At 66.3% G+C, this 99718-nt stretch carries 81 protein-coding genes and 3 pseudogenes (1 of these 84 cut by a window edge); 38 read left to right on the forward strand and 46 right to left on the reverse strand.

From position 1 onward, the window contains the following. From VK682_RS09055 to VK682_RS09065, 3 genes are all read right to left on the reverse strand, one after another. Nucleotides 1–8158 carry the 5' portion of a glycoside hydrolase family 94 protein gene (locus tag VK682_RS09055; protein ID WP_324781700.1) on the reverse strand. The gene continues 296 nt to the left of window position 1, outside the view, so the window shows 8158 of its 8454 coding nt (coding positions 1–8158); its start codon is at nt 8156–8158; its stop codon lies off the left edge, out of view. Further along, nucleotides 8155–8355: a hypothetical protein gene (locus VK682_RS09060; protein WP_324781701.1), complete on the reverse strand. Its 201-nt coding sequence runs from the start codon at nt 8353–8355 to the stop codon at nt 8155–8157. Before VK682_RS09060 ends, VK682_RS09055 begins: the two co-directional genes overlap by 4 nt. Nucleotides 8356–8534: 179 nt before the next feature. After that, complete coding sequence (locus VK682_RS09065) at nt 8535–8771, reverse strand: hypothetical protein (protein ID WP_089845377.1); 237 nt, start codon at nt 8769–8771, stop codon at nt 8535–8537. A 201-nt stretch (nt 8772–8972) separates the two neighbouring features. On the opposite strand from VK682_RS09065, the gene VK682_RS09070 reads away from it, so the two are divergent. Beyond that, nucleotides 8973–9704: a Crp/Fnr family transcriptional regulator gene (locus VK682_RS09070; protein WP_324781702.1), complete on the forward strand. Its 732-nt coding sequence runs from the start codon at nt 8973–8975 to the stop codon at nt 9702–9704. 40 nt (nt 9705–9744) lie between these two features. Here VK682_RS09070 and arcC read toward each other — a convergent pair whose 3' ends face one another. From arcC to atpD, 13 genes and pseudogenes are all read right to left on the reverse strand, one after another. Then, on the reverse strand, nt 9745–10710 hold the full coding sequence (gene arcC / locus VK682_RS09075) for a carbamate kinase (RefSeq protein WP_324781703.1): 966 nt from the start codon (nt 10708–10710) through the stop codon (nt 9745–9747). A gap of 1 nt (nt 10711) precedes the next feature. Further along, complete coding sequence (gene argF / locus VK682_RS09080; RefSeq protein WP_230795640.1) at nt 10712–11713, reverse strand: ornithine carbamoyltransferase; 1002 nt, start codon at nt 11711–11713, stop codon at nt 10712–10714. Nucleotides 11714–11752: 39 nt separating this feature from the next. Beyond that, nucleotides 11753–12976: an arginine deiminase gene (locus VK682_RS09085; protein WP_230795641.1), complete on the reverse strand. Its 1224-nt coding sequence runs from the start codon at nt 12974–12976 to the stop codon at nt 11753–11755. Next, on the reverse strand, nt 12973–14418 hold the full coding sequence (locus tag VK682_RS09090; protein WP_230795645.1) for a YfcC family protein: 1446 nt from the start codon (nt 14416–14418) through the stop codon (nt 12973–12975). Before VK682_RS09090 ends, VK682_RS09085 begins: the two co-directional genes overlap by 4 nt. Before the next feature lie 101 nt (nt 14419–14519). Then, the gene (locus tag VK682_RS09095; RefSeq protein ID WP_324781704.1) at nt 14520–15329 is read right to left on the reverse strand and encodes a F0F1 ATP synthase subunit gamma; all 810 of its coding nucleotides are present in this window, start codon (nt 15327–15329) and stop codon (nt 14520–14522) included. Beyond that, the gene (locus tag VK682_RS09100) at nt 15322–16821 is read right to left on the reverse strand and encodes a F0F1 ATP synthase subunit alpha (RefSeq protein WP_230795647.1); all 1500 of its coding nucleotides are present in this window, start codon (nt 16819–16821) and stop codon (nt 15322–15324) included. Before VK682_RS09100 ends, VK682_RS09095 begins: the two co-directional genes overlap by 8 nt. Then, a complete protein-coding gene (locus tag VK682_RS09105; RefSeq protein WP_324781705.1) occupies nt 16811–17560 on the reverse strand; it encodes a F0F1 ATP synthase subunit B family protein in 750 nt (249 codons plus the stop codon). Before VK682_RS09105 ends, VK682_RS09100 begins: the two co-directional genes overlap by 11 nt. Next, nucleotides 17557–17802, reverse strand: a complete 246-nt coding sequence (locus VK682_RS09110) for a F0F1 ATP synthase subunit C (RefSeq protein WP_230795650.1) — start codon at nt 17800–17802, stop codon at nt 17557–17559. Before VK682_RS09110 ends, VK682_RS09105 begins: the two co-directional genes overlap by 4 nt. Then, complete coding sequence (locus tag VK682_RS09115; RefSeq protein WP_230795652.1) at nt 17803–18483, reverse strand: F0F1 ATP synthase subunit A; 681 nt, start codon at nt 18481–18483, stop codon at nt 17803–17805. Continuing rightward, nucleotides 18483–18749, reverse strand: coding sequence for an N-ATPase subunit AtpR (locus VK682_RS09120; protein WP_230795654.1), 267 nt, complete (start codon nt 18747–18749; stop codon nt 18483–18485). Before VK682_RS09120 ends, VK682_RS09115 begins: the two co-directional genes overlap by 1 nt. Next, nucleotides 18746–19027 (reverse strand): AtpZ/AtpI family protein, encoded by a 282-nt coding sequence (locus VK682_RS09125; protein ID WP_324781706.1) that lies wholly within the window; start codon nt 19025–19027, stop codon nt 18746–18748. Before VK682_RS09125 ends, VK682_RS09120 begins: the two co-directional genes overlap by 4 nt. Then, nucleotides 19024–19470, reverse strand: a complete 447-nt coding sequence (locus VK682_RS09130; protein ID WP_324781707.1) for a F0F1 ATP synthase subunit epsilon — start codon at nt 19468–19470, stop codon at nt 19024–19026. Before VK682_RS09130 ends, VK682_RS09125 begins: the two co-directional genes overlap by 4 nt. Next, nucleotides 19451–20845: pseudogene (atpD, locus tag VK682_RS09135) on the reverse strand (F0F1 ATP synthase subunit beta); the annotation flags it as partial. The gene VK682_RS09130 and the pseudogene atpD, both read right to left, overlap by 20 nt. Before the next feature lie 255 nt (nt 20846–21100). On the opposite strand from atpD, the gene VK682_RS09140 reads away from it, so the two are divergent. Together VK682_RS09140 and VK682_RS09145 are read left to right on the forward strand one after the other, a co-directional pair. Next, nucleotides 21101–22021 (forward strand): extracellular catalytic domain type 1 short-chain-length polyhydroxyalkanoate depolymerase, encoded by a 921-nt coding sequence (locus tag VK682_RS09140; protein WP_089845401.1) that lies wholly within the window; start codon nt 21101–21103, stop codon nt 22019–22021. Nucleotides 22022–22602: 581 nt separating this feature from the next. Next, nucleotides 22603–23592, forward strand: coding sequence for a TerC family protein (locus tag VK682_RS09145; protein ID WP_089845403.1), 990 nt, complete (start codon nt 22603–22605; stop codon nt 23590–23592). A 50-nt stretch (nt 23593–23642) separates the two neighbouring features. Here VK682_RS09145 and VK682_RS09150 read toward each other — a convergent pair whose 3' ends face one another. Further along, nucleotides 23643–24356 (reverse strand): GntR family transcriptional regulator, encoded by a 714-nt coding sequence (locus VK682_RS09150; protein ID WP_207543583.1) that lies wholly within the window; start codon nt 24354–24356, stop codon nt 23643–23645. A 25-nt stretch (nt 24357–24381) separates the two neighbouring features. After that, nucleotides 24382–25122: a maleate cis-trans isomerase family protein gene (locus tag VK682_RS09155; RefSeq protein ID WP_089845405.1), complete on the reverse strand. Its 741-nt coding sequence runs from the start codon at nt 25120–25122 to the stop codon at nt 24382–24384. Nucleotides 25123–25421: 299 nt separating this feature from the next. On the opposite strand from VK682_RS09155, the gene VK682_RS09160 reads away from it, so the two are divergent. The 9 genes from VK682_RS09160 to VK682_RS09200 all read left to right on the forward strand — a co-directional run bounded on the left by VK682_RS09160 (nt 25422) and on the right by VK682_RS09200 (nt 36207). Further along, entirely contained in the window at nt 25422–26465 is a 1044-nt protein-coding gene (locus tag VK682_RS09160; RefSeq protein ID WP_089845677.1) for a TRAP transporter substrate-binding protein, read from the forward strand. A gap of 81 nt (nt 26466–26546) precedes the next feature. Then, a complete protein-coding gene (locus VK682_RS09165; RefSeq protein ID WP_230795659.1) occupies nt 26547–27137 on the forward strand; it encodes a TRAP transporter small permease subunit in 591 nt (196 codons plus the stop codon). Beyond that, a complete protein-coding gene (locus tag VK682_RS09170; RefSeq protein WP_230795660.1) occupies nt 27134–28435 on the forward strand; it encodes a TRAP transporter large permease in 1302 nt (433 codons plus the stop codon). The genes VK682_RS09165 and VK682_RS09170 overlap by 4 nt, the downstream gene beginning before the upstream one ends. A gap of 2 nt (nt 28436–28437) precedes the next feature. Beyond that, nucleotides 28438–29898: an amidohydrolase family protein gene (locus VK682_RS09175; RefSeq protein ID WP_230795662.1), complete on the forward strand. Its 1461-nt coding sequence runs from the start codon at nt 28438–28440 to the stop codon at nt 29896–29898. Then, nucleotides 29898–30839, forward strand: a complete 942-nt coding sequence (locus tag VK682_RS09180; protein WP_324781708.1) for an NAD-dependent epimerase/dehydratase family protein — start codon at nt 29898–29900, stop codon at nt 30837–30839. The genes VK682_RS09175 and VK682_RS09180 overlap by 1 nt, the downstream gene beginning before the upstream one ends. 19 nt (nt 30840–30858) lie before the next feature. Then, a complete protein-coding gene (locus VK682_RS09185) occupies nt 30859–31641 on the forward strand; it encodes an SDR family NAD(P)-dependent oxidoreductase (RefSeq protein WP_230795666.1) in 783 nt (260 codons plus the stop codon). A gap of 38 nt (nt 31642–31679) precedes the next feature. Next, nucleotides 31680–33176 (forward strand): dihydropyrimidinase, encoded by a 1497-nt coding sequence (hydA, locus tag VK682_RS09190; RefSeq protein WP_230795667.1) that lies wholly within the window; start codon nt 31680–31682, stop codon nt 33174–33176. Between the two features lie 709 nt (nt 33177–33885). Then, complete coding sequence (locus VK682_RS09195) at nt 33886–35103, forward strand: MFS transporter (protein WP_230795669.1); 1218 nt, start codon at nt 33886–33888, stop codon at nt 35101–35103. A gap of 216 nt (nt 35104–35319) precedes the next feature. Beyond that, the gene (locus tag VK682_RS09200) at nt 35320–36207 is read left to right on the forward strand and encodes a DMT family transporter (protein WP_089845420.1); all 888 of its coding nucleotides are present in this window, start codon (nt 35320–35322) and stop codon (nt 36205–36207) included. Nucleotides 36208–36298: 91 nt separating this feature from the next. On the opposite strand, the gene VK682_RS09205 is transcribed toward VK682_RS09200, so the two are convergent. Then, nucleotides 36299–37090 carry an alpha/beta fold hydrolase gene (locus VK682_RS09205; protein ID WP_089845421.1) on the reverse strand — a complete coding sequence of 264 codons (792 nt, stop codon included), beginning with the start codon at nt 37088–37090 and terminating at the stop codon, nt 36299–36301. Nucleotides 37091–37537: 447 nt separating this feature from the next. Here VK682_RS09205 and VK682_RS09210 point away from each other — a divergent pair, with 447 nt between their 5' ends. Further along, nucleotides 37538–38020, forward strand: coding sequence for a MarR family winged helix-turn-helix transcriptional regulator (locus VK682_RS09210; protein ID WP_089845423.1), 483 nt, complete (start codon nt 37538–37540; stop codon nt 38018–38020). 43 nt (nt 38021–38063) lie between these two features. Here the strand turns inward: VK682_RS09210 and VK682_RS09215 are convergent, their stop codons facing one another. The 8 genes from VK682_RS09215 to VK682_RS09250 all read right to left on the reverse strand — a co-directional run bounded on the left by VK682_RS09215 (nt 38064) and on the right by VK682_RS09250 (nt 45094). Next, nucleotides 38064–38849 (reverse strand): anti-sigma factor family protein, encoded by a 786-nt coding sequence (locus VK682_RS09215; protein WP_089845424.1) that lies wholly within the window; start codon nt 38847–38849, stop codon nt 38064–38066. Next, complete coding sequence (locus VK682_RS09220) at nt 38849–39370, reverse strand: sigma-70 family RNA polymerase sigma factor (RefSeq protein ID WP_324781709.1); 522 nt, start codon at nt 39368–39370, stop codon at nt 38849–38851. The genes VK682_RS09215 and VK682_RS09220 overlap by 1 nt, the downstream gene beginning before the upstream one ends. Nucleotides 39371–39410: 40 nt before the next feature. Further along, complete coding sequence (locus tag VK682_RS09225) at nt 39411–39782, reverse strand: COG4315 family predicted lipoprotein (RefSeq protein ID WP_089845427.1); 372 nt, start codon at nt 39780–39782, stop codon at nt 39411–39413. Between the two features lie 250 nt (nt 39783–40032). Beyond that, entirely contained in the window at nt 40033–40785 is a 753-nt protein-coding gene (locus VK682_RS09230) for a calcium-binding protein (RefSeq protein ID WP_324781710.1), read from the reverse strand. Between the two features lie 93 nt (nt 40786–40878). Then, on the reverse strand, nt 40879–41328 hold the full coding sequence (locus tag VK682_RS09235) for a hypothetical protein (RefSeq protein WP_324781711.1): 450 nt from the start codon (nt 41326–41328) through the stop codon (nt 40879–40881). Between the two features lie 529 nt (nt 41329–41857). Continuing rightward, the gene (locus tag VK682_RS09240) at nt 41858–42301 is read right to left on the reverse strand and encodes a hypothetical protein (protein ID WP_324781712.1); all 444 of its coding nucleotides are present in this window, start codon (nt 42299–42301) and stop codon (nt 41858–41860) included. Beyond that, nucleotides 42264–43553: a calcium-binding protein gene (locus VK682_RS09245; protein ID WP_324781713.1), complete on the reverse strand. Its 1290-nt coding sequence runs from the start codon at nt 43551–43553 to the stop codon at nt 42264–42266. The genes VK682_RS09240 and VK682_RS09245 overlap by 38 nt, the downstream gene beginning before the upstream one ends. Before the next feature lie 326 nt (nt 43554–43879). Then, complete coding sequence (locus tag VK682_RS09250) at nt 43880–45094, reverse strand: winged helix-turn-helix domain-containing protein (RefSeq protein ID WP_230795679.1); 1215 nt, start codon at nt 45092–45094, stop codon at nt 43880–43882. A 292-nt stretch (nt 45095–45386) separates the two neighbouring features. Here VK682_RS09250 and VK682_RS09255 point away from each other — a divergent pair, with 292 nt between their 5' ends. From VK682_RS09255 to VK682_RS09275, 5 genes are read left to right on the forward strand one after another with little or no spacing between them, the layout of a single operon-like run. After that, nucleotides 45387–46547 (forward strand): efflux RND transporter periplasmic adaptor subunit, encoded by a 1161-nt coding sequence (locus tag VK682_RS09255; RefSeq protein ID WP_230795681.1) that lies wholly within the window; start codon nt 45387–45389, stop codon nt 46545–46547. Nucleotides 46548–46572: 25 nt separating this feature from the next. Continuing rightward, nucleotides 46573–49683: a multidrug efflux RND transporter permease subunit gene (locus VK682_RS09260; protein WP_324781714.1), complete on the forward strand. Its 3111-nt coding sequence runs from the start codon at nt 46573–46575 to the stop codon at nt 49681–49683. Next, on the forward strand, nt 49680–50378 hold the full coding sequence (locus VK682_RS09265) for a response regulator (RefSeq protein ID WP_324781715.1): 699 nt from the start codon (nt 49680–49682) through the stop codon (nt 50376–50378). Before VK682_RS09260 ends, VK682_RS09265 begins: the two co-directional genes overlap by 4 nt. Beyond that, nucleotides 50368–51447 carry an ATP-binding protein gene (locus tag VK682_RS09270; protein WP_324781716.1) on the forward strand — a complete coding sequence of 360 codons (1080 nt, stop codon included), beginning with the start codon at nt 50368–50370 and terminating at the stop codon, nt 51445–51447. The genes VK682_RS09265 and VK682_RS09270 overlap by 11 nt, the downstream gene beginning before the upstream one ends. After that, nucleotides 51440–53212: an ABC transporter ATP-binding protein gene (locus VK682_RS09275; protein ID WP_324781717.1), complete on the forward strand. Its 1773-nt coding sequence runs from the start codon at nt 51440–51442 to the stop codon at nt 53210–53212. Before VK682_RS09270 ends, VK682_RS09275 begins: the two co-directional genes overlap by 8 nt. Nucleotides 53213–53344: 132 nt before the next feature. On the opposite strand, the gene VK682_RS09280 is transcribed toward VK682_RS09275, so the two are convergent. From VK682_RS09280 to VK682_RS09310, 7 genes are all read right to left on the reverse strand, one after another. Further along, nucleotides 53345–56164 (reverse strand): tetratricopeptide repeat protein, encoded by a 2820-nt coding sequence (locus tag VK682_RS09280; RefSeq protein WP_230795687.1) that lies wholly within the window; start codon nt 56162–56164, stop codon nt 53345–53347. A gap of 13 nt (nt 56165–56177) precedes the next feature. Continuing rightward, the gene (locus VK682_RS09285; protein ID WP_324781718.1) at nt 56178–57122 is read right to left on the reverse strand and encodes a Hint domain-containing protein; all 945 of its coding nucleotides are present in this window, start codon (nt 57120–57122) and stop codon (nt 56178–56180) included. Nucleotides 57123–57819: 697 nt separating this feature from the next. Further along, nucleotides 57820–58863, reverse strand: coding sequence for a tartrate dehydrogenase (locus tag VK682_RS09290; protein ID WP_230795688.1), 1044 nt, complete (start codon nt 58861–58863; stop codon nt 57820–57822). A gap of 1060 nt (nt 58864–59923) precedes the next feature. Then, nucleotides 59924–61024, reverse strand: coding sequence for a helix-turn-helix domain-containing protein (locus VK682_RS09295; protein ID WP_230795689.1), 1101 nt, complete (start codon nt 61022–61024; stop codon nt 59924–59926). 207 nt (nt 61025–61231) lie between these two features. Further along, entirely contained in the window at nt 61232–62161 is a 930-nt protein-coding gene (gene repB, locus VK682_RS09300; RefSeq protein ID WP_324781719.1) for a plasmid partitioning protein RepB, read from the reverse strand. After that, nucleotides 62151–63296: a plasmid partitioning protein RepA gene (gene repA, locus VK682_RS09305; RefSeq protein WP_165616763.1), complete on the reverse strand. Its 1146-nt coding sequence runs from the start codon at nt 63294–63296 to the stop codon at nt 62151–62153. The genes repB and repA overlap by 11 nt, the downstream gene beginning before the upstream one ends. A gap of 525 nt (nt 63297–63821) precedes the next feature. Further along, on the reverse strand, nt 63822–64832 hold the full coding sequence (locus tag VK682_RS09310; protein ID WP_165616764.1) for a LacI family DNA-binding transcriptional regulator: 1011 nt from the start codon (nt 64830–64832) through the stop codon (nt 63822–63824). A gap of 399 nt (nt 64833–65231) precedes the next feature. Here VK682_RS09310 and VK682_RS09315 point away from each other — a divergent pair, with 399 nt between their 5' ends. The 12 genes from VK682_RS09315 (at nt 65232) to VK682_RS09370 (ending at nt 77983) form a co-directional block, all read left to right on the forward strand. After that, complete coding sequence (locus VK682_RS09315) at nt 65232–66386, forward strand: mandelate racemase/muconate lactonizing enzyme family protein (protein ID WP_324781720.1); 1155 nt, start codon at nt 65232–65234, stop codon at nt 66384–66386. Nucleotides 66387–66488: 102 nt separating this feature from the next. Further along, on the forward strand, nt 66489–68078 hold the full coding sequence (locus VK682_RS09320) for an ABC transporter substrate-binding protein (RefSeq protein ID WP_324781721.1): 1590 nt from the start codon (nt 66489–66491) through the stop codon (nt 68076–68078). Between the two features lie 10 nt (nt 68079–68088). Then, the gene (locus tag VK682_RS09325; RefSeq protein WP_089845459.1) at nt 68089–69027 is read left to right on the forward strand and encodes an ABC transporter permease; all 939 of its coding nucleotides are present in this window, start codon (nt 68089–68091) and stop codon (nt 69025–69027) included. After that, nucleotides 69024–69932, forward strand: coding sequence for an ABC transporter permease (locus VK682_RS09330; protein WP_230795697.1), 909 nt, complete (start codon nt 69024–69026; stop codon nt 69930–69932). The genes VK682_RS09325 and VK682_RS09330 overlap by 4 nt, the downstream gene beginning before the upstream one ends. Then, nucleotides 69929–70906, forward strand: a complete 978-nt coding sequence (locus tag VK682_RS09335; RefSeq protein ID WP_324781722.1) for an ABC transporter ATP-binding protein — start codon at nt 69929–69931, stop codon at nt 70904–70906. Before VK682_RS09330 ends, VK682_RS09335 begins: the two co-directional genes overlap by 4 nt. Beyond that, complete coding sequence (locus VK682_RS09340; RefSeq protein ID WP_230795702.1) at nt 70903–71904, forward strand: ABC transporter ATP-binding protein; 1002 nt, start codon at nt 70903–70905, stop codon at nt 71902–71904. The genes VK682_RS09335 and VK682_RS09340 overlap by 4 nt, the downstream gene beginning before the upstream one ends. Beyond that, nucleotides 71901–72911 (forward strand): CoA transferase, encoded by a 1011-nt coding sequence (locus tag VK682_RS09345; protein WP_230795704.1) that lies wholly within the window; start codon nt 71901–71903, stop codon nt 72909–72911. The genes VK682_RS09340 and VK682_RS09345 overlap by 4 nt, the downstream gene beginning before the upstream one ends. Next, complete coding sequence (locus VK682_RS09350) at nt 72898–74136, forward strand: CaiB/BaiF CoA transferase family protein (protein WP_230795706.1); 1239 nt, start codon at nt 72898–72900, stop codon at nt 74134–74136. The genes VK682_RS09345 and VK682_RS09350 overlap by 14 nt, the downstream gene beginning before the upstream one ends. Further along, complete coding sequence (locus VK682_RS09355) at nt 74136–74948, forward strand: MaoC family dehydratase (RefSeq protein WP_230795708.1); 813 nt, start codon at nt 74136–74138, stop codon at nt 74946–74948. The genes VK682_RS09350 and VK682_RS09355 overlap by 1 nt, the downstream gene beginning before the upstream one ends. Next, entirely contained in the window at nt 74945–76048 is a 1104-nt protein-coding gene (locus VK682_RS09360; protein ID WP_230795710.1) for a mandelate racemase/muconate lactonizing enzyme family protein, read from the forward strand. Before VK682_RS09355 ends, VK682_RS09360 begins: the two co-directional genes overlap by 4 nt. Before the next feature lie 156 nt (nt 76049–76204). After that, nucleotides 76205–76960 (forward strand): FadR/GntR family transcriptional regulator, encoded by a 756-nt coding sequence (locus VK682_RS09365; protein WP_230795712.1) that lies wholly within the window; start codon nt 76205–76207, stop codon nt 76958–76960. A gap of 27 nt (nt 76961–76987) precedes the next feature. Continuing rightward, a complete protein-coding gene (locus VK682_RS09370) occupies nt 76988–77983 on the forward strand; it encodes an MDR family oxidoreductase (RefSeq protein ID WP_324781723.1) in 996 nt (331 codons plus the stop codon). 401 nt (nt 77984–78384) lie between these two features. On the opposite strand, the gene VK682_RS09375 is transcribed toward VK682_RS09370, so the two are convergent. After that, a complete protein-coding gene (locus tag VK682_RS09375; protein WP_230795714.1) occupies nt 78385–78813 on the reverse strand; it encodes a MerR family transcriptional regulator in 429 nt (142 codons plus the stop codon). A 129-nt stretch (nt 78814–78942) separates the two neighbouring features. Between VK682_RS09375 and VK682_RS09380 the strand changes: the two genes are divergently transcribed. From VK682_RS09380 to VK682_RS09395, 4 genes are all read left to right on the forward strand, one after another. Continuing rightward, nucleotides 78943–81207 (forward strand): heavy metal translocating P-type ATPase, encoded by a 2265-nt coding sequence (locus VK682_RS09380; RefSeq protein ID WP_230795716.1) that lies wholly within the window; start codon nt 78943–78945, stop codon nt 81205–81207. A 384-nt stretch (nt 81208–81591) separates the two neighbouring features. After that, nucleotides 81592–82560 carry an ABC transporter substrate-binding protein gene (locus VK682_RS09385; protein ID WP_089845485.1) on the forward strand — a complete coding sequence of 323 codons (969 nt, stop codon included), beginning with the start codon at nt 81592–81594 and terminating at the stop codon, nt 82558–82560. A gap of 220 nt (nt 82561–82780) precedes the next feature. Then, on the forward strand, nt 82781–83809 hold the full coding sequence (locus tag VK682_RS09390) for an ABC transporter permease (protein ID WP_089845487.1): 1029 nt from the start codon (nt 82781–82783) through the stop codon (nt 83807–83809). Continuing rightward, nucleotides 83806–84867 (forward strand): quaternary amine ABC transporter ATP-binding protein, encoded by a 1062-nt coding sequence (locus VK682_RS09395; protein ID WP_230795718.1) that lies wholly within the window; start codon nt 83806–83808, stop codon nt 84865–84867. The genes VK682_RS09390 and VK682_RS09395 overlap by 4 nt, the downstream gene beginning before the upstream one ends. A gap of 111 nt (nt 84868–84978) precedes the next feature. On the opposite strand, the gene VK682_RS09400 is transcribed toward VK682_RS09395, so the two are convergent. The 5 genes from VK682_RS09400 to VK682_RS09420 all read right to left on the reverse strand — a co-directional run bounded on the left by VK682_RS09400 (nt 84979) and on the right by VK682_RS09420 (nt 90446). Then, nucleotides 84979–86496, reverse strand: a complete 1518-nt coding sequence (locus VK682_RS09400; RefSeq protein WP_324781724.1) for a D-arabinonate dehydratase — start codon at nt 86494–86496, stop codon at nt 84979–84981. 11 nt (nt 86497–86507) lie between these two features. Next, a complete protein-coding gene (locus VK682_RS09405; RefSeq protein WP_324781725.1) occupies nt 86508–87518 on the reverse strand; it encodes a zinc-binding alcohol dehydrogenase family protein in 1011 nt (336 codons plus the stop codon). Next, nucleotides 87515–88291, reverse strand: a complete 777-nt coding sequence (locus VK682_RS09410) for an ATP-binding cassette domain-containing protein (protein WP_230795724.1) — start codon at nt 88289–88291, stop codon at nt 87515–87517. Before VK682_RS09410 ends, VK682_RS09405 begins: the two co-directional genes overlap by 4 nt. An 86-nt stretch (nt 88292–88377) precedes the next feature. Beyond that, nucleotides 88378–89316, reverse strand: a complete 939-nt coding sequence (locus tag VK682_RS09415) for an ABC transporter substrate-binding protein (protein WP_324781726.1) — start codon at nt 89314–89316, stop codon at nt 88378–88380. 95 nt (nt 89317–89411) lie between these two features. Further along, nucleotides 89412–90446, reverse strand: coding sequence for an ABC transporter permease (locus VK682_RS09420; RefSeq protein WP_230795727.1), 1035 nt, complete (start codon nt 90444–90446; stop codon nt 89412–89414). 136 nt (nt 90447–90582) lie between these two features. Here VK682_RS09420 and VK682_RS09425 point away from each other — a divergent pair, with 136 nt between their 5' ends. Next, entirely contained in the window at nt 90583–91485 is a 903-nt protein-coding gene (locus VK682_RS09425; protein WP_089845502.1) for a GntR family transcriptional regulator, read from the forward strand. 6 nt (nt 91486–91491) lie between these two features. On the opposite strand, the gene VK682_RS09430 is transcribed toward VK682_RS09425, so the two are convergent. Both VK682_RS09430 and VK682_RS09435 read right to left on the reverse strand, forming a co-directional pair. Next, the gene (locus VK682_RS09430; RefSeq protein ID WP_230795729.1) at nt 91492–92460 is read right to left on the reverse strand and encodes an aldo/keto reductase; all 969 of its coding nucleotides are present in this window, start codon (nt 92458–92460) and stop codon (nt 91492–91494) included. A gap of 2 nt (nt 92461–92462) precedes the next feature. After that, nucleotides 92463–93554, reverse strand: coding sequence for a mannitol dehydrogenase family protein (locus VK682_RS09435; RefSeq protein ID WP_230795731.1), 1092 nt, complete (start codon nt 93552–93554; stop codon nt 92463–92465). Nucleotides 93555–93795: 241 nt separating this feature from the next. Here VK682_RS09435 and VK682_RS09440 point away from each other — a divergent pair, with 241 nt between their 5' ends. The 3 genes from VK682_RS09440 to VK682_RS09450 all read left to right on the forward strand — a co-directional run bounded on the left by VK682_RS09440 (nt 93796) and on the right by VK682_RS09450 (nt 97192). Further along, complete coding sequence (locus tag VK682_RS09440; protein ID WP_230795733.1) at nt 93796–94689, forward strand: LysR family transcriptional regulator; 894 nt, start codon at nt 93796–93798, stop codon at nt 94687–94689. Nucleotides 94690–94904: 215 nt separating this feature from the next. Next, entirely contained in the window at nt 94905–95840 is a 936-nt protein-coding gene (locus VK682_RS09445) for a pirin family protein (protein ID WP_230795735.1), read from the forward strand. A gap of 98 nt (nt 95841–95938) precedes the next feature. Next, nucleotides 95939–97192, forward strand: coding sequence for a DUF5996 family protein (locus tag VK682_RS09450; protein WP_269061955.1), 1254 nt, complete (start codon nt 95939–95941; stop codon nt 97190–97192). Nucleotides 97193–97305: 113 nt separating this feature from the next. Here the strand turns inward: VK682_RS09450 and VK682_RS09455 are convergent, their stop codons facing one another. The 4 genes and pseudogenes from VK682_RS09455 to VK682_RS09470 all read right to left on the reverse strand — a co-directional run. Continuing rightward, entirely contained in the window at nt 97306–98322 is a 1017-nt protein-coding gene (locus VK682_RS09455; protein ID WP_230795737.1) for an ABC transporter ATP-binding protein, read from the reverse strand. 11 nt (nt 98323–98333) lie between these two features. Next, on the reverse strand, nt 98334–99095 hold the full coding sequence (locus tag VK682_RS09460; protein WP_089845683.1) for a carbohydrate ABC transporter permease: 762 nt from the start codon (nt 99093–99095) through the stop codon (nt 98334–98336). A 68-nt stretch (nt 99096–99163) separates the two neighbouring features. Further along, a pseudogene (locus VK682_RS27335) lies at nt 99164–99253 on the reverse strand (sugar ABC transporter permease); the annotation flags it as partial. Nucleotides 99254–99356: 103 nt separating this feature from the next. Beyond that, nucleotides 99357–99718: pseudogene (locus VK682_RS09470) on the reverse strand (carbohydrate ABC transporter permease); the annotation flags it as partial.

Genomic DNA, 99718 nt, shown 5'->3' on the forward strand with positions numbered 1-99718 from the left:
TCCACCCCGCAGAGCCCGTATACCATGTCCAGCCGCCCCGGCCTTCGTGCGGCGCGGTGGAATAGACGTCTGCCGCCACTACATAGGGTTCGACCTTGTAGCGCGCGGCCTCCTTGGCGGTCAGGGCGTGGTTGATCGGGTTGACCAGCGCGAACAGATCCCCCGCCGCATCGCCATCGCCCATGCGGCAATGCGCAAGGATCGCCCACATCGCGGCATGGCTGTATTGTCCGCCGTTTTCACGCAGCCCCGGCGGATAGCCCTTGATGTAACCGGGATCGAGCGGGGTGTTGTGGAAAGGCGGCGTGAACAGCAGGGCAAGGCCCGGATCGCGCCTGACCAGATGCTCGGTCATGCTGGCCATGGCCGTGGCCGCCCGCCCCGGATCCGCCGCACCCGACAGCACCGCCCATGACTGCGCGATGCTGTCGATGCGGCATTCTTCCGATGTGGCCGATCCCAGCGGCGTGCCATCGTCGAAGGTGCCGCGCCGATACCATGCCCCATCCCAGGCGTCGCGTTCGATGGCCTGCACCAGCGCCGCGCGATGCGCGCTCCAGTGCCGCGCCCGTGCGGGATCGCGGTCTTTCGCCAGCGGGATCAGCGCGTCCAGCGTGGCAACCAGCAGCCAGCCCAGCCAGACCGAGGTGCCGCTGCCGCCTTCACCCACCCGGTTCATGCCATCGTTCCAGTCACCGGTGCCGATCAGCGGCATGCCATTGGCGCCGGTCAGCGCAATCGCCTGATCGATGCCGCGCGCGCAATGCTCGAACAGGCTGGCACGGGTTTCGGACACGGTGGGAAGGAAGAAATCGTCATGCGCCCCCGGCGGCAGCGCGGGGCCGTCCAGAAACGGCAGATCTTCGTCAAGGATCGTGGCATCCCCGGACACCGCCACATATTGCGCCACGCCGTAGCCCAGCCAGACCCGGTCATCGGAAATCCGCGTGCGCACGCCCTGCCCCGAATGCGGCAGCCACCAGTGCTGCACATCGCCTTCGGGAAACTGCCGGGATGCCGCGCGCAGCAGATGGGCGCGGGTCAGATCCGGGCGCTGCGCCGTCAGGGCCATGCCGTCCTGCAGCTGGTCCCGGAAGCCATAGGCGCCGCTCGCCTGATAGAACCCGGCCCGCGCCCAGATCCGGCAGACAAGCGTCTGGTAGAGCAGCCAGCCGTTCAGCAGGATGTCCATCGCCCGGTCGGGCGAGGCGACCTGCACGCCGGACAGCAGATCCGTCCAGTGCTGCCGCACGGCGGCCAGCGTGGTGTCGGGATCGGTTGCGCGATGACGCTCGATCAGCGCCTGCGCCGCCTCGGGCGTCGCCGCCTGCCCCAGCAGAAAGACCACCGTCGCGGTTTCGCCGGGGGCCAGCGTCACATGGCGCTGCAGGGCGGCGCAGGGGTCAAGCGCGGGTCCGGTGCGCCCCGACAGGGGTGCTGCCCCGATGCCTGCGGGGGCGGCCATGCTGCCCGCCGCACCCAGCACCTCTGTCCGGTCCGCGCTGAGGCTGGCACAGTCCGCGCCAAGATCGGCAAAGGCGACGCGGCCCGGAAAGGCCATGGCAAAGGGATTGCGGGCAAAAATCGCCCCCGTCACCGGATCGGCGGAGGTGACAAGATGGGCCGAGGTCGCGGCCCGCGACGGGCCAAGCACCCATTCGGCATAGGCGGTGACGGTCAGCCTGCGCACGGTCTTGCCGGTGTTGCGCAGGGTCAGCTTGGTGATCTTGACCGGATCCTCCATCGGCACGAACTGCACCATCTCGGCGGCGATGTCCTGCGCGCCGTGTTCGAACCGGCTGTAGCCGAAGCCATGCCGCGCGACATAGGTGCCGCGCCCCCGGACCGGCAGCGCGGTCGGGGTCCAGAGCGCGCCGCTGTCGCTGTCGCGCAGATACATCGCCTCTCCGGCGGGATCGCGAACCGGGTCGTTCGACCACGGCGTCAGGGTGTTTTCGCGGCTGTTTTCGGCCCAGACAGCGCCGCTGCCCTCGGCCGAGACCTGAAAGCCGAAGGACGGGTTGGCGATGACGTTGATCCATGGCGCGGGGGTGGTCTGCCCGTCGCGCAGCACGGTGACATATTCGCGGCCATTCTCGGCAAAGCCGCCAGTGCCGTTGAAAAACTCCAGATCCTCGGTGCCGGTCGCGCTGACCGCGGCTCTGGCCTCGGGCAGGAGGGCCCGCGCGGCGGGCGTGTCCGGGCTCAGCGGTGCCCCGGGCGCCAGCGCGTCGATCTGGTCGCCGATGCTGCCCCGGCTGGCCAGCAGGATCACCCGGGCCACCCCGACCAGCATCGCGCGCTGCCCGGAGGTGACCAGATCGGCGCGCAGCACATGGATGGCGCCTTGGGCACCGCCCCGGGGCGCGTCGCTGCGGGGGCGCGACTGCGCGGAGCGCACGGCAACCTCGATGGCGATCTGCATGTCCTGAACGTAAGAGGCGGCGCGGTCGTTCAGGATGACCAGATCCACATCCAGCTGCCGCATCCGCAGGTATTCATGGGCGGCCAGAACCTCGTGCAGGGCGGCGGTATCCTCGGGGTCGCTGATCCGGAACAGCAGGATCGGCAGATCACCGGAAATGCCCATGGGCCAGAGCGCCGATTGCAGATCCAGCCCGGCTTCGATCTGGCCCCCCGTGCCGCGCAGGCGCGGATCGTCGCGCAGGATCATGCCGCCAAGGCGCTGGAAATCGGCGGCGGCGGCAGAGCTGACGCCAAGATGGCGCAGCTGCACCTGACCTTGGGTCCAGGACAGGGTCACCGCGCGTTCAAAGGCGGACGGATCGCGGTGACGGTCCACCTGATCCAGCAGCGCCTCTGGCGTGGCGGCGACCACGGTCCAGAAGGTCACCCGGACCATCCCGCCAGAGGGCACAAGCACGCGGCGGCGCAGCGAAAACACCGGATCGAGCACGGTGCCGGTGGTGTCCGACAGCGGGCTTTGCAGCATCGCCGCCGTGCCGATGTCGCGTCCGCGGCCAATGAACCGCGCCCGGTCGGTTTCATGCTGCAGGGGGGCTGTTTCCTTGCCCTCGACCACGGCGATATGCGCCGCCCAGACTTCGGGATCGGCGGGGGTGCGGCGGCGGCGGGTCGCGATGATGACGCCAAGTTCCGGCAGGAAATCGGTCACCACGAACAGCTTTGAAAAGGCCGGATGCGCCAGATCGGCGGCGGGCGGGGCCAGCACCAGTTCCGCATAGGAGGTGAGGTCAATCTCTCGGGCCCGGCCCCCGGTATTGGTCAGCGTGACGCGGCGCGCCTCGGCATCGTCCTCGGCAGAGACCACGACCTCGGTGGTCATGCTCAGCCGTCGCCCCTGATGCACGAAGCTTGCGTGATGTTCGCAGAAGGTGGCGGAATGGCGGTCCGCATCGGCACCCGTGGGCTGCACCCCGGCGGACCAGAGCGCGCCGGTCCTGACATCGCGGGCAAAGATGAACGACCCCAGCGTGTTCCGGGTCGGATCGGCGCGCCAGCGGGTGATGGCCAGATCGCGCCAGCGGCTGTAGCCGCCGCCGGTGGGGGTCAGCGCCACGCCATAGCTGCCATTCGACAGCAGATGCCCGGTCGGCATGCCCTCAGCCGGGGCATCGAAGCGGCGCACCACCGGCGCGTCAGAGATCTCTGCCGCCGTCACCTGTACGGCGCCCGCGCGCGGCAGGGCGGCGGTGGCATCGCGCGGCACCCGTTCCTGCAGCAGCAGATCGACCGCCCGGATGATCGGTTCGGCATGAAACAGGGTGCGCAGCCGTCCGGCCTGAAGCGTGTTGGCGATGGCGGCGATGGTCATGCCCTGATGATGCGCCATGAAGCTTTGCACGATGGCATGATCCGCGTCGGCAGGCAGGCGCTTTGCGGTAAAATCCACCGCCTCGTAAAAGCCGAAGCGGCCCCCGGCGCCGATTTCGGCTAGCCGGTCGAAATTGCGCAGCGCCGCGCGCGGGTCCACCATGGTGGCAAGCCCGGTGGCATAGGGCGCGATGACCCGGTTTTCGTTCAGCCCCCGTTTCAGGCCAAGCCCGGGCACGCCAAAGTTGGAATACTGATAGGTCATTTCCAGATCGCGGGCGTTATAGGCGGATTCCGACACGCCCCATGGCATCGTATGCGAGGCGCCATAGGCGATCTGGCGCCTGACGATCAGCCGGTTGGTCTGTTCCAGCACCGACCCCGCCGGGGCCCGCATCACCAGCGACGGCATCAGATATTCGAACATGCTGCCCGACCATGAAATCAGCGCCGATCCGGCGCCGACCGGCGTTGCGGCGCGGCCCAGCCGGAACCAGTGCCGGGTCGGCACGTCGCCCTTGGCGATGGCAAAAAGGCTGGCAAGCCGCGCCTCGGAGGCAAGCAGGTCATAACAGTTCGGATCGCGCGTGTTGGTGGAGACGGCAAAGCCGATGGACAGCAGCTTTTTCTCGGGGTCGAGCAGAAAGCCGAAATCCATCGACAGGGCAAGGCTGCGGGCGCGGTCCTCGACGCGGGCCAGATCCGGTGCGCTCTCCGCCGCCGTGTCTTCCAGATGGGCGGCGATGCAGTCCCGTGCGGCGCCGCACCAGAAGGCCAGATCGCTGTCCGGATCCTGCGCGTGGGCCTTGGCCGCAGCGTCGCTGGCCATGGGCTGCAGCAGCGCAAAGCCATCGCCCCGCGCCATGGCGGCCTGCAGCCGGTCCAGCAGCGGCGACAGCTCGGCGGTCTGCGCCTGCTGTGCCAGCGACAGCGCGTCGGACAGGCCCGCGCGGCGGGCGGGCTCGTCCAGCGGCCTGTCCTGCCAGTCCCGGCAGGCCTGCGCCACCGCGATCAGATGGCCCGCAAGGTTGCCGCTGTCCACCGAAGACACATAGGCCGGGTCCAGAACCTGCAGGTCGCGCGTGTCATGCCAGTTGTAAAGATGGCCGCGGAATTTCGGCATCCGCGCCAGCGTCGCCAGCGTCTGCTCCAGCCGGGTGACGGCGGCGATCTGGCTGATCCAGCCCATGTCGCGGGCGACGGTGACGGACAGCAGATAAAGCCCGATATTGGTGGGCGAGGTGCGGTGAAACACGGTCGGAGCCGGGATTTCCTGAAAGTTGTCGGGGGGCAGGAAGCTGTCGGTCTCGGTCACGAAGGTTTCGAAATAGCGCCATGTCCGGCGGGCGATCAGACGCAGGGCCTGCGCCTCTGGCTGGCCCAGCGGCAGCGCGGCGCGGTCGCGCTGCGGCAGGCTGATGCGATGCGCGATGGCGGGGGCTGCAAGCCAGAGCAGCGCAAAGGGCACCACCACCGGCCAGATGCCGGGATTGCGCGTCAGCGCCACGGCGCAGACGCCAAGCCCCAGCACCAGCCCTCCTGCCATCCGCAGATACTGGGCGGTCAGGCCGGGCCGGGCACTGGCACCGGTGGAGGCCGCAGTGACCCATTGCAGCAGATGCCGCCGGGTAACACCCAGCCGGATCAGCGTGCGCAGGCAGGCATCCAGCATCTGCCATGCCGTGTCAGGCAGGAACGTGGTGTTGAGCGCGATCTGCGCCAGCGCGCTGCGGGTTTCCGCCAGCAGGGCCGCGACATGGCTGCGCGAGGTGATCCCGGCGCGCCCTGGCAGGACGGCAAAGGGCAGGCCCAGCAGATGCGGCAGCGCCAGCATCGCCAGCACCGCCAAGGTCCAGACCGCCGCCACCGGCAGGGGCAGAAGCCAGCCTGTGGCCAGTGCGGCCAGCGTCAGCGGCGCCACAAGCGCGCGGCGCAGGTTGTCGATCATCTTCCAGCGGCCAAGCACGGACAGCCCGCTTCCCGACCGCAGCAGCCACGGCAGAAGCTGCCAGTCGCCCCTTACCCAGCGGTGCTGGCGGCGGGTGGCGACATCGTAACGGGCCGGAAAGGCGTCGACCACGTCGATGTCCGAGGCAAGCCCCGCCTTCGCGAACACCCCCTCGAACAGGTCATGCGACAGCAGGGTGTTGTCCGGCACCCGCCCGGCAAGGCTGGCGGCGAAGGCATCGACGTCATAGATGCCCTTGCCGGTAAAGGAGCCTTCGCCGAACAGATCCTGATAGATGTTGGAGGTGGCCGCGGCATAGGGTTCGATCCCGCCGGGGCTGGAAAAGACCCGCTGGAATACCGATCCTTCGCTGCCGACCGGCAGCGCTGGGGTGACGCTGGGCTGGATGATGCCATAACCGCCGGTGACGCGGCGGCTGACGGGATCGACCACCGCGCGGTTCAGCGGATGCGCCATCTTGCCGATCAGCCGTGCCACGGTATCGCGCAGCAGCCGGGTGTCGGCATCCAGCGTGATGACGAAGCGGACCTCTTGTGGCACCCCCGTCTGCGGCAGGAAATTCGTGTCGGTGGCGCCGCGCAGCAGGCGGTTCAGCTCGGTCAGCTTGCCGCGCTTGCGTTCCCAGCCCATCCAGACCCCTTCCGAGGCATTCCAGAGCCGGCGCCGGTGCAGGAACAGGAACCGGGTGCCCTGATCGGAGGGATAGCGGGCGTTGAGCCGGGCCATGGCCGCATGGGCCGCCGCGATCAGCGGCGCGTCCTGCGGCGTGGTTTCGCTGGCCGCATCCGGCCCGTCCGACACCAGCGCGTAATGCAGCGCGCCGCCGGTGCTGGACAGGTGATGCACCTCAAGCTGGTCGATCTGCGCCGCAAGATCATCGGCATCCTGCAGCAGCACCGGCACCGCGACCAGCGTGCGCAGAGACGGCGGAATCCCGGCGGTCAGATCAAGCCCCGGCAGCAGATCCGGGCGCAGGATTCGGGTCACGGCGGTGTTGACCAGCCCGGTGCCAGCTTCGGAGGCGGCAAGCAGGCCGGTGAGCGCCAGCAGGATCAGCGCCAGCCCGCCCGCCCCGCTGAGCCAGAGCGCGAGGGCAAGAACGCCCGCCGTGGCAAGTGCGATGGCGCCCAGATAGCCGGGCAGCCCCAGACGGCCCACCGTCCGCGCCATGCGCAGCCGCAGGCCGGGCCGGAAACCAAGCTCGCGTTCAAAGCGCGGGCGCCCGGGGCCGATCAGGCCGAAGCCGGGGTCACGCGCCTCGTCATGCAGGGCAGCAAAATCCAGCGCCGCCTGCGCCACGGCGATCTCGGTCTGGCCGGAGCCGCGCGCCAGCACCTCGATCGTGGTGCGGTAGCTGTTGCGGGTGGCAAAATCCATCTGCCCAAAATCGGACTTCGCCCGCAGGCGGCTGTCGATCAGGCTGACATCCTCGACAAAATCCGCCCAGTCCAGTTCCGAGGCAAGCCGCATGCTGGTGACGATATTGCGCATCGTCACGTTGGACGCGCCCTGCCGAAGCTGGGCGTTCTGCACCACGGTCTCGATGGAGGATCCCTGATGGTGCAGGCGATCCGCCAGCCATGCGTGCAGCGGCGTGTCGGACGGATCAAAGCCGCGCAGCCGCTTGGCGATCTGCGCCGCAAGGATTTCGTCCAGCGGTGCCGATTCCAGCCCGGCAATCGCGGCGCGCAGCGCCGCCTGCGGGGATTGTGCCGGATCCTTGCGGGCCGCCAGCACCCGGTCGACGATGTCATCGGCAATCCTGCGCTGGCTGTTGCCCAGCGTGATCTGGTCGGCAAGGCGGCGCATGTTCTCGATCAGCACGATCCGCAGCGTGATCGCCACGGCCCACAGTTCCCCGATCGTCAGGGGGCTGACCTGCTGGTAGGATTTTACGAACGCGGCAAGCACCGGCTCCGACAGCAGGCTGTCGGTATGGGCGACATAGGCCCATGCCAGCCCGAAGACGCGCGGATAGCCCGCAAAGGGGCCGTCAGCCAGCTTCGGCAGCTGCCGGTAATACCCTTCGGGCAGATCGTCGTCGATCTGGCGCAGCTGCTGTTCGACAAGGTGGAAATTGTCCAGAAGCCATTCGGCGGCAGGGGTGATGGCGCGCCCCGCCTCCACCGTCCGTGCGCAGCCCAGATATGCCCCCAGCAGGGAATGCGCGTTGTTCTTGACGCGCGCGGTCAGCTTGGGCACCCGCCGCCCCGGAACGCGGGCCACGGTCTGCGCCGCAGCCAGCGTCAGGGCATGATGCTCCAGCCGTTCGGTGCCGAAGAGTTCGGAGCGGATCGCGGTCGTGTCGCGCCACAGGCCGGTTTCAGGCCGAAGGAGTCCGGTGATCCGGCTGGCGGCTTGGCGCAGGGCGTATGCGGTGCCTGCTGCGCTCACGCGCGCTCACGAGGAAGGAGGGTCGTGTCCGCCGTGGGGGCCGGGGCGGCGCTGTTCTCGATGAGACCGGGGGCGTCCCCGGCTGCGCCACTGTCCGCACGGTCGTCTGCGGCATTCGCGGCGGCGGGCGCCGTCCAGTCCGGCCGCACGCGCCGTGTCATGGCCGCCCAGTTGTTCTCGATCTGATTCCAGTTCATGGCAGGTCCTTTCGGGCGCGGGCGGCGAAGGAGGGGGATGGTCCCCGACATGCCGCGCGGCGCAGGTGATGGGGGAAAGGCAGGGGTGTGTGGTCAGGACTAGCGGTCCTGAGCTGCGGCCGCGCTATCATGGATCAGTGCCGCCGGGTCTGCCGGGCGCCCTGCGCCAGATCCCGCCGTTACCTTCGGCGGACCGAGTTTCCGCCAAGGATGATGCCGTTGATCAGTGCCGCGACGGCTTCGTGAAGCTCCGCCTGACCATCCGCGCCGGTATCGTTGGAATGTGCGGCGGCGGCATCGCGCAGGATGCCGAGGATTTCGTGTTCGGGCAGAATGTTGCGGTCGTTCAGCGCAAGCAGGAGCGATTCGCAGATGGCAAGCGCCGCCGTTCCGGGGACATCGTGAATTTCTGACATTTGGTGTGACCTTACATGACCTTACAGGGGCAGGCCCCGGGACAGGAGGTCCGGGACAGGAACATTCCACCTGTCTCGCAGTTGTGTGGTATCCTGCACTGAGGCAGATCAGTCTGACCGACCGTATCGGCACGGCCGCCGCCCGGCGCCCCGGCGCCACACGCCTGACCCCAGACATCTGCCAGCAAAGGAGCGTCGGAATTGACCGCCCTGCAAAGCCCGTTCGCGCGCAAACTTGGCGCCTTCGTCGCCCTGTCCGCGACAGAGATCACGGCCATCGACAAGCTTCATGTCCGCAAGAAGCAGTTTCCCGCCGGTCGGGACATCGTGCATCAGGGCCAGACCAACCAGTCCGCCTATATTCTGGCCTCGGGCTGGGCCTGCTCTTACAAGCTTCTGACCGGGGGCACGCGGCAGATCGTCGATTTCCAGATCCCGGGCGATTTTCTGGGCCTGCGGTCGGTGCTGTTCCGCACGTCGGATCACAACATCGAACCCGTCACGCAGCTGGAAGCCTCCGAAGTGCTGGCCAGCGACCTGCTGGAAACCTTCAGCAACACGCCACGGCTGGCCACGGCCATGCTCTGGGCGGCATCGCGGGACGAGGCGATGGTGGTGGAGCATCTGGTGGGCATCGGGCGCCGCGATGCCAAGGAACGCACCGCGCATTTCCTTCTGGAACTCGGCGCAAGGCTGAAACTGGTGGGGCTGGGCACCACCTCGGGCTATGACTGCCCGCTGTCGCAATACCTGCTGGCCGATGCGCTGGGGCTGAGCGCCGTGCATGTGAACCGCGTTCTGCGCGAGCTGCGCGAAGAAGGGCTGGTGACCTTCCAGCACGGCCATGTGGAAATCCACGATCTTGACGCGCTGGTGCTGCTGGCGGATTTCGACAAGACCTATCTTGATCACGACGGTCCGCTGCTGAAGTGACGCGGCGCAGCGGGCGTCACCCCGCTGCGTCAGCCTGGCATCAGGACAGCCGGGCGCAGCGGTGTTCGGTCACTGACCGATGGTCCGGCGCCAGAAGGTCAAGCCGCACCTGCGTGCCTGCGCGCCCCTCCACGATGTCGCGCGCATCCTGCAGGCGCCCGATGCAGGCCATGGTGCCACCGCCGCGCACGAAATTGCAGGCGGCGGCGATTTTTGGCCCCATCGAGCCTGCGGCAAAGCTCATGGCCGCCAGCGCATCCGGCGTGATGCTGGCAATCGCCGACTGATCCGGCCCGCCCCAGTCGCGGAAAACCGCCTCCACATCGGTCAGCATCAGCAGCACATCCGCCTGCAGCGCCTCTGCCAGCAGGGCCGAGGTGCGGTCCTTGTCGATTACCGCCTCGACCCCTTCCATCCGGCCATCGGCGCCGCGCACCACCGGAATGCCGCCCCCTCCCGCGCAGATGACACAAACCCCGGCCTCGACCAGAAGACGGATCGGCTTCAGCCCCAGTATGGCCACCGGCAGCGGCGACGGCACCACCCGGCGCAACCCGCCCTTCGATTCCTCGACCATCGACCAGCGGTTCCGGGTGCTGATCTGGCGGCCTTCCTCGGTTCCATAGACCGGGCCGATGGGTTTTGTGGGCTGGTCAAAGGCGGGATCCTGCGGATCCACCTCCACCCGCGTCAGCAGCGTGGCACAATCGGTGCCCCGGGGCAGCGCGTTCATCAGTTCCTGCTCGATCAGATAGCCGATCATGCCTTCCGTCTCGGCGCCAAGGATGTCCAGCGGCCAGACCGTCTCCTTTGCATAGGCGGCGGCCTGCAGGGCCATCAGCCCGACCTGCGGACCGTTGCCATGCGCGACGATGATCTGATGATCGCGCGCAAGATCGGCCAGCGCCGCCGCCGCGACGCGCACATTGGTGTGCTGCGCCTCTGCGGTCATCGGCTCGCCGCGTTTCAGCAGGGCATTGCCGCCCAAGGCCACCACGATGCGCATCTCAGGCGCCCATGGTGGCGACAAGCACCGCCTTGATCGAATGCAGCCGGTTCTCGGCCTGATCGAACACGACCGAGGCGGGGGATTCGAACACCTCGTCGGTCACTTCCATGGAGTCGATGCCATAGGTCTGGAAGATTTTCTCGCCCGTTTTCGTGTCGCGGTTGTGAAAGGCCGGCAGGCAATGCAGGAACTTGCTGTGCGGAGTGCCGGTCAGATCCATCACCGCCTGTGTCACCGCAAAAGGCGACAGCAGGGCGATGCGGTCGGCCCAGACGCTGTCCGGCTCGCCCATCGACACCCAGACATCGGTATAGACATAATCGCAGCCCTCGACCCCTTCGGCCAGATTTTCGGTCTGGGTGATGCGCGCGCCGCTGGTTTCCGCCAGCCTGCGGCAGTGATCCACCAGCGCCGCGTCGGGCCAGAGGCTTTGCGGACCACAGAGCCGGACATCCATCCCGATCAGGGCCGCACCCACCATCAGCGACGTTCCCATGTTGCCGCCGGTATCGCCAAGAAAACAGAACGCGATGTCCGACAGATGCTTGTGGGTATATTCGCGCATGGTCATCAGATCGGCCAGAATCTGCGTCGGATGAAACTCGTCCGTCAGCCCGTTATAGACCGGCACCCCGGCGAACTGCGCCAGCACCTCGGCATCGGACTGGCCAAAGCCCCGGTATTCGATGGCGTCATAGAACCGTCCCAAGACGCGGGCGGTGTCCTTCATGGTCTCCTTGGTGCCGATATGGCTGCCCGTCGGCCCCAGATAGGTGACATGCGCGCCCTGATCGAAGGCCGCCACCTCGAAGGCGCTGCGGGTGCGGGTGCTGTCCTTTTCGAAGATCAGCGCGATGTTCTTGCCCTTCAGAAGCTGGGTTTCCGTTCCGGTGGCCTTCGCCTCCTTGAGACTGGCGGCAAGCCGGAGCAGAAGGCGCAATTCGTCGGGTGAAAAATCGAGCAGTTTCAGGAAACTGCGTCCATGCAGATTTTGCGGCATCGGGTCATCCTTTCAGGAAATCGGGCGCCTTGCAGCGCGTCACAGCGCATCGCGGATCAGCGGGCAGGACATGCAGTGCGACCCGCCGCGCCCGCGCCCCAGTTCGGCACCGGAAATGGTGATGACCTCGACCCCCGCCTTGCGCAGCAGCGTGTTGGAATGGGTGTTGCGCTCGTAGCCGACCACGACCCCCGGGCTGAGGCAGAGCAGATTGTTGGCGTCATCCCACTGTTCGCGCTGCGATTCATAGGCATCGCCGCCGGTCGGCACGGTGCGCAGCGCCCGAAGGCCAAGCGCGCCCGCCACCACTTCCAGAAAGGGCCGGGTCTCGGTGGTGACGGTCAGGCCCCCACGTCCGTCCGGGCGCAGCGAATAGGTCTGGATGGCGTCGACCACCTCGGCAAAGACCGTCACCAGATCGCGGTCGCAAAAGGTGAAGACCGTATCAAGATGCATGGACGACCGGGCGCGGGGAAACTGGCAGGCGATCACCCGCTCTGCCCCGCCCCCGGCGAACAGGGAACGCGCCAGCTGTCCCACCGCCTGCGGCGTGCTGCGTTCGCCCATGCCGACCAGCACGGTTGCATTGCCGATGGGCATCACGTCGCCGCCTTCCAGCGTGGCCTGCCCGTGATCGGTCAGCGGATCCCCGAACCAGACCGGAAATTCGGCTGTCCTGAAATCGGGATGAAACCGGTAGATCGCGGCAAGGTTCAGCGTCTCCAGCCGCCGGGCGGGCCAGAACATCGGGTTCAGCGCAACCCCGCCATAGATCCATGCCGAACTGTCCCGGGTGAAGATCTGGTTGGGCATCGGGGCCAGCAGAAAATCTTCGTCGCGCAGCATCGGCGCCACGACCCCGGCCATGGGAATGGGCAGTTCGGTCCGGCTCATGCCTCCGATCAGGATATGGGTCAGCGCATTGGCCGACAGCTCCATCAGGCAGGCATGCAGATCGCGCGCCAGACCCACGCCCACGGAATTGTCGTTGATCCGCGCATCCAGCAGCCAGCGGCGGGCCACGGGATCCGCGACGACCACCTCCAGCATCTCGCGCAGCAGCACCACCTCGACCTCCCGGTCGCGCAGGACATCGACAAAGGCCATGTGGTCGATGCGCGCCTGTTTCACCCAGAGCACGTCATCAAACAGCAGGCTTTCCGCGTTTGCCGGGGTCAGCCGCGCCATTTCCGATCCGGGCCGGTGGACCAGAACGCGGCGCAGCACGCCCGCCTCGGAATGAACGCCATAGGTCAGGGTCATGTGGGGGTGCCTCCCAGCACGGTGGCCAGCGCAAGCGCGGCCATGACGATACATGTCAGGACCACAAGCAGCGGCCAGACAAAGCGCAGCCAGCGCTCATAGGGGACGCGGCCAATGGCCAGCCCGCCCATCACGACAGCCGATGTGGGGGTGATCAGGTTGACCATGCCGCTGGCGGTGGCAAAGGCGGTCACGACCAGCTCGCGCTTGACCTGCGCAAAATCGGCCACCGGCGCGAGAATGGGCATCGACAGCACGGCAAGGCCCGAGGTGGAGGGCACGAAGAACGACAGCCCGACCTCGATCCAGTAGATCACCAGAATGAACGCGGTCCGCGACAGGCCGCCGACGCCGGTTTCCGCCGCATGCAGGATGGTGTCGGTGATGTGGCCTGCATCCATCACCACGACGATGCCGCGCGCCAGACCGATGATCAGCGCCACCCCCAGCAGATCCCGCGCGCCGCTGACGAAACTGTCAACCAGCCTGCCCTCGCCCAGCCGGGCAATGAGACCGACAAGGATCGCTGCGGCAAGGAACAGGCCGCTCATCTCGGCCATCCACCAGCCGCCCAGCACCACGCCCCAGACCATCACGCCAAAGGTCAGGGCGAACAGGATCAGGACGATCTTGTGCATCCCGGTGAAGGTCGCAGCCTCCGCCGGGGCTGCGGACAGGAAATGCGCCTCATTCGCGGCTTTGCGGTCATAGACCAGCGATCGTGTCGGATCGGCCCGCACCCGCGCCGCGTAGCGCATCACAAAGGCGACCGTGACCGCCCAGCACAGCGCAAGGATGACCAGCCGCAGCGCCAGACCGTCTGCAAAGGTCACGCCCGCCGCATCCGAGGCGATGACGGTCGAAAAGGCATTGACCGTCGATCCCAGAACGCCGACCCCGGCGCCCAGCAGGATGACCGCCACCGCCGTCAGCGCGTCATATCGGGCGGCGATCATCACCGGGATCAGCAGGACGTAAAAGGCCAGCGTCTCTTCGGCCATGCCATAGGTCGTGCCCCCCAGCGCAAAGAGCGCCATCAGGAACGGGATCATCCAGATCTCGCGGCCTTTCAGCCGGACCATGGCCCGCGCGATCCCGGCATCTATGGCGCCGGTTGCGGTCACCACCCCGATGAAGCCGCCGATGATAAGGACAAACAGCGACACGTCGATGGCACGGGCAACATAGGTGACGGGGTCGTAAAAGCCCGCGATGGGGGCAAGGATCACGTCGAAGATGCCCTGCGGATCCGCCTCCACCGGCGCATAGCTGCCCGCCACGGGCACCTCCTTGCCAAGTGCTTCGGAGGTGACGCGCTCGTACTGGCCCGCCGGAATGATCCAGGTCAGCGCCGCCACAAGGACGATCAGGGCAAAGAGGATTGTAAAGGCGGAGGGGAAACGGAGCTTGGGTTTCGCGGCGGGCTCTTCGGTGGATGGCATGAGACTGCTTCCCTGAGATGACGCGTCGGGATCACGCTAGCCTGACGGAGGCCGGGCCGTGCTGACGCAGGTTAGGTCCGCGCAACGACACGCGGCAGGCTTTAGCGCCCGGTCTCTGCGCCAGAGGCGATTTCGATGATCTCGGCGGTGATCGCCTCTTGCCGCTGCCTGCGGGCAAGCGCGTCCAGCGCGACCAGTTCAGCCTCGATCTGGCGCGAGGCGGCGGACATGGTGGCCATCCGCGCCTCGTTCTCGGCAGCGAAGGCATGCAGGGCCGCCCGGGTCACCGCCGCGTGCAGCTGATCAAGCCCGAGTGCGGCGGCAAGATCGGCGGCAGGCAGGTTGGTAAGCGGCGCGGCGCAGGGGGCGCCCCCCTCCGCGCGCGGCGCCCGAAACAGCACGCGGCGGTCGGTCGTGACCTGTCCGCGGGTCCAGACCGCATGAACCACCGACACCGCGCGCAGCCCGCTGTCCGCGAACACCGCCGCCAGCAGACGGTCCGCGAATTTGGGCAGGCTGGCAGATCGCGACGGCATCGCAGCCGCCCAGACCGGATGCAGGCCGCGCGCCGTCGCCATCGCCACACCCCGGCTGCCGATCAGGAACAGGTCGGTTTCCGGCGGCACTGCGCCAAGCGCCTCCAGCACGCGGTCGGTAAACCCGCCGACAAAGCCCTGTTCGGCACAGAACACCACCAGCGCAGGGCGCGCCGTCAGCCTGTCCTCCGCCAGATCAGGCCCCGCCAGACCCTGCGACACCGCGTCGTGCAGCGTGGCGGCATAGATCTCGACCGCCGCCATCTGCTGGCGGGCGGTGCGGGCGCGGGCGCCCGCGATCCCGGTCATGGCGCGCACCACGCTTCCCAGCTGACGGATGCCGTCGATCCGGGCGGAAAGATCCGCGTCAGACATCGGCGGAGCGCATGCGCAGCGCGGCAAGCAGCGCCGCCCTGTCCGCAACGTCGAGCGTGCCGGTCGCCGCGATCTTGCGCAGGATTGCGGCGGCACCCGGCTCCAGCGTCTCTGCAAGATGGTTGCGGAGGCTGGCGACCTGTTCGGGCGCGAGCCCGTCCAGCAGCCCCTCCTGCACCGCCATCACCAGCGCCACTTCCTCGTCCAGCCGCATCGGCGCGTGCTGGGGCTGGCGCAGCACCGCACGCAGCCGGGCCCCCCGCGTCAGCTGTGCCTGCACCCGGGGTTCGATGGTGCCGCCGAAACGGGTGAACACCTCCATTTCCAGAAACTGCGCGTAATCCAGCCGCAGCGATGTCGCGGCGTCGCGCAGCGCGGGCGCCTGCGTCTTGCCCCCCACCCGGCTGACCGACACCCCCACATCGACGGCGGGTTTCTGCCCCTCCTGAAACAGCGCCGCGCCCAGCACGATCTGCCCGTCGGTGATCGAGATCAGGTTGGTGGGGATATAGGCCGAAAGGTTCCCCGCCTCGGTCTGGGCAATCGGCAGGGCGGTGAGCGAGCCGCCGCCCTTGGCCTGCGACAGCTTCGCCGCGCGTTCCAGCAGCCGCGCATGCACGTAGAACACATCGCCCGGATAGGCCTCGCGCCCCGGCGACTGCCGGGTCAGCAGCGCGATTTCGCGGTGGGTCGCCGCGTGTTTGGTCAGGTCATCGATCACGATCAGGGCGTGCTGGCCGCTGTCGCGGAAATGCTCGGCCATGGTCATGCCCGCATAAGGGGCGATCCATTGCAGGCCCGGCGGGGTCGCGGGCCCGGCCACCACGACGATGCAGCGGTCAAAGGCGGCATGGGTCATCAGCGCATCCACCGCCCGGCGCACGGCAGAGGTTTTCTGCCCCACGGCGACATAGACGCAGATCAGGTCGCTGTCGCGCTGCGCGATGATGGTATCAAGAGCCAGCGTCGTCTTGCCGGTGGCCGGATCCCCGATGATCAGTTCGCGCTGCCCCCGCCCCAAGGCGAAAAGCGTATCGACCACCAGCACCCCGGTCTGCACCGGATGGACCACCAGATCCCGCTCGATGATGCCGGGGGCCTCGCGTTCGACCGGCAGGCTTGCCTCGGCCACCACCGGCCCGCGCCCGTCCAGCGGACGGCCCAGCGGATCGACGATGCGGCCCAGCAGGCCGGGGCCGACCGGCACGCGGACCACATCCCCCGTGCCCCGCACGGCATCCCCGGCCTGTGGCGCCGCTGCGGCCTCCAGCAGCACGCAGCCGATCCGGTCGGGTTCCAGCACCTGCGCAAAGCCGACCGCCCCGGAGTCAAAGCGCAGCAGTTCGTCAAGGCGCACCTGCGGCAGGCCGGAGATCATCGCCACGCCATCGGCAATCTCCTCGACCCGGCCCCGGTGTTCGGCGGCGGGGCCCAGACCGGTGGCCTGCACGCGCGCGGTGGCCTCTGTCAGCCAGTGGGCCTCATGCGGCATCGGACAGACCATCCGTTTCGCCAAGCGCTGCGGCGATCCGGGCCAGATCGGCCCGCCACGAATTGCGCAGGCTGAAATGCGGCGCGTGCAGTTCCAGCCCCGCGATCAGCGCAGGATCGGTGGGCAGGGCAAAGACGACCGGCGCGCCGAACACGGTGGCAAGTGCGGCCCTGATCCGCTCCTGCGCGGGGATGCCCTGTTCGGTCGCGCTGACCAGTTCCAGATCCTCGGCGGCAAGTGCGGCACGCTCGGGACCAGAGAGCGCGGCCAGACCCTGCACCAGCCAGCCCAGAAAGGCCGCCTCCGTCGCCGGACCGTCAAGGCGCGCCACAAGCCGACTGGCGATGGTCACCGCAAGCATCTGTGCCTCGTCCATCGCATGGGCCTTCAGCGTTGCGGCAGCGCGGATGCGGGCCGCCTTGGCGGTGTCGTGCAGGGCTTCCGCCTCGGCCTGCGCCTCGGCCAGCAGGGTCTCGCGCGCCGCCGCCGCATCTTGGCGGGCGCGGTCCAGCATCGCGTCACGCTCTGCGGCAAGCCCCGCCCGCGTGGCGGCGATCCCGGCCAGCGCCGCCTCCGCCTCGGCGCGCTTTGCCCCGGCCTCGTCCAGCAGCGTCGCGGCGGCGGCCTGACGCGTGGCGATCATGGCGGCAACCGGCCTCCAGAACAGCCGGTGCAGCAGCCACACCAGAACCAGCACGTTGACCGCCTGAAATCCCAGCGTCCAGACATCAAAGGTCATGGCATCATCGGATTGGCGAAAAGCAGCAGAAGTGCGACGACAAGGCAGTAGATCGCCGTGGTCTCGATCATGGCAAGCCCCACGAACAGCGTGCGCGAGATGGTGTTGGCGGCTTCGGGCTGCCGGGCGATGGCATCCATCGCGGCGGCAACCGCGCGGCCTTCGGCAAGCGCGGGGCCAAGCGCGCCGAAGGACACCGCAAAGGCGGCGCAGACGATGCTGACGATGTTCACATATTCCATTCAGATGTCCTTGGGTTCGGGTTGGCCCTTTTCGACGGCGGACGTGATGAACACCATCGACAGCACGGCAAAGATGTAGGCCTGCACGGCGCCGGTCAGCAGATCGAGCACCATGAGCGGGATCGGCACCAGAAGCGCGGCCAGCGATCCGACGATGGCGATGACAAAGACCCCGCTCATCACGTTGCCGAAAAGCCGCACGAACATCGACACGCTGCGGGTGAGGCTTTCCAGAATGTTGAGCGGGATCATCACCGGGTTGGGCCGGGCAAAGCCGCGCAGGAAGCCGCGCAGCCCCCCGCCCCTGATGCCGAAATGGATGATCGCAAGAAACACCAGCGCCGCAAGGGCCGCAGGCGTTTCCATGGTGGCGGTGGGCGGGGTGATGCCGGGGATCAGCGAGGCCCAGTTGGCCATCAGGATGAACAGGAACAGCGTGCCGACAAAGGCCCGGTAGGGCGCCGGGGGCGCACCGGTCACGTCGCGGATCTGGCTGTCGACCGTGCCGACCAGCAGTTCCGCAGCGGTCTGCACCCGCGACGGCACAAGCCGCAGGCGGCGGGCCAGCAGGGCGGCCCCCAGCACAAGCAGCGCCATGATGGCCCATGTCACCACGACCGAGGCCATGATCGGCACCGGGCCCAGCATGACCAGCGGCAGCGATTCCAGCGGGCTTTCCATCACGCGGCCCGCCGCATCACGGCATGACGCCCCAGAAGCAGGCCAAGCGCGGCGGCCAGCAGCGGCCCGGCGCCCTGCATCGCGGCCAGGAACAACCCGCCGCCAATCCCGGCCATGCGCAGCAGCACCAGCGCCCCGCCAAGCAGCGGTGCGCCGCGCCGCCCCGACAGCAGCAGCCCGGCACTCTGCCGCACCATGCGGAAATAGATCAGGCCGCCCACGGCACCGCCCGCCAGCCACAGCCCGAGGATCACCGGATCGGTCATGCGCTGCCCATCCAGCGCCACGCGCCCCAGCCGCCAAGCCCGAGCCCCACCAGCAGCAGCGGCGCCGTCCAGAACAGATCCGTGCCGAACCGCCCGTCCAGCCAGCGGCCCAAGGCGATGCCGCCCAGCATCGGCGCCACGATGATCCAGCCCAGCACGCCGATCTGCGCCAGACGCCGCCCGACCGAGGCGTCGCCGTCCCGCAGCCAAGCCGCGCACCGCGCCTGATGGCTGCGCACTTCGCGAAGCAGCGGGTCAGTGTCCTGCGGGTCGCTCATGCCCCCGCCCCCCTTGGTTTCGGCTGCAGCCGCGCCAGCATCCGCCGCATGGCGGTCAGCTGCAGGCGGGTGGTTTCCACATGCTCGATCCGCTCTTCGTCCAGCTCGGCGCGGAAGCGGGCCAGCACCTCGCGGTCCAGCGTTGCCAGATCATCGCCCGTCACCGCCTCGCGCGTGGCGATGGCAACGTTGCCCGCGCGCACCGTCAGCGCCCCGCCCCGCACGGCGCAGAACCGGGCGCCCCCCTCGGGCGTGGTCCAGGAGACGACCGAGACCGCAAGCCGGGTCAGGAAATCGGCATGTCCGGGCAGGATCCCGAAGCTGCCGCTGGCATCCATGGCGCGCAGGCTCCGCACCGGCTGGTCGACGATGATCGCAAGCGGGGTCAGGATGCGCAGGGACATGGGGCGGCTCATGCGCGGCCTGCTCTTTCGCGCGGGCATCGGCAAGCGTGCCCACCATGTAAAGCGAGGTTTCGGCCCATGCGTCCGTCTCGCCCTCCAGAATGGCGCGACACCCGGCCAGCGTGTCGGCGCGGGCAACGGACTGGCCCGGCGTGCCGGTAAAGGCTTCGGTCACCGCAAAAGGCTGGCTCAGGAAACGCTGCAGGCGCCGGGCGCGGGTGACGACGCTGCGATCCGCACTGCCCAGTTCATCGACCCCCAGCAGCGAGATGATGTCCTGCAGTTCGGCAAACCGCGCCAGCATCTCGCGCACCTCGCCTGCGGTCCGGTAATGATCCTCTCCCACCACAGCCGGATCCAGCAGAGTGGACGAGGATGCCAGCGGATCAACCGCCGGATAGACCCCCTGCCCCGCCAAGCTGCGGCTCAGGACGATCACGCAGTCCATATGCCCGGAAATCGTGGTCACGGCCGGATCGGTGAAATCGTCGGCAGGCACATAGACCGCCTGAATGGAGGTCACCGCCGCCCCCGCGACCGAGGCGATGCGTTCCTGCAGCCGCGCCACTTCGGTGGCCAGCGTCGGCTGATACCCCACGCGCGAGGGCAGTCGGCCAAGAAGGCTCGACACCTCCGCCCCGGCCTGAACGAAGCGGAACACGTTGTCCATCAGCAGCAGCACGTTCTGGTGTTTCGTGTCGCGGAAATATTCCGAAATGGTCAGCGCGGTCAGCGGCGCGCGCCAGCGCGCTCCGGGGGGTTCGTTCATCTGGCCATAGACCAGCACCGTGCGGGGCAGGACGCCGGACTCCGCCATCTCGGTCAGCAGTTCATGCCCCTCCCGCGACCGCTCGCCGATGCCCGCAAAGACCGAGATGCCCTGATATTTTTCGACCATGGCATGGATTAGCTCCATCACCAGCACCGTCTTGCCCACGCCCGCGCCGCCGAACATCGCGGCCTTGCCGCCCTGCGCCATGGGGGTCAGCAGGTCGATCACCTTGATGCCCGTCTCGAACAGGTCGGTCGTGGTGGCCTGCGCGGCAAGCGGCGGCGGCGCGGCATGGATCGACCGGCGCGGCGTGGCCGCAGGCAGCGGCTCTCCAAGGTCGCGCACGACCCCCGTCACATCCAGCAGCCGCCCCAGAACCGCCTCGCCCACCGGCACGGTGACGGGGCCGCCGGTGGCGCGCACGGTGACGCCCCGCGCCAGACCCGCCGTCGCCTGCAGCGCGACCGCCCGCAGCGTGGTCAGGTCAAGGTGCCCCTGAACCTCCAGCGTCAGGGTTTCGGGACGGTCCCATGCGACGGTCAGCGCCTCGTTCAGCGCAGGCAGGGCGCCCGCGTCAAAGCGCACATCGATGACAGCACCCCGCACGGCATGAACCCGCCCTTCGGACAGCACAGCGGGCATGGGGGCTCCTTTCGGCTGATGCTGCGCGCCTGTCGCACAGGGAAGGCCCGAGCCTAGGCCGATGCCCAGACCCGCGCACTGATATGCATCAGGGCCGGGCGGGCATGCGGCGGCCCCCGCAGGCAGCACTGCCGCAAGGTAAGATCCGGTTCTGGCATCCGCCGCACTGGTCTTGCTGCGTCGCAGCATTACCTTGGATGCAGGGAGGATTTCTTGGCGTTGACCCCGAAGGGTGTCGCGACGGAGCCAAATTCAATGCAAAATCAGTCTCTTCCTCAACAATCGGACCTCCGCGATCACCTGACCGTCCTTGACGGGTTCGGGACCGATCCCGGCTCGCTGGCGGCAAAGACCTATATCCCGAAGGGCTTTCCCAAAAACGGCCCTCTGGTCGTCGTGCTGCATGGCAGCACCCAGACCGCCGAATCCTATGATGTGGGCTCCGGCTGGTCGGCTCTTGCCGACGAAGCCGGGGTGGCGCTGCTGTTTCCAGAGCAGCGGAAAACCAACAACGCCATCGGCAGCTTCAACTGGTTCAAGTCGCGGCACAACCGGCGCGGCGGCGGCGAACCGCTGTCGATCCGGCAGATGATCCGTCAGGTGGCCAAGGATCACGCCATCGACCCGGCGCGCATCTTCATCACCGGCCTGTCCTCTGGCGGGGCCATGACCTCCGTGATGCTGGCGACCTATCCAGAGGTGTTTGCAGGCGGCGCGATCATCGCCGGGCTCCCCTATCGCAGCGCGGACAGCCTGATGCAGGCGTTTTTCCGCATGAAAGGCTTTGGCAGCCCGTCGGACCGCAAGCTCCACGCGCTGGTCCGCGGCGCCTCGAGATTTACCGGCCGCTGGCCCACGATCTCTGTCTGGCATGGCGGCAGCGACGAGACCGTCGACAGATCCAATGCCGACCGGATCGTCGGGCAGTGGAAGAGGATCCACAAGGTTGCGGAAACCCCGACCCGGATCGAAACGGTCGACGGCGCCGCGCGGCGGATCTGGTGTGATCCGCGCGGGCGGGTGGTGATCGAGGAATACATCATCGAGGATATGGGCCACGGCACCCCGATCTGCGCAAAGGGCGACGAAGGCCTTGGGCAGGAAAGCAAATACATGCTGGATGTCGGCATCTCCTCCACCCGTCACATCGCGAATTTCTGGGGCCTCACGCGCTAAGGCGGCGGAACTGTCCCGGCGCCGCATCTCCACCGGGTCCGGTGGTCTTGGACGGAAGGAGAAGCCGTCGCGTCTTCCCCAAACCGGCTCGCCATCATAACTGGGCATGCGGTCCCCTGTGGCCGCGACCGACCGGCGCATCGGTCCCGCAGGGTCTGACAGGCACCGTGGCGGTCTGCAGATCACCCGGCCCGGAAAGCCGGTCGGGCCGGGGTCCGATGCTGACGTGGCCCTTGCCGCGACCAAGGCTGCAGGAGGGTGGCGCGCCGGAGCATCCGCCAGCCACCCGCCGGGCATGATCTGCCCGTGCCCTGCGGGGCAGCCACACTGGGTCATCGCGTGCAGTCGCGGGACGGCGCCCCCGGGCAGGGCGCGCGAACCACCACGCCTTTGCAAAAATATCCGCCGCGGCGGCTTGCATTCCGGGGCTGCGGGGGCCAGTTTGGCGCCTGCGGGCCGGGCCCCTCTGGCGAGACACTGACGTCTCGTGATGTCGGACCGCATCGAGTGTGCTCGATGTTGTGCCCGGACCGTAAACGCCCCCGCAGACCTCGAGCCCAACTGTTCCGAAGAGGTCTGACGTGGATATCCTCCTAACCCTGTTTCTTGGCCAGCCGCTCTGGATGTGGCTTACCTTCCTCGCGCTTGTGATCGGCCTGCTGGTGCTTGATCTTGGCGTGCTGCACCGCGATGACCATGTCATCGGCGTTGCCGAAAGCCTGCGGACATCGGCCTTCTACATCACCTTGGGCGTCGCCTTCTCGGGCTTTGTCTGGTGGCAGATGGGCACGGAGCCCGCAGCGCAGTATCTGACGGCCTTCGTCGTCGAAAAGACGCTGGCGCTGGACAATATCTTCGTCATCGCGCTGATTTTCGGCTTCTTCGCCATCCCTGCCGCCTATCAGCACCGCGTCCTGTTCTGGGGCATCCTCGGCGTGATCGTGCTGCGCGGCATCATGATCGGGATCGGCGCCACGCTGGTCGAGCAGTATCACTGGATCCTCTACATCTTCGCGGCCTTCCTGATCTTCACCGGGATCAAGATGCTGCGGAGCGGCGAGGAGGAAGAGCACGACCTTGCCACCAATCCGCTCGTGCGCTTTCTCAAGCGGCGGATGCGGGTCACGGACGAGATCCATGGCCATGATTTCGTGGTCAGAAAGACCGACCCGGTCAGCGGCAAGACCCTGCGCTATGCCACGCCGCTGCTGCTGGCGCTGATCGTGATCGAGCTTGCCGATGTGGTCTTTGCCGTGGATTCGGTGCCCGCTGTCTTCACCATCACCACCGATCCCTATATCGTCTATACCTCGAACATCTTCGCCATCCTCGGCCTGCGCGCGCTCTATTTTGCGCTGTCGGCGATCCTGCGGCGCTTTGCCTATCTGAAATATGCCCTGTCGGTGCTGCTGGTCTTCATCGGCTCGAAGATCTTCGTGGCCGATCTCATGGGCTGGGAGAAATTCCCGCCGGTCTGGTCGCTGGGCATCACTTTCGCCATCCTCACCGCAGGCGTGGTCTATTCCCTGTGGAAGACCCGCAAGGACGAGGCGCAGACCCCGCCCGCATAGCGCGACGAAGCGGAAGACCCGAGGCTGACCACCACGGATCAAGGCGCGCCCTAACGTTCGGGCGCGCCACTATCCGCAAGCGTCTTCCGCGCCGCCTCAATCATCGCGTCGCAGGTGCGCTGGTTATGCGCCTCCAGCCGGGCGGCAAGGTCGAGCGGGGTGCGCGCCCGCAGCGCGATCATGATCTGCTCGTGCTCGGCAAAGGATTCGGCCACGCGCGAGAAATCTTCGTTCACCAGAAAGCGGTAGCGCCAGATCTTCTGCTGCAGCGTCTCGTAGCTTTCGCAGAGCAGCGCATTGCCGGAGATGCGGGCCAGCGCCTTGTGGAAGGCATAGTTGAGGCGGGTGTAATCCTCGATCGCGCTGCGCCGGACTGCGGCATCAAGGTCAAGATGCAGCGCTGCCAGCGCATCAAGATCGGCAGGCGTGACCCGCTCCGCCGCCGTCAGGCCGATCAGCCGCTCGAGCGCGCCCTTCAGTTCGAAGATAGGCCCGATCTGTGCCGGGTCCACGGGGGCGACGATGGCGCCACGATTAGGGCGGAGCAGGACAAAGCCCTGCGCCGCAAGCACCTTCAGCGCCTCGCGCAGGGGGGTGCGCGACACGCCGAAACGGCGGCAGAGTTCGGCCTCGGGGATGCGCTGGCCGCTGGCGAGCGGCCCCTCGATCATCAGCTGGCGCAACCGGGCCACGAGGGTCTCGTGCAGCGACATCTGGGTGTCTGCATCCTCGGGTGCCGCCGTCCAGCTCTCCATGTCGGTCATGCCGCCTGTCCCTGCCCCTCTGGTCTCACTTCGCGAACATCATGCCGAAATCGGCGAGCGGCGCCATGTCCACTTCCGCCTCTTTCAGACATCCCCAAAGCGTGAAGGCCACGGAATCAAGCACCGGCAGGCCCAATTCGCGTTCGAGCGCGGCGGCAACAAACGGGCCGCGCATATTGGTACAGAGGATGACGATGGCATCGGGCCGGGCCTCGGCCACCTCGCGGCACATGCGGGCAATCTCGGCCTCATCGACCTCGGCGAAGGAAAAATTGTCGGACCGGTTGCTGTGCCGCTCCGCCACCGTTTCTATGCCGATGTCGGCGTAATTCGCGATGATGCGCGCCTGCACGTCCGGTGTATAGGGCGTCACGAGCCCCAGACGGCGCACGCCGAAGGTTCCAAGCAGCCGGTTGAGGCTTTGCACCGCACTGGTGGCCCGGGCGCCGGTGCGTTCGGTCAGCGCCGCGCAGAGCCGCGCGTCGCTGTCAAAGCCAAGCCAGCTTGCCGAGGTGCCATTCCAGGCGAGGACATCGACACGCGCATCCGCCAGCAGATCCGCCGCGGCAAGGAAGGGCTCGATCGCGAACTGCTGGTCCGATCCTTCGTCAAGCGCGATCCGAGTGACGCGCAGACGGCCAAAATGCACCGAGACCTGTGGAAACAGCGGCCATGCAAGCGCTGCGGTGAACGGTTCGACCACCGTGTTGGAGGACGGCGTCAGCATGCCGATCAGGGTGGGGCCGGAAGAATCGCGTGTCTGCATTAGAGAGTCCATTTGATGCGTCACTTTGGGGAACTGCATTCATTTTCGGCGACTCCCCTATGGCTTCACCTCTTGGCAAGAAGCGTCCCGTGGCTGCAACCAGAACTATGCCTGACGGCAGAAAACGTCAGGATCAGGCTGATTTTTCGCCATATATGGGCGATTTCCGCCTATTTTTTCACCATACCTTCAGCATTTGCAGAAACCTCACGCCCAGACCGGGCTTTTGCATTGATCGCAGCGTGCGGCTTCTGAAAGCCTTCATCAGAAGATAATGAATACAATCCATGGGGAGCATCATGCGCAAATCTCTTACCGCCGCCCTGATCTCGACCGCTCTGGTCGGTCTTCCGGCCCTCGCGGCCGCTCAGGACACACTCCGCGTCGCGGGCAATTTTTCCCAGAACACCAAGCAGGTCGCCATCGAGCAGGCCTTTTTTGACGGGCTCGGCGAGGCCGCCGGGGTCGAGATCGGGATGAACTACAACCCGATGGACGTGGTGGGGGTAAAGGCCCCCGACGCGCTGCGCCTGCTGCGCAGCGGCGCCTTCGACGTGATGTCGGTGCAGATCGGCATGGCCTCCCGGGATGACCCGTTCTTCGAAGGCATCGACCTGATCGGCGTCGCCACCGACATGGGCGCGCTGCGCACCGTGGTCGAGGCCTATCGCTCCTCCTTCGACCAGCGCCTGCAGGAGAAGTTCAATGCCAAGGCGCTGACCCTCTGGCCGTTCGGGCCGCAGGTGTTCTACTGCAACGAACCGATCGAGACGCTGGCGGATCTGGCGGGCAAGAAGGTGCGCAGCTTTACGCCCTCCATGTCGGCGATGCTGGAATCGCTCGGCGCCACCCCGGTCACCCTGCAGTTCTCCGAAGTCTATCCGGCGCTGCAGCGGGGGGTGGTCAGCTGCGGCGTGACTTCCCCCACCTCCGGCAATACCGGGAACTGGCCCGAGGTGACGACCCACCAGCTGCCGCTGTCGGTTTCCGGGTCGGTGCAGGGCCATTTCATCAATCTGGACACGTGGAACGGATTCTCCGCCGAGGAGCAGGCCGCGCTTGAGGCCGAATTCCAGACGCTTGAAGACCAGCTCTGGGATCTTGCGGTTTCGGCCAATGAGGATGCGGTGGCCTGCAACACCGGCGCCGACAGCTGCACCGATCACAAGGCTTTCGACATGACGCTGGTCGAGATCGGCGCAGAGGACCGGGACCGGATCAAGGAGGTCGCGGAAACCGTGGTGCTGCCGATGTGGAAGGAAACCTGCAACGCCGTCGATCCCTCCTGTTCGGAGACCTGGAACGAGACAGCCGGTGCCGCCGCAGGCCTCACCATCCGCTAGGCCCGCAGGCCGTCACGGGCTGTTGCGGGGGGCATCGGGCGCCCCCCGCAACAGCCTTTACCCGAACCCGGGAGAGGTTGAATGCCACAGGAAAACAGGGTCGCTCAGGCGCTGACGCCCGCCGCGCGGGCGCTTGCGCTGCTGGCGGGATATGCGCTGCTGCTGCTGACCCTCGTCATCACGGTCGAGGTGCTGCTGCGGCGCTTTGCCAATATCTCGCTTCAGGGCAGCGACGAGCTTGGCGGCTATACGCTGGCGATGATCGGTGCTTTCGGCTTTTCGCTGGCCGCGCTGGAGCGGGCGCATACCCGGGTGGAAATTCTGACCGAACGCGCCGGGCCGGGCACCGGATCCGTGCTCAACCTGCTTGCGACGCTGGGCACGATGCTGATGGCGCTGTTCATGGCGTGGCAGGGCTGGGTCGCGCTTATGGAAAGTGTCGAATTCCGGTCGCTTTCGGGGACGCCGCTGATGACGCCGCTCTGGATGCCGCAGGGCGTCTGGGTGTTCGGGCTTGCGGTCTTTGCGCTGGTCTCGACCGCGCTTTTCCTGCACGCGGCGCTGCTGTTTGCCCGCGACCGTGACAGGCTGAACCGCTTCTACGGCCCCAAGGCGCTGAAGGAAGTCATTGACGAGGAACAGGCCGGGATGACGGCGCGGGGGGCACGATGATCGGACCGGGTGAAGCCCTGCTGGGGTTTTCGATGATGCTGGGGCTCATGCTGATCGGCCTGCCGGTGGCGGTGGCGATGTTCCTGACCGCCTTCATCGCCGCGCTGAGCACGATGGGCTGGCCCATCCTCATGACGTTCGGCAACCAGATCTGGAGCGGGCAGAACGATTTCATCCTAACCGCCATCCCGCTTTTCGTCTTTCTGGGCGAGATCCTCGTGCGGTCCGGCGTGGCAGACGGGCTTTACCGCGCGCTTTCGGACTGGATGGGCCGGCTGCCCGGCGGGCTGCTGCATTCCAATATCGGCGCCAGTGCCTTTTTCGCGGCAGTGTCGGGCTCGTCGGTGGCCACCGCCGCCACCATCGGCAATGTCGCCATCCCGATCCTGTCCGAACGGAAGTATGACGAGCGGCTGACGGCGGGGACCATTGCCGCCGGGGCGACGCTGGGGATCCTCATTCCGCCCTCGATCAACATCATCATCTACGGCTCCATGACCAACACCTCCATCGGTCAGCTCTTTGCGGCGGGGATCGTGCCCGGCATCGCGCTGACGCTGGCCTTCATGGCGCTGATCGCCGCCATCGCGCTGGTGAATCCGGGTGTGGCGGGGCCAAGCCTGCCGCCACGGCCCATGGCCGAAAAGCTGCGCGCGCTGCTCGACATCCTGCCGCCGCTTGCCATCTTTGCCGTGGTCATGGGGGTGATCTACGGAGGCTGGGCCACGCCCACCGAATCCGCCGCGATCGGGGTCAGCTGCGCCCTGCTGGTGGCGCTTGCCAAGCGCCGGATGACCCTGAGCCTGCTGCACGAGTCGATGATCGCGACCGTGCGCATCTCGGCGATGATCCTGCTTATCATGGTGGGGGCGCATTTCCTCAACTTCGTCATCGGCATGCTGGGCATTCCCCAGACCCTGACCGGGGTCGTGGCCGATCTGGGTGCGGGGCCCATTCAGGTGCTGTTCCTGCTGATCCTGTTCTATCTCGTGCTGGGCTGTTTCATGGAAACCCTGTCGATGATGATCGCCACGCTGCCCGTCGTGTTCCCGCTCGTCGTGCATCTGGGCATCGATCCGGTCTGGTTCGGCATCTTCCTCGTGCTGATGATGGAAACCGGGCTGATCACGCCCCCGATCGGGATGAACCTTTACATCGTGCAGGGCGTGCGGGGCACGGGATCCATCATGGACGTGATCTGGGGATCGATGCCCTTCGTGGCGCTCATGCTTGCCTTCACGGTGCTGCTGATCGCTTGGCCGGGGATGGTGCTCTGGCTGCCGGGCCTGCTGTTCTGACCATGCAGCTTGTCGAGGCCGATTGCGTGATCCCGGATGCGGCGTCGCCGCCGCTTCGGCCCGGTGCCGTGGCGGTGGCGGCGGGGCGGATCGCGGCGCTTGGACCGCCCGCCGCGCTGCGCGCCCGCTTTCCGGACGCGGCCCGCACCGAGCTTGGCGACGCGATCCTGCTGCCGGGCTTCGTCAACGCCCATCAGCACGGGCGCGGGCTGAGCCAGATCCAGCTGGGCTATCCCGATGATGCGCTGGAGCCATGGATCGCGCGGCGGCGCGGACGCGGCACCCCCGATCCCTATCTGCTGACGCGCCACGCCGCCGAGCAGATGCTGCGCCACGGCGTGACCGCCACCCTGCACGCCAATTACAGCTACGCCACCGGCGATTACGAGGCCGAACTGCGCGGGGTGCTGCGCGCCTATGACGAGACCGGGCTGCGCGCCACGGTCTGTGTGGGCTATGCCGATCAGGGCGGGCTGGTCTATCCCCCGGCGGACGAGGCGCGCTTTCGCGCCGCGCTGTCGCCGGGGGCGCAGGCCCTGCTGGCGGCGGCGCGACCCGGCTATCTGCCGCTCGACCACACGCTGGATCTGATGGACCAACTCCGCGCCGACTACGCCGATCATCCGACCATCACGCTGGCCTATGGTCCCGCCGGGCCGCAATGGGTCAGCGACGCGGGCTGGCGGGCCATCGCACGGCACGCGGCACGCAGCGGCATTGGCATCCATTTCCATCTGCTCGAATCCCCCGCGCAGCGCGTCACGGCGGACAGGCTTTATGCAGGTCAGGTTCTGGCGCATCTGCAGCGGCTCGGCCTGTTCGAGACCGCCGTCAGCGCCGCGCATTTCACTCAGGCCCGGGCAGAGGATCTGCACGAGGCCCTGCGGCTGGGGCTGGTCGTGGTCAGCAATCCCGGCGCCAACATGCGGCTTTTCAACGGCGCGCCGCCGCTTGCCACATGGCGCGAGGCGGGGCTGCCGGTGGCGCTTGGCACCGACAATTGCGCGCTGGACGACAACGAGGATTACCTGTCGGAACTCCGGCTCGGCGGGTTGCTGGCCAGAGGCACCGCGCCGCAGGATCCGGGTGCCGCAAACCGCCTGACCCTTGCCATGGGCACGGAAACCGGCGCCCGGGCGATCTTTCAGCCCGGCTGCGGGCGGATCGCGCCGGGGCTCTGCGCGGATCTGGTGGCGATCGATCCCCGCCGGGCGCGCGGCGCCTGGCTTGATCCCGACTGCGACCCGCTTGATCTGGTGATCAGCCGCTGCACCGGGGCCGATACGGTCATGACCATGGTCGCGGGCGTGATCCGCCACCGCGCGGGCAGCCCCCGGCCCGGGCCGGAGGGGCTCGCCCGCATGGCCGCCGCCGCCCGGCAGGCCGGACCCGGGGCGCAGACCCATGCCGAGGAGATCGCGCAGGCGCTGCGCGCACACCGTCCCGGAGGAGAGGAGGTCTGATGCATGTGCTCGTGACAGGGGCGGCGGGCTTTGTGGGGGCGGCAATCTGCGCCGACCTCTCTGCCCGCGGCGTGCCCGTGCTGGCTCTTGACCGGCACCCGCCCCGGCAGATCCTGCCCGGAATGACCGCTGCCACCGCCGATCTGCGTGACCCCGTGGCCCTTGCCGCCGCGCTGCGCGGGCGGGGGCTGACCCATGCGATCCATGCCGCAGCCCTTACCCCCGATGCCGCGCGCGAGACGGCAGAGCCCGACCTGATCCTTGAGGTCAACCTGCTGGGGGCGGTGCGGCTCCTGCAGGCGGCGGCAGCCTGCGGCATCGATCGGCTGCTGCAGATCTCCTCCATCGCGGTCTATGGCACCGCAGCACCCGAGCCTGACGGGCGCTATCACGAGGATCGCAGCCGCCCCGCACCGCAAAGCCTTTACGGCATCAGCAAGCTCGCCGCAGAGATGAGCCTGCAGCGGCTCGCCGCCCCGCTTGGCGTCGCGCTGTCGGTGCTGCGGCTTGGCCCGATCTTCGGTCCCTTCGAACAGGCCTCGGACAGCCGACAGGTGACGAGCCCGCATCACCAGATCCTCATGGCGGCGCGGGCGGGCCAGCCCGTGACCCTGCCCCGCGCGGTGCCCGCCGACTGGTGCTATTCCCGAGACGCCGCCGCCGCCATCGCGGATCTGGCGCTGCATCCCGGGCCGCTGCCGGATCTGCTGCATGTGGGGGCGGGCCGCATCACCGACCTGCCCGCGTGGTGCGCAGCCCTTGCCCCGCACCTGCCCGGGCTGCGCTGGCAGATCGATGCCGCGGCACCGTCCATCCGCTACGGCTATGACCGCGACCGGCCCGCGCTTGCCACGGACCGGCTCGCCTCGTTTGTGCCCCGCCGCCCGACCCCCCTGCCCGAGGCCGCCGCCGACTGGCTGCAGCATATCGCAGCCCCCTGACCCCGAAGGAGACCCGCCCATGACCCAGACCCTGCGCCTTGCAGGCCGCGTTGCCATCGTGACCGGCGGATCCTCCGGCATCGGCCGCGCCATCGTGCAGAGTTTTGCCGCCGAGGGCGCGCATGTGCTGGTGGCCGACATCACCGAAGAGGCCGTGGAGGGGGGCCGCCCCGTCTGCGATCTTGTCGCGGAGGCAGGTGGATCCGCGCTTTTCGTGAAAACCGACGTGGCGCGCGAGACCGAGGTGGAGGCGCTGGTGCAAACCGCCGTCACCCGTCATGGTCGGCTCGACATCCTTGTGAACAATGCCGTGCTCCGCGCCGGCAAGCCGCTGCTTGACACCACCGAGGCCGACTGGGACCGCGTGATGGATGTCAGCCTCAAGGGTGCCTATCTTTGTGCCCGCGCCGCGCTGCGCCAGATGCTGACACAGGAGATCCGCGCCGAAGCGCGCGGGCGGCTGGTGCATATCTCGTCACAGCACGGGCATGTCTCGGCGCCCGAGGATTTCGCCTATGGCGTCAGCAAGGCCGGGATCGCCTATATGGCCCGCCAGATCGCCGCCGATTACGGGCCGCAGCACATCGTGTCGAACGCGGTGGCTCCGGGCAAGATCCTCACCGGCAAGGGCGGCCGCGCGGTAGAGCCGCGCTGGCTTGCCTATTCCGAACAGCGCACGCCGTGGCCCCGGCTGGGCCGCCCCGAGGACGTGGCGCGCGCGGCGCTGTTCCTTGCCAGCGACGAGGCCAGCTATCTGACCGGTCACACGCTTTTTGTCGATGGCGGCTGGATGGCGGCCTGAGCCGCCCCGCCCCCCTTCCCAAACCCGAGGAGCCGAACGTGCCAGACTACGACATCGTCATCAGAGGCGGGCGCATCGTCACCGCCGCCGAAGTCTTCACCGCTGATCTTGCCATCCGGGGCGGCACCATCGCCGCCATCGGCCACGATCTTGGCAAAGGCCGCGAAGAGATCGATGCCACAGGGCGGCTGGTCCTGCCCGGCGGCATCGATCCGCACTGCCATATCGAGGAGGTCGGCGCGGACGGATCGGTTCAGGAGGAAAGCTTCGTCTCCGGATCCCGCGCGGCGCTGGCCGGGGGCACCACCTCCTTCATCTGCTTCAAGCCGCAATGGCGCGGGCAGACGCTGGCACAGAGCGCCCCGGATTACGAAACCCGCGCCGCACGGTCGCTGGCCGACTATTCCTTCCACCAGGTCATCACCGATCCGACGCCCAAGGTTCTGGCCACCGAGATCCCCGCGCTGGCGGCCCGCGGCATCCGCAGCCTGAAGGTCTTTCTGACCTATGATCCGCTGCGCCTGACCGATGGCGACTTCCTCAAGGTTCTGGCCTCCGCCCGGCGGCTTGGCCTGCTGGTCACCGTCCATTGCGAAAATTTCGACGCCATCGCCTGGCAGCAGGAGGCGCTGCTGGCGGCGGGGCTTACCGATCCCGTGCATCACGCCTGGGCCCGTCCTCCGGTGGTCGAGCGCGAGGCCACCCTGCGCGCGATGGCGCTGGCCGAACTTGTGGACCAGCCCCTGCAGATCTTCCACGTGTCTTGCGGAGAAGTGGCCGAAGAGATTGCACGCGCCAAGGCCCGCGGCCAGAAGGTCTGGGCCGAAACCTGCACGCATTATCTGACCCATGGGGTGGATGACCTTGAACGGCCCGATTTCGAGGGCGCCAAATTCGTCTGCTCCCCGGCCCTGCGCGACCGATCAGAGGCGGCCCGGCTCTGGGAAGCGATCCGCGCGGGCACCATCGACATCGTCTCTTCGGACCATTGCGGCTTTTCCTTCGCCACTGCCAAGAAGGATCCCGGCGCCTCCAGTTACGGGCAGGGGGCCGCGATGCTGCGCCCCGATGGCACCCCGGCCTTCAATGCCATTCCCAACGGCGCGCCGGGGATCGAGAACCGTCTTACCGTGCTCTTCTCCGAAGGGGTGTCGACGGGGCGGATTGACCTTCCCACCTTTGTCCGCCTCACCTCGGCCAATGCCGCCGAACGCTACGGGCTGGGCGGTCGCAAGGGCACGCTCATGCCCGGGGCCGATGCCGATGTGGTGCTCTGGGATCCGGAGCTTGAACGGACCATCACCGTCGGCGAGATGCAGCACGCCATCGACTACACGCCATGGGAAGGCTACCGCGCCCGGGGCTGGCCGGTCCTGACGATCCGCCGGGGCGAAATCGTCATGCGGGACGGTGTCCTCCTTGCACAGCCCGGCAGCGGCCGGTTTCTGGCGCGTGGCCCCTATGCGGCCATCGCCCCCCGGGGTGTGGTCCCGAACGGGTTCGACACGGTGGGCCGGGGATCCGGGCAGACCTGAGAGCCGCGCCGCCCACCCCGGAAGGCGGGATCAAGGCCTTGGCTCAGGCCCCGCGCCCTATCCGGAGCGCGTTCCGGGCCGCCGCAGAGGAACGCAGACCGTAGGGTTTCCCGCGCACTGGCCCCCGCTCGGGCGGGGCGCAGGGGCCAGTGCGCGGGGGTCGGCAGGTGCGCGAATTTCTGGCAAAGACGCGCTGCCATGCACTGAGGACAAGTCAGGTCTGCACTACTGACCATTGTGCCGCGACGCGGCATTGGCTAATTAAGGACAACGACACAGCGATGTGTCCCAAGTTTCCTGGGGTTTCTCCTCCTCCCTGAGCCCCGGAAATCAGCGGCGACCCTCTTCTCCTCCTCCCTGGGGGTCGCCGCGTCCTCCCCCTTCTCAGACAATTTCGATCGGCCCCGCCGGGCCTCAGTCCCTGCTGCCGTGCCGCAAGGCCAGAGCGGCACCGCCCGGCGTTATGGCACCCGTGTCAGCCCGCCATAGCACATGCCCCGGACCGCCCGGGATGCTCCCTCATGCCCCCTGCCCCGGGTCGCGGCCTGCGCCGCCCGGGCAGATCGGCGGCACCCGACCCTGCCGCCATGGGATCCGGCGTCTCGCGCCTTCGCGGGAGGGGCGCCTCCGGTTGCTCCTGCCGCCGGATCATGAAACAGATCGGGGTTTGCGGGATCCTCCCCGCCCTCCCTTTCTGACCGGACCCTGCATGTTATCCTTTCTCCGCAACAACCTGCGCTGGCTTGGGGGTGGGCTGCTGCTGACCTTCGCCTCTGCCTTCGGGCAGACATGGTTCATCTCGCTCTTTGCCGTCTTCATCAAGGACCAGCATGGTCTCAGCGATGGCAGCTGGGGCAGCCTTTATACCGCCGCGACGCTGGCCTCGGCGGGGCTGATGTTCTGGCGGGGCGGCATGGCGGACAGCGTGCCGCTGTCGCGGCTGGCCCCGATGGTTGCACTGGTCTTCGCCCTCGCCGCGCTTGGAATGGCCTGGGCGCCGTCGGTGGCGGTGCTGGGACTGTCGCTGTTCCTGCTGCGCTTCTGCGGGCAGGGCATGTTCAGCCATATCGCGATGACGGCGATGGGGCGCTGGTTCGAAGCGCGGCGCGGACAGGCCGTGTCCATCACCACGCTGGGCCACCCCGCCGGGGAAATCCTCATGCCGCTGCTGGTGGTCCTGCTGATCGGGATCCTTGGCTGGCAGGGCACATGGCTGCTGGTGGCCGCGCTTCTGGTGCTGGGGGTGGCGCCCCTGCTGTGCTGGCTTCTGGCCGAGGGCCGCGACCCGGTGGGACAGGCCGCCCGGATCCAGAGCCCGGGTCTGCTCGGGCGGCAATGGCAGCGCCGGGATGCCGTCCGGCACTGGCTGCTGCCCGCCCTGCTGCCCGTGCTGCTGACACCGGGCTTCATCACCACGGTCATCTTCTTCCATCAGGCGCATATCGCGCAGGTCAAGGGCTGGACTTTGGCCGAGATGGCGCCGGGTTATACGGCTTTTGGCCTGTCCACGGTGGTTGCGGCCTTCGCGGCGGGCTGGGCGGCGGACCGCTTTGGCGCGCTGCGGCTGCTGCCGGGGCTTCTGGTGCCCATGGGGCTGGGCGTGGCGCTGATTGCCCCGTCGGAGAGCGTGACCGGATGGTATCTGGCGCTGGCCGTGGTGGGCATGACGCAGGGTATGGCGGGCTCGCTCTGGGGCGTGCTGTTTCCGGTGCTCTACGGCACCGCGCACCTTGGCGCGATCCGGTCGCTGGCCACCACGATCATGGTCGTTTCCACCGCGATCGGGCCGGGGATCACCGGGATCCTGATCGACGGCGGCATCGGTTTTCCCGCTCAGGCGGCGGTCATGGGCGCGTGGTGCGCCGTCATGGCGCTGTGGTGCTGGATGATCACCCTGCGGGTGCAGCGCGACCTGACCCCCGCCTGAGGGAGCAGAGGTGACCGGCAGGCGCGCCCTCAACCGAAGCGCTGCAGCCTCACCAAGCTTGCGCTTCAGGGGGATCCGTAATCCGGGCCCACGTCCTCCCCCGGACCCAAGATGCGCGATCCGCTGCCGGTGCCCGGAATTTGCGCAAATCGGGGGCGGGCCGGTGTGCCTCCGGGCCTGCGCCTGCTAGAGCGGGGGGAGCAATGGAGGAACAGGATGCAGGTCTCGCTTCAGGCACGGCACAGCGATGTCACGATGGGGATGTTCATGATGTGTGTGGGCGTCGCCTGCCTGAGCATCAATGACGCGGTCGCCAAGCAGCTTACCTCCGACTATTCCCCGCTGCAGGTGCTGTTCCTCAGGAACCTGATCGCGCTGCCCTTCGCGATAGGGATCGCCCTGCGGATGGGCGGGACGCGCGCCCTGCGCTCTTACCGGCCTGTCGCGCATCTTGTCCGGGGCGTGGTCTGGGTGGCGGCGGCCTTTCTGTTCTTCACCAGCCTGCGGTATCTTCCGCTGGCCGAGGCCACGGCGCTGGTCTTTGTCGCGCCGCTGTTCATCACCGCGATTTCCGCGCTGGTGCTGCGCGAACAGGTGGGCTGGAAGCGATGGCTGGCCGTGCTGGCCGGGTTCGCGGGGGTGCTGATCGCGATCCGTCCGGGGGCTGCCAGCTTTCAGCTCGTGTCGCTGCTGCCGGTGGCGACGGCGCTGTTCTACGCCCTGCTCATGGTCAGCGCCCGCTGGGTGGACCGGCGCGAAAGCGTCTGGACGCTGCTGCTGTATCTGACGGGCGCGGGGGCGCTGCTGAGCGCGGTGCTGGTGCCCTTCGTCTGGCGGCCCGTGCCCATGGCGGATCTCTGGCTGTTCGCGGCCATCGCCTTTTTCGGAACGGCTGGCATGACGCTGATGACCCAGGCCTTCCGCATGGCCCCCGCCGTGGTGGTGGCCCCGCTGGATTACACCGCGCTGCTTTGGGCGACGCTGGCAGGCTGGCTGGTCTGGCACGAGATCCCCGAGGCCCCGGTTTTCCTTGGCGCGGCGATCATCATCGCGAGCGGCATCTTCACGGTCTGGCGCGAACACCGGAATGACCGCAGGGCCTGAGGCCCGCGCGGCCTCGGGCGCCGCAGAAGCCCTGCGCAGCGGACGGAGCCCGACCGGAGGCAGCGCGCCTCCGGTCGGGCTGTGGCCATGTTCAGTTGCCGGGCACTATGGCGGTGCGGGCGGCCTCGTCGATGACATCGGCCACGACCTCGGGCTGGGTGATGAACACGGCGTGGCTCGCCGCGACCTCGGTCACCTTGGCGCCGATGCGCTGTGCCATGTGCTGCAGCATGGCCTGATCAAAGGCCTTGTCCTCGGTGGCGATCACTGCCCAGCTTGGTTTGCTGCGCCATGCCGCATTTTCCAGCACCGTGCCGAAGACCTCCATGCTGATCGGCACCTGAGAGTCGCGCAGGAAGGCGGCATCGGCATCGCTGACATCATGGGCGAACCCGGCCTGAAACATGGACGGCGCGACAAAGCCATACTGATCTTCGCCGATATCGAGCACGAATTCGGGCGGGGTGGTGAAGCCGTCATATTGCTGCGCGGTGGTTTCCCCGGCATCGGGCGACAGGGCCGAGACATAGACCAGCCCCGCCACGTTGGGATGGACGCCCGCTTCGGTGATCACGGTGCCGCCCCAGGAATGGCCGACAAGGATCGCGGGGGCATTCTGGCGGTCCAGCGCGCGTCTGGTGGCCGCCACATCCTCGGCCAGCGAGGTGAGCGGGTTCTGCACCAGCGTCACGCTGTAGCCGCGCGCGGTCAACTGGTCATAGACCCCGCGCCAGCCGGAGGCATCGGCGAAGGCCCCGTGAACCAGCACGACATGGCGGATCGGCTGATCCTCCGGGATGGCCTGCGCATGGCTCTGGCCCGCGGTTCCGAGGGCGCCTGCCGTGGCTGCGGCAGCAAGGAGGGTCTTGAATTTCGAAGTCATGGGATCGTCCTTCCGATTCTGATTAATGCGATAATAGTTATTGCGATATTTGTTCATCTACAGTGAGGCGGGGCTACTTGTCAAAGTAAAACTTATCGCGATACTGTATTTCCTGAGAGGCCCCGCCACGCCCTCAGGAACTGGTCAAACCACCAGACCTTGCACAGCCCCTGTCCCGCTGCAGATCCGGGACTGCCCTGCCCTCCACAGGGTCAGCAGGGCATGGGGCGGGATGCGGCGCAGAGCGCGACATCCTGAAAAGACTGACGCGGGCGGCGGAGGAATAATCCCGCAGCAGGGGAAATTTTCCGAATTAACGCCGCGCGCCGCGATGGCATGGGCGGTGAACACGGGCGCGCCGGACCCGCGCGGGGTGGACCGGCTTGCAACCTTGATAAATTATCGTGATAATATTTTCCCGCATCCCGCCACCGTCAGGAACAGGTCATGACAGCCGACAGCCCCTCCCCCCCCGTCCCGCTGGAGGACCAGCTCTGCTTTGCCATCCACTCGGCCAGCATGGCGATCCAGCGGCTTTACAAGCCCATGCTGGACGAGATGGGCCTGACCTATCCGCAATATCTCGTGCTCAATGTCCTGTGGCGGGAGGAGGGTCAGAGCGTCGGCGCCATTGCCGCGCGGCTGGCGCTGGAGTCCAGCACGCTGACCCCGCTGCTGAAGCGGCTGGAGGCGGCGGGGCTGCTGCGCCGGACCCGCAATCCGCAGAACGAGCGGCAGGTCCTGATCGCGCTGACCGACAAAGGCCGGGCGCTGCGCGGTGGGGCGGGCTGTCTGGGCGCGGCGCTGCTCGACGCCTCGGGCGAACCCGCTTCGGAGCTTGCCCGGCTGAACCGGGACATCACCGCCCTGCGCGATGCCATCTATGGCCAGATCGGCACATGGGATCCGGCACCGCAGGACAGGGCTTAGCCGCCCGCCCTGCGCGCGCCGCAGCCACCCGTCCGGCGGCGGGTCAGATCAGCTGGTCATAAGCCTCAAGGGCGATGCGCCGCAGCAGATCGCGCGGCACGCTGCCCACCACGGCATAGCTCAGGTCGCGGTCCATCCAGAAGAAGCTCTGGGTGGTGCCCTCCTGCGCGAACTGGAAGGCGGTCTCCTGACCGGCCCCCTGCGGCGCGATGTAAAGCGTGATGCGCTGCCCCTCGGCATTGTCATACATGAAAAGCGCGGCGGCCCCCTGATCCGAAGGCACGATCCGCCCCCCCATCAGGCTGAACCCTGCCGCGGCAAAATCCGGCGGACGGATCTCGTGGCCCAGCCGTCGGGACATCCAGGTGGTCAGATGCTCGGCCTCCGAGGCGGGCACCTCGACCGGGTGCGCCACCTCCACCACATAGGTGGCGTAGGCGCCCATGGCGCGGGCGGCAAGGCTCTGCGCGGCGGCGGAAGGCGTCGCAAGATCGCGCGCGAGCCAGCCGCCGCCCGCCCCCAGCGCCAGCGCCGCAAGCGTCGCCGCGATCAGGCCGCGCCTGCCGGAGCGGCGGGGAGGCTCCGCGCCGGCGTCTTCCGCTGCCGCCCGGCGCAGGATGTCGGTCAGCCGGTCCGGCACGGCTTCCTGCGCGACGGGATCGTAAAGCGCCCTGATCGCGCCGTCCTGCCGCTGCCATTCGGCCAGCGTGGCGCGGGCGGCGGGATCCTCGGCCAGACGCGCCTCCAGCGCGGCCCGGTCCTCGGGCGGCAGGACGTCCTGCGCATAGTCCAGCAGTTCGGTCTCGGTCAGGGCGGGTCTGTCGGGCATCATCTCCTCCCCCGGCTTGGTCCGGGCACCACCTCGGCCCCTGTGCCGCGTCCGGTCAGCACGCGCAATGTGGCACGGGCGCGGGCCAGCCGCGACATCAGCGTGCCTTTCGGGATGTCCAGCAGGCTGGCGGCCTCCTCGAGGCTCCGGCCTTCAAGCGCCACGATCAGCAGCGCCTCGCGCTGGTCGACGGGCAGGCGGGCGATGGCCTCCTGCACCTCGCGCAGCGCCAGCGCGCCCTCCTGACCGCCGCATTGCGCAGGTTCCGACACCAGATCCTCGATGGCGACCAGATGGCCGGGCAGCGGGGACCGGCGCTGCAGGTCGCGGTAGCGGTTGATCAGGATCCGGAACAGCCACGCCTGAACCGGGCCGTCGCCGCGCCACAGATGGCGGCTGGCAACGGCCCGCTCCAGACAGTCCTGCACCAGATCATCGGCCCGGTCGCGGTCCCGCATCAAAGCCCGGGCATAGCGCCGCAGCGCCGGTATCGCAGCTTCGATCTCGTCAAGGACCTTCATCGACCGGGCTTTCCGTCACATGTCCAAAGGGCGCAGGCGGTCAGGGCCGGGCGATGTGCCAGACGCCCTTGACCCCGTCCCCGGCCACATCCCCGGGAGCGGCATCCTTGGCGAAGGTATAAAGCGGCATGCCCTTGTAGGTCCACTGCCGCGCGCCATCGGTCCGGTCGATCACGGCATACTCGCCCTCGGCCTTGTCCTCTGCCGTTGCGGCAAGGATCGGCCAGATCGCCACGCAGTCGCCCGCGCAGGACGACACCCCCGCCATGTCCTTGTCGAAGGTATAAAGCGTCATGCCCCCGGCATCGGTGAGCAGGGCGCCGCCCGCGCCTTGGGCGGTGAGGGCAGGATCAGCCATGGCGGCGCCCGCGGCAAGGATCAGCGGGCAGAGAGAGAGGATGAGACGGTTCATGAGGGTCACTCCGGGTTGCTGGACGCACCGCAGATCGCGGCGTCCTGAAATGAATGACGCGGGCGGGCAGGCAATAATCCTGCGGCAGAAGATATTTTTAGGAGACGCTGCCGCACCGGCCAGATGCCCCATGTCGCGGACAGCCCCGGTCGGTCCGGGGGGAGGGATCGGCCACGCATCGGGTGCAGCTTTTCATCGACCCGATGCGTGGCAGATTGCCCGGGCCCCCCAAGCCCCCTGCGATCCGTGGTCAGAAGAGGAAGTCGTTGGCCGCCAGATCCGTGCTGTGCAGACCTGCCAGCGTGATCGAGCTGTCGGCGATCAGGATCCGGACGTTGCCGCCCTCTTGCACGAACACCAGATCATCAGAACTGTCGACCTCGCCGACCAGCCGCAGATCGATACGGTCGCGGCGGGTGTCAAAATCGGGGATGACATCATGGCCAAAGCTCAGCACGACCTCCAGCGTTTCCGTGCTGCCGTTGATCAGCCGAACCTGATCGGTGGCAAAGATGAACTGGTCCGCATCCGTGCCGCCCGTCAGGATGTCGTCGCCTTTGCTCCCTTGAAGCCGGTCAGCGTCACGGCCACCGGTCAGGGTGTCATTGCCCTTTCCCCCGTTCAGCAGATCCTCGCCGGAGCCGCTTAGCAGGACATCTTCACCCGCCCGGCCCAGCAGAGTGTCGGCATGCGCTTCGCCTTCAAGCCGGTCGTTCCCGGTGCCGCCCCGCACCAGATCGTTGCCGTTCTGGCCGATCAGCAGGTCGCTTCCGGCGCCGCCCTCCAGCGTGTCGTGACCCGAGCCGCCCACCAGATAGCTGGCCTTGTCCGTGGCGGTCAGCACCTCATCGCCCGAGCCGCCAAACTGGTGCTGATCGAAAGACGGAACCAGCGCAGTCCTGATCCCACCGCCGCTTTCGGCGGCGACGAAGGACAGCGCGATGGTGCCATCGGCAAGCAGCGTGGCCGCCGGGTGCGATCCGGGCCGGACCGGCTCGGCCACCCGGAACAGGCCACGACATTCCGCTGCGCATCAAGGCGCTGCGCCTTGATCCCGGCGCCGTTGTCATAGACATAAAAGACCGCGAAACCGCCATCAGGCAGAGCTACCACCGAGGGTGCCGTGTTGTGATCGATCGTCCCGTTGCTGTCGATGTGAAGCACGCTGGTCGGCGTGCTGCCCCTCTGCATCCAGAATGATCGCGCGCACGTCCCGGTCGCGGTCGTGATCCGTTGCCGTCACGACAAAATTGCCGTTGCTCAGCGCCCTCACCTCGGGGTTGCCGGTCCGCTCGGAGCCGATGGTGATGGATTTGCTTGTCACCCTTTGGCCGCTTTCGTCCGTGATGGTGACGGTGAAAGACCTGCCGACTTCGCCGTTGATATCGCTCACCGCCACGGTGCTGCCATTGGTCAGCCGCGCAGTGTCGATCAGCGATACGCTGCTGACTTCCTTGTCCAGAAAGAGGGCAGTCGGCGCACCGAAGAGCCAATCTTCGGTGAAGTTGTCCGAGACCACAAAGCCTTCCTTGAGCGTGTCGGCCATGTGCACCTGCAGATGATCCGCCGTGATCCCGCAGAGCGACGGCTGAAAAGCTGTCCCGATTTGAAGGTAAAACCAAATTCGCTCCCCAACACGAATGCACTGCTCGTGAACTGGGTCACCTCGCCGTCGACCAGGTCCGGTGTCCCGTCGCTGACATCATAGACCGCGCTGGTCGCCGTTTCGGCTCTGGGCAGCCTTTGGGCGACCGCAAGGCGATTGCCGTCAAGGGTGAGGATGTCAAAGGCATCGTCTGCGTCATCCGCGGGTGCGGTGCCGTTGAACTCCGTGGGCAAGGTCACAGGCGCCCCGTCCGGCTGACCCGACGGCGTCAGGCGCTGCACCATCAGCCGGTTTCCTGCGGTTTCGTCAAGATAGACCACGACCACCGCGCCATCCGACGGGGGGGCGGTTTGCAGATAGCTGCCGACGGTGTGACCCTTGACAGAGATCGCCGTGGGATTGACGGAAAAGCGGATGCCCTCGTCAGCGGGCGCTTCCGGGGCTGCCTCGTCTTCGGGCAGGACAGTGATCACATCCTGCACCTCGGTTTTAGCTCGTTCGGCAGGGTGGCAACGTCGATGTCCTGCGCAACCCTGCGGTCGCTGCTGTCAAAGCCCTGCGTTGCGGCCTGATCTGACGGGATGGGATCAAAGATGCGGATCGTCTCGACGTCCGCGTCGATTTCGGCCCGGCCAAGTTCGGTCAGGACACCACCCCTCGCGGCATAATGGAGCACGGTCAGGGTGCCGTTCTCTTCGATGATATCGAAATCCGACGTGACCTCACGGATCACCCGGCCTTCGGCATCTGTTTCCTGAACGATCGCCGTTTGCACTTCGACCACATCGTGCCCCGCGCCGCCAAAGATGCGGGTCTGCCCGCCATCCAGCAGGAAGGTATCGCCCCCTGCCCCGCCGGAGAGCACGTTCCGCCCGTCACCCCCGGCCAGATAATCGTCCCCGCCGCCGCCCATCAGCGTGTCGTCCCCGCCATCCCCCCAGCAGGGCGTCATTGCCGTCACGGCCAAGGATCAGGTCATCCCCGGTTCCCCAGACCAGCAGGTTGTCCGCGCCGTCACCGAACAGCCGGTCGTCAAGGTCCGTGCCCACCAGACCTTCGGTCCCGGATAGGCTGGCATCAGCCGCGCCAGTGGCAAGGTCCGCCTGAACCCCAAAATCTGCCGGTTGCGCATTGAACGAAACGACATCCCCCGCCGTGCCCGCATCGTGACCGCCGCCGTCCAGAACATCGTGACCGGGCCGGGCCGTTCCTGTCGTGACGGCCATGCTCAGCACGTCATTGCCAGCCTCACCGCGCAGGGCGTCGCTGCCGGTGCCGCCGTCCAGCAGATCGCTGCCGCTGCCACCGCGCAGGCTGTCGGACCCGGCGCCCCCGTAAAGCAGATCGTCGCCCTGAAGGCCGTCCAGCGTGTCATTGCCCTCTGCCCCGTCACCCGTCAGAAGCCCTTCGACATTGGCGATCACGCCATGCGCGCTGCTTCCAAGCGTCAGTTTGATGGTCCAGTCAGAGGCGTCGCCGGAAAGGTCGAGCGTGTCGACGCCCGCGCCGCCATCAATTTTGTCCTCCGGATCCAGCCCGACAAGGACGTCATTGCCCGAGCCGCCAAGCAGGATGTCCCGCCCCGCGCCGCCCTTCAGCGTATCGTCCCCTGTGCCGCCATTGACGAGATCGTTGCCGGCACCTCCGTCAATGCTGTCATTGCCAGCATCCCCCAGAAGCGCATTGTCGACCTCGTTCCCGGTGATGGTGTCATCACCATTGCCGCCGATGACATCCTCGAAATTGACAAACCTTGTCTGCTGCTGCGTGGCACCGTCGCTTGGCCCACTCACGGCAATCGGCGTCACACCGAGGGATCGACCGATCCCGGAACTGCCCGCCCTGTCCGCGTCCTGTGCGACGGCAAGCCTGACATAGCTTGTCACCGGCGTGCCGCCGCCGCTGACGAAATTCGTCTCGCTGCCCGGTTCGGCGCCGGTATGCAGGCTGACCGCGATCCCCACTTCCACGCCATTGGCCGACAGAACGTCCTGCCCGGCACCGCCGTCGATATAGACCTCGCCGCCCGCGATCGACACCACGTCATTGCCAAAGCCCGCGTGCACCACATGCGAGTCCTGGCAGTGTTCCTGTTCCTGTGTGTTTCGGCCTGCGCGACGCTGCAGCCACAGCCCGCCCGCGACCCTGTCGTCGATCCCCGGCATCTGCCGCCGCCGCCGCCTTTGTCACCTCCGGCACTGCCGCCGGCCCCGGCTTGCGCCGCAGCGGGCATGTGGCGCAGGTCCGGACCCGGCTGAGCCAGCGCGCAAGGGATCTGGGTGCCACCGGAAAGGACGAGACATTCGGTGCCGGGCTGATCGTGTCGCCGCAGGGCTGCCAGCGCCGGTAGGCGCGCGTCTTTCAGATGATGCCTTCATGGGCCTTCATCCGCGAAAGTGCGCACAAGCTGCAGCCAGCGGAGCGGGCCCATTCGACATGCCGGTGCCGACGGGGAGCCTGCAGGCGGCTGGGACATCCGCCCGTCTTCGTTTCAGGGGAGGATGTGATCGCGCTGCCAGCCGGGCAGAAACTCCAGCCGGTCGCAGCCGGAGAATCTGGCGAGCCGCTGAAGCTCTGCGTCCAGCTTTGCGGCCCGCGCCTTGGTCAGGCGGATCCCGGCCTCGGGCCAGAAGGCCCGGACCCGCAGCACGGATTCGGTGCGGACCGCCTTGGCATCCAGCCGCCCCACCAGCCGGTCGCCTTCCAGCACCGGAAAGACGTAATAGCCCCAGCGGCGCTTCGCCTCGGGCACGAAAACCTCGATCCGGTAGCGGAAGCCGAACAGGAATTCCGCGCGGGCCCGATCCCGCAGAGCCGGATCGAACGGCGACAGCACGCGCAGGCGCTGGCTTGGATCCGGCGCGGCATCGGCCCGGTCCAGCACATCGGGGCGCGCAAACGCCCGGCGCCGGGTTCCATCCGCGCCTTCGACCAGAATTTCGAGGATCTCGCCGCGCGCGAGTGCCGCGACGCTCCACGCTTTGACCGCCTCGGGAGGCGCCGCGTTCCAGTAGGCCTGCAGTTCCCGGACGCTGGCAAAACCCAGATGATCCAGCGCCGAGGCACATGCCCAGTCCACCATGGCCGCAAACGGGATCAGGTCGGCATGGAGCGGCGCAGGCACCACATGTTCGGTCAGATCGTACACCTTCTGAAACCCCTCGCGCCGTGTGACGGACAGCTCTCCCGTCCACCACAGCCATTCAAGAGCGGTCTTTGACGGGTGCCAGTCCCACCAGCCGCCCCGGCTGCGCACTTCCTCCCTGCCGATATCCGAGGATGTGACCGGCCCGTGCCGGGCGACATGGTTCAGGATCTCGTCAAAACGCGCCTCGTAACCGTCGGGGAACCATTTCTGCCAGCCGGCCCGCAGCTTTTCGGCGTTGCGGTCAAACCGGTGCCGCCAATAGGGAAAGGTCTCCAGGGGCAGCATGGAGGCGTCATGGGTCCAGTGCTCCCACAGGCTGCGGTCGCGTTCGAGCAGGGGTTTCAGCGCTCGGGGCCGGTAGCTCTGGCGCCGGGCAAACAGGATCATGTGATGGGCCCGTTCGACCGTGGCGATGCTGTCGATCTGGACAAAGCCGATGCGCCGGATCAGTGCGGCAAGCTCTGCACCGGTCGCGGCCCCTGTTGGGGCTTCGGCCAAGGCGTGCCGGTCCAGAAACAGGCGCCGCGCGAGAGGGTTCAGAAGAACGGGCATGGTCATGCGCTAGGCCTACCATGCTGCGGACCGCAGGCAAGCCGCCATGCTCGGGCGGCGTTTCGTAACGTGGCGCTATTGCGGCTGTGATCCCTTTGCTGTGGCCAAGGCCCCCTGCCCGGCCCCAGATGCGGCCCGGACCAGCGGCGAATGCTCTCGGGCGGCATGACCGGCATCCCGCGCGGCCAGTCCCCTATTGCCTGCATCGGAGCGGTCTCCACGCAATCTCCACAAAACCTCTGCGGTTCTTCGACGGAGCGGTGCGACCAGCGGGCCTTGTGAAACCAAGGATCACGCCATGACGCGCCGCAGTCTCTTCATCCTCTTTGGTCCTGCCCTGCTGGCGGGATCGCTTGCTTTCCTGCTGCCTGCCAGCCCTTCAAGCGAGGCGGAGGGAAGCGAGGGCGGGCCAGACCTGACCGTTCAGCTGACGGTGACACCGGTTCTGCCTGAACGCGTGGTGCTGGAGCGTGAATTGTCCGGCCGGGTTGCCGCCTATCGGCGGGTCGAGATCCGGCCGCAGATCGGCGGGCTGATCCTTGACCGGAAGGTGGATGAGGGGATGCGGGTGGCGGCGGGCGACGTGCTTTTTCGCATCGATCCGGCACCTTTCGACGCCGATCTGGGCGCGGCCGAGGCAGCCCTGACGCGGGCGGAAGCGGTCGCGGCACAGGCCCGCCGGATGCTTGACCGTTCGGACACACTGCTGGCGAAGAACGTGGTGAGCCCGGAAAAACACGATGCCGCCCGCAACGATCTGGTGCTGGCTGCGGCAGACCTTGCCGAGGCACGCGCCGTGGTCCAGCGCAGAAGGCTGGATCTGGACTTCGCCACGCTGCGTTCCCCGATAGACGGCTATGTCGCGTCGGGGCTCGCCGATATCGGCGGGCTGGCGACACCGGGGGGCGACAAGCCGCTGGCGGTCGTGCAGGATCTGGAGAAGGTCTTTGTCGATCTGCAGGTGCCCGCCGCAGGGCTGGACGCCATCCTGCTGGCGTCCGAGGCGGGGCTGGGGCCGGTCCGGGTCATGGCGGACCGGGACGGGGCAGAGCCGAGGGCGGGGCAGCTCAGATCCTCGGATGTGATCGTTGATCCCGGCACGGGAAATGCCTCTGTCCGCGTTGAAGTGGCCAATCCCGATCTTGCCCTGCTGCCCGGCATGTATGTCCGTGCGAGACTGCCGCGCGGGGTTGCCGAAGATGCCCTGCTGGTGCCGGAAGATGCGGTTCTGCGCCGGGGTGACGGCATGGCGCAGGTTGTCGTCGTGTCGGATCAGACCAAGGCCACGCGCCGCGACGTGCGCTTGGGTGACCGGATCGGCACCCGCATCCTTGTCACCTCCGGCCTGAAGCCCGGAGAACGCGTGGCCATCCGCGGGCAGGACCGCGTGCCAGATGGCACCACGCTGCAGGTCACGCCGGTTGCGGCAGATGATCTGCCCGCCGCCCCCCATCCGTGAAGCCCTCCCCCGAAAGACCGGTATCATGTCGCAGTTCTTCATCACCCGCCCGGTTTTTGCCTGGGTCATCGCCATATTCATCGCGCTGGCCGGGATCGTTGCGATCCCGCAGCTGCCGGTCGCGCGGTTCCCCGACATCGCGCCGCCGAGCGTGAGCATCTTCACCAGCTACTCCGGGGCTGACGCACAAACCGTCAGTGACAGCGTCGTGCGCCCGATCGAAAAGGAACTCTCCAGCGTCAAGAACGTGCTTTATTATGACTCCAGCGTGGATTCGACGGGCGGCGCCAATATCTCGGTCACCTTCAAGCCCGGCACGGATCCCGAGATGGCCCAGATGGATGTGCAGAACCGGCTGAAGAACGCCGAGGCCCTGCTTCCAGATCCGGTGCGCCGCTCCGGCATCGGGGTGGAGGCGGCGGAGTCCGGCTTTCTGATGGTCATCACGCTGCGATCTCGCGACGGCAAGACCGATGAGCTGAGCCTTGGCGATTACCTGACCCGCAGCTTGGCCGAGGAGCTGAAACGCATCCCCGGCGTCGGGCGCGTGCAGCAGTTCGGGTCGGACCGTGCGATGCGGGTCTGGGTCGATCCGGCCCGGCTTGGCGCCTATGGCCTGACCATGACCGATGTGACCGACGCGATTGCCAGCGAAAACGCGCAGGCCACGCCGGGCCGGGTCGGCGACGAGCCGACGGTTCCGGGCACCCGCATGTCGACCCCGCTGACGATCCACGGTCAGCTGACCACAGTCGAGGCCTTTGCCGCCATCCCGCTGCGCGCCAATACCGATGGATCACGCCTCGTTCTGGGCGATGTCGCGCGGCTGGAAATCGGCGCGCAGACCACGGCCTTCAGCGTCAGCAGCAACGGCAAGGGGGCCGCTGCCGCCGCTGTCCAGATGTCCCCCGGCGCCAATGCCGTGCGCACTGCGGAGGCCATCGAAACGCGGCTGGCAGAGCTGCGCCCTGCCTTGCCCGAGGATATGGAGGTTTCCATCTCCTACAACACCGCGCCTTTCGTGAAACTGTCGATCACCAAGGTGATCCAGACGCTGATCGAGGCGATGGTGCTGGTCTTTCTGGTGATCCTGCTCTTCCTGCAGAAGCTCCGCTATACGCTGATCCCGGCCATCGTCGCCCCCATCGCGCTTCTGGGCACGTTTGCGGTCATGTGGGCCGCAGGTTTTTCGATCAACGTGCTGACCATGTTCGGCATGGTGCTGGCCATCGGCATCATCGTTGATGACGCCATCGTCGTGGTCGAGAATGTCGAACGCATCATGGCGCGTCAGGGTCTGTCCCCCAGAGCGGCCACGCAACAGGCGATGCGCGAAATCTCGGGCGCCATCGTCGGCATCACGCTGGTTCTGGCCGCCGTCTTTATCCCGATGGGGCTGGCCGGCGGATCGGTCGGCGCGATCTATCGCCAGTTCACGCTGTCCATGGCGGTCTCGATCCTGTTTTCGGCCTTTCTGGCGCTGACGCTGACGCCGGCCCTTTGCGCCACGCTCCTGAAACCCGTGGCCGGACATGACGACGGACGCGGCGCCCTCGGCTGGTTCAACCGCCGGTTCGAGGCGCTGACCCGGCGCTATATGGGCCATGTGGGCTGGACCCTGCGGCGGAGCGGGCGGATGCTGGTGATCTATGCCGCGCTGGTCGCGGCGATGGGTTTTGGCTACATGCGGGTTCCGACCTCGTTCGTTCCGGAAGAGGATCAGGGCAGTTTCATGGCCATGTTCGAACTGCCCGCAGGCGCCACCGCCGAACGCACCCGTGCCGTGATCGCAGCCTATGAGGCCCATACCGCGACCCGCCCCGACATCACCGAAAATACCGTGATCCTTGGCTTCGGCTTCTCCGGCTCTGGCCCGAATGCGGCGCAGGCCTTCACCAGCATGAAGGACTGGAGCGCGCGCAAGACCACCGTGGACGAGGAGATCGCTGCCGCCGAGGTCGCCATGGCCGATATTCCCGAAGGCGTCGCCATGATCATGAAGCCCCCGGCGATTGAATCGCTGGGCACGACCTCGGGGTTCTCGCTGCGGCTTGAGGATCGCGCCAATGCCGGTCCCGCCGCGCTGAAGGCGGCGGAGGATCAGCTGATCGCGCGGGCGGAGGCGAGCCCGCTGCTGACCGGGGTGATGAGCGAGGGTCTGCCCGACGGCATGAGCATCGCCCTGAAGATCGACCGCGAAAAAGCGCAGGCGCTTGGTCTGCGGTTCGACACGATCAGCGAGACAATCTCGACCGCGATCGGGTCGGCCTATGTGAACGATTTCCCCAATCAGGGCCGCATGCAGCAGGTGATCGTGCAGGCCGACGCCCCGGCCCGGATGCATGTCGAGGATGTTCTGCAGCTTGAGGTGCGCAATCTTGGCGGCGGCATGGTGCCCCTGTCCGAAGTGGTCACGCCGGTCTGGGAAAGCACGCCCCTGCAGCTTGAACGTTACAACGGCTATCCTGCCACGCGCATCTCTGGCGCGGCGGCACGCGGCGTGTCGAGCGGCGCGGCCATGGCCGAGATGGAGCGGCTGGCGCAGGCGCTGCCGCAGGGCTTCGCCGTGGAATGGACCGGGCAGTCCCTGCAGGAACAGCAATCGGCCAGTCAGGCGCCGATGCTGCTGGCGGCTTCGATGCTGGTGGTGTTTCTGGTGCTGGCAGCCCTTTATGAAAGCTGGTCGGTGCCGCTTTCGGTGATGCTGGTGGTGCCGCTTGGCCTGCTGGGCGCGGTGGCCGCCGTGCTGCTGCGCGGGACCGAGAATGACGTGTTCTTCAAGGTGGGGCTGATCACCATCATCGGGCTGTCAGCCAAGAACGCCATTCTGATGGTGGAATATGCCCGCCATCTGAGGGAGCAGGGCATGGGGCTGCATCGGGCCACGTTGCAGGCCGCGCGCCTGCGGCTTCGCCCGATCCTCATGACCTCGCTTGCCTTCATTCTGGGGGTTGTGCCCCTGATGATGGCCCGGGGCGCGGGGGCAGAGATCCAGAATGCCATCGGCACCGGCGTTTTCGGGGGGATGCTGTCCGCCACGGTTCTCGCAGTTTTCTTCGTGCCCGTGCTTTATGTTGTGACCATCCGCCTGACGCGCAGCGCGTCGGGCGGCAAGACCGGAAAGACCGCGCCATGACCGATGCCCTGATCCTGATCGTCGAGGACGAGCCCGAGATTGCCGAAATCCTCGAAACCTATTTCACCCGAGAAGGTTTTCGCGTGATCTGCGCCCGTGACGGCACGACCGGGCTCGCGCATCACCAGATGCTGCGCCCCGATCTGGTGGTCTTGGACATCAAGCTGCCGGGACAGGACGGCTACGAGGTGCTGGCCACGATCCGGCGCCGCGGCGAAACGCCGGTCATCATGGTCACGGCACTGGCCGAGGATCTTGACAAGCTGCAGGCGCTGCGGATCGGGGCCGATGACTATGTGGTCAAACCCTTCAACCCCCATGAGGTGATCGCCCGCGCCCGCGCCGTGTTGCGCCGCACGAGGGGGCGGGCGCCCGATCACCTGCTGCGCATCGGTCCGCTGACGGTCGATCCAGAGGCCTATCGCGCGGTGGTCGATGGCGGCGCAGGGCCGGTCACGCTGGATCTGACCCCCACCGAATACCGCATCCTCGCCCATATGGCGCGCAGTCCGGGCCGGGCTTTCAGCCGCGGCGATCTGGTGGATGCCTGCCTTCCCGAAGGCTCGGCGCTGGACCGCACCGTTGACAGCCATGTCAGCAACCTGCGCCGCAAGCTTGCGGCAGCGGGCGCGGATGGCCTGCTCGAAGGCGTGCGCGGGATCGGCTATCGTCTGGATGTCGCCCATGTCCGCTGACCTCAACGCGCGCATTTCCAGAACCATGATCGCGCTGACCCTGATCGCGGGGCTGATCGTCTATCTGGGTCTCATGGCCTATTTCCTGTTTATCTACGAATGGCTTTATCCCGAACCCGAGGATCCGGCCGCATGGCGCACCGCCGATACGGTCATGATGCTGACGCTGCTGGCCTTTGGCCTGCTGACCGCGTCGGCGATCGGCTGGCGTCTGGCCCGGCGCATCGTGGCACCGCTGAACGCCGTGGCCGGGGCCACGCGGCGGATCGCAGGCGGAGATTTCTCTGCCCGTGCCGCCCTGCCGCCGGGCAGTTTCCGGGAGGCGGCGGATCTGATGGCCGATTTCAACGCCATGGCCGAACGGCTGGACCGCGCCGAGGCCGAGCTGGCCTATTCCAACTCCGCCATCGCCCATGAACTGCGCACGCCGCTGACAATCCTGCGCGGCCGTCTGCAGGGCCTGTCGGATGGCGTTTTTGCACCCACGCCCCAGCTTTATGACCGGCTGATCGCGCATGTCGACCACCTTTCCGCCGTGGTCGAAGAACTGCGCACGCTCGCGCTCAGCAATGCCGGGCAGCTCGACCTGAGCTATCGCCCGCTCGATCTGGCGGAGGTTGTCGCCGCCGCAGTGACCGGGATGGAGGCCGAACTGACGGCGGCTGGGATCACCCTTACGCTGTCGCTGGCCCCGGCCCCGGTGCTGGCCGACCAGACGCGGCTGCATCAGGCCTGTGTCGCGGTGCTGGAAAACTGCCGCCGCTATGCACCGCAAAGCCGCGTGCATGTCGAGACCCGCGCCGAAGGCGAAGACGTGGTCTTTCGCTGCTCCGATACCGGGCCGGGGCTTTCCGCAGACCACCAGATGCGCGCTTTTGATCGCTTCTGGCGCGCCGACGACTCGCGCGGGCGTGCTCGGGGCGGGTCGGGCCTTGGCCTGCCCATCGTGCGCGCCATCGCCCGCGCCCATGGCGGCGAGGCCCGGATCCTCCCGCAGGCCAGCCCCGGCCTGACCGTGGAAATCCGCCTGCCGCAACGCCCCTCCTCTGCTGGACCAACCGATGACTGACGGACCCGAAAATTACGACGATCTCGCCGCGCGGCATGTCTCCTTGCGGCGCGTCCTGCGGCTCTTTGCCCCCTACCGCCTGCGGATCGCGGCAGTGGTGGCGTTGATGATCCTCGCCGCAGCCGTCGGGCTTGCCGGGCCGTTTCTTCTGCGCGCGATCATCGACATCGCCTTGCCGCAGCAGGATCTGCCGCTGCTGGTCTGGCTCGCTGGCGGCATGATCGCGGCGGCGCTGGCTTCCGCCGGGATCGGCGCGCTGCAGGTCGTGCTGAGCGCCCGTATCGGTCAGGCGATCCTGCATGATCTGCGCGTCCGGCTTTATGCGCATCTGCAGACGCTGTCGCTGCGGTTCTTCACCGCCACCCGCACCGGTGACGTGCAGGCGCGGATCGCGGGCGACATCGCCGGGCTGCAGTCCCTGATGACCGACAGCGCGAACGAGCTTGGCCGGTCCCTTAGCGCGGTGGTGATGACGGCGGTGGCGATTGTCATTCTGGACTGGCGGCTCGCGCTCTTCGTGCTGATGATCGTGCCGGTGACCGTGCTGATCAGCGCCCGTGTCGCCCGGCTGCGCGAGGCGCTGACCTTTCAGCAGCAGGCGCGTGCCTCCGACATGTCGGCGGCGGTGCAGGAAACCCTGTCCGCACCGGGCATCATTCTGGCCCGCACCATGGGGCGCGGCCCTTGGCTCACGCGGCGCTTCACCCGTATTTCCCACGATCTTGCACAGCTGGAGGTGCGGTCGCATACGGCGGGCGAATGGCAGTGGTCCCTGATCGGCTTTGCGCTGGCAACCCTGCCCGCGCTGACGCTGCTGGCGGGCGGCCTGCTGATGCAGGGCGGAAATCCGGCCAGCATCGGCACGCTCGTCGCGATGATCGCGCTTCAGGAACAACTCCTGTGGCCGTTCGAGCAGCTGCTGGAGGTGGGCCGCGACACGCGCAAGACCCGCGCGCTCTTTGCCCGCATCTTCGAATATCTCGACAAGCCGGTCGAGATCACCGAACGCAGTGACCCCGTGACCATCCCCCGCACCGCGATGCGCGGCGAGGTCGAGCTGGACCATGTCAGCTTTGCCTATGCCGACGGGCGCGGTCCTGCGCTAAATGACGTGTCGCTCACCATCCCGGCAGGCAGCCATGTCGCCATCGTCGGCCCGACCGGGTCAGGCAAGACCACGCTCGGCTACCTTCTGGCGCGGCTTTACGATGTGGAAAGCGGCGCGATCCGCTTTGACGGGGTGGATCTGCGCGATCTGAGCTTCGAGACGCTGTCGCAGATGCTGGGCGTGGTGTCGCAGGAACCTTATCTTCTGCATGCCACCGTGGCCGAGAACCTGCGCTTCGCCCGCCCCGGCGCCACGGAGGACGAGATGATCACGGCAGCAAAGGTGGCGCAGATCCATGACCATATCGCCGGGTTGCCGGAGGGGTATGACACCTTGGTCGGTGAGGGCGGTTCGCGGTTTTCGGGCGGAGAAAAGCAGCGGCTGGCGCTGGCCCGCACCCTTCTGCGCGACCCGCCGATCCTGCTGCTGGACGAGGCGACAAGCGCGCTTGACACCCGCACCGAACGCGCGATGTCGCTGGCGCTGGAGACGATGTCGAAGGGCCGCACGACCATCACCATCGCGCATAGGCTTTCGACCGTGCGTCATGCCGATCTGATCGTGGTCATGCATCGCGGCCGCGTGGTCGAGACGGGCCGCCATGAGGCGCTGGCGGCAAAAGGCGGCATCTATGCCGGGCTGCTCGTGGGCACGTAAACACCCCCGGGGCGCGGCGCATGATGACCTCCGCCGCGATGGCCCGGGAAAGCCAGCGACAGAGCCTGCATCGGTGCGCTGGAAGGCAAGCTTCTCGGTGGGTTGCAAAGCCGGTGGCATTGCTGTCTTGGATCAGGCGACATTGGCCCAATAGGCGCTGGTCTGCTTGTAGGGCTGCGGGACATGGACCTGCACGAAGGGGGCGATGGCGTGCTGCGGCAGGATCGTCAGATCCGCGCCGCCGCTGTCTGCTGCCGTCAGATGCTGTGCCACCGCGCGGGTCAGCAGGCCCGGCCCGGTCTTTGACCATGTGTTGTCATTCTCGCGCCGCAGCAGCGCGTCGCGGGCCATCAGCGCCGCGCGGCCTAGGGCCGGATGGCCCGGTGCCGCCGCGATGAAATTGTTGGCAAGCGACCCCATCGGCTCGCGCACAAGCAGCAGGCGCCGCACCGGCAGCAGCAGCCGGTCGAGTGGCGCAAGGCGGCGGTCATCCGTATCCGCATAGACACCGCCCCTGACCAGCAGCCAGCACAGACGGATGAGGTCCGATTCCTCCGCCGGGTGGTTGGCCATGTGGAACGCCCGCACCCAAGGCGCCCCAAGATGCTGCTGCAGGAACCGCAGCGCGTCGGTGCGGTCGAACAGCACATGCGTGAAGCCGGGCGCCGATTTCCATGTCTCGGTGAGCCTGCCAAGCGCGTCGGGCAAGGGAGGACGGTCCCAATACTGGAAGATGGCGCGCGGAATCGCGGCCCCCGCAGGCTCTGCCGGGGGCGCCGGTTCGGGGCGCTGGCACCAGTTGTCCAGAACCGCCGCGGCGGAAAAGAACAGCGTCCCGGCGGCCCGGTCCCGAAGCCGCTCCGCCCTGTCCGGCAGGATCTGCGCGCCCTGCCCCGCCGCGATCTCTTCCAGCAGGGTCTCGTTGCGCTTGGTCCCGAGGATCGTCAGGCTGAACTGCATCACCTCCCGCGCCCCGCTGCCCGGCCGGTCCGCCATCAGCGCGGCCAGCCGGTCGATCTGCGCCCGGTCGTTGCGGATCAGGGCAAGCTGCAGGCGGCTGCGCAGATGCCCCAGCGGGTTTGCCCCGGTCAGTGCTTCGAACAGCGCATCCGCCGCGTCCAGCGCGCCCATCTGGAACAGGATCTCGCCCCGCACCGGCTCCAGCGGAGCGGCCAGATCGGGCTGGTCCGCGGCGGCGCGCGCCAGCACATCCAGCGCCTCGGGGCCGCGTCCGCAGCCGGACAGCGTGCGCACCTGACGGATCAGCAGGTCTGCATCCTGCGGCCAGCGGCGACGGCAGGCGGCCAGATAGCGCAGGGCAAGGGCGAACAGCCCCTCCTGCGCAAGGTTGCTGGCCAGCGAGGCTGCCTCCATCGGGCTGCGCGGCGCGGAACGGGGCTGCCGCAGCACGGCGATTGCCGCGGCGGATCCCTGCAGCAGGCTGGCCGACTGCGCGCGGAACAGCCGCCGCTGCTCCTGCGGGATGCGGGCGCAGAGCCTGTCGGCGAGGCCAGCGGGATTGTCCGCACCCGACGCCAGCGCGCGCTGCACCAGCCGCACCGCGCTGCGGCGGTCCAGCCGTCCGCTGGAGAGCAGCGTCGCCTCGACCGCCTGTGCCGCCTCGCTCCGCCCAAGCCGTTCGGCCAGATCGAGCAGCGCCAGCTGCTGCGACGCCCGAAGATGCCGGTGCAGCGGGACAAGCTGCGCGAAGGCCCGGGCAAAGGTCGCGCCGGGGTCGGCGCCGAAGGTCAGCCTGCAGATCGCCATCAGCAGGGCGGCATCCGCTGCTTCCGCCGCCTGCCCGCCCCGCAGCGCCGCCAGAAGCTCCTGCGCCAGCGCGTGGCGCCGGGGTGCTGCCTGCAGCCGGTCCAGAGCCAGATCCGCCAGACCCTCCAGCGCCCGGGGCCGCAGGGGATCGTCGGGGGCAAGGCTCCGCAGCAGATCCTCCGCCTCGGTGTGATGCCCCTGCGCGGCAAGCGCGCGCGCCAGATCAAGGCGGACCGCGCTATCTTGTGGCGCAAGCTGCATGGCCTGCCGCAGAGGCTGCACCGCATCCTCTGTCCGGCGGGCGCGGCCCAGAGCCGTCGCGCGGAGCCGCAGCGCCGCCACATCCTGCGGCCAGCCCGCGACCAGACGCGCCGACAGGGTCAGAGCCGCCGGCACCTCGCCAACCGCCAGCGCGGCAGTCACCCGCTCGGACAGCGCCCGATGCTGTTCGGGCACCCAGTCCGGCAGGCTGTCCAGCAGGGTCTCGGCGCCCGCGCTGTCGCCCGAAGCCCGCAGCTTGCCCGCCAGATCCATCAGCACCCGCCGGTCGCCCGGGCGCGCCTCATGCAGCCTGCGCAAGACGGCGATCGCCTCTGCCGTGGCCTCCATCCGGCCCAGCACCTTGGCAAGCAGCCGCAGCACCCGCGGATCCTCGGGCCAGCGCGCGGCGGCCTGCTCCATCAGCGCGCGCGCCTCCTGCGCGGCACCCGCCTGCAGCAGCGCCTCGGCCCGGCCGATCAGGGCCAGATGCTCCCCCGCCTCGCCGCCGGGCATGGTCCGCAGCAGCGTCTCCGCGCCGTCGGCATCACCCGTCTCGCGCAGCGCTTCGGCCAGCGCGGCCCGCAGCGGCGCCGAAAGCGGACAGCGCCGCACCATGTCGCGCAGGAAGCTGACGGCGGCGGCGGGCGCCCCGGTGCGGCGCAGCACCTCGCCCTTGCGTACCAGCAGCCCCTCCTCCCCGGGGCAGAGCTGCAGTCCCTCTTCCACCGACCGCAGCGCCGATGCGTAATCGCGCCATGCCAGTTCCAGATCAACCCGCAGGCACAGCGCCCCCGGATGCCGGGGCGCCATGGTCAGAAGCTTTGCAATCGCCTGTGCCGCCGCAGCGCGCGTGCCGCGGCGGCGCAGGCGCCCTGCCCGATCGAAGGCGTCCTGAACGGCGGCGTCGGGCGCTGTGTCAGGCATGGGCATTCCGCTGTCAGGCGGCCTGGATCAGATGCGCGATCTCGGTCATGTCCGGCTCGGGGACCGCTATGCCAAGACGGGCGCGCAGGCTGGCGGGCAGCTGCCGCTGCGCTGACACGCGCGGGGCGGGCATTTCGGCGATCAGATGGTCAGCGCCATAAAGATCAAGGTATTCGGCATAATTGTCGAAGGCCTTCCGCCCGGTATAGTCGATGAAGCTTTCGCTTGGCGCGCCATTGGCAAGGATCACGTCATGCGCTTCGGTCTCGATATGCCACCAGATGAAGCTTGCGGGCATTTCGGACAGCGGCACAAACCGGATGCTGCTGCCATTGACCATTGCGCCGGCATTCACCACCAGACCGTCAAGGATCATCCCGTGATCGGCAGAGACAACCAGATCGGTTTCGGGCAGGTCAGCGCCAAGCGCGCCTGCGGCAATCCGCACCGGTTCCAGCTTGGGCGACAGGGCATAGGGAATATTGGCGATGGTCTGTTTCGCGAGCCAGCGCACCGGAACGGCGCGGCCATCGGCGGTCAGCACCATGTCGCCGGTCCGCAGCGTCTCCACCGCCACCTCGCCCGAGGGTGTCGCAATCCGCGTGCCGGTCAGAAAGCAGTTGGCGGCGGTGCTCAGCGCAGGCTGATAGGTCGAGGTCGAGCCAGCAGTGCCGACCAAAGAGGACAGATCGTCAGTGGAATCGTCGTAGGGGATATAGCCGTTATTACTGTATTCGAAGATGCCATAGTCTTTGCCGTTAACATTGACGGTATATCCGTTATACATAAATACAGAAGTGATCCAATAATCCTGCCCCGCAGTCAGCACGCCATCAGCACCGACATCCGTTACCGTATATGTAGCGGAATGATCCGATGCCGAATTCCAGCTCAGTGTACCGTCGGAGAGGGTCACAACGCTCAAATAGATATATTTGTTAGCCGTAAAATCAGCCATTCATCTCGTCCCTTCGCTTGCCCATTCCTGAAATTGCTGCCTCCCGCTCACATCCTCAGGCGCGATAGCGTTCGACACCAAGACGTGCGACAGTCATCACGCATCCAAAGACGTACCGACAGCAAGGCTTATTCCCTTTCGATTTAATACAGATTGTCTCTTTTGGGTTTCAGACGGGGTCATCCGGCCAAACCGGTGCCTGACTGGGCGTTTCGCTTCCATAAAAACTACGTCTTTTCAATAGTTTCCGGAGTTTTCACCTCAGAACCGACGCGGTAACGCTTCGCTTACCAACCCGCGCCATATCGCAACCCCGACTGTTCCAGATGCCCCGGCTGTCCAGCACATGCGCGGTTTCGGTGAGGTTGGTGACGCTGATAGACGAATCTCTGGCGCTCTTTGTTCGGCCAGCAGTGCCCCCACGCGGGCGGCACCGGTGAAGGACGGCTGCGCACCCCCGGCGTGGCGGAGGATGCCCCTGCCCGCGCCTTAGGCCAGAGCGGCGAGCGCCAACGTCAGATAGACGGTGAATTCCGGCTGTCTGAGGATGATCCCGCCGCGCAAGGCAGGCGGCGGGATCGTCCGCATATCGGCACAGACGACCCCTGCCCCATCGGTCAGCCCTGCCGTGCAACCGAGATCCCGGTCAGACAGGCTTGCGCGGATGCGGGGGCGACAGGGCTTGCTGTGTCCCCTCTCAGGCCTCGAGTGCGGCGATCACGGCGCCGGTGATCTCGTCGGTGGTGTTGAGCCCGGGCCGGATGCCGATGCCGCGGGCGGTCGCGGTCTCGATGGCGGTCAGCACGGCATGCGCGGCCTCGGCTTCGCCCAGATGCTCCAGCATCTGCGCTCCGGACCAGAAGGCGGCGATGGGATTGGCGATGTTGCGCCCGGCGATGTCCGGGGCGGAGCCATGCACCGGCTCGAACATCGAGGGCGCGTCCCGTTCGGGGTTGATATTGGCCGAGGCCGCAAACCCGAGGCCCCCCTGAATGGCCGCCCCCAGATCGGTGAGGATGTCGCCAAAGAGGTTGGAGGCCACGATCACATCCAGATCCTGCGGCGCCATCACCATCTTGGCCGCCATGGCATCGATATGCATATGGCTGACGGTCACGTCGGGATAGTCGGCAGCGAGTTCGCGTGTCACCTCGTCCCAGAACACCATGGAGAATTTCTGGGCGTTGGATTTGGTCACGCTGGTCAGATGCCTGCGCCGCGCCCGCGCCTGTTCGAAGCCGAAGCGCAGGATACGCTCCACGCCCTCGCGTGTGAAGATCGCGGTTTCCACCGCCACCTCGTTGCCGCGTCCCTGATGCACCCGGCCCCCTGCCCCGGAATATTCGCCTTCGGTGTTTTCGCGGATGCACAGGATGTCAAAGCCCGTCGCCTTCAGCGGCCCCTCGACCCCGGCCAGCAGCCGGTGCGGGCGGATATTGGCATATTGGTTGAACGCCTTGCGGATCGGCAGCAGCAGCCCGTGCAGCGACACGGAATCCGGCACGGTCTCAGGCCAGCCCACAGCGCCAAGGAAGATCGCGTCAAAGTTGCGCAGCGTCTCGATCCCGTCTGCGGGCATCATCACGCCATGCTCAAGGTAATAGGCGCAGGACCACGGAAAGCTGGTGGTCTCCAGCGTGAAACGATCCTTGGCGGCGGCGTGCAGCACCTGCATGGCGGCATGGGTAACATCGACACCGATCCCGTCACCGGGAATGAGGGCAAGGCGGTAGGCGGTCATGGGAAGCTCCGGAATTACAGATCGATCAGGACGGATGGACGGCGACAGGTCGCAAGACAGGCTTCTCTGCGCAAATCCCTGCCAAGGCCAGAGGTGTTCCTGCCGCCGGTGGACAGAGTGTGGTCCCGCGACCACCTCTGGCGGTTGCGCCACATCGTGCTCCTTGGCCGGCCCAAGGTCAATCGCTGCGCCCTGCCCCGGTTGCGGGGGCAGGCTTTACCGCTGTCCATGCTGCGTGATCTGGACAACGCCATGTACTGGCGAAATTTGCTGCGGGAGTTCTGACATGGCACAGCCTGACCGGTTCATCGCGTTTTGGCCGTGAGGCCGGAGCTTTCATTGGCGCTCGCGCACTTCTCGGATGTTATAACATCCGATTTCAAGTAAGTTAGGCGGTTCGGGCAGCCTCTGATCATCCTGCCTGCGCGGACGTGTCGGCATCCAATCCTACGGGTGCTTTCGGAGACTAATTTTGGTTCTTATCTTGCCATGCAATCAAGGCGCCGGGGATAGGGTAGATGCGCGTCCTGCCCGTCTTCACCTTCGCGGTCTAGCGCAAACAGCTTCGGCCTTGCTGGAGGTTTCTGATCTGACATTGATTGTAGTGCAGATTCTGCTGTGGCCGATCCGGTCCAACGCATCCATCTAGGCAAAGCCAATCGTCTGCTTTGTATAACAGCTTTGCGCTGCGTGTTGGGGCTAGTAACCAGACTGCTGCTCTGCTTGCTGGCCGGGGCAGGTGGGTCGTGTTGCTTCAGCTTGCGGCGGGTCTTCTTGACCGCGGTCAAGAACGGCGTCCTAGGATTGCATCGGAGCCTGCTTTCCGATGTCCTGCAATTGGGCGATCGGTGCTTGCGGCAGAAACTGCATCTGGAATGGTTCCCAGCACTACTGACACTATGACGGTTGATCCCTTCACAGACTTGCGACAGGCTTTCAGCCTTCCAAGCAGTTGGCGTTCTGCCGATAGCTAACCGCGCGGATCTGGCCCCTGACGCCTGCCTTGCGTGACCGGTCAGCCGCGCGACTTGACCGCGGTCAAGAAAGCCGATGGCAAGGATCAAGCCGACAGTATTTTCTCAAGATACGCGCCGGGATCCTTGATCTGTCCTGCCCGGGGGATCATCTGATCTATGGCAAGCAACAGCCTGCCCGGGCCGGAACGCATAAGGCACGACCTGACTTTCCCCTCGCCTATTCTCAGCAATCCACCGAGGTCAAACAGGAGAGCCTTTAGAGCCTGCACGTTGCGTGGAGCTTCTGGAAAAAACCCTGAGACATGGTGAAACTCATTCCATTCCATTTCCTCGGGGTTTCGGCCTTTTGCATTCTGCGCTGAACGGAGCTGCAGCCTCTCACCGCGCCTTTCTATTTTTTTATCAATCTTATTCGACTCTATGTGCCGGACAGATTGTCCGTCCGTGCCGGACAGACAACCGGACTCATCGGGTTCGTCCTGTGGTGTCTGCTCTGCGGGGAGCGTGGGCACATCTGCTGCTTCGCTTTCACCATGGCCGACGGGAGCTTCGACGTTGAAGCTGCGCAGATCGCGGATCAGCGCAAGGACTGTGTCCACGGTCAATGTCGCGCGGCGGAGCAGGGTTCTGATCGCATCGAGTGTGGACAGGTCATCCTGACCGATGTCGGGATGCTGCAGGACAGCAGCGCGCAGGGCAAGCGCTTCGGCTTTCAGGGAGCGCAGTCTTTCACGTTCTTCGGTCGCCTGCCGCGCGCGGTCTGTCAGCGACGGGTAGATGTCGATCAGCGGCTGAAGGTCGAAGCCAAAGGCATCCCGGATCCTGCCGTTATACCGGAGCGGAAAGCGCTTGCCATTGGCCGAGTCCCGACGCGTGATCAGTCCGCAGCCCGTAAGCCGGGCGATAGAGCGACGCAGCGTCCGTTCATCCAGACCGTTCGCCCGATCCGCCAAAGCGGCGTTGGACGGGAAGACGATGGTCAGGGGGCGCCCGTCAGCCTTGGCCTTGTCCTGGTCTGCGCGGGGCAGAAAGCTGATCAGCGCAGACAGCACGGCGAGATCGTTGGGCGTCAGCCCAAGGTCTTTCCGCAACGCCCGCACAGGGGTGAGAAGCTCGTAAGGGCTGCGGCAGGGCAGGGGGGATCGTTCCGCCACGGCGGTTCGGGGTGAAAAAGCCTGTCTCATGATGATTTCGGTAGAAAAAGCTTCCCCGTTCACCGCAAGCGGTGTTGAAATCGGTTTGCTTTGCGGGTATCAATCAGGTGTCGAGACTAATTGAGGCCCTTCGGAAGCTCCGCTTTCGGGGGGTCTTTCTTTTTCTGGCCGGTCCTCCTTTCTTTTCTCTGCTCGTTGTTCTTTTTTGGCGCCTTGACCGCGGTCAAGGCGCGGGTGTTACCCTTCGCCCATGCCGTCTGGACGGCGGTCAAGAAGCTCCGCGATCAGGTCTCTGATCGCGTCTTCCATGCGCGGCATCAGATCGGGATGAACGTCGAGGGTAATCTTGTTGCCTTTCCGGACCATCCGCACGCGGTCATCCACCTTTGGCTCCGGCCTTGTTGGCTTTGCGGGAGTCAGAAGCGCAATCGCCGCCTCCAGCCGGGCCGGGGCAGGGGCATCGCGGGGGATCCTGTCCTTGATCCGGGCAGCTTTTGCCGGGTCTTTCTCGCAGAGCCTGAACAGCTTTTCCCAGTTCCTGCGGCCCACGCCATGGGCGGGTCCGATGGCGCGGATCAGCTCGTTCGGGATGCCGGTCGCAATCCGGTTCATTCTGGAGACCAGCGATTCGTCAATCTGCAGCGCGCGATAGGCCACGGTCTGGGCGTTCTTTCTGGCCGCCTCGGTCCTGCCCAGCTCGCGGATGATTCCAGCGACAAACAGCGCCCGTTCAATGAAGGACGGGTCTTGTCTGGCATTGTTTTCAACACCTTGCGCGATCAGGGCTTCTTCGTCGGTCATTTCCATGACCGTCGCGCGCACCTTTTTACCAAGCTCGCGGCAGGCGAGCAGACGGCGGCGGCCATAAACAATCTCGAAGCCGCCATCGGCCAGCCTGCGCACCAGCACCGGAACCTTCTGGCCATGCTCGCGGATCGACTCCACCAGCTCGTCCAGACCATCGGAGGGATCGATCCGGTCCATGACGGCCGACATGCGGATCAGGCCGGGGTCAAGCAGCCGTGTCGCGTGCTTGTCCTCCTCCAGAACCGAGGCCTGCGCCCGCGCGACCGTGGGGCTGGTCCGGGGCAGGGACGCCTCATCCTCGCGCTGCGCGGTCTGCGCCATGGCATTCTTGAGCGAGTCGCCAAAAACCTTACGAGCCATGTGTCCGCCCCCATGCCTTCAGGATTTCCCGTTCGACTTCGTCGGTGACGCGGGACACGGATTCGATGGCCCGCTCATAGGTCCGCCGGTTCACGTCGCGCGGCTCCACCTCGAAGATGCTCTGCTGGGTGTTCGCGGCATCGCCCACGGCGGTCGATTTCAGGAATTCGGCGGGCAGCACCGCATCGCCAAGCACGGTGCGCAGCAGCGAGGAAATCTGCACCTGCGGCCCGTCGGTGTTTTCATAGCGGGTGATGAGCACGCGGACGAAGTTCAGCCCGTGTTCGGGAGCGTGGGATTCAACCACGCCCATCAGGTTGCTGGCCATGCCCAGAAAGCTCGCCAGCGACATGACGTCAAGCATGGAGGCGTTCAGCGGGATCAGCACGCCCGTCGAGGCGAAAAGGGCGGAAATCACCGAGAAATTGAGCTGCGGCGGCGTGTCGAAGATGACCAGATCATACTGGTCAAGCACCGGCTCGAGCGCCTCGCGGATCCGGCTGTGAAAGGTTGCGGCGCCGTTCCGGAAGCTGAGCGCCACCTCGAATTCGTATTCCATGATGTCCATGGAGGCGGGGATCAGGTCCACCGACGGGAAGTTGGTCTTGCGGATGATCTCCGAGGCGGGCAGGGGGCTTTCCGACCGGATCAGGTCGAAGGAGGTGGGCATGTCGGGGTCAAGTTCCGGGGTGACGCCGAAGAGGTTGGTCAGGCTGGCCTGACTGTCCAGATCAACCAGCAGCACCCGATAGCCGCGCAGCCCCATCAATTGGCCGACATGCGCCACGGTGGAGGTTTTTGCCGATCCGCCCTTGAGGTTGAAAACCGTCAGAACCTGACAGGTCTCGCCGGGCCGCCGGTGCGGATGCTCCTCCGGCTTGATGCGCCCCGTCTCCAGCAGAACCCGCTGCGCCTCCACCATCTCTTCCGCGGAAAAGCTGCGGCGGTTGCCCCCCTCCAGCGTCCCTTCGGGAAATCCTTCGAGGTTTGACACGTGATGGCGGAAGGTGTTCTGGTTGATGCGAAGGAGTTCGGCGGCCTCGCGCATGGCAAAGCGGCGCAGACCTTTCTGGGCATCGGGCGGGAAGGTTTCTTCCGCATGTTCACGCAAGCGGCTGCCAAGCCGCTTTGACATGACATCAAATCGTTGAGATGCCCGAATCCCGCTCATCACTGCCCTCAAGTATGTTTTATTTTTTCTTACCTTAACAGATAACCCGGATAAATCCATCCTAAACCGTTGAGACGGCAGGGCGCGTTGAGCGCGTCTCGGCCTGATGAAAGGAAGTTGATAAATTCCAGAGGTTTATGCGCCAAAACTCAGAAACTGCATGAAGATTTCACCGCAGCGAGGCGCTGCCTGCGCTGACCAAGCCCTCCGTTCTCGCTATGGGAGATCCGGCACGATTCTCTCGCGTGACGCGGTCAAAGCCGATCACAGGGCTTTGTCAGGTGCTCAGGCCAGCGCAACCCGTCACTCGGTTGATGGTCAGCGCCTGCATCCCCCCGAAGTAAAACCCTTAGGGTGACAGTACGGCTCGCCACTGGGCGGAAGGGCCGAATGTTGCGGGCCTTGGGGCAGGGCGGCACGACCCCGTTCCGGCAGCACCGGTCAGACGTCGCTGGGCCGTCCTGCGGAGTGTCGGGATCCCTGTGGGGCTTACTCTGCGCCGGTGATCCGCGGAGCGCTTGAGGCGCGGATGACCAGCTCGCCCGGGAGCGAATAGAGCTTGGGTGTTGTCGGCCCGTCTTCAGTCAGCAGGCGTGTGGTCGTCTCGGCGATCGCCGAAACCGGCTGGCGGTAGGTCGTCAGGGAATAGTTCGGCCATGCTGCCATCGGGATGTCGTCGAAGCCCACCACGCCGACGCCCGCGCCGCGCGGGTCGGTGCGCAGCGCGTCGATGCCGCCAAGCGCAAGGATGTCGGAGGTGAAGAAGATGGCGTCCGGTTCGTCCGCAAGCAGATCCAGCGCGCTGTCCCAGCCCGCCTCGTAGCTGAACGCCTCGTGCGATACGGTGCGGGTCAGGCGCATTCCCAGCTCGGCGAGCCGCGAGGTGAAGGCGCTGTAGCGCAGCATCCCGATTCCCGAACTGGTCATCCCGGCAACATGGCCGATCCTGCGGTGCCCGGCCTCGTAAAGATGATCCACCAGCAGCCGCGCCCCAAGCGCATTGTCGCAGCAGACCGACGCGATGTCCTCGTGGCCTATTCGGTTCAGCAGCACCGCCTTGCGGCCTTCGGTGATGCGGGTGAGCATGCGCGAATTCAGCATGGTCGAGGCGATCACCACCACCGCGTCGACATTGTAGGTATGGATCGCGACCAGCTGTTTTTCGATCTCGGCGCCCGGCGTCACGTTGAACAGCAGGCTCTGTAGCCCGGCGCGCTGCAGGGCCTGCGTGAGCTTCTCGATCAGCGCGGGGTAAAAGGGATTGCGCATGTCGGACACCACGATGCCGACGATATTCGTGCGCCTTTTGGTGAGCATCGAGGCGATGGCGTTCGGCTGGTAGCCATATTCCCGCGCCTGCATCAGGATCCGTTCGCGCAGGTCGCGCGCGATGCTGCTGCCGGGCGTGAAGGCGCGCGAGACCGCCGACTGGCTGACCCCGATGAGGGCCGCCAGTTCCCGCGACGTCATCGGCTTCTTGGTGGATTTCGAATGGTCCATCAAACCCTGTTCCCGGCCGTCTTTGCATGGTCCGTCGCGCGCGGCGGGCGGGTCGCCGCGAGCCGCCATAGTAATAGAGAAAATTCATTTGCGCACCAGAAGAATCTGATTCTGCATCCGGATGCACATTTCTGCGTTACGTTCGTCAGCGACGGCGGGCGGACGGAGTTCCGGCGCTGAAGGCGCTCCAGATCGGCGGACCGGCAGGCAGAAGTTTGCATTAAACACCTGTTATTCAGCAATTTAGGGCATGGATCGGCGTAAAGGCCAACCCAGTCCGGACGTCCATTCCACACTTCCTTTCTGAAAAACAGCATCAATCGTTGCATCCGGAAGCATTGTCTGGTTTCGTGATGCCGAGGAAGCTGGCCATGCCGGTGACTAGGGAGGGAAATACTCATGCTGACCGCGACGGCGCATGAGCGGCCGGATCTGCACACGCAGTCCGGCGGCGACAGGATCACGTCCATCGAGGCTTTTCAGGTGACCTGGCGTCCGGGGGATCCGCCCGGGCGGCGCACGGCCTTCGTGCGGGTCCGTACCGAGGGCGGGTTCACCGGCTATGGCGAGGCCTCGCCGATGATGGGCGGAGAGCACAGCTTGATGGTCGTGCGCGATTTTGCGGGCAGCCTTGTCGGGGCCGATCCGTTTGATCAGGCGGTCATCTCGGACAGGCTCCTGCACCGCTACATCAAGCTGGGGCCCGAAGGCGCTGTGACGGGGGCGCTTGCGGCGCTAGACATCGCGCTCTGGGATCTCAAGGGCAAGATCCTTGGCCTGCCGGTCCACAAGCTGCTTGGCGGGGCATGGCGCACATCGCTGCCCTTCTACGCTTCTGTCGGGGGCAATGCCGGGCGCAGCGTCGACGAGGTGCTGCGCACGGTCGAGGCGCGCTGGAAGACCGAGACACCCGCCGCGATCAAGATCCGCTGGGATGGCGACCGCACGCGGCAGGACCATGACATCGCAGGCGATATCGAAAAGGCCCGTGCGGTGCGCAGGCTGGTGGGGGACGCCTTCCCGCTCGCCTTCGATGCCAACAATCAATACTCGGTCGGCGGCGCGATCCGGGTCGGTCGGGCGCTGGAGGATCTGGGATACCTCTGGTTCGAGGAACCGGTCCAGCATTACGACGTGCGCGCCATGGGAGAGGTTGCGCAGCGGCTCGACATCACGGTGTCGGCGGCGGAACAGACCTACACGACACAGGCGCTGGTCGACATGATCAATGCCGGGGTGCGCATGGTTCAGCCCGACATCATCAAGATGGGGGGCATCACCGGTCTCATGCAATGCGCGGCGATCTGCTTTGCGCATGGGGTCGAACTGGTGCCGCACCAGACCCAGCCGGGCATCGGGCATGTGGCCAACCTGCATGTGCTGTCGACGCTGATGCACAACACCAAACCCGCCGAATTCGCCGATCCGGATGACCGGATGCATGTGGCTTTCGGCAATCCGCCGCGGCCCGAGAATGGGGAGTTCACGGTGCCGCAGGGTCCGGGGCTGGGCCTGCAGGTGCATGACGAGGAGCTTGATCGGCGCCGCATGTGAGGCGCCACGCAAGGCACCCGGACCCGCTGGTCCCGGGACGCACGGCCCGCCCGAACCGTAACCACCGGGAGCGCGGGACATACCAAGGGAGGAGAAGGACAGATGATTACAAGAAGGACCCTACTCGGGACCGCGATGGCGGCCACCGCGACAGGACTCTACGCGCCGCGAGTTCGCGCCGCCGAACCGGACACGCTGCGCTTTGCCAATTCCGCGGGCGGCCCGCGCAAGCTTGATCCCAACCAGATCACCCAAGGCGCCGACAGCTGGGCCGCCGCGCAGGTGTTCGAATACCTCGCGCAGCCCGCGGATGGCGATTTCGGCAAGACCCCGGACGAGTTCGAACCGTGGCTGGCGGAAAGCTGGACCACCTCGGACGACGCGCGGACATGGGTGTTCACCCTGCGTCAGGGCGTGCAGTTCCATGGCGGCTATGGCGAGATGACTTCGGAGGACGTGGCGCGTTCGTTCATCCGGGCCCGCGACGAAGGCGTCGACAGCTCGAATTACGAGAACATCGTCAGCGCCGAGCCCTCTGGCAAATACGAGGTGACGGTCACCCTGAAGAACCCCGATCCGCTGTTCCTCGGCTCGACGGTCTTCACCCGGCGGACGATGATCATCTCCAAGAAGGCCGAGCAAGAGCTTGGCGAGGCCTTCGCGACGCAGGCCGTGGGCACCGGCCCCTACGAGCTGGAACGGTTTGACAGCGAGCAGGGCATCTTCCTCAGCCGGTTCGAGGATTACTGGGGCGAGCCTGCGAATATTGCCAAGGTCGAGTGCCTCTATATCGCCGACACGACGGCGCGGACGCTGGCGCTGATCTCGGGCGAGGTCGACATGGCCGAAGGGGTGCGTCAGCCCGGCTGGATCCAGCAGATGCAGCAGCAGAAGCCGGATCTGCAGTTCGACATGAGCGTGCCCGGCTCGTTCAACACGCTGTTCTTCAACCTGTCGAAGGATCCGCTGCAGAACAAGATGGTGCGTCAGGCGATTGCCCATGGCATCGACAAGCAGATGATCGTCGACGCCCTGCAGCCGATGTCGCGCATGGTCTACACGCTCAATCCGCCGAACTACCCGACCGGCTTCAGCGAAGAGGACCTGCCCGAGGATCTGCGCTACGAATACGACCCGGAAAAGGCCAAGGCGCTGCTCAAGGAGGCGGGGTTTGGCGGCGGGCTCACCATTCCGGTGAACACCTCCAAGCGCGAGGACTATTCCACCCAGCACCTCATCATTCAGGAGATGCTGCGGGCCATCGACGTGAACATCGAGCTGACCATCATGGATCACTCGGCATATCACGGCTCCAACCGGCAGAACGCGAACACGCTGAACATCAACTCGTGGTCGCTGCCGCCGGTCCCGCTGTTTGTCTACAACGTCTATGCCTCTTCCGCGGCCAACATGAATGCCGAAGGCACCGGCGGCGGGAACTACTCGCATTACGGCGTGGAGATGGACGGGGTCGATCCGCTGCTGCAGGAGATGCTGCAGGCAACCTCCTTCGAGGGCTATATCGAGAAGGGGCGTGAGGTCGAACTGAAGATCCAGGAGGATCTGCCGATGTTCGGGCTGCCGACCCTGTCCTTTGTCGTCGCGCGCAATCCGCGCATCGACTTGGGCTACGAAGTCACGGGCGGCAACGCCTACTGGCGGTTCTGCCGCGCTTCGATCACGACGGCCTGAGGCACAGCGCATGGCGAAATATGTCCTCTACCGTCTGGGAGACGCGATACCCACGCTGTTTCTGGTCTTGACGCTGGTGTTCATCGCCATGCGCATTCTTCCGGGGGATCCAGCGCTTGCCGCGCTGGGTCCCATGGCGGACCCGGTCCAGCTTGCGCTCTTCCGCGAGCGCATGGGCCTGAACGAGCCGCTGCCCCTGCAATACATCTACTTCCTGTGGGACGCGATCCGGCTGGATTTTGGCAGGTCGTTCATTTCCGACGTGCCCGTGGCCGACCTGATCGCGCGGAACCTGCCGCACACGATCTATCTGACGATCGTCTCGGTCCTGATGGGCCTGTGTCTGGGCATTCCCTTCGGCGTCTTCGCCGCGACCCGGCGCAACCGCCCGCCCGACAACGCGCTGCGGATCTATTCGCTGATCGGCTACTCGATCCCGGATTTCTACCTTGCCGCGATCCTGCTGATCGTCTTCTCGCTCCAGCTTGGCTGGTTCCCCATCAATGGCGCGGGCACCGGTTTCTGGGACGGCCTGCACCACATCCTGCTGCCCGCGATGACGCTGGCGATGCTGAAATCGGCCTTCATGGGGCGGCTCACCCGCACGTCGGTGCTGGAGGTGCTGGGCCGTGACTATGTCCGCACCGCCCGGGCCAAGGGCGCGCGGGAGGGCCGGGTGATCTACCGCCACGGGCTGCGCAACGCGATGCTTCCGCTGTCCACCGGCATCGGCATCTCGATCCTTGCGACCCTGTCGGGGTCGGTGGCTGTCGAACTGGTGTTCAACCGCCCCGGCATCGGACGGCTGCTCATCGACGCGATCAGCGAACGCGACTACCCGGTCATTCAGGCCGGGGTGATGATGTTCGCCTTCTTCGTGATCCTCGTGAACCTCGTGATGGACGTTGTCTATGTCTTCGTCGATCCCCGTATCCGGATGAAATCATGACCGACCTTCGTATGGAGGAAACCTCTCCCGAGGATCTCGCCCAACGCGAGGTGCTGGCCGCCGAACCCGGCCGTTTCGACACCGTCCGGCGTGCCCTGTTCGAACGCCCTTCGACCTGTATCGCGCTGGCCGTGGTCATCCTCTTCGTGATCGTCGCCATCTTCGCGCCGCTCATCGCGCCCTATGACCCGCTGCGGCAGTCGATCCTGCAGATCAACAAGCTGCCGTCATGGGAACACTGGCTGGGCACCGACCAGTTCGGGCGGGACGTGCTGTCGCGGATGATCCACGGCTCGCGCAACTCGCTGATCTTCGGGCTGCTGTCGCCGGTCTTTGCGGCCTGCATCGGCACCATTCTCGGGGTCTCTGCGGGGTATTTCGGCGGATGGATCGACCGCGTCATCTCGCGGGTGGTCGACATGCTGATGGCCTTTCCCGAACTGCTTCTGGCCATTCTCGTGGCGGCAGCGCTGGGGGGCAGCTTCTGGAACATCGTCGTCGTCCTGACCGCCGCCTTCACCCCGGGTTTTGCCCGCGTCTCGCGCGCCTCGACGCTCGCGATCAAGCAGGAACCCTATGTGGAGGCCGCCATCGCCGCAGGTGTCCGCACCCCCGTCATCATCTTCCGCCACATCGTGCCCAACATCATGGCCCCCATCGTCGTGCTGATGGCGCTGTGGTCGGCAAGCTCGATCCGTATCGAGGCGACGCTGTCCTTCCTCGGGATCGGCACCCAGCCGCCGAACCCGTCCTGGGGCAACATCATCCGCGACGGGCTCAACGCCATGTTCACGACGCAATGGCCGATCGTGGCAGGCGGGCTCGCGATCACCATCGTCGTGCTGTCGATCTCGATCATCGGCGACTCGATCCGCGACGTTCTCGACCCGGAGACCAGCCAATGACCGAACCGCTTCTCGACATCCGCAACCTCTGCGTCGACTTCGGACCGGCCAGCAAACCGCTGCGGGTCGCCCATAACATCAGCTTTACGGTCGGCGCCGGTGAAACGGTGGGACTGGTCGGCGAAAGCGGCTCGGGCAAGTCGATGACCGCGCTGTCCGTGCTGCGCCTCGTGCCCGAGGCGGCCCGCCTGTCCGGAGAGATCCTCTATGGCGGGCGCGACCTGCTGGCGCTGCCGAAACGCGACATGCCCGAGGTGCGCGGCAAGGAGATCGGCATGGTGTTTCAGGAACCCATGTCCTCGCTCAACCCGGTCATGACGATCGGCGCGCAGATCGAGGAGGCGATCCTGCTGCACGAACGGATGCCGGCCGCAGAGCGGCGCAAGCGCGTGATCGACCTGCTGCGCCTTGTCGGGATGCCCGATCCCGAGGCGCGGGTGAACGCCTATCCCGGGCAGTTCTCGGGCGGGATGCGCCAGCGTGTCATGGCGGCCATCGCCATGGCCTGCAATCCGCGCCTGCTGATCGCGGACGAGCCGACCACCGCGCTTGACGTGACCATTCAGGCGCAGGTGCTCGCGATGATGCTCGACATCCGCGACCGGCTGAACTCGGCGATCCTGCTCATCACCCACGATCTTGGCGTTGTCGCGGAGGTCTGCGAGCGGATCGTCGTCATGTATGCGGGGCATGTTGTGGAGGACGCAGATGTCCACACGCTGTTTTCCCGGCCCCGTCACCCCTACACGCAAGGACTTCTGCAATCCGTGCCTACACTGACCGACACGCGAAAGCGTCTTTACCAGATCCCGGGCTCGGTGCCCCCGGCAGGGACGATCACCCAAGGCTGTCCGTTCCGCGCGCGCTGCCCCAAACGGCTGGACCGCTGCGCGGTCGAAATGCCGCCGATGGTCACGCAGGGCCCCAATCATCGCGCCGCCTGCTGGGCCACGGCCATGGAGGCGGTGGCATGAGCGTGCTTGTGAAGATCGAGAACCTGACCAAGACCTTTGCCGATACCAGCATGAGCCTTGGTCCGAAACGCCCGCCCGTGCGCGCCGTCGACGGCGTCAGTTTCGAGGTGATGAAGGGCGAGGCGCTGGCCGTGGTCGGGGAATCCGGCTGCGGGAAATCGACGCTGGGCCGCCTGCTGCTGCACCTCATCCAGCCCGACAGCGGCAAGATCGACTTCGAGGGCGAGGATCTGAACGCCATGGGATCCGAGCAGATCCGCCGGATGCGCCAGCGGATGCAGATGGTCTTTCAGGATCCGTTCGGCTCGCTGTCGCCGCGCCGGACCATTGCCGACATCATCGCAGAGCCGATGGACGCCTTCGGACTGTCCGGCACCCGCAAGGAGCGGCGGGAGAAAGTGGCGGAGCTTCTGCGGCAGGTGGGGCTGCCGCCCGCCTACATGGACCGCAAGCCGCGCCAGTTTTCCGGCGGGCAGCGCCAGCGCATCGGCATCGCGCGGGCGATCTCGGTCGATCCGGCCTTCATCGTGGCGGATGAACCGGTCTCCGCGCTGGATGTCTCCATTCAGGCGCAGATCATCAACCTGATGCAGGATCTGCAGGAAAGCAAAGGCTTCTCTTACCTGTTCATCGCGCATGATCTTGCCGTCGTGCGTCACATCGCCGACCGCGTCGCGGTGATGTATCTGGGGCGGATCGTCGAGCTGGGCACGAAGGAGCAGATCTATTCTGCCCCGCATCACCCCTATACCGAAGCGCTGCTGTCCGCCGCGCCCCATCCCGATCCCTCGCGGCGCACCGGGCGCATCATCCTTGAAGGCGACGTGCCCAGCCCGACAAACGTGCCGTCGGGCTGCGCCTTCCGCACCCGCTGCCCGCTGGCGCAGGAGCGCTGCGCGAAGGAACGCCCGGCCCTGCGCGAGGTCGAGCCGGGCCGCGTGACGGCCTGTCATTTCGCCATGCCTCACCCCATCGCGAACCGGAGCACCGCGGCATGAGTGCGCTGACCGACATCACCGTGCTGGACCGGTCCGGCACCGTCGCGGGCCAGTTCTGCGGCAAGCTGCTGGCCGATTTTGGCGCCGAGGTCTGGCTGGGGGATGCGGGCTCCGCCTCCCCGACCATCGCCGCCGGGGCAAAGCCGGGCAGCGCGCTCGACATCCATCTCAACCTGCACAAGCGGCGCGGCTGTCCCGCAGATCCGGATGTGGTGCTTTGCGCGCCCGACGAGACAGCGGAGGCCGCGCGGGCGCGGTTCCCCAAAGCGCTCGCCGTGCGCATCACCGGCTTTGGCGATACCGGGCCCAAGGCGGGCTGGCGCGCGCCAGAGATCGTGCTTCAGGCGCAGTCGGGCATGATGATCTCGAACGGCATCCGCGGGCGCGAGCCGCTTTACGGCGTGGCGCAGCGCGCCTCCTTCGCGGCGGGGCAGGCGGCCTATGTCCAGATCCTCGCCTCGCTGCGCGCAAGGCGGCAGGGGGCGGGCGGGGACAGCATCCGCATCGACGCGGCGGAAGTCGCGGCGACGATGTGTTTTCCCTATGTGCTGCAGACCATCTACAACGGCACCGACCGGCGCCGCGGCGATCAGGACATTCCCGCAGGAGAGGTCAAGTGCCGGGGCGCGTGGATCTGCCTCTGGGTCTATTCCAACCGCTTCGCCGCCTTGTGCAAGGCGACAGGGCTGGAGCAATGCCTGACCGATACGCGATTTGCCGAGGTGGCGGAGCGCCAGCAGAACTGGCGGGCCTTTTTCGATCTGGTGCAGGCCAAGGTTGCCGACCGCGACCCCGATGCCTTTGTGGCCGAACTTCAGGCGATGAACATCATTGCGGCCCGCGCCTACCGGATCTCTGAAATCCGCGAAAGCCGCCATCTCGCCGCGCGCGGCTACTGGCGCCGGGTCACCATCGGGGGCCGGGATTACGTGCTGCCGGGCGCGCCATTCCGGTTGAGCGAAACACCCGCACTGCCGCAGGAGGAGCGCCGCCATGCTTGTGCTTGAAGGGCTGCGCGTGGTCGAGCTGACAACCGCATGGGCCGGGCCGATGGCCGGGCGCATCCTTGCCTGGTATGGGGCCGAAAGTGTCCATATCGAAAGCCCGACCCGCACCAACACATGGAGATCGAACCGCGACGCTCCGTCGCCGCCGACCTATCCCGACCTTGATCCGGGCGACCGGCCTTGGGACCGCTGCTTCACCTTCAACTCGCAGAACGTCAACAAGCGCTCGCTGGTCGTGGATCTGAAGACGGAGGACGGGTTTGCCGCCGTTTACAGCCTGATCGGGCAGGCGGACGTGCTGATCTGCAACTTCCGCCCCGGAATGCTGGACCGTCTGGGGCTGGGCTATGACAAGCTGCACGCAGAGTTTCCGCGCCTCATCGTCATGGAAATGCCCGCGTACGGGCTGACCGGTCCGGATGCCAGCTATGCCGCACTTGGCCCCACCATGGAGATGGCCGCGGGCATGTCCGCGATGATCGCCTATCCCGGCGGGCAGCCGACAGTGACCGGGCCCAGCTATATGGATCCCATCGGCGGCTTCAACGGCGCAGCCGCGATCCTGACGGCGCTGCATCACCGCGACCACACCGGGCAGGGCCAGCATATCGAGATGGCGCAGGTCGAGGCCGCGATGCAGTTCATCGGTGCGGAGCTGATCGAGGGCCGCGATGTGGTCCCCGACGGCAACCATCTGCCCGACGCCGCCCCGCACAACGCCTATCCGGCAGAGGCCGAGGATGCGTGGATCGTCATCGCCTGTTTTTCGGACGAGGATTGGGCGCTGCTCGCGGCGCGGATCGGCGGGGCGGCGCAGGATGCACGCTTCGCCACGCTGGCCGGGCGCAAGACGCATGAGGCAGAGCTTGACCGGCTGATCGCTGACTGGACCACAGGGCAGGACCGGCACGCGCTGGCCGAGCGGCTGCAGGCTCTGGGCCTTGCCGCGGCTGCGGTGGAGACGGCGCCGGATCTGGCCGCCTCGGCCTATCTGCACGACAGGGATCATTTCACGACGCTGACCCATCCACACGCAGGCACGCATCCGCATCCGAACCTGCCGCTGCATTCGGAAACGGCGCAGGGCAGCGCCCGCAGCGCCGCCCCGGGTTATGGCGAGGGCAACGCCTATATCCTGCGCGAAGTGCTGGGCCTGCCCGAGGAGGAGGTGCGGCGGATGCTGTCCAGCGAGGCCTTTGCCGATGTGCCGGCGCCGGGGGTGTGATGGACATGCTTCCCGAACGGCTTGAGCTTACCGCCATCCTCGACCCGAAGCACCGCTACAGGGGCACCAGCCACGAAGACGCCACGGCCCGCGCCATGGGGTTCCGGGCCGCGCTGCTGCCGGGGGTCTTTGTCTACGGGCACGCGACGCGCCTTGCGGTCATGGGCTGGGGCGAGGACTGGCTGGCGCGGGGCCGCGCACAGGTCCGGTTCCGCCGCCCGGTGCATGCGGGCGATCCGCTTGTCGTCGAACGCGGCGCGCTGGTGCGGGGCGCGGATGGCGTCGACGCGCCGGTGCAGGTGTCCAACGCCGACACCGGAGACATCGTGCTGGACGGCAGCTTCGGCCTTGCCGACGCGCCCGAAGCGGCGCCTGCGCAGCTGCCGATCCTGCCAAGCCTCACCCCCCGCCGCCCCATCCTGCCCGGCGAAGTTCCCGTCGGCCTCCAGCTTGGTGCGGAGCCTTCGGTGCTTGATGCCGCCACGGTGCACGAATCCCTCGCCGATTTCCACGAGACCGAGCCGATCTATGCCGAACGGGGTCTGGTGCATTCGGGCTGCCTGATCCGCAAGACCATGGGCGATGCGCTCGGGAATCTTACCCTGCCGATGCCGGTCATCTTTACCGGTCTTTCGGTGTCGCATCTCGCCCCCGCGCCGGTGGGGGCCACCTACCGAACCTCGTCCTGCCTGACCCGAAGCTGGGACGCGCGCGGCAAGCATTACTTCGAAACCGACGAGTGGCTGATTGCCGATGGCGTGCCGGTCGCACGGCATCTCCGCCAGAACCTATATGCAATGGACACCAAATGAAGATCGCGAAACTCGAAACTTTCTGCACCCCGCTGATCGGCTTCCTGCGGGTCACCACGGAGTGCGGGGCACAGGGCTGGGGGCAGGTCTCGACCTATAATGCCGACATTTCCTGCACGGTCTTTCACCGGCAGGTCGCGCGCCATGCACTCGGGGCGGATGCGACCGATATCGCCGGTCTGGTGCAGCGCATTGGCGATGCGGAACTGAAATTCCCGGGCACCTATCTGCGCCGCGCGACCGGTGCGCTGGATACCGCGCTGTGGGATCTGCGCGGCAAGGCCGAGGGCAAGCCCGTCACCGCCCTTCTGGGTGGCACACCCGGCCCGCTGCGGGTCTATGGCTCGTCCATGCGCCGCGACATCACCGCCGCGGACGAGGCGGCGCGTCTGTGCCACCTGCGGGACACGCTGGGGATCGATGCCTTCAAGTGGCGTGTCGGCAAGGAAGCGGGCCGCGATATCGACAAATGGCCGGGCCGCACCGAAGAAATCGTGCCCCATGTCAGCAAGGCACTGGGCGACGGTGTGACCAAGCTCGTCGATGCCAATTCCGGCTTCTCGCCGACCCGCGCGATCGAGGTGGGGCGGATGCTTGAGGATCACGGCATCAGCCATTTCGAGGAACCCTGCCCCTACTGGGAACATGACTGGACGCGGCAGGTCACCGAAGCCCTGTCGATCGACGTGACCGGCGGTGAACAGGATTGCGAGCTGTCCTCATGGCAGTCCATCATCGGCAAGCGCTGCGTGAACGTGGTGCAGCCGGACGTGCTGTATCTGGGCGGGATGTGCCGCACGCTCGAGGTTGCCCGCATGGCGGCTGGGGCCGGGATGACCTGCACGCCGCATTCGGCCAACCACGGCCTTGTCACGCTGTGCGCCATGCACATCCTTCGCGCCATTCCCAACGCGGGCCCCTATCTCGAATACTCGATCGAGGGGCCTTACACCCAGCAATGGGCCGATCACCTGTTCGTCGAGCGTCCCTATGCGGTCCGCGACGGTCAGGTCGAGGTTTCGGACGCGCCGGGCTGGGGGATCGAGGTGGCCCCGGCATTTCTGGAAAAAGCCGCCTATGCCGTGACCGAAGCCGCCTAGGCCCGGTTTCGGAAGCTCTGGACATGATCCGCGCCGCCGAAAGCTCTGCGGAGGTCGGCGGCGCGGCATGAGAATGGCATGATTAACCTATTTGTCAGACCTTTTAATCTTTTGCCGCCGATGCTAGCCTCTGCGTCATCAATACAAGGGGGCGGCATGGCGCTGCGCGGTGAACTTCAGACCGGCGGTATCGTCCGCGACGGGCTGTCGCGGCAGGTGGCGGACCAGCTGCGTGCGGCCATTGTCGAAGGACGGCTGAAGGTCGACGACCGACTGCCGAACGAGGACGGGCTTGCGCAGCATTTCGGCGTGTCGCGGGCCACCATCCGCGAGGCGCTGAAAATCCTTGCGGCGCAGAACCTGATCCGGTCGCGGCGCGGCCCGGCGGGCGGCACCTTCGTATCGCGCCCCGATCCGCAGGGGCTGGGATCCGCGATTGCCGACGCGGCCATGCTGCTGGTGGGCACTGGCGACATCGGCATGGAGGACATGCTGACCGCACGCGCGGAAACCGAGGCCGTATGCTGCCGCCTTGCCGCCCGCGCGCACACCGTCGAGGATCTTGCCGCGCTGCGTGCCGAGCTGGCGCTGCAGCGCGACCCGAGCCTGCGTGACGAAGAATTCTGCGCCTCTGACCTGCGGTTTCACCGCGCGCTGGTGCAGGCCACGCACAACCCGCCGCTGAAGCTGATGATGTATGCGGTGATCGAAAGCTTCATTCCGGTGACCAACATGCTGATCTACCGCGACCATGAACGGCGTCTTTCGGTCGACCTGCATGAGGCGATCACCGACGCGGTCGCGGCGGGGGAGGGCCCCCGCGCCGCCGAACTGATGGCCCGCCACCTTGAGGGGATGCGCGGCCTGCTGACTGCCACGCTTGACCGCCGCGCCGCCGGGCCTGCGGTCTGAACCATCCATCCCGGGAGGAGACAGGGAATGAGCGACAGCTTTCGCGCCATGATGATCACCGATGTCGAGGGCAAGCCCAAGGCGGGCTTTGCCGACATCACCCAAGCCGATCTGCCCGAGCACGAGGTGCTGGTCGAGATCGCCTATTCGACGCTGAACTACAAGGACGGGCTGGCCCTGTCCGGCAAGGGCCGGATCGCGCGGCGGCGGCCCATGGTGGCGGGCATCGACCTTGCCGGGACCGTGGTCGAAAGCGCCTCGCCCGACTGGGTGCCGGGCGACAAGGTGGTGGTGAACGGCTGGGGCCTGTCGGAAACCGAATGGGGCGGCTACAGCCGGTATCAGCGGCTGAAACCGCAATGGCTGACCCGGCTGCCCGAGGAGTTCACCGCGCAGCAGGCGATGGCGATCGGCACGGCGGGCTATACGGCGGCGCTCTGCGTCGATGCGCTGGAACGCTGGGGCGCGATCCGTCCCGGCGGCGGCGAGGTGCTGGTGACCGGGGCGGCGGGCGGCGTGGGATCCACCGCGATCAGCCTGCTGGCGGCCAAGGGCTATACCGTCACCGCCGCCACCGGACGGCCCGAAACCCATGATTACCTTGCCGGGCTGGGCGCCAGCGGCTTTGTCGCGCGGGCCGATCTGGCAGAGCCGGGCGGCGCGCTGCAAAAGGAACACTGGGCCGGGGCGGTCGACAGCGTGGGGTCGACCACGCTGGCCAATGTGCTGGCGCAGACCAGTTATGGCGGCGCCGTTGCGGCCTGCGGTCTGGCGGGGGGCATGGATCTGCCAGCCTCGGTGGCGCCGCATATCCTGCGCGGCATCGCCCTGCTGGGCATCGACAGCGTGATGGCGCCGCAGGACAGACGCGCAAGGGCATGGGCGCTGCTGGCGGCGCATCTGGACAAGGCCAAGCTCGACACCATCGCGCGGGTCGAGCCGATGTCAAACCTGCCGCAGCTGGCAGAGGACATCGTCGCGGGCCGGATCCGGGGCCGCGTGGTCATCGACGTGACCGGCTGACCTGACATCGCGGCGGGCCGGGAGATGTCTCGGCCCCCGTCGGTCATCCCGCCACAGCCTCGCCCCGTTCGACAAATACAGCGCGCCGTTCGCCTGACTTCCGGCATCGCCACCACGGCGCATAGTGCCATGACGGCTTGGCGACAAAGCACCCCCTCCACGTCACCCCGATGCAGGAGCAGGTGGTCACCGGTCGAGAGGATGGTGCCGCGCAGCAGGGCCTCGCCCTCGCGTTCTCTCCGTCGGCGCGAATTGCCGGCCGATTTCGCCGCCGACGCCAAAGTGAGCATGGGTGGAGCCTGTGACACGCGACGGCAGAGCGATCCGTCTCACCCCCAAAGCCCCGCGCCCCCATGGCCAGAGCGCGAAACAGCTGGCGATTTCCGCAAGGGCCACCGACATCAGAGGTCAAGCCCCTTGTGGTCGGAGAGGCATTCCTCGTGGTCGCGCAGGACTTCAAGGATGCGGCAGTCCGCGACCCGGTCGCTATGGCATTCGCTGATCATCCGCTGAAGCTCGGCCTTCAGAGACTGCAGCCGGGCAATGCGCGCTTCGACCGCTTTCAGTTGCCTCTGGGCCACCGCGTCAATCTGCGCGCAGGACTTTTCCGGGCTGTCGGACAGATCCAGCAGCTCGCGGATGGCCTCCAGCGGGAAGCCGAGGTCGCGGGAGTGGCGGATGAACGCCAGCCGGTCCAGCTCGGCGGCGCCATAGCGGCGCTGGCCGCCATCGGTCCGGCCCGGTTCGGGCATCAGCCCGATCTGCTCGTAATAGCGCACGGTCTGCACCTTGGTCCCGGTCCGTTTGGCCAATGTCCCGATCGACAGCATGAGCCCACCCTCCAGCCTTGTCTTGCCCTACGCCGCTGCGGGTCCGGAGTTTTCCAAAAAATGGCTTGAACCTACAGTTGCTGTAGCTCCTATAGCGATGTCCAGCCGGGACTCACAAGGGGATGCACCATGTCGGTTGGAATGAGGACAGAGCATGAATGGCGGGTGACGGGCATGGATTGCGGTGCCTGCGCGGCGAAAGTCCGGGGTGCGGTCGAACGTCTTCCCGGGGTCGCGGATGTCGATGTCGCCGTTATGGCCGAGCGGCTGCGCCTGATGCTGGATGCATCGCAGACCTCGCCCGAAAGCATAGAGATGGCCGTGCGTGGTGTCGGCTTCGGCATCGCTGCCAAAGGCGCGCAGCCCGAAACGCCGAAAACTGGCTTCGTTCTGCCGGATGGGGCGTTCCCCGCGGTCGCGATCACGCCTGCCGCGGATCCTGCGCCGCAAGACGACGCACCGTCCGGAGATGCCCCGGCGCCGTCATGGCACCAGACCGCAAAGGGCAGGCTGGTGATCGGCACCGGGATCCTGCTTGCGGCGGCTTGGGCAGCGCGCCTTGTCCTGACGGCGGATGTCGCGCATTGGGGATTTGTCCTCGCCACTCTGATCGGGCTTTTCCCCGTCGCCCGGCGCGCCTTGGCGATGGCGCGGGCGCGCATGCCCTTTACCATCGAGATGCTGATGTCCATCGCCGTCAGCGGGGCGCTGGTGATCGGCGAACCCGAGGAGGCCGCGCTGGTCGTTTTCCTGTTCGCGGTCGGCGAACTGCTGGAAAGCGTGTCGACCGGAAAGGCCCGTGACAGCATCCGCGCGCTCTCGAAGCTTGTGCCGAAAACCGCGCGGCTCGAGGAGGGGCGCGGGACGCGCGAGATTGCGGCCGACCGGCTCGGTCTGGGTCAGGTCGTGCAGGTGCGCCCCGGCGACCGCGTGCCCTGCGACGGCGAGGTGATCGAGGGCACGTCCGGTGTAGACGAAAGCCCCGTGACCGGCGAGAGCGTGCCCAGCCTCAAAGAGCCCGGATCGCAGATCTTTGCCGGGTCGATCAACACCGAGGCGGTGCTGCGGGTCCGGGTCACGAAGACGGCGGAGGACAATACCATCGCCCGCATCGTGCGGCTTGTGGCCGAGGCCGAAAGCGCCCGCGCGCCGACCGAGCGCTTCATCGACCGGTTCAGCCGCGTCTATATGCCTGCCGTCGTGGGCGCGGCCCTGATGGTGGCCCTCATCCCGCCGCTGGCCTTCGGGCTGTCCTGGAGTGACTGGAGCTACCGCGCGCTGGCGCTGCTGCTGATCGGCTGCCCCTGCGCGCTGGTGATCTCTGTCCCGGCCTCCATCGCTTCGGCGCTGTCGACGGGCGCGCGCAACGGATTGCTGATGAAGGGCGGGCGGGTGATCGAGGCTGCGGCGCGGATCACCCATGTCGCCTTCGACAAGACCGGCACGCTGACCCATGGCAGGCCGCGCGTCACCGACATGGTCGAACTGGCTGGACGCAAGGCCGAGTTTCTGGGTCTGGCTGCCGGTGTCGAGAGCGGCGCAAGTCATCCGCTCGGTCAGGCGATCTGCGCCGAAGCTGAAAGGCAGGGCGTGACCCCGTCCGTGGCCACCGCTGCCCGGGCGCTTCCCGGACAGGGCGCGGAGGCATCGATAGCTGGCGTGACGGTCCGCGTCGGCTCTCCGAGGCTGGCAGAGCATCTCGGCGCGCTGACGGAGGAAAGCCGGAATCGCATCGCCACGCTGGAGAGCGAGGGCAAGACGGTGGTCATCGTGCTTTGCGAGAACGTGGCTCAGGGCCTCATCGCGCTGCGGGATGAGCCTCGCGCCGATGCCGCCGAAGCGATCGCGCAGCTGAAAGATCTCGGCCTGACCTCTGTCATGCTGACCGGGGACAACCCGCGCACCGCAGCGGCTGTCGCCGGGCGCCTTGGCATCGACCACCGCGCGGGCCTCTTGCCCGAAGACAAGGTGGCAGCGCTCGGTGATTTGGCCTCCGGAGCGCGGGTCATGATGATTGGCGACGGGATCAACGACGCACCTGTGCTGGCCGCCGCGCATGTTGGCGTCGCCATGGGCTCGGGCACCGACGTGGCGCTGGAGACAGCCGATGCCGCCATCCTGCGCAACCGGGTCACGGATGCGGCGGGAATGATCCGCCTTGCCCGCGCGACCATGACAAACATCCGCCAAAACATCGCCATTGCTCTCGGGCTGAAGGCTGTCTTTCTGGCCACGACGGTTCTGGGCATCACCGGCCTGTGGATCGCGATCCTCGCTGATACCGGCGCCACGGTGCTGGTCACGCTGAATGCCCTCCGGCTGCTCACCTTCCGCCCGTCGAAAGTGTCGGGCGGTGACGCTGGCCAAGCTGGGGAAATATCCCGGCTGGCCTGAGGGCCTGAACTGGATGCGCCGAATTCGCTCACCCTGAGGAGGAGATTCCGCGTGGGCGACGCGATCCCGAGCGAGGCGTATCCGACTGGAATGCCGCCGGAAAATGCTGACGCGCCGTGCCGCGCGTCACGTGATCCACGTGCGCCGCACCCCTTTTGTCTTGACCGCCCGATGGACGCTGGCCGAGGCGGGATCTTGCAAACGGGTTGCACTACCTGCGCAAACCTGTTTCGTTTCGGCAATAGTTTGCCCATTTACGCCCCCCGGACTGCGCGTGCTGTCCGACTGGCGCAGGCTCTTAGTCTTGGCGCGATGGCGCCATGTTCGCGTGTCGCACCCTTTTTGGGGGCACCAGCAACGAACACAAACCAAGGAGATGTCGATATGAAACGTTACTTTCTGGGAACCGCTCTGGTCGCGGCGATGCCGGTGGCTGCAGCCGCGCAGGACTGCGGTGAGGTCTCGATCGCGGAGATGAACTGGGCGTCGGCGCAGATCGTCGTGGCCGTCTCCGAATTCATTCTGACGCAGGGCTATTCCTGTGACGTCACCGTGGTCCCTTCGGACACCACCCCCGCCGTGACCTCGCTGTCGGAGAACAACGAGCCCGACGTCGTGCCCGAGATGTGGCCGAACTCGGCAGGCGCCGCCTACGAAAAGCTGAAGGAAAACGGCCGGATCGTCGAGCTGACCAACGTGCTTGATCCCGGCGGCGTCGAAGGCTGGTGGATCCCCACCTATCTGGCCGAAGAACACCCCGAGCTGACCACGATCGAGGGCGTGCTCGCAAATCCCGAGCTGGTCGGCGGCATGTTCAACAACTGCCCGGATGGCTGGGGCTGCCGGATCGTCAGCGACAACCTTGCCCGCGCCTACGATCTGGAAGGCAACGGGATCGAGGTGTTCAACCACGGCTCTGGCGAGACGCTCGCGACCTCCATGGCCTCGGCCTATGAGAACGAGGAGCCTTGGTTCGGCTATTACTGGGGTCCGACCACGCCGCTTGGCAAGTTCGACATGACGAGCGTCGATCTTGGCGATTACGACGAGGAGGCGCATGCCGCCAACCAGAACGCCGACACCCCCGATCCGAAGCCGTCGGCCTTTCCGACCGCGCCGATCCTCACGGTCATGACCAAGGATTTCAGCGACAACAACCCCGAACTGGCCGACTTCTTCAGCAAGGTCTCGTTCAAGACGTCCGAGATGAGCCAGCTGCTGGCGTGGCAGGACGAGAACAACGCCTCGACGGAAGAGGCGGCGGTCTACTACCTCCAGAACAACAAGGAAGTCTGGAGCGAATGGCTGAATGACGAGGCCCGCGGCAACCTGTCCTCGCTGCTGGAGCAGTAAGCGCAGGGCCATGCGGAAACTGGCGGGGAGGCAGGACTGGCTCCCCGCCGGACCAATGGCCCGCTGGTGGTCCGGCACAAGGACTGCCGCAGACATTGCGGCAGGGCAGGACCGGCTGCGGCGCGAGCCCGGTCATGCTGAGACCGCAGGGCTCTGGTCGCGGTGAACAGGTGACCCGAAAACAGTCAGACGGTCCGTTGCGGATCCGGGAAAGCAAAAGATGGCGACATACGATTTTCTCTTCGACACGACAGGCCTGAGAGGCTGGTGCGGAGAGGAGCAGGGCGGCGGGCTCAGTTCCATGGCCGATCTCATGGGGCAGGCCGGGGGGCCGACTGAAACCAGCCTATGGGATCTGCCCTTCCCGTCGCTGGATGCCCTGCACGAGGCGTGCAGCGCCATCCCGCAGTCGCGCGACCTGACCCGCGGGCTGGAACGCGGCTTTCTCGACATCAAGGACAGTCTCAAGGTCGTGGTCGATCCGCTGACCCAGCCGCTGAGCTGGGCGCTGGAAAACGCGCTCTGGATCATGCAGGCGGTGCCGTGGTGGATCATGATCCCGGTCCTGCTGCTGATCACCTGGGCGGTGGGCCGGTCGGGCAGGCTGGTGGCGCTGGTCGCGGCCTGTTTCGGCTTTCTCGCCTTCATAGATTTCTATGACCATACGATGCAGACGCTGGCGATCATCTTTGTCTGCGCCTTCATATGTGTCCTTCTGGGCGTGCCCATCGGCATCGCCATGTCGCGCAGCGACCGGGTGCAGAGGGGGCTGATCCCGGTTCTGGACATGCTGCAGACGCTGCCGCCCTTCGTCTACCTGATCCCGCTGATCTTTCTGTTTTCCGTCACCGAGCCGAAGCTCTACGGCATCGCCATCATCCTTTACGCCATCGTGCCGGTGGTGCGGCTGACCGATCTTGGCATCCGCCTTGTCGACAAGGATGTGATCGAGGCTGCCGATGCCTTCGGCATGAGCAAACGGCAGAAGCTGTTCGGCGTGCAGATCCCGCTCGCGCTGCCCAACATCATGGCCGGGGTCAACCAGACCATCATGATGAGCCTTGCCATGGTGGTCATCGCCTCGCTGGTCTCTGCGCCGGGTCTTGGCGTTCTGGTCCTGCGTGGCATCCGCAGTCTGGAACTGGGCGTCGGCCTGCTGTCCGGGCTCGGCATCGTGCTGCTTGCCATCATCCTCGACCGGGTCACCAAGGCGGCGCTGGCGCGGATCAACGCGGAGCAGAAGTCATGAGCGGCGATATCAAGATCTCGGTGCGCAACCTTTACAAGATCTTCGGCAACAATCCCCGCGACGCGCTGGCCAAGGTCCGCGCGGGCATGGGCAAGACCGAGCTGCAGCGCGAGACCGGCCATGTGCTGGGGCTGAACGACATCAATGTCGACATGCCGTCGGGCAAGACGACCGTCATCATGGGGCTTTCGGGGTCGGGGAAATCCACCCTGATCCGCCACCTCAACCGGCTGATCGAGCCGACGGCGGGCGAGGTCCATGTGAATGGCGAGAATATCCTGACCTACGGCGAACGCCGCCTGCGACAGCTTCGACAGAAAGAGATGTCGATGGTGTTCCAGAAATTCGCGCTGCTGCCGCACCGGACGGTGCTGGAGAATGCCGGCACCTCGTGGCAGATCGCGGGCAAGAGCAAACGCGACTATGCCGACGAGGCGCGGAAATGGCTCAACCGCGTGGGTCTTGAAGGGCAGGGCGACCAGTATCCCGCCCAGCTTTCGGGGGGCATGCAGCAGCGGGTCGGCATCGCCCGGGCGCTGACCTCGAATTCGGACATCATGCTGATGGACGAGGCGTTTTCGGCGCTTGATCCGCTTATCCGGACGGACATGCAGGATCTTCTGGTCGAATTGCAGAACGAGCTGGCCAAGACCGTGATCTTCATCACCCATGATCTCGACGAAGCCCTGAAGCTGGCCGATCATCTGGTCATCCTGAAGGATGGGCTTGTGGTGCAGCAGGGCGAGCCGCAGAATATCCTGCTCAACCCGAGCGATCCCTATATCGAGGCCTTCGTGAGCGACATCAACCGCGCGCGGGTGCTGCGGGTGCGGTCGATCATGGAAAAGACCTCCGATCTGCCGGGCGCCGTGGCCGGAGAGATCGATTATGACGCCACGCTGGAATCGGTGATCGCGGTGTCAAAAGGCGACACCACGCATAATTACCGCGTCATGCAGAGCGGTCGGCAGGTGGGTGTGCTGCACATGCAGGATCTTGTCCGCGCCTTGGTGCCGCTCAAGCCGGGCGAGAGGACCGCAGGTCAGCAAACCCGCTGATCTGGCGATCACGGACAATGCCGCCGACCGCTGCTGCACCGGGCTTGTTCGTCACGGTGCAGTGGCGGCCCGCAGCCAGCACGGTCTGCGGCCCGCTTTGTGCCGGGGCGGTCACATCACCGCGCCGATCTGCCAGGGCACAAATTCTACCGCGCCAAAGCCCTGCGCCTCGCTCTTGGTTTCTTCGCCCGAAGCCACCCGCAGCATCAGATCGAAGATCTCCTGCCCCTTTGCCTCAAGGCTGACGCCGTCGAGAATGTCGCCGCAGTTGACGTCCATATCCATCTGCATCCGCCGCCAGAGATCGGGGTTGGACGCAATCTTGATCCCGGGCACCGGCTGGTAGCCCGACACGCTGCCGCGCCCGGTGGTGAAGGCGATGAGGTTCGCGCCCGACGCGGTCTGCCCGGTCACCGAACAGGGGTCGTAGCCGGGGCTGTCCATGAAGACAAAGCCCGCGCGGTCAATGGGTTCCGCGAATTTGTAGACGCCGGACAGCGGCGCGCTGCCGCCCTTTGCCACGGCGCCCAGCGATTTTTCAAGGATCGTCGTCAGCCCGCCGCGCTTGTTGCCGGGGGACGGGTTGTTGTCCATCTCGCCGAAATTGCGGGCGGTGTAATCCTCCCACCACTCGATCAGGTCAACGATCTTGCGCCCGGTGCCTTCGTCCACGGCCCGGCGGGTCAGAAGGTGTTCGGCGCCATAGATCTCGGAGGTTTCCGACAGGATCGAGGTGCCGCCATGCCGCACCAGCAGGTCGGAGGCCACGCCAAGCGCCGGGTTTGCGGTGATGCCGGAATAACCGTCCGATCCGCCGCATTGCATGCCCAGCACCAGATGGCGGGCGGAGGCCGGGGCGCGCGTGGCCTTGTTCGCCTCCCCGGCCAGGTCCCGAAGAAGGCCCAGTCCCTTGTCCACGGTGGCCTTCGTGCCGCCCTCGTGCTGGATGGTCATGTAGCGGAACCGGGCGCTGTCCTTCAGCGCCTTGCGGTCGATCAGGTCCGGGATCTGCATCACCTCGCAGCCAAGGCCGACCATCAGGATCGCGCCGAAATTCGCGCTGTGACCATAGCCCGCAAGGGTCCGGAACAGGGTCTCGTAGCCCTCGCCCTTGCCCGACATGCCGCAGCCGGATCCGTGCACGATCGGCACGATCCCATCCACGTTGGGAAATTCCGCCAGAAGATCCGCGCGTTGGGCGGCCTCGGCGATGAAGCGCGCCACCGAACCCGCGCAGTTGACCGAAGTCAGGATGCCCAGATAGTTCCGCGTCCCCACCCGGCCCGAGGGGCGGTGAAAGCCAAGAAACTCCGCCTCCGTCTCCGCTGCGGGCAGCGGCTTTGCCGCCGTGCCAAAGGCGTAATCCTGCTTGTGCGCCCCCATGCCAAGGTTCTGCACATGCACATGCGCCCCTGCCGGGATCGCGGCGGTGGTGGTGCCGATGATCTGGCCGTATTTCAGGATCGATTCACCCGCCGCGACATCGCGCAGGGCAATCTTGTGGCCAGCCGGGATCGGCTCGCGCGCGGTGATGCCGCCGGGCAGGCCGGTGCCCGCAGGCACGGCGCGCAGCGCGACGAGGACGTTGTCCGCCTCATGCAGGCAGATCGCAAAGGGTTGGTCGGTCATGTCGCTGTCCTTCACGGTGTCACCAGCACCTTGATGAGGTGATCGCGCGCCTTGGTGAGGTCCGCAAATTGCGCGGGCAGATCCGCCAGCGGCAGCACCGCCGAGGCGATGGCGTCGGTCGGCACCTCTCCGGCGCGGATGGCGGCCATGACGCGGTCAAAATCCGCCTTGAGCGCGTTGCGGCTGCCGATGATCTGGCTCTCGCGCTTGTGGAACTCTGAATCGGCGAAGGTGATGCTTTCTTTCACCACGCTGACCAGCACGGTGATGCCGCCATGGGCCACCAGCGGAAATCCCGCCTCGATGGCTGTGGCATTGCCGGTGGCGTCAAAGACCGCGTCAAACCCTTCGGCCAGATCGCCGGTCAGGATCGTGTCGCCGGGCTGGTGGGTGTCGTGAAAGCCGAAAAGCTCGGCTGCCGCCGACAGGCGCTTGGCGCTGAGATCCATCAGATGCACCTTGGCCCCGGCGATCCGGGCAAAAAGTGCGGTGCCAAGCCCGATGGGGCCTGCCCCTGTGACCAGCACGCGATCGCCTGCGCCACAGCCGGACCGGGCCACCGCATGGGCACCGATGGCGAGGAATTCGACCATCGCGGCCTGCACCGGTGTCAGCCCCTCGGCGGGGTAGAGGTTCTGTTCCGGCACCGCGATCCGCGCGCACATGCCGCCATCGGTGTGAACGCCAAGCACCGCGATGGCGCTGCAGCAGTTGGGCTTGCCCCTCTGGCAGGCGCGGCAGGTTCCGCAGGAGATATAGGGGTTCACCACCACCAGCTGACCGGCATCGGGCCCGTCCGCCAGATGGCCGGACAGTTCATGCCCGATCACCCGGGGGTAGTTCAGGAAGGGATGCTTGCCCTCGAAGATATGATAGTCGGTGCCGCAGATGCCGATGGCGGCGATATCGACAAGGCGATAACCCTCCGGCGCCTGTTCTGGCCTCGTCCGCTGTTCCAGCGCGAAGGTTCCGGGTTCCACGCAGACGCCGCAGGTCATCTGTCCTTGGGAAAGATCTTTCATTGTGCTGCCTCCAGATTGCGGGCGGACCAGTCGGCGGGCAGTTCGCCCTTCACGATCAGGCTCAGCACGTCGTCCTTGGTCACCGCGTCGATGTCGTGGGTGCCCACAAGACTGCCCTTGTTCATCACCACCACCCGGTTGCAGAGCTCGAAGACGTCATGCATGTCGTGGCTGACCAGCAGGATGCCGATGCCTTCGGCCTGCAGCTGCCGGATCAGATCGGCAACCATCGCGGTTTCCGACGGCCCCAGCGCCGCCGTGGGTTCGTCCATGATCAGAATCTTGGTGTCGAAATAGATCGCCCGGGCAATCGCGATCACCTGACGCTGCCCGCCGGACAGCGACGAGACCGGATCGGACAGGTTCTTGAAGTTCGGGTTCAGGCGCGCCAGCACCTTGCGGCTTTCTTCCAGCATGCGGGTGTCGTCCAAATTGCCGAAGCGCGTCTTCAGCTCGCGCCCCAGAAACAGGTTCGACGGCGCGTCCAGATGGTCGGCCAGCGCCAGTGTCTGATAGATCGTCTCGATCCCTGCCTTGCGCGCCTCGTTCGGGTCGCTGAAGGTCACGGGCGTGCCGTTCACCCGGATCTCGCCCGCGCTGGGGAGCATGGCACCGGCCAGAATGCGCATCAGGCAGGATTTGCCCGCGCCGTTGTGACCCAGCACGCCGACCACCTCGCCGGGATAAAGATCAAGCGAGACATGATCCACCGCCCGCACCCCGCCAAAGTGCTTTTCGATGCCGATCATCTCTACCAAAGGGGTCTGTGCCATGGTCTGCCTTTCTGCCGGGCCGTTCAGGGGGCGTCTGGAACTTGCGCCGGAGGGCACGCGAGACGCGCCCCCCGGCATGGCGCGCTTCAGTAAAGCACGCTCTTTGCCTCGTCGGTGTCGAGGTTTTCCTGATCCACCAGCACCACTCCGGTGTCGATGAAGGGCTCGACCGTCTCGCCCGACAGGATGTCGATCACCGCGTTCACGCCCATCTCGCCCATGGCGAAGGATCCTTGAACCGCCGTGGCCTCCATCAGCCCGTCGCGCACGAACTGCTGCAGATCCTCGTTGCCGTCAAAGCCAAGCACGACAAGCTCGCCTGCCTTGCCCGCCTGCATGATGGCGCGCCCCATGCCGACGGCGGTCGGTTCGTTGGCGCCGAAGATGCCCACCAGATCGGGGTTGGAGGCCAGAATGTCGGTGGTCTGGTTCAGCGCCGTCGCCATCTGGCTCTGCGAGTAATAGGGGCCGACGATTTCGAGGTCGGAATTGGCCTCGAGATAGTCAGAGAAGCAGCCGACCCGCCCGATTTCGGAGCCGACGCCCGCAACATAGGACATCACCGCGACCTTGCCCTCGGTGCCTGCCTCCGCGATCATGCGCTTGGCGACTTCCTCACCGGCGGCGCAGTTGTCGGTGGACAGGAAGGACTGGTAGGTGCCTTCGGCGCTTTCGGTCAGGGCGCTGTCGATGATCACCACCGGAATGGCGCTTTCGAAGGCGCGCTTCACCGCCGGGGCCAGCGCTTCGGGGTCAGACGGCGCCAGCACGATGCCAGCCACGCCACGGTTGATGGCGTTTTCCACCAGATTCACCTGATCGGCGACCGCGCTTTCCGTTGCGGGGCCGTCAAAGCTGAACGTGTGCTCGGACTGGCTGGAGATTGCGGCCTCCGCGCCCTTGTTCACGTTCTGCCAGAAGTTGGAGCTGGTGGTCTTCACGATCACCGCGATTTCACCGGCCTGCGCCAGCCCGGCGGACAGGGCCATGGCCGAAGCAAGCATGCCAATTTTCAAGGACCGCATCTCATTCCTCCTCTGTAGAGATATTGGTTAATTCTCTTCCGTATCGCCTGTGTCAGACCCCGCCTCCCGTGCGGGGCCGAACCTCGTTCTGCGGCTCAGCGCCGGTTGCGCATCTGGTCGATCCAGACCGCACCGATCACCACGGCGCCGATCACGATCTGCTGGATGAAGGCCGAAACCCCCGCCATGTTGAGCCCGTTGCGCAGGATGCCGATGATGAAGGCGCCGATCATGGTGCCGGAGACAGTGCCGACCCCGCCCGACAGGGACGCGCCGCCGATGACCGCCGCCGCGATGGCGTCAAGTTCATACATCACGCCCTCGCTTGGCTGCGCGGTGACCAGACGCGACATCAGCACGTTGCCCGCAAGGCCAGCCAGCGCGCCGGACATCACATAGGCATAAAGTTTGGTCCGGTCGACGCGCACGCCGGAAAGCCGCGCCGCTTCCTCGTTGGAGCCGGTGGCGTAGATGTGGCGCCCGATCTGGCGACGGTGCAGCATGTAAGCCGCCCCTGCTGCCACGACGAGCAGAAGGATCGCGGGATAGGGGATGCCCGGAAAGATGACCTTCGGAAAGCCGTTCGGCTGCAATTCGACCACGCGGAACAGCGCGCCATTGCCAAGGCGGCCAAACGCCTCTCCCAGCTGAGAAATCGGCGCAGCACCGGTCAGCTGCAGCGCCAGCCCGCGGGCCATCAGCATCATCCCGAGCGTTGCCACGAAGGGCGGGATTTTCGCCTTCGTCACCACCAGCCCGTTCACCGCGCCGCAGGCGGCGCCGATCACGACGCCAAGCCCCATGGCAAGCCCCACCGGCACCCCGGCCTTGACCGCCATCGCCGTGCCGACCCCGGCCAGCGCCAGCACCGAGCCCACCGACAGGTCGATGCCGCCGGTGATGATCACCATGGTCATGCCGATGCCCAGAAGACCGATCACCGAGGTCTGCAGCAGGATCGTCAGCCCGTTGTTCACCGAAAAGAACGACTGGCTGGCCAAGGCGAAGCCCACGATCAGCAGCAGCAGCGTCAGCAGGGCCGAGAGGCGGTGAATCTTGCCCGCATCCGGCATCAGGCTCGCGAACGAGGCAGGGCCCCGCCCCGCTGCGGGTTTGAGTGCTTGTGACATACGCCTCCCTTTCGCAGTCTTGCATTTAATTATTTAATACACAAACAGGACTCTGCTGTTTCCTGTCAATTGTTTTTTACGATAAGATACAAATACAAGCTCCGCCGCTTCGGCGAAGATGAGGAAAGGCAGGGACATGGCGCGCAGCGACACGAGATACAGGGAGGCCTACAACCAGATCCTCGCCTTCTGCGAACCGCTGCCTGCCGCCGCGCCGATTCCCTCGGAGACGCGGCTTGCCGAGATTGCCGGGGTCAGCCGGACGGTGATCCGCCGCTGTCTTGCACGGATGGAGGAGCTGGGCCTGATCTCGTGGCAGGGGCGCGACAAGCGCCTGCTGCGCACCCCGCAGGCCGAAGACCGGATCGCGGTGCCCGACTCGCCCTCAGACCGGAGCGACCTTGAACAGCGGTTTCTGGACTGGGTGCTGCGCTTTGACGTGCCCGCCAACACGCCGCTGTCGGTGGCCGAGCTGTCCCGCACCTTCGATGTGCCCCAGCATGACCTGAAGGAATTTCTGGCGGGACTGAGCCGCTTCGGCCTTGTCTCCCGCCGACCGCAGGGCGGCTGGATGCTTCTGGGCTTCACCAAGGATTTTGCGATCGAACTGTCGGATTTCCGCTCCGTGCTCGAACTGAACGCCGTGACCCATGTGGCCGATGCCCCGGTGGATCACCCCGTCTGGGCCGCGCTGGCGCAGCTGCGCAGGGATCACCTGTCGCTCAAGGACGCCATCGACACCGATTTTCACGAATTCTCGAAACTCGACGAACGCTTTCACCTTGCCATCAATTCGGTGGTGAAGAACCGCTTCATTGCCGAGTTCCAGAAGGTCATCTCACTGATCTTCCACTATCATTACATGTGGGACAAGACCGAGGAGAAGGTGCGCAACGCCGCCGCAATCGACGAACACATCGCGATCATCGACGCGCTGGAGGCCCGCGATGCCGAAGCCGCGCAGGCTGCCGCGCTGCGGCACCTGCGGACTTCGCGGACCACCCTGCTGTCCTCCCTGCGCCATCACCATCTGGGCTGAGCGTCCTCAGGCGAAAAGCGCTGCCAGTCCGGCGGGCACCGGCGCCTGCAGCGCCTCCAGATTGCGCGTCAGGGACGAGGGTTTCGCCGTGCCAAGCAGCACCGAAGCCGCCGCCGGATGCCGCATCGCGAAATGCAGCGCGGCAGTGGCCAGCGGAACGCCCTGCGCCTCGGCCTCGCTCTGCAGGTGCTCCACCCGCGCCAGAACCTCCCGTGGCGCGGGCCCGTAATCATAGGTGGCCCCGTCGACAGGGCCGGTGGCCAGAATGCCCGAATTGAAGATGCCGCCCAGAACCAGACTGGTGCCCGCCTTCCGGCATTCGGGGACCAGTTCCGCCTCCGCCGCCCGGTCAAGCAGCGTCAGCCGTCCGGCCAGCAGGATCACGTCGATCGGCCCGGCATGGCGCATCACGTCAAGGCAGACCTCGCATTCGTTGACGCCAAGTCCAAAGGCCCGGATGCGCCCCTGCTCCTTCAGCCTCACCAGCCGGTCATAGCCGGAGTCAAGGAAGGCGTCGCGATGGGGCGCATTGCCCTCTGCCCCATGGGTATATTCCCCAAGATCATGCACATAAAGAATGTCGATCCGGCTCCGCCCGAGCCGCGCGCAGCTCTGCTCGAAGCTCTCTTCGATGCCGTCCCCGGAGTAATCATAGCGCACGTCATTCTGGGCCGGGGAGACAAAGCCATCGGCTTCCACGATGGGGGCATGTGCCGGCGACAGCACCCGCCCCACCTTTGTGGAGACCGTGGCCCCCTGCCGCCCGGACAGAAACCGTCCGAGCCGCTCTTCCGACAGGCCGCGCCCGTAATGCGGCGCCGTGTCGAAATAGCGGATGCCCGCCTCCCAGGCGCAGGTCAGAACGGCTGTGGCCTCTGCCTCGCTGACCTCCCGGTAAAGATTGCCGATGCTGGCGCAGCCAAAGGAAAGCTCGGTGACCGACAGCCCGGTCTGGCCCACAGGTCTGGTTTTCATGGTCATTTCTCCTCCAGCGCCGCGCGCAGTTTGGGCTTGGCCCCGGTGTCGCCATTCTCCTCGGCCCAGGCGAGGAACGCGCCGATCCGGCGCCCCAGCTTTTCGGCATGGTTCTGGGCAATGTCCGCCAGGGCATGGTCGAGGTAAGGGTTGGCAAAGCGTTCCAGCGTCGTCTCCACATAGGCCGCAAGACCGGCCTCTTCCCCTGCGGCTGCAAAGCCCGGCACCACGTCTTCGGCGTAAACCGCCCGCAGGCGTTCCGCCCAGACCGGATCCGACATCACGTCCCGCACATGGACCGCGCCCTGCTTCCGCCGTGCCAGCCATTCGGAGACCATCCAGCTATGGCCAAGGTTCAGGACAAAGAGCTTGCGGCGTTCGATCACGCCAAGATCCGCCACCACCTGCACCGCCGGATGTGCGCAGGGGATCCGCAGGCGCGGCTGCGCCTCGATCGCCCAAAGCGCATAGGGCTCCGCCACCGCCCCTGCGGGATGCAGCGGTTCCGACACGATGCGGTCCACCAGCGAATTGACCCAGACCACCTCCTCGCGCAGCCAGTCGCGATAGGCGGGGTCCATGGCGGCCGCCGCCTCCAGCACAAGATCCCGCAGCACCGCACCATTGCTGCGCAAAAGCTCCGTCGGCATGATCTGCACCACCCGCCCGCCTGCCTCGAAGCGGGCTCTGAGCAGATGCGCAAGCTTGGCCGGATAGGACATGGCCGGATCAAGCACCCGTCCCTCATCGGCGGCGCTGCGGCGAAACCCCGCATCCGCCGTGTTGGACAGGAGGATGTCAGCCTGCTCCGCGACGATGCGCTGGACCTCCGCCATGTCGGTGCCAAAGATCAGGCCCCGCGCGATGGCGGAGACATGGCGCCGTTCCTCCACGGGCTTGCCCTGCGACAGGCCACGGATCTGGACATCATAGCCTTTCGCAAGTGCCTGAAGCCGCGCCGCGCGGCTTGGATCGCCACTGCTTTGCACCACCGTGACAGGGCGCTGGTCTGGCCAGCATTCGGCAAAGAACAGATCGGCATGTGCCTGCAGGAACCGGCTGGTGCCGAACTGCAGAACAGATGGAGTTGACATTGGAGGCCCTTCCGTTTTCAGTTTGTTATTATTTAGAACAAATCAGCTTGCAAGGGAAAACCGTGACACGCTCTTTGCGAGCAGCGGTCTGAACCGATGCGCCACGCACGCCGCAGGTTCCGGGACCACGCACCCGCCATCTGTGGCAGGGCTTGCTGGCTTGTGTTGCCTTGCCTGCGCGGAATACCCTGCGACGGCGCGGTGTTTCGGGGCGTCGTGTTGCCAAAAAGGGAACGTGAACGTGGATATCGAGGATCTTCGGACTTTCGTCGACGTTGCCGATGCCGGGGGTGTTTCGGCTGCCGCGCGACGTCTTGGCGTATCGAAGTCGATTGTCAGCCGGAGGCTCTTCAAGCTCGAGGCGGAACTTGGCGTCCAGCTTCTGCTCCGGACGACCCGCGGCGCCGCGCTGACCGAAGCGGGTGTCACCTTTCGCGAACATGCCGCCCGGATCGGCGCCGAACTGGAGACTGCCAGAGAGACGATCCTGCCAACCGGCGCGCTGCGCGGTCGCCTGAGAGTGGCGATGCCGCTTTCGTTCGGTCCGACCCATTTTGCGCCAGCCCTGGTCGACCTGTCGAAACGCCATCCCGAACTTCAGGTGCACGCCGCCTATAGCGACCGGTTTGTCGATCTCATCGCCGAAGGCTTCGACTGTGCGGTAAGGGTCGGCTACCTTGCGGAGTCCAGCCTGATTGCGAAACGCATCGGTCCGATCACGGGCAGGCTTGTCGCAAGCCCCGACTACATCAAGACCCATGGCGCCCCCGAGACTCTGGAGGAGCTTGCAGCGCATCACGCGCTCATGCAGGGAACCGAGACTTGGAAACTCACGGATGGCGACAAGATCATATCGTTTCAGCCGCAGGGGCAGTTCAAGGCCGATAACGGCACGGCCCTTACGGTTGCGGCGGTTGCAGGGCTGGGCATCGGCTACCTTCCGGACTGTCTGACCCATGACCATGTGGCGTCTGGCCGTCTTGTTCCGATCTTGCCAAATCATCCGCCCCCAACTGCCGCCGCCTATGTCATCCGCCCGCCGGGCCAGCACCCTGCCCGAAAGGTGCGGATCCTGACCGACATGCTGATCGAGCACTTCAGGGCGAACCCCGAACTCTGGGGGCGCGACGTCTGACCGGCGCCACGTCTGGCCCCACGGGGCAGGACGGGAAGGCCAAGCGCGCCCGGTGTTCCCCTTTGCGCGACGCAGATATGCGGGTTTCGGGCCTAGCGCCCGCGTCGCAGTCTGGCGACATTCGGGAGGAGCGCGCCCCCATCCTGCGCGTCGCGGCCAGTGCCGGGGCGATTGTCGGACTGGCGTGCAAGAGTGCAGAAATGAGGAGAGTCGTCATGAGCTGGAATCCTGCCGTAGATCCGGGCTGCCCCGACGATGTCGGCGCGGACTCGATCGAAACCCTGATCATTCCGCGCGCGCGTGATCTTGGCGATTTCGAGGTCCGCCGTGCCTTGCCGGCACCGAAGCGGCAGATGGTTGGCCCCTTCATCTTCTTCGATCAGGCGGGCCCCGCCGAATTCCTGACCGGACAGGGCGTCGATGTCAGGCCGCACCCGCATACCGGGCTTGGCACGGTCACTTACCTCTTTCGCGGCGATTTCCACCACCGCGACAGCACCGGCGCCGATCAGGTCATCCGGCCCGGCGAACTGAACTGGATGGTCGCGGGGCGGGGCGTCACCCATTCCGAACGCACCTCGGCCACCGCGCGCAGCGGGCCCAACAGCCTGTTCGGGATCCAGACATGGCTGGCGCTGCCCGACGCGCAGGAGGATATGACGCCCATGTTCGAGCATTTCGGCAGACAGGCCCTGCCGGTGATCGAAGACAGCGGCGTGACCGTGCGGCTTATCCTTGGCGATGCCTATGGCGAAACGGCGCCCGCGCAGATGTTCACGGACACGTTTTACGCCGATGTGGCGCTGGAGGCCGGGCGGCGGCTGCCGATGCCGGACGACCACGAGGACAGGGGCATCTACATCGTCGACGGCTCGATCACGGTCGCGGGACAGTGCTTTGATGCCGGGCAGATGATGGTGTTCCGTCCCGGCGACAGGATCACGGTCGCTGCCGGAGAAAGGGGCGCGCGGCTCATGATCCTTGGCGGCGCGACCTTCCCGGGCCCCCGCTATATCTGGTGGAACTTCGTGGCTTCGTCGAGAGAACGCATCGAGCAGGCCAAGGCCGAATGGCGGGCCGAGAACTGGGGCAGGGGACGTTTCGATCTTCCGGTCGATGACCGCGACGAGCACATCCCCCTGCCGGACTGAGCATGGCAGGCCTGCGGCCTTGCCAGAGCCTGCCCGCAGCGCCCCGCACGAGCCGACCCCTGATCGAAACCTGCATGACTGCCGAGGAGGATGCGGAGATGAGCCAAGACTGGCCGCAACTGGAGTATCTGGGCTGGCGCGAGACCTGTTCTGCCCTGCATCTTTACCTGCAGATCGCGGGGAAGTACCGGCTCGCCCGCACCCCGTGGCTCAATCATTCCTGGAATGCCACGTTCTACGTCACGCCGCGCGGCCTGACCTCCTCGCTGATCCCGGACGGGCCGGGCATCGAGATCGCCTTCGATTTTGTCGATCATGCGCTGCGGGGGACCAGCGGCGACGGCAGAACGGCCAGCTTTGCCCTCGGTCCCTCGACGGTGGCGGAGTTTCACGCGCAATTCCGGGATCTGGTTGCAACGCTTGGCGGCACGCCGCGCTTCAGCGGGGTGCCGAACGAGGTGCCCTTTCCGGTGCCGTTCAGCGAGGACCGGCGCGACAGGCCCTATGACGGTGCTGCGGTGCAGCGTTTCCATGCGGCGTTGCTGGCGATTGACGGCGTGTTCAAAACCTTCCGCTCCTCCTTCTTGGGCAAATCGAGCCCCGTCCATCTTTTCTGGGGCAGCTTCGACATAGCGGTGACCCGCTTTTCGGGGCGCCGCGCGCCGCTGCATCCAGCCGGCATCCCCACATTGCCCGACAACATCGCGCATGAAGCCTATGACCGGGAGGTGTCCTCGGCTGGGTTCTGGCCCGGCGGCGGCGGGATCGATTATCCGGCCTTTTACGCCTATGCCTATCCGGAGCCGAAAGGTTTCCGTACGGCGCCAGCCGGACCGGAGGCCGCTTTCTGGCATGAAGGCCTGTCGGAATTCATCCTGCCCTATGACGCCGTGCAGTCCTCATCCGACCCCAAGGCGGTCCTGCTGGAATTTCTGATGGCGACCTACGAGGCTGCGGCTGATCTGGCGGGATGGGACCGCGATGCTCTGGAATGCGCAGAGGGACGGCCCGGCGCACCCCGTGCGCATGATGCCGAGGTGCCGCGCCCGCATGACGCGGCGGTGGATGTGACGGTCGAGCGGCAGGATGCGGCAGCCAAGGGCCGCTACTTCGCGGTCGTCGGCGGCGTGGTGGCGGAAATGACCTACAGCCGGGTCAGCACCGACATGATCATCATCGACCATACGGATGTTCCAGCCGCCCTGCGCGGCCAGAAGATCGGCGAGCAGCTGGTGAGGAAGGCGGTGGAGGATGCCCGCCGCGATGGGGTGGTCATCGTCCCGCTCTGTCCGTTCGCCAAGGCGCAGTTCGGGCGCCATGCAGATTGGCAGGATGTTGTCGCCAAGCCGTGAACGTCTGGCTCCGGTACCGGCCAGCGGCCTGTCCGCCGTGTCGCTGACGAAGCACAAGCGCAGGTGACGGCGCCGCGCGCCGTCGCCCTGTCCACCCATCTGAGGGGGGGCGGTCAGACGGGGCGGGGCCGTGTCGCGTCTCCGGCGTCGTTGAACGTGTGAAGCTCTTTCTGCCTTGGCGTCACGAAGACCGCGTCTCCTGCGCGCAGCTCCACATTGCCGGGAACCCGCACCGAAATGAGGCTGTCATCCTCGCGCAGATGGACATGCAGGAACGTGTCGGATCCCAGATGTTCGGCCACGCCGACCCTGCCCGCCCACAGCCCGGAGTCGGTCGAAAGGTCAAGGTGTTCGGGGCGGATGCCGATGGCTACGGCACCGGAGCGGGCGGCGTAATCCCCTGTCAGGATGTTCATTTTTGGCGATCCGATGAATTCGGCCACGAAGCGGTTGCGCGGGTATCTGTAAAGCTCCAGCGGCGATCCGACCTGTTCGACCTGACCATTGTTCAGGACCACGATCTTGTCCGCCATGGTCATGGCTTCGACCTGATCATGGGTCACATAGATCATGGTCGTCTGCAGCCGCTCGTGCAGCTCGGAAATCTCGAGCCGCATTCCGACCCGAAGCGCGGCATCCAGATTGGAAAGCGGCTCGTCAAACAGGAAGGCGGCAGGTTCGCGGACGATGGCCCTGCCGATGGCCACGCGCTGCCGCTGGCCGCCGGACAGCTGGCCGGGGCGCCGGTCCAGATAGTCGGTCAGGTTCAGGGTCGCGGCGGCCTGCTCGACCTTCTTGCGCGCCGCGGCGGGATCCATCCCGGCCATGCGCAGCGGGAAGCCGATGTTTTTCCGCACCGACATATGCGGATACAGCGCGTAGGACTGGAACACCATCGCAAGCCTGCGTTTTGCGGGCGGCAGATGCGTGGCCTCGATGCCCGCGATGTCGATGCGGCCCGAGGAGACATCCTCCAGCCCCGCGATCAGGCGCAGCAGCGTGGACTTGCCACAGCCGGAGGGGCCGACGAAGACCACGAATTCCCCCTCGTCGATCTCAAGGTCGAGCGGCGGGATCACCTGCGCGCTGCCATAGGATTTGGTGACCTGTTTCAGTGTGATGCGAGACATCCGGGTATCCTTTATTTCACGGCGCCGAAGGTGAGGCCACGCACGAGCTGTTTCTGGCAGAACCAGCCGAGGATCATGATGGGGGCGATTGCCATGATCGACGCTGCGGAAAGCTTTGCGTAGAACAGGCCCTGCGGGCTGGAATAGCTGGCGATAAAGGCCGTCAGCGGCGCCGCGCTGGACGCGGTGAGGTTGATTGTCCAGAACGCCTCGTTCCAGGCAAGGATGATGTTCAGAAGGACGGTCGATGCGATGCCGGGCAGGGCGAGAGGCGCAAGGATGAAGAGGATTTCAGAGGTCAGGCCCGCCCCGTCCGTGCGCGCGGCTTCAAGGATCTCGCCGGGGATTTCCTTGAAATAGGTGTAAAGCATCCAGACGATGATCGGCAGGTTCATCAGGCCCAGCACGATGATGAGGCCGATCCTTGTATCAAGCAGCCCCCATTCCCGGAACAGCAGATAGATGGGAACCAGAACCCCGACCGGCGGCAGCATCTTGGTCGACAGCATCCACATCAGGATGTTCTTGGTGTGCCGCCCCGGAACAAAGGCCATGGACCACGCCGCGGGAATGCAGAAAAGCATCGCAAGCAGGGTGGAGCCGACCGAGATGATGACGGAATTCCAGAAATGGAGCGCATAATCGGACCGACGCAGCACGGTCCGGTAGTTTTCCAGCGTCCAGTCGAAATCAAGGAAGCGGGGCGGGATCGCGACCGCCACGGCCTCGGTCTTGAAGCTTGTCACCAGCGTCCAGAGGACCGGAAAGGCCATGGCGAGCGCGATCACCCATGCGAGGATGGAGAGCGGGACATGCCGCTTTTGCGAAAGATGTGCCAAGATCAGGCCTCCAGATTGCGGCCGATCATCCTCATCAGGAAGATCGCGACGATATTGGCCAGAAGAATCGCAACCACCCCGCCCGCAGAGCCCATGCCCACGTCGAACTGCAGCAGCGACTGCATGTAGATGAGATAGGTGAGGTTGGTGGACGCGGTGCCCGGTCCGCCATTCGTNCACCCCGCCCGCAGAGCCCATGCCCACGTCGAACTGCAGCAGCGACTGCATGTAGATGAGATAGGTGAGGTTGGTGGACGCGGTGCCCGGTCCGCCATTCGTGGTGACAAGGATTTCGGCAAAGACCGACAGCAGGAAGATCGTCTCGATCAGGATGACGACGGTGATGGCGCGCGCAAGATGGGGCAGGATGATCTCGAAAAACTTGGCCCGCGGCCCGGCACCATCCATGTCCGCCGCCTCTAGCTGGTCGCGGTCGAGCGACTGCAGCGCCGTGAGCAGGATGAGGGTCGCGAAGGGCAGCCATTGCCATGTGACGATGATCACCACCGACAGCTGTAAATGCTGGATCAAAATTCCCCAGAAGTGCTGGCGCAAAA

It is taken from the genome of Salipiger marinus (assembly GCF_035481585.1).
In the GTDB taxonomy this organism is placed as follows: Bacteria; Pseudomonadota; Alphaproteobacteria; order Rhodobacterales; family Rhodobacteraceae; genus Salipiger; species Salipiger marinus.

Excerpts from the sequence above, each read along its gene's own strand:
- VK682_RS09325 (WP_089845459.1), top strand. The coding sequence starts at position 68,089 with ATGGCGAAATATGTCCTCTACCGTCTGGGAGACGCGATACCCACGCTG.
- VK682_RS09275 (WP_324781717.1), top strand. The coding sequence starts at position 51,440 with ATGACTGACGGACCCGAAAATTACGACGATCTCGCCGCGCGGCATGTC.
- VK682_RS09310 (WP_165616764.1), bottom strand. The coding sequence starts at position 64,832 with ATGGACCATTCGAAATCCACCAAGAAGCCGATGACGTCGCGGGAACTG.
- VK682_RS09295 (WP_230795689.1), bottom strand. The coding sequence starts at position 61,024 with ATGAGACAGGCTTTTTCACCCCGAACCGCCGTGGCGGAACGATCCCCC.
- VK682_RS09370 (WP_324781723.1), top strand. The coding sequence starts at position 76,988 with ATGAGCGACAGCTTTCGCGCCATGATGATCACCGATGTCGAGGGCAAG.
- VK682_RS09105 (WP_324781705.1), bottom strand. The coding sequence starts at position 17,560 with ATGACCTTTGATGTCTGGACGCTGGGATTTCAGGCGGTCAACGTGCTG.
- VK682_RS09400 (WP_324781724.1), bottom strand. The coding sequence starts at position 86,496 with ATGACCGACCAACCCTTTGCGATCTGCCTGCATGAGGCGGACAACGTC.
- VK682_RS09065 (WP_089845377.1), bottom strand. The coding sequence starts at position 8,771 with ATGTCAGAAATTCACGATGTCCCCGGAACGGCGGCGCTTGCCATCTGC.
- VK682_RS09410 (WP_230795724.1), bottom strand. The coding sequence starts at position 88,291 with ATGGCACAGACCCCTTTGGTAGAGATGATCGGCATCGAAAAGCACTTT.
- VK682_RS09285 (WP_324781718.1), bottom strand. The coding sequence starts at position 57,122 with ATGGCTGATTTTACGGCTAACAAATATATCTATTTGAGCGTTGTGACC.
- VK682_RS09345 (WP_230795704.1), top strand. The coding sequence starts at position 71,901 with ATGAGTGCGCTGACCGACATCACCGTGCTGGACCGGTCCGGCACCGTC.
- VK682_RS09155 (WP_089845405.1), bottom strand. The coding sequence starts at position 25,122 with ATGCAGACACGCGATTCTTCCGGCCCCACCCTGATCGGCATGCTGACG.
- VK682_RS09390 (WP_089845487.1), top strand. The coding sequence starts at position 82,781 with ATGGCGACATACGATTTTCTCTTCGACACGACAGGCCTGAGAGGCTGG.
- VK682_RS09170 (WP_230795660.1), top strand. The coding sequence starts at position 27,134 with ATGATCGGACCGGGTGAAGCCCTGCTGGGGTTTTCGATGATGCTGGGG.
- VK682_RS09165 (WP_230795659.1), top strand. The coding sequence starts at position 26,547 with ATGCCACAGGAAAACAGGGTCGCTCAGGCGCTGACGCCCGCCGCGCGG.
- VK682_RS09455 (WP_230795737.1), bottom strand. The coding sequence starts at position 98,322 with ATGTCTCGCATCACACTGAAACAGGTCACCAAATCCTATGGCAGCGCG.
- VK682_RS09375 (WP_230795714.1), bottom strand. The coding sequence starts at position 78,813 with ATGCTGTCGATCGGGACATTGGCCAAACGGACCGGGACCAAGGTGCAG.
- VK682_RS09430 (WP_230795729.1), bottom strand. The coding sequence starts at position 92,460 with ATGAAAACCAGACCTGTGGGCCAGACCGGGCTGTCGGTCACCGAGCTT.
- VK682_RS09335 (WP_324781722.1), top strand. The coding sequence starts at position 69,929 with ATGACCGAACCGCTTCTCGACATCCGCAACCTCTGCGTCGACTTCGGA.
- VK682_RS09460 (WP_089845683.1), bottom strand. The coding sequence starts at position 99,095 with ATGGCCTTTCCGGTCCTCTGGACGCTGGTGACAAGCTTCAAGACCGAG.
- argF (WP_230795640.1), bottom strand. The coding sequence starts at position 11,713 with ATGCCGCAAAATCTGCATGGACGCAGTTTCCTGAAACTGCTCGATTTT.
- VK682_RS09175 (WP_230795662.1), top strand. The coding sequence starts at position 28,438 with ATGCAGCTTGTCGAGGCCGATTGCGTGATCCCGGATGCGGCGTCGCCG.
- VK682_RS09290 (WP_230795688.1), bottom strand. The coding sequence starts at position 58,863 with ATGACCGCCTACCGCCTTGCCCTCATTCCCGGTGACGGGATCGGTGTC.
- repA (WP_165616763.1), bottom strand. The coding sequence starts at position 63,296 with ATGTCAAAGCGGCTTGGCAGCCGCTTGCGTGAACATGCGGAAGAAACC.
- VK682_RS09225 (WP_089845427.1), bottom strand. The coding sequence starts at position 39,782 with ATGAACCGTCTCATCCTCTCTCTCTGCCCGCTGATCCTTGCCGCGGGC.
- VK682_RS09110 (WP_230795650.1), bottom strand. The coding sequence starts at position 17,802 with ATGGAATATGTGAACATCGTCAGCATCGTCTGCGCCGCCTTTGCGGTG.
- VK682_RS09250 (WP_230795679.1), bottom strand. The coding sequence starts at position 45,094 with ATGACCATGCCCGTTCTTCTGAACCCTCTCGCGCGGCGCCTGTTTCTG.
- VK682_RS09380 (WP_230795716.1), top strand. The coding sequence starts at position 78,943 with ATGTCGGTTGGAATGAGGACAGAGCATGAATGGCGGGTGACGGGCATG.
- VK682_RS09205 (WP_089845421.1), bottom strand. The coding sequence starts at position 37,090 with ATGACTTCGAAATTCAAGACCCTCCTTGCTGCCGCAGCCACGGCAGGC.
- VK682_RS09320 (WP_324781721.1), top strand. The coding sequence starts at position 66,489 with ATGATTACAAGAAGGACCCTACTCGGGACCGCGATGGCGGCCACCGCG.
- VK682_RS09330 (WP_230795697.1), top strand. The coding sequence starts at position 69,024 with ATGACCGACCTTCGTATGGAGGAAACCTCTCCCGAGGATCTCGCCCAA.
- VK682_RS09235 (WP_324781711.1), bottom strand. The coding sequence starts at position 41,328 with ATGGCCGACACGCTCAAGGAAGGCTTTGTGGTCTCGGACAACTTCACC.
- VK682_RS09210 (WP_089845423.1), top strand. The coding sequence starts at position 37,538 with ATGACAGCCGACAGCCCCTCCCCCCCCGTCCCGCTGGAGGACCAGCTC.
- VK682_RS09405 (WP_324781725.1), bottom strand. The coding sequence starts at position 87,518 with ATGAAAGATCTTTCCCAAGGACAGATGACCTGCGGCGTCTGCGTGGAA.
- VK682_RS09120 (WP_230795654.1), bottom strand. The coding sequence starts at position 18,749 with ATGACCGATCCGGTGATCCTCGGGCTGTGGCTGGCGGGCGGTGCCGTG.
- VK682_RS09415 (WP_324781726.1), bottom strand. The coding sequence starts at position 89,316 with ATGCGGTCCTTGAAAATTGGCATGCTTGCTTCGGCCATGGCCCTGTCC.
- VK682_RS09100 (WP_230795647.1), bottom strand. The coding sequence starts at position 16,821 with ATGCCGCATGAGGCCCACTGGCTGACAGAGGCCACCGCGCGCGTGCAG.
- VK682_RS09445 (WP_230795735.1), top strand. The coding sequence starts at position 94,905 with ATGAGCTGGAATCCTGCCGTAGATCCGGGCTGCCCCGACGATGTCGGC.
- VK682_RS09270 (WP_324781716.1), top strand. The coding sequence starts at position 50,368 with ATGTCCGCTGACCTCAACGCGCGCATTTCCAGAACCATGATCGCGCTG.
- VK682_RS09350 (WP_230795706.1), top strand. The coding sequence starts at position 72,898 with ATGCTTGTGCTTGAAGGGCTGCGCGTGGTCGAGCTGACAACCGCATGG.
- VK682_RS09185 (WP_230795666.1), top strand. The coding sequence starts at position 30,859 with ATGACCCAGACCCTGCGCCTTGCAGGCCGCGTTGCCATCGTGACCGGC.
- VK682_RS09360 (WP_230795710.1), top strand. The coding sequence starts at position 74,945 with ATGAAGATCGCGAAACTCGAAACTTTCTGCACCCCGCTGATCGGCTTC.
- VK682_RS09200 (WP_089845420.1), top strand. The coding sequence starts at position 35,320 with ATGCAGGTCTCGCTTCAGGCACGGCACAGCGATGTCACGATGGGGATG.
- VK682_RS09255 (WP_230795681.1), top strand. The coding sequence starts at position 45,387 with ATGACGCGCCGCAGTCTCTTCATCCTCTTTGGTCCTGCCCTGCTGGCG.
- VK682_RS09280 (WP_230795687.1), bottom strand. The coding sequence starts at position 56,164 with ATGCCTGACACAGCGCCCGACGCCGCCGTTCAGGACGCCTTCGATCGG.
- VK682_RS09395 (WP_230795718.1), top strand. The coding sequence starts at position 83,806 with ATGAGCGGCGATATCAAGATCTCGGTGCGCAACCTTTACAAGATCTTC.
- VK682_RS09265 (WP_324781715.1), top strand. The coding sequence starts at position 49,680 with ATGACCGATGCCCTGATCCTGATCGTCGAGGACGAGCCCGAGATTGCC.
- VK682_RS09140 (WP_089845401.1), top strand. The coding sequence starts at position 21,101 with ATGCAAAATCAGTCTCTTCCTCAACAATCGGACCTCCGCGATCACCTG.
- VK682_RS09130 (WP_324781707.1), bottom strand. The coding sequence starts at position 19,470 with ATGCCCGCGCGAAAGAGCAGGCCGCGCATGAGCCGCCCCATGTCCCTG.
- VK682_RS09215 (WP_089845424.1), bottom strand. The coding sequence starts at position 38,849 with ATGCCCGACAGACCCGCCCTGACCGAGACCGAACTGCTGGACTATGCG.
- VK682_RS09115 (WP_230795652.1), bottom strand. The coding sequence starts at position 18,483 with ATGGAAAGCCCGCTGGAATCGCTGCCGCTGGTCATGCTGGGCCCGGTG.
- VK682_RS09340 (WP_230795702.1), top strand. The coding sequence starts at position 70,903 with ATGAGCGTGCTTGTGAAGATCGAGAACCTGACCAAGACCTTTGCCGAT.
- VK682_RS09355 (WP_230795708.1), top strand. The coding sequence starts at position 74,136 with ATGGACATGCTTCCCGAACGGCTTGAGCTTACCGCCATCCTCGACCCG.
- repB (WP_324781719.1), bottom strand. The coding sequence starts at position 62,161 with ATGGCTCGTAAGGTTTTTGGCGACTCGCTCAAGAATGCCATGGCGCAG.
- VK682_RS09160 (WP_089845677.1), top strand. The coding sequence starts at position 25,422 with ATGCGCAAATCTCTTACCGCCGCCCTGATCTCGACCGCTCTGGTCGGT.
- VK682_RS09450 (WP_269061955.1), top strand. The coding sequence starts at position 95,939 with ATGAGCCAAGACTGGCCGCAACTGGAGTATCTGGGCTGGCGCGAGACC.
- VK682_RS09365 (WP_230795712.1), top strand. The coding sequence starts at position 76,205 with ATGGCGCTGCGCGGTGAACTTCAGACCGGCGGTATCGTCCGCGACGGG.
- VK682_RS09090 (WP_230795645.1), bottom strand. The coding sequence starts at position 14,418 with ATGCCATCCACCGAAGAGCCCGCCGCGAAACCCAAGCTCCGTTTCCCC.
- VK682_RS09240 (WP_324781712.1), bottom strand. The coding sequence starts at position 42,301 with ATGGGCGGCGGCGGGGACGATTATCTGGCCGGGGGTGACGGGCGGAAC.
- VK682_RS09220 (WP_324781709.1), bottom strand. The coding sequence starts at position 39,370 with ATGAAGGTCCTTGACGAGATCGAAGCTGCGATACCGGCGCTGCGGCGC.
- VK682_RS09180 (WP_324781708.1), top strand. The coding sequence starts at position 29,898 with ATGCATGTGCTCGTGACAGGGGCGGCGGGCTTTGTGGGGGCGGCAATC.
- VK682_RS09420 (WP_230795727.1), bottom strand. The coding sequence starts at position 90,446 with ATGTCACAAGCACTCAAACCCGCAGCGGGGCGGGGCCCTGCCTCGTTC.
- VK682_RS09095 (WP_324781704.1), bottom strand. The coding sequence starts at position 15,329 with ATGTCTGACGCGGATCTTTCCGCCCGGATCGACGGCATCCGTCAGCTG.
- VK682_RS09425 (WP_089845502.1), top strand. The coding sequence starts at position 90,583 with ATGGCGCGCAGCGACACGAGATACAGGGAGGCCTACAACCAGATCCTC.
- VK682_RS09060 (WP_324781701.1), bottom strand. The coding sequence starts at position 8,355 with ATGAACTGGAATCAGATCGAGAACAACTGGGCGGCCATGACACGGCGC.
- VK682_RS09245 (WP_324781713.1), bottom strand. The coding sequence starts at position 43,553 with ATGCCGGGGATCGACGACAGGGTCGCGGGCGGGCTGTGGCTGCAGCGT.
- VK682_RS09150 (WP_207543583.1), bottom strand. The coding sequence starts at position 24,356 with ATGACCGACATGGAGAGCTGGACGGCGGCACCCGAGGATGCAGACACC.
- VK682_RS09125 (WP_324781706.1), bottom strand. The coding sequence starts at position 19,027 with ATGAGCGACCCGCAGGACACTGACCCGCTGCTTCGCGAAGTGCGCAGC.
- VK682_RS09385 (WP_089845485.1), top strand. The coding sequence starts at position 81,592 with ATGAAACGTTACTTTCTGGGAACCGCTCTGGTCGCGGCGATGCCGGTG.
- VK682_RS09195 (WP_230795669.1), top strand. The coding sequence starts at position 33,886 with ATGTTATCCTTTCTCCGCAACAACCTGCGCTGGCTTGGGGGTGGGCTG.
- VK682_RS09435 (WP_230795731.1), bottom strand. The coding sequence starts at position 93,554 with ATGTCAACTCCATCTGTTCTGCAGTTCGGCACCAGCCGGTTCCTGCAG.
- VK682_RS09315 (WP_324781720.1), top strand. The coding sequence starts at position 65,232 with ATGCTGACCGCGACGGCGCATGAGCGGCCGGATCTGCACACGCAGTCC.
- VK682_RS09260 (WP_324781714.1), top strand. The coding sequence starts at position 46,573 with ATGTCGCAGTTCTTCATCACCCGCCCGGTTTTTGCCTGGGTCATCGCC.
- VK682_RS09085 (WP_230795641.1), bottom strand. The coding sequence starts at position 12,976 with ATGACCCTGACCTATGGCGTTCATTCCGAGGCGGGCGTGCTGCGCCGC.
- arcC (WP_324781703.1), bottom strand. The coding sequence starts at position 10,710 with ATGCGCATCGTGGTGGCCTTGGGCGGCAATGCCCTGCTGAAACGCGGC.